The 115,343-nt window shown below is 67.4% G+C and carries 102 protein-coding genes, 4 tRNA genes and 2 pseudogenes (1 of these 108 running past the window's edge); 46 read left to right on the top strand and 62 right to left on the bottom strand.

Going from position 1 to position 115,343, the window contains the following annotated elements:
• Both LPH33_RS00535 and LPH33_RS00530 read left to right on the top strand, forming a co-directional pair.
• On the top strand, nt 1–122 hold the 3' end of the coding sequence (locus LPH33_RS00535) for an adenylate/guanylate cyclase domain-containing protein (RefSeq protein WP_229566719.1). Its footprint begins 1,363 nt before the window's first position; 122 of the gene's 1,485 nt are visible here — the last part of the coding sequence; the start codon falls outside the window, past its left edge; its stop codon occupies nt 120–122.
• A gap of 221 nt (nt 123–343) precedes the next feature.
• On the top strand, nt 344–1,489 hold the full coding sequence (locus LPH33_RS00530; protein ID WP_229566717.1) for an MBL fold metallo-hydrolase: 1,146 nt from the start codon (nt 344–346) through the stop codon (nt 1,487–1,489).
• A 9-nt stretch (nt 1,490–1,498) separates the two neighbouring features.
• Here the strand turns inward: LPH33_RS00530 and LPH33_RS00525 are convergent, their stop codons facing one another.
• Together LPH33_RS00525 and LPH33_RS00520 are read right to left on the bottom strand one after the other, a co-directional pair.
• Nucleotides 1,499–2,125 (bottom strand): SRPBCC family protein, encoded by a 627-nt coding sequence (locus LPH33_RS00525; RefSeq protein WP_060652350.1) that lies wholly within the window; start codon nt 2,123–2,125, stop codon nt 1,499–1,501.
• Nucleotides 2,122–2,505 (bottom strand): ArsR/SmtB family transcription factor, encoded by a 384-nt coding sequence (locus LPH33_RS00520; protein WP_229566715.1) that lies wholly within the window; start codon nt 2,503–2,505, stop codon nt 2,122–2,124. Before LPH33_RS00520 ends, LPH33_RS00525 begins: the two co-directional genes overlap by 4 nt.
• Before the next feature lie 67 nt (nt 2,506–2,572).
• Here LPH33_RS00520 and LPH33_RS00515 point away from each other — a divergent pair, with 67 nt between their 5' ends.
• Genes LPH33_RS00515 through rraA form a run of 3 tightly spaced genes read left to right on the top strand, consistent with a single transcriptional unit; the run spans nt 2,573 to nt 5,355 of the window.
• The gene (locus LPH33_RS00515) at nt 2,573–4,417 is read left to right on the top strand and encodes an AMP-dependent synthetase/ligase (protein WP_229566713.1); all 1,845 of its coding nucleotides are present in this window, start codon (nt 2,573–2,575) and stop codon (nt 4,415–4,417) included.
• A gap of 18 nt (nt 4,418–4,435) precedes the next feature.
• Nucleotides 4,436–4,819 carry a DUF5313 family protein gene (locus LPH33_RS00510; protein ID WP_006553356.1) on the top strand — a complete coding sequence of 128 codons (384 nt, stop codon included), beginning with the start codon at nt 4,436–4,438 and terminating at the stop codon, nt 4,817–4,819.
• 47 nt (nt 4,820–4,866) lie between these two features.
• Nucleotides 4,867–5,355, top strand: a complete 489-nt coding sequence (gene rraA / locus LPH33_RS00505; protein ID WP_016695034.1) for a ribonuclease E activity regulator RraA — start codon at nt 4,867–4,869, stop codon at nt 5,353–5,355.
• 25 nt (nt 5,356–5,380) lie between these two features.
• On the opposite strand, the gene LPH33_RS00500 is transcribed toward rraA, so the two are convergent.
• The gene (locus LPH33_RS00500; RefSeq protein WP_006553353.1) at nt 5,381–5,602 is read right to left on the bottom strand and encodes an RNA-binding S4 domain-containing protein; all 222 of its coding nucleotides are present in this window, start codon (nt 5,600–5,602) and stop codon (nt 5,381–5,383) included.
• Nucleotides 5,603–5,630: 28 nt separating this feature from the next.
• Between LPH33_RS00500 and LPH33_RS00495 the strand changes: the two genes are divergently transcribed.
• From LPH33_RS00495 to LPH33_RS00485, 3 genes are all read left to right on the top strand, one after another.
• The gene (locus LPH33_RS00495) at nt 5,631–6,986 is read left to right on the top strand and encodes a cryptochrome/photolyase family protein (RefSeq protein ID WP_229566711.1); all 1,356 of its coding nucleotides are present in this window, start codon (nt 5,631–5,633) and stop codon (nt 6,984–6,986) included.
• Nucleotides 6,987–7,268: 282 nt separating this feature from the next.
• The gene (locus tag LPH33_RS00490) at nt 7,269–8,633 is read left to right on the top strand and encodes a TIGR01777 family oxidoreductase (RefSeq protein WP_060652353.1); all 1,365 of its coding nucleotides are present in this window, start codon (nt 7,269–7,271) and stop codon (nt 8,631–8,633) included.
• On the top strand, nt 8,630–10,093 hold the full coding sequence (locus LPH33_RS00485; protein ID WP_229566710.1) for an SDR family oxidoreductase: 1,464 nt from the start codon (nt 8,630–8,632) through the stop codon (nt 10,091–10,093). The genes LPH33_RS00490 and LPH33_RS00485 overlap by 4 nt, the downstream gene beginning before the upstream one ends.
• 48 nt (nt 10,094–10,141) lie before the next feature.
• Here LPH33_RS00485 and LPH33_RS00480 read toward each other — a convergent pair whose 3' ends face one another.
• The 4 genes from LPH33_RS00480 to LPH33_RS00465 all read right to left on the bottom strand — a co-directional run bounded on the left by LPH33_RS00480 (nt 10,142) and on the right by LPH33_RS00465 (nt 13,076).
• On the bottom strand, nt 10,142–11,188 hold the full coding sequence (locus LPH33_RS00480; protein ID WP_071936289.1) for a DDE-type integrase/transposase/recombinase: 1,047 nt from the start codon (nt 11,186–11,188) through the stop codon (nt 10,142–10,144).
• Complete coding sequence (locus tag LPH33_RS00475; RefSeq protein ID WP_071936290.1) at nt 11,161–11,616, bottom strand: hypothetical protein; 456 nt, start codon at nt 11,614–11,616, stop codon at nt 11,161–11,163. The genes LPH33_RS00480 and LPH33_RS00475 overlap by 28 nt, the downstream gene beginning before the upstream one ends.
• Nucleotides 11,617–11,788: 172 nt before the next feature.
• A complete protein-coding gene (locus tag LPH33_RS00470; protein ID WP_229566708.1) occupies nt 11,789–12,379 on the bottom strand; it encodes a lipocalin family protein in 591 nt (196 codons plus the stop codon).
• 28 nt (nt 12,380–12,407) lie between these two features.
• Nucleotides 12,408–13,076, bottom strand: a complete 669-nt coding sequence (locus tag LPH33_RS00465; RefSeq protein WP_229566706.1) for a fasciclin domain-containing protein — start codon at nt 13,074–13,076, stop codon at nt 12,408–12,410.
• Nucleotides 13,077–13,246: 170 nt separating this feature from the next.
• Here LPH33_RS00465 and LPH33_RS00460 point away from each other — a divergent pair, with 170 nt between their 5' ends.
• From LPH33_RS00460 to LPH33_RS00445, 4 genes are all read left to right on the top strand, one after another.
• Nucleotides 13,247–13,882 (top strand): alpha/beta hydrolase family protein, encoded by a 636-nt coding sequence (locus LPH33_RS00460; RefSeq protein WP_229566704.1) that lies wholly within the window; start codon nt 13,247–13,249, stop codon nt 13,880–13,882.
• On the top strand, nt 13,872–14,495 hold the full coding sequence (locus LPH33_RS00455) for a DUF1365 family protein (protein ID WP_229566702.1): 624 nt from the start codon (nt 13,872–13,874) through the stop codon (nt 14,493–14,495). The genes LPH33_RS00460 and LPH33_RS00455 overlap by 11 nt, the downstream gene beginning before the upstream one ends.
• Before the next feature lie 77 nt (nt 14,496–14,572).
• Nucleotides 14,573–15,145: a sigma-70 family RNA polymerase sigma factor gene (locus LPH33_RS00450; protein WP_024102602.1), complete on the top strand. Its 573-nt coding sequence runs from the start codon at nt 14,573–14,575 to the stop codon at nt 15,143–15,145.
• On the top strand, nt 15,138–15,956 hold the full coding sequence (locus tag LPH33_RS00445) for an anti-sigma factor (RefSeq protein WP_229566700.1): 819 nt from the start codon (nt 15,138–15,140) through the stop codon (nt 15,954–15,956). Before LPH33_RS00450 ends, LPH33_RS00445 begins: the two co-directional genes overlap by 8 nt.
• 22 nt (nt 15,957–15,978) lie before the next feature.
• Here the strand turns inward: LPH33_RS00445 and LPH33_RS00440 are convergent, their stop codons facing one another.
• Entirely contained in the window at nt 15,979–16,755 is a 777-nt protein-coding gene (locus LPH33_RS00440; RefSeq protein ID WP_229566698.1) for a putative protein N(5)-glutamine methyltransferase, read from the bottom strand.
• 60 nt (nt 16,756–16,815) lie between these two features.
• A complete protein-coding gene (locus LPH33_RS00435) occupies nt 16,816–17,316 on the bottom strand; it encodes a MarR family winged helix-turn-helix transcriptional regulator (RefSeq protein WP_229566696.1) in 501 nt (166 codons plus the stop codon).
• A 46-nt stretch (nt 17,317–17,362) separates the two neighbouring features.
• On the opposite strand from LPH33_RS00435, the gene LPH33_RS00430 reads away from it, so the two are divergent.
• From LPH33_RS00430 to LPH33_RS00415, 4 genes and pseudogenes are all read left to right on the top strand, one after another.
• Nucleotides 17,363–19,477 carry an MMPL family transporter gene (locus LPH33_RS00430; RefSeq protein WP_229566694.1) on the top strand — a complete coding sequence of 705 codons (2,115 nt, stop codon included), beginning with the start codon at nt 17,363–17,365 and terminating at the stop codon, nt 19,475–19,477.
• Nucleotides 19,478–19,581: 104 nt separating this feature from the next.
• Nucleotides 19,582–22,914: a bifunctional lysylphosphatidylglycerol synthetase/lysine--tRNA ligase LysX gene (gene lysX, locus LPH33_RS00425; protein WP_229566692.1), complete on the top strand. Its 3,333-nt coding sequence runs from the start codon at nt 19,582–19,584 to the stop codon at nt 22,912–22,914.
• 91 nt (nt 22,915–23,005) lie between these two features.
• Nucleotides 23,006–24,374 (top strand): annotated as a pseudogene (locus LPH33_RS00420) (ISL3 family transposase).
• Between the two features lie 51 nt (nt 24,375–24,425).
• Nucleotides 24,426–25,025, top strand: a complete 600-nt coding sequence (locus tag LPH33_RS00415) for a histidine phosphatase family protein (protein ID WP_229566690.1) — start codon at nt 24,426–24,428, stop codon at nt 25,023–25,025.
• A gap of 56 nt (nt 25,026–25,081) precedes the next feature.
• Here the strand turns inward: LPH33_RS00415 and LPH33_RS00410 are convergent, their stop codons facing one another.
• Nucleotides 25,082–25,564, bottom strand: coding sequence for a nuclear transport factor 2 family protein (locus LPH33_RS00410; protein WP_229566688.1), 483 nt, complete (start codon nt 25,562–25,564; stop codon nt 25,082–25,084).
• A gap of 179 nt (nt 25,565–25,743) precedes the next feature.
• On the opposite strand from LPH33_RS00410, the gene LPH33_RS00405 reads away from it, so the two are divergent.
• Together LPH33_RS00405 and LPH33_RS00400 are read left to right on the top strand one after the other, a co-directional pair.
• Nucleotides 25,744–26,385: an MSMEG_1061 family FMN-dependent PPOX-type flavoprotein gene (locus tag LPH33_RS00405; protein ID WP_060652366.1), complete on the top strand. Its 642-nt coding sequence runs from the start codon at nt 25,744–25,746 to the stop codon at nt 26,383–26,385.
• Between the two features lie 36 nt (nt 26,386–26,421).
• Nucleotides 26,422–27,333 carry an SDR family NAD(P)-dependent oxidoreductase gene (locus LPH33_RS00400; RefSeq protein ID WP_019290417.1) on the top strand — a complete coding sequence of 304 codons (912 nt, stop codon included), beginning with the start codon at nt 26,422–26,424 and terminating at the stop codon, nt 27,331–27,333.
• Between the two features lie 3 nt (nt 27,334–27,336).
• On the opposite strand, the gene LPH33_RS00395 is transcribed toward LPH33_RS00400, so the two are convergent.
• Both LPH33_RS00395 and LPH33_RS00390 read right to left on the bottom strand, forming a co-directional pair.
• Nucleotides 27,337–28,179 (bottom strand): cutinase family protein, encoded by an 843-nt coding sequence (locus tag LPH33_RS00395; RefSeq protein ID WP_080678516.1) that lies wholly within the window; start codon nt 28,177–28,179, stop codon nt 27,337–27,339.
• Between the two features lie 200 nt (nt 28,180–28,379).
• Nucleotides 28,380–29,150, bottom strand: coding sequence for a hypothetical protein (locus tag LPH33_RS00390; protein WP_229566686.1), 771 nt, complete (start codon nt 29,148–29,150; stop codon nt 28,380–28,382).
• Between the two features lie 162 nt (nt 29,151–29,312).
• Here LPH33_RS00390 and LPH33_RS00385 point away from each other — a divergent pair, with 162 nt between their 5' ends.
• On the top strand, nt 29,313–29,735 hold the full coding sequence (locus LPH33_RS00385) for a DoxX family protein (protein ID WP_229568517.1): 423 nt from the start codon (nt 29,313–29,315) through the stop codon (nt 29,733–29,735).
• Nucleotides 29,736–29,877: 142 nt separating this feature from the next.
• Here the strand turns inward: LPH33_RS00385 and LPH33_RS00380 are convergent, their stop codons facing one another.
• The 3 genes from LPH33_RS00380 to LPH33_RS00370 form a co-directional block, all read right to left on the bottom strand.
• On the bottom strand, nt 29,878–31,329 hold the full coding sequence (locus tag LPH33_RS00380) for a glutamate synthase subunit beta (protein WP_229566684.1): 1,452 nt from the start codon (nt 31,327–31,329) through the stop codon (nt 29,878–29,880).
• Nucleotides 31,322–35,917, bottom strand: a complete 4,596-nt coding sequence (gene gltB, locus LPH33_RS00375) for a glutamate synthase large subunit (RefSeq protein WP_229566682.1) — start codon at nt 35,915–35,917, stop codon at nt 31,322–31,324. Before gltB ends, LPH33_RS00380 begins: the two co-directional genes overlap by 8 nt.
• 301 nt (nt 35,918–36,218) lie before the next feature.
• A complete protein-coding gene (locus LPH33_RS00370) occupies nt 36,219–36,779 on the bottom strand; it encodes a TetR/AcrR family transcriptional regulator (protein WP_229566680.1) in 561 nt (186 codons plus the stop codon).
• A 68-nt stretch (nt 36,780–36,847) separates the two neighbouring features.
• Here LPH33_RS00370 and LPH33_RS00365 point away from each other — a divergent pair, with 68 nt between their 5' ends.
• The gene (locus LPH33_RS00365) at nt 36,848–37,891 is read left to right on the top strand and encodes an FAD-dependent monooxygenase (protein WP_229566679.1); all 1,044 of its coding nucleotides are present in this window, start codon (nt 36,848–36,850) and stop codon (nt 37,889–37,891) included.
• Between the two features lie 129 nt (nt 37,892–38,020).
• On the opposite strand, the gene LPH33_RS00360 is transcribed toward LPH33_RS00365, so the two are convergent.
• From LPH33_RS00360 to LPH33_RS00335, 6 genes and pseudogenes are all read right to left on the bottom strand, one after another.
• Nucleotides 38,021–40,138 carry a catalase gene (locus tag LPH33_RS00360; RefSeq protein WP_106200881.1) on the bottom strand — a complete coding sequence of 706 codons (2,118 nt, stop codon included), beginning with the start codon at nt 40,136–40,138 and terminating at the stop codon, nt 38,021–38,023.
• A 96-nt stretch (nt 40,139–40,234) separates the two neighbouring features.
• Nucleotides 40,235–41,716, bottom strand: coding sequence for a carboxylesterase/lipase family protein (locus LPH33_RS00355; protein ID WP_229566677.1), 1,482 nt, complete (start codon nt 41,714–41,716; stop codon nt 40,235–40,237).
• Nucleotides 41,717–41,852: 136 nt separating this feature from the next.
• A complete protein-coding gene (locus LPH33_RS00350) occupies nt 41,853–42,509 on the bottom strand; it encodes a superoxide dismutase family protein (RefSeq protein ID WP_229566675.1) in 657 nt (218 codons plus the stop codon).
• An 84-nt stretch (nt 42,510–42,593) separates the two neighbouring features.
• Entirely contained in the window at nt 42,594–43,340 is a 747-nt protein-coding gene (locus LPH33_RS00345) for a Clp protease N-terminal domain-containing protein (RefSeq protein WP_229566673.1), read from the bottom strand.
• Between the two features lie 110 nt (nt 43,341–43,450).
• On the bottom strand, nt 43,451–44,872 hold the full coding sequence (locus tag LPH33_RS00340) for a wax ester/triacylglycerol synthase domain-containing protein (RefSeq protein ID WP_229566672.1): 1,422 nt from the start codon (nt 44,870–44,872) through the stop codon (nt 43,451–43,453).
• Nucleotides 44,873–45,015: 143 nt separating this feature from the next.
• Nucleotides 45,016–46,384, bottom strand: a pseudogene (locus LPH33_RS00335) (ISL3 family transposase).
• 177 nt (nt 46,385–46,561) lie between these two features.
• Here LPH33_RS00335 and LPH33_RS00330 point away from each other — a divergent pair.
• The 7 genes from LPH33_RS00330 to LPH33_RS00300 all read left to right on the top strand — a co-directional run bounded on the left by LPH33_RS00330 (nt 46,562) and on the right by LPH33_RS00300 (nt 54,599).
• Nucleotides 46,562–47,617: an ABC transporter substrate-binding protein gene (locus LPH33_RS00330; RefSeq protein ID WP_229566670.1), complete on the top strand. Its 1,056-nt coding sequence runs from the start codon at nt 46,562–46,564 to the stop codon at nt 47,615–47,617.
• A gap of 20 nt (nt 47,618–47,637) precedes the next feature.
• A complete protein-coding gene (locus tag LPH33_RS00325; protein WP_229566668.1) occupies nt 47,638–49,041 on the top strand; it encodes an LLM class flavin-dependent oxidoreductase in 1,404 nt (467 codons plus the stop codon).
• A gap of 25 nt (nt 49,042–49,066) precedes the next feature.
• Nucleotides 49,067–49,954 carry an ABC transporter permease gene (locus LPH33_RS00320; RefSeq protein ID WP_229566666.1) on the top strand — a complete coding sequence of 296 codons (888 nt, stop codon included), beginning with the start codon at nt 49,067–49,069 and terminating at the stop codon, nt 49,952–49,954.
• The gene (locus tag LPH33_RS00315; protein WP_229566665.1) at nt 49,930–50,649 is read left to right on the top strand and encodes an ABC transporter ATP-binding protein; all 720 of its coding nucleotides are present in this window, start codon (nt 49,930–49,932) and stop codon (nt 50,647–50,649) included. The genes LPH33_RS00320 and LPH33_RS00315 overlap by 25 nt, the downstream gene beginning before the upstream one ends.
• Before the next feature lie 81 nt (nt 50,650–50,730).
• Entirely contained in the window at nt 50,731–51,447 is a 717-nt protein-coding gene (locus tag LPH33_RS00310) for an SOS response-associated peptidase (protein ID WP_229566663.1), read from the top strand.
• 67 nt (nt 51,448–51,514) lie between these two features.
• The gene (locus tag LPH33_RS00305; protein WP_229566661.1) at nt 51,515–52,774 is read left to right on the top strand and encodes a glycosyltransferase 87 family protein; all 1,260 of its coding nucleotides are present in this window, start codon (nt 51,515–51,517) and stop codon (nt 52,772–52,774) included.
• A 163-nt stretch (nt 52,775–52,937) separates the two neighbouring features.
• Complete coding sequence (locus LPH33_RS00300; protein ID WP_229566660.1) at nt 52,938–54,599, top strand: catalase; 1,662 nt, start codon at nt 52,938–52,940, stop codon at nt 54,597–54,599.
• A gap of 74 nt (nt 54,600–54,673) precedes the next feature.
• Here the strand turns inward: LPH33_RS00300 and LPH33_RS00295 are convergent, their stop codons facing one another.
• The 8 genes from LPH33_RS00295 to LPH33_RS00260 form a co-directional block, all read right to left on the bottom strand.
• Entirely contained in the window at nt 54,674–55,672 is a 999-nt protein-coding gene (locus LPH33_RS00295; RefSeq protein ID WP_060652382.1) for an MDR family oxidoreductase, read from the bottom strand.
• A gap of 46 nt (nt 55,673–55,718) precedes the next feature.
• The gene (locus LPH33_RS00290; RefSeq protein WP_229566658.1) at nt 55,719–58,001 is read right to left on the bottom strand and encodes a heavy metal translocating P-type ATPase; all 2,283 of its coding nucleotides are present in this window, start codon (nt 57,999–58,001) and stop codon (nt 55,719–55,721) included.
• 25 nt (nt 58,002–58,026) lie between these two features.
• The gene (locus tag LPH33_RS00285; RefSeq protein WP_229566656.1) at nt 58,027–58,989 is read right to left on the bottom strand and encodes a hypothetical protein; all 963 of its coding nucleotides are present in this window, start codon (nt 58,987–58,989) and stop codon (nt 58,027–58,029) included.
• Nucleotides 58,986–59,192 (bottom strand): heavy-metal-associated domain-containing protein, encoded by a 207-nt coding sequence (locus tag LPH33_RS00280; protein ID WP_016691112.1) that lies wholly within the window; start codon nt 59,190–59,192, stop codon nt 58,986–58,988. The genes LPH33_RS00285 and LPH33_RS00280 overlap by 4 nt, the downstream gene beginning before the upstream one ends.
• Nucleotides 59,193–59,232: 40 nt before the next feature.
• Nucleotides 59,233–59,580, bottom strand: coding sequence for a metal-sensitive transcriptional regulator (locus LPH33_RS00275; RefSeq protein ID WP_060652384.1), 348 nt, complete (start codon nt 59,578–59,580; stop codon nt 59,233–59,235).
• Between the two features lie 270 nt (nt 59,581–59,850).
• Nucleotides 59,851–60,057, bottom strand: coding sequence for a hypothetical protein (locus LPH33_RS00270; RefSeq protein WP_060652385.1), 207 nt, complete (start codon nt 60,055–60,057; stop codon nt 59,851–59,853).
• Nucleotides 60,058–60,109: 52 nt separating this feature from the next.
• On the bottom strand, nt 60,110–60,751 hold the full coding sequence (locus LPH33_RS00265) for a dihydrofolate reductase family protein (RefSeq protein ID WP_160877041.1): 642 nt from the start codon (nt 60,749–60,751) through the stop codon (nt 60,110–60,112).
• Nucleotides 60,752–60,832: 81 nt separating this feature from the next.
• Complete coding sequence (locus LPH33_RS00260) at nt 60,833–61,003, bottom strand: hypothetical protein (protein WP_160329007.1); 171 nt, start codon at nt 61,001–61,003, stop codon at nt 60,833–60,835.
• A gap of 535 nt (nt 61,004–61,538) precedes the next feature.
• Between LPH33_RS00260 and LPH33_RS00255 the strand changes: the two genes are divergently transcribed.
• Complete coding sequence (locus LPH33_RS00255) at nt 61,539–62,147, top strand: pentapeptide repeat-containing protein (protein WP_229566655.1); 609 nt, start codon at nt 61,539–61,541, stop codon at nt 62,145–62,147.
• 97 nt (nt 62,148–62,244) lie between these two features.
• Here the strand turns inward: LPH33_RS00255 and LPH33_RS00250 are convergent, their stop codons facing one another.
• Nucleotides 62,245–62,910 carry a methyltransferase domain-containing protein gene (locus LPH33_RS00250; protein ID WP_229566653.1) on the bottom strand — a complete coding sequence of 222 codons (666 nt, stop codon included), beginning with the start codon at nt 62,908–62,910 and terminating at the stop codon, nt 62,245–62,247.
• A 121-nt stretch (nt 62,911–63,031) separates the two neighbouring features.
• Nucleotides 63,032–63,114, bottom strand: a tRNA-Leu gene (locus tag LPH33_RS00245).
• Between the two features lie 202 nt (nt 63,115–63,316).
• Here LPH33_RS00245 and LPH33_RS00240 point away from each other — a divergent pair.
• The 7 genes from LPH33_RS00240 to pknB all read left to right on the top strand — a co-directional run bounded on the left by LPH33_RS00240 (nt 63,317) and on the right by pknB (nt 73,166).
• Nucleotides 63,317–64,612 (top strand): DUF3662 and FHA domain-containing protein, encoded by a 1,296-nt coding sequence (locus LPH33_RS00240; RefSeq protein ID WP_229566651.1) that lies wholly within the window; start codon nt 63,317–63,319, stop codon nt 64,610–64,612.
• Nucleotides 64,613–64,766: 154 nt separating this feature from the next.
• Nucleotides 64,767–65,228: an FHA domain-containing protein FhaB/FipA gene (locus LPH33_RS00235; protein ID WP_006550946.1), complete on the top strand. Its 462-nt coding sequence runs from the start codon at nt 64,767–64,769 to the stop codon at nt 65,226–65,228.
• Nucleotides 65,225–66,781, top strand: coding sequence for a PP2C family protein-serine/threonine phosphatase (locus tag LPH33_RS00230; RefSeq protein WP_229566649.1), 1,557 nt, complete (start codon nt 65,225–65,227; stop codon nt 66,779–66,781). The genes LPH33_RS00235 and LPH33_RS00230 overlap by 4 nt, the downstream gene beginning before the upstream one ends.
• Entirely contained in the window at nt 66,781–68,229 is a 1,449-nt protein-coding gene (locus LPH33_RS00225; protein ID WP_159417094.1) for an FtsW/RodA/SpoVE family cell cycle protein, read from the top strand. Before LPH33_RS00230 ends, LPH33_RS00225 begins: the two co-directional genes overlap by 1 nt.
• Nucleotides 68,226–69,710: a peptidoglycan D,D-transpeptidase FtsI family protein gene (locus LPH33_RS00220; RefSeq protein WP_060652391.1), complete on the top strand. Its 1,485-nt coding sequence runs from the start codon at nt 68,226–68,228 to the stop codon at nt 69,708–69,710. The genes LPH33_RS00225 and LPH33_RS00220 overlap by 4 nt, the downstream gene beginning before the upstream one ends.
• 1 nt (nt 69,711) lies before the next feature.
• Nucleotides 69,712–71,265 carry a serine/threonine-protein kinase gene (locus LPH33_RS00215; protein ID WP_229566647.1) on the top strand — a complete coding sequence of 518 codons (1,554 nt, stop codon included), beginning with the start codon at nt 69,712–69,714 and terminating at the stop codon, nt 71,263–71,265.
• A complete protein-coding gene (pknB, locus tag LPH33_RS00210; RefSeq protein ID WP_060652393.1) occupies nt 71,262–73,166 on the top strand; it encodes a Stk1 family PASTA domain-containing Ser/Thr kinase in 1,905 nt (634 codons plus the stop codon). The genes LPH33_RS00215 and pknB overlap by 4 nt, the downstream gene beginning before the upstream one ends.
• Before the next feature lie 66 nt (nt 73,167–73,232).
• Here pknB and LPH33_RS00205 read toward each other — a convergent pair whose 3' ends face one another.
• Together LPH33_RS00205 and LPH33_RS00200 are read right to left on the bottom strand one after the other, a co-directional pair.
• Nucleotides 73,233–73,895 (bottom strand): aminodeoxychorismate/anthranilate synthase component II, encoded by a 663-nt coding sequence (locus LPH33_RS00205; protein ID WP_006550940.1) that lies wholly within the window; start codon nt 73,893–73,895, stop codon nt 73,233–73,235.
• Between the two features lie 166 nt (nt 73,896–74,061).
• Nucleotides 74,062–74,787: a DUF881 domain-containing protein gene (locus LPH33_RS00200; RefSeq protein ID WP_159417098.1), complete on the bottom strand. Its 726-nt coding sequence runs from the start codon at nt 74,785–74,787 to the stop codon at nt 74,062–74,064.
• Nucleotides 74,788–74,966: 179 nt separating this feature from the next.
• Here LPH33_RS00200 and crgA point away from each other — a divergent pair, with 179 nt between their 5' ends.
• Nucleotides 74,967–75,230, top strand: a complete 264-nt coding sequence (crgA, locus tag LPH33_RS00195) for a cell division protein CrgA (RefSeq protein ID WP_006550938.1) — start codon at nt 74,967–74,969, stop codon at nt 75,228–75,230.
• A 108-nt stretch (nt 75,231–75,338) separates the two neighbouring features.
• On the top strand, nt 75,339–75,797 hold the full coding sequence (locus LPH33_RS00190; protein ID WP_229566646.1) for a PH domain-containing protein: 459 nt from the start codon (nt 75,339–75,341) through the stop codon (nt 75,795–75,797).
• Here the strand turns inward: LPH33_RS00190 and LPH33_RS00185 are convergent.
• Together LPH33_RS00185 and LPH33_RS00180 are read right to left on the bottom strand one after the other, a co-directional pair.
• The gene (locus LPH33_RS00185; protein ID WP_059381972.1) at nt 75,782–76,708 is read right to left on the bottom strand and encodes a rhomboid family intramembrane serine protease; all 927 of its coding nucleotides are present in this window, start codon (nt 76,706–76,708) and stop codon (nt 75,782–75,784) included. The genes LPH33_RS00190 and LPH33_RS00185 overlap by 16 nt on opposite strands.
• A gap of 10 nt (nt 76,709–76,718) precedes the next feature.
• Nucleotides 76,719–77,246, bottom strand: a complete 528-nt coding sequence (locus LPH33_RS00180; protein ID WP_024102562.1) for a peptidylprolyl isomerase — start codon at nt 77,244–77,246, stop codon at nt 76,719–76,721.
• A gap of 101 nt (nt 77,247–77,347) precedes the next feature.
• Between LPH33_RS00180 and LPH33_RS00175 the strand changes: the two genes are divergently transcribed.
• Nucleotides 77,348–77,812: a hypothetical protein gene (locus LPH33_RS00175; RefSeq protein ID WP_229566644.1), complete on the top strand. Its 465-nt coding sequence runs from the start codon at nt 77,348–77,350 to the stop codon at nt 77,810–77,812.
• Nucleotides 77,813–78,214: 402 nt separating this feature from the next.
• A complete protein-coding gene (locus LPH33_RS00170; protein WP_060652396.1) occupies nt 78,215–80,170 on the top strand; it encodes an acyl-CoA dehydrogenase family protein in 1,956 nt (651 codons plus the stop codon).
• Nucleotides 80,171–80,243: 73 nt separating this feature from the next.
• Here the strand turns inward: LPH33_RS00170 and LPH33_RS00165 are convergent, their stop codons facing one another.
• Nucleotides 80,244–81,533, bottom strand: a complete 1,290-nt coding sequence (locus LPH33_RS00165; RefSeq protein ID WP_060652397.1) for a lipase family protein — start codon at nt 81,531–81,533, stop codon at nt 80,244–80,246.
• A 218-nt stretch (nt 81,534–81,751) separates the two neighbouring features.
• Between LPH33_RS00165 and LPH33_RS00160 the strand changes: the two genes are divergently transcribed.
• Entirely contained in the window at nt 81,752–82,858 is a 1,107-nt protein-coding gene (locus LPH33_RS00160; protein WP_229566642.1) for a hypothetical protein, read from the top strand.
• Here LPH33_RS00160 and LPH33_RS00155 read toward each other — a convergent pair whose 3' ends face one another.
• From LPH33_RS00155 to LPH33_RS00140, 4 genes are all read right to left on the bottom strand, one after another.
• Entirely contained in the window at nt 82,859–83,848 is a 990-nt protein-coding gene (locus LPH33_RS00155) for a R2-like ligand-binding oxidase (protein WP_229566641.1), read from the bottom strand.
• 45 nt (nt 83,849–83,893) lie between these two features.
• Entirely contained in the window at nt 83,894–85,069 is a 1,176-nt protein-coding gene (locus tag LPH33_RS00150; RefSeq protein ID WP_229566640.1) for a Dyp-type peroxidase, read from the bottom strand.
• On the bottom strand, nt 85,062–85,568 hold the full coding sequence (locus tag LPH33_RS00145) for a copper chaperone PCu(A)C (protein WP_229566639.1): 507 nt from the start codon (nt 85,566–85,568) through the stop codon (nt 85,062–85,064). The genes LPH33_RS00150 and LPH33_RS00145 overlap by 8 nt, the downstream gene beginning before the upstream one ends.
• Nucleotides 85,569–85,642: 74 nt before the next feature.
• Nucleotides 85,643–86,146: a hypothetical protein gene (locus tag LPH33_RS00140; RefSeq protein ID WP_060652402.1), complete on the bottom strand. Its 504-nt coding sequence runs from the start codon at nt 86,144–86,146 to the stop codon at nt 85,643–85,645.
• Between the two features lie 144 nt (nt 86,147–86,290).
• On the opposite strand from LPH33_RS00140, the gene LPH33_RS00135 reads away from it, so the two are divergent.
• From LPH33_RS00135 to LPH33_RS00125, 3 genes are read left to right on the top strand one after another with little or no spacing between them, the layout of a single operon-like run.
• Entirely contained in the window at nt 86,291–87,421 is a 1,131-nt protein-coding gene (locus LPH33_RS00135) for an ABC transporter permease (RefSeq protein WP_229566638.1), read from the top strand.
• Nucleotides 87,418–88,098: an ABC transporter ATP-binding protein gene (locus tag LPH33_RS00130; protein WP_229566637.1), complete on the top strand. Its 681-nt coding sequence runs from the start codon at nt 87,418–87,420 to the stop codon at nt 88,096–88,098. The genes LPH33_RS00135 and LPH33_RS00130 overlap by 4 nt, the downstream gene beginning before the upstream one ends.
• Nucleotides 88,099–88,129: 31 nt before the next feature.
• The gene (locus LPH33_RS00125; RefSeq protein WP_229566636.1) at nt 88,130–88,702 is read left to right on the top strand and encodes a TetR/AcrR family transcriptional regulator; all 573 of its coding nucleotides are present in this window, start codon (nt 88,130–88,132) and stop codon (nt 88,700–88,702) included.
• Nucleotides 88,703–88,744: 42 nt separating this feature from the next.
• Here LPH33_RS00125 and LPH33_RS00120 read toward each other — a convergent pair whose 3' ends face one another.
• The 6 genes from LPH33_RS00120 to LPH33_RS00100 all read right to left on the bottom strand — a co-directional run bounded on the left by LPH33_RS00120 (nt 88,745) and on the right by LPH33_RS00100 (nt 92,723).
• Nucleotides 88,745–89,176: an SAM-dependent methyltransferase gene (locus LPH33_RS00120; protein WP_060652406.1), complete on the bottom strand. Its 432-nt coding sequence runs from the start codon at nt 89,174–89,176 to the stop codon at nt 88,745–88,747.
• A 99-nt stretch (nt 89,177–89,275) separates the two neighbouring features.
• Nucleotides 89,276–89,349 (bottom strand) — tRNA-Ala (locus LPH33_RS00115).
• Between the two features lie 87 nt (nt 89,350–89,436).
• Entirely contained in the window at nt 89,437–89,565 is a 129-nt protein-coding gene (locus LPH33_RS26790; RefSeq protein WP_267499183.1) for a hypothetical protein, read from the bottom strand.
• A 373-nt stretch (nt 89,566–89,938) separates the two neighbouring features.
• The gene (locus LPH33_RS00110) at nt 89,939–90,208 is read right to left on the bottom strand and encodes a DUF1778 domain-containing protein (protein ID WP_229566635.1); all 270 of its coding nucleotides are present in this window, start codon (nt 90,206–90,208) and stop codon (nt 89,939–89,941) included.
• A gap of 245 nt (nt 90,209–90,453) precedes the next feature.
• A complete protein-coding gene (locus tag LPH33_RS00105) occupies nt 90,454–92,250 on the bottom strand; it encodes an AAA family ATPase (RefSeq protein ID WP_229566634.1) in 1,797 nt (598 codons plus the stop codon).
• 308 nt (nt 92,251–92,558) lie between these two features.
• Nucleotides 92,559–92,723 carry a DNA-binding protein gene (locus tag LPH33_RS00100; RefSeq protein ID WP_324256224.1) on the bottom strand — a complete coding sequence of 55 codons (165 nt, stop codon included), beginning with the start codon at nt 92,721–92,723 and terminating at the stop codon, nt 92,559–92,561.
• A 172-nt stretch (nt 92,724–92,895) separates the two neighbouring features.
• On the opposite strand from LPH33_RS00100, the gene LPH33_RS00095 reads away from it, so the two are divergent.
• The 3 genes from LPH33_RS00095 (at nt 92,896) to LPH33_RS00085 (ending at nt 95,258) form a co-directional block, all read left to right on the top strand.
• A complete protein-coding gene (locus LPH33_RS00095) occupies nt 92,896–93,393 on the top strand; it encodes a helix-turn-helix domain-containing protein (protein WP_229566632.1) in 498 nt (165 codons plus the stop codon).
• Nucleotides 93,380–94,459, top strand: coding sequence for a site-specific integrase (locus tag LPH33_RS00090; RefSeq protein ID WP_229566631.1), 1,080 nt, complete (start codon nt 93,380–93,382; stop codon nt 94,457–94,459). Before LPH33_RS00095 ends, LPH33_RS00090 begins: the two co-directional genes overlap by 14 nt.
• Before the next feature lie 208 nt (nt 94,460–94,667).
• Nucleotides 94,668–95,258, top strand: a complete 591-nt coding sequence (locus LPH33_RS00085; protein WP_229566629.1) for a hypothetical protein — start codon at nt 94,668–94,670, stop codon at nt 95,256–95,258.
• A gap of 180 nt (nt 95,259–95,438) precedes the next feature.
• Here the strand turns inward: LPH33_RS00085 and LPH33_RS00080 are convergent.
• From LPH33_RS00080 to dnaA, 16 genes are all read right to left on the bottom strand, one after another.
• Nucleotides 95,439–95,511, bottom strand: a tRNA-Ala gene (locus LPH33_RS00080).
• 137 nt (nt 95,512–95,648) lie between these two features.
• Nucleotides 95,649–95,722, bottom strand: a tRNA-Ile gene (locus LPH33_RS00075).
• Between the two features lie 75 nt (nt 95,723–95,797).
• The gene (locus LPH33_RS00070) at nt 95,798–97,057 is read right to left on the bottom strand and encodes a DUF3566 domain-containing protein (protein ID WP_229566627.1); all 1,260 of its coding nucleotides are present in this window, start codon (nt 97,055–97,057) and stop codon (nt 95,798–95,800) included.
• Nucleotides 97,058–99,562, bottom strand: coding sequence for a DNA gyrase subunit A (gene gyrA / locus LPH33_RS00065; RefSeq protein ID WP_229566625.1), 2,505 nt, complete (start codon nt 99,560–99,562; stop codon nt 97,058–97,060). It abuts the gene before it with no gap.
• Nucleotides 99,563–99,710: 148 nt separating this feature from the next.
• Nucleotides 99,711–100,517 (bottom strand): MHYT domain-containing protein, encoded by an 807-nt coding sequence (locus LPH33_RS00060; RefSeq protein WP_229566624.1) that lies wholly within the window; start codon nt 100,515–100,517, stop codon nt 99,711–99,713.
• A gap of 160 nt (nt 100,518–100,677) precedes the next feature.
• Entirely contained in the window at nt 100,678–101,517 is an 840-nt protein-coding gene (locus LPH33_RS00055) for an MHYT domain-containing protein (protein ID WP_420714468.1), read from the bottom strand.
• A gap of 145 nt (nt 101,518–101,662) precedes the next feature.
• Nucleotides 101,663–102,475 carry an MHYT domain-containing protein gene (locus LPH33_RS00050; protein ID WP_229566622.1) on the bottom strand — a complete coding sequence of 271 codons (813 nt, stop codon included), beginning with the start codon at nt 102,473–102,475 and terminating at the stop codon, nt 101,663–101,665.
• Nucleotides 102,475–103,029: a GTP-binding protein gene (locus tag LPH33_RS00045; RefSeq protein WP_016691076.1), complete on the bottom strand. Its 555-nt coding sequence runs from the start codon at nt 103,027–103,029 to the stop codon at nt 102,475–102,477. The genes LPH33_RS00050 and LPH33_RS00045 overlap by 1 nt, the downstream gene beginning before the upstream one ends.
• 13 nt (nt 103,030–103,042) lie before the next feature.
• Nucleotides 103,043–103,417, bottom strand: coding sequence for a DUF742 domain-containing protein (locus LPH33_RS00040; protein ID WP_006550918.1), 375 nt, complete (start codon nt 103,415–103,417; stop codon nt 103,043–103,045).
• Between the two features lie 13 nt (nt 103,418–103,430).
• Complete coding sequence (locus LPH33_RS00035) at nt 103,431–103,847, bottom strand: roadblock/LC7 domain-containing protein (RefSeq protein ID WP_006550917.1); 417 nt, start codon at nt 103,845–103,847, stop codon at nt 103,431–103,433.
• The gene (locus LPH33_RS00030; protein ID WP_229566621.1) at nt 103,844–107,473 is read right to left on the bottom strand and encodes an ATP-binding protein; all 3,630 of its coding nucleotides are present in this window, start codon (nt 107,471–107,473) and stop codon (nt 103,844–103,846) included. Before LPH33_RS00030 ends, LPH33_RS00035 begins: the two co-directional genes overlap by 4 nt.
• A 362-nt stretch (nt 107,474–107,835) precedes the next feature.
• Entirely contained in the window at nt 107,836–109,872 is a 2,037-nt protein-coding gene (gene gyrB / locus LPH33_RS00025; RefSeq protein ID WP_229566620.1) for a DNA topoisomerase (ATP-hydrolyzing) subunit B, read from the bottom strand.
• Nucleotides 109,873–110,087: 215 nt separating this feature from the next.
• Nucleotides 110,088–110,660: a DUF721 family protein gene (locus LPH33_RS00020; RefSeq protein ID WP_060652413.1), complete on the bottom strand. Its 573-nt coding sequence runs from the start codon at nt 110,658–110,660 to the stop codon at nt 110,088–110,090.
• Complete coding sequence (gene recF / locus LPH33_RS00015) at nt 110,657–111,889, bottom strand: DNA replication/repair protein RecF (RefSeq protein ID WP_229566619.1); 1,233 nt, start codon at nt 111,887–111,889, stop codon at nt 110,657–110,659. The genes LPH33_RS00020 and recF overlap by 4 nt, the downstream gene beginning before the upstream one ends.
• 22 nt (nt 111,890–111,911) lie before the next feature.
• Nucleotides 111,912–113,096 carry a DNA polymerase III subunit beta gene (gene dnaN / locus LPH33_RS00010; protein WP_026060921.1) on the bottom strand — a complete coding sequence of 395 codons (1,185 nt, stop codon included), beginning with the start codon at nt 113,094–113,096 and terminating at the stop codon, nt 111,912–111,914.
• 501 nt (nt 113,097–113,597) lie between these two features.
• Nucleotides 113,598–115,271 carry a chromosomal replication initiator protein DnaA gene (gene dnaA / locus LPH33_RS00005; RefSeq protein WP_420714507.1) on the bottom strand — a complete coding sequence of 558 codons (1,674 nt, stop codon included), beginning with the start codon at nt 115,269–115,271 and terminating at the stop codon, nt 113,598–113,600.
• Nucleotides 115,272–115,343: the final 72 nt, after the last annotated feature.

Genomic DNA, 115,343 nt, shown 5'->3' with positions numbered 1-115,343 from the left:
AACGGGTCTCGCTCAATCCCTTCGACCGCGCCGTTCTCCGGGCGGCGCGACGCACGCCGCAGGTGCTGCGTTCGGCTGCCGCACACGCGAACGCCCGGCAGCGGCGTCGCACGGACGGCTGAACACGAACGGCCGGGCACGAACATCCGGCGGCTCGTTCGGCCCGACCGCGCTCACCGGATCGCGACCGCGCTCACCGGATCGACACCCCTGCACCCCACCCATATGGTCTGCGTCACATTCGATCGCGGAACGGTTCGCGGCAACGCGGCCGGAGGGGAGCGTGCACATGTGTGATGTTCTGGGACGGCTGCACACGGCCGGGGTATCCCGGCGGAAGTTGTTGGCCAGTTTCGCCGTCGGCGCGACGGCCGTGGCGGCCACCGCATGCAGTCCCGGTGCCGACACCGCTGCTGCGGCCCCGACGTCCGATCGCCGGTTCGCGCCGGAGCCGTATCGAGGGCAACGGACACGCCTGGTCCTGCTCGGCACCTCGGGTGGTCCTCCCTACTGGCCCGGGAGCGAGCGCGAAGGCATCTCCTCCGCCGTCGTGGTCGGCGACCGGTACTACCTCGTCGACGCCGGTCACGGTGTCATGCGGCGCCTACGCGGGGCGGAACTCGGACCCAACTTCGCCACCGACCTCGACGGTCCCCTCGACGCGCTGGGCGGCATCTTCCTGACGCATCTCCATTCCGATCATGTCGTCGACCTCAACAACATCCTCACCGAGGGGATTTACAACGGACTGCAGCACGTGGAGAAGATCCCCGTCTACGGCCCGGGTAATCGTGGAGTACTTCCACCCCTGTTCGGGGAGGGCCCCGCACCGGAACCCGTGGCACCGGGCAATCCCACACCGGGCACCCGGGAGATGACCGACCTGCTCGTGCAGGCGTTCGCCACCGACTTCAACGACCGCCTGTTCGACAACCGCAAGCCCGCCCCCGACGCCTTGTGGGAGGCCTTCGACGTTCCGGTCCCGGCGCAGTATCTCGCCGATCCGAACGGCAATCCCTGCCCGGACATGGAACCGTTCACTTTCTTCGAGGACGACCGCGTCCGGGTGTCTGCGACCTTGGTCGACCACGCTCCCGTCTTTCCCGCTCTCGCCTACCGTTTCGACAGCGACGACGGGTCGATCGTCTTCTCCGGGGACACCGGCCCCACCCCCAATCTCGTGAAACTCGCACGGGGAGCGGATGTTCTGGTGCACGAGGTGATCGACCCCGCCTGGCCGGAATCGTTGTTCCCCGAACCCCGCACGGATGCTCAGGAAGGGCTCTACCAGCACCTCGTCCAATCACACACCCTCATCGAGGATCTCGGCCCGATCGCCCAGGAAGCCGGCGTGGGAACACTGGTGCTCTCGCACATGGTCCCGGGCAATCGACCCGATTCCACCTGGGAAGGATGCGGCACCGGATTCGCAGGGCGCCTCGTCATCGGCCACGACCTCGACGTGGTCGGCGTCGGAGCTCCTGCCTGATCCAGCCCTCTATCCGCCCGTGTAGAACGCGCTCGTCCGCTCGGCGGCGGCGCGTGCCTGTTCGGGGTCCTCGCCCGCGGCGATGTCGGCCTCGCACCAGGCCGCGCTGCTGTCGCGGACGAACTGCAGACCTTCCTCGGACATCGACCAGGTCTCGAATTCCTTCGGATCCACCGCCTCCCCCGATTCGATGTGCAGGCCGAGTCCGAGAAGTGCCTGATCCCAACCGATACCGACCGCGCCGGGTCCGTACTGCTCCCAGTGCTCGTCGGGGTGGGCGATGTGCGTCAGTTCCAGGCGCGCCCGGTCTCCCGGTTCGGGCAGGACCGACACCTCGATCCAGCTCACGCGACCAGCGAATTCCCAGGTGGCCGTGAACGTCCGGGGCGGTTCGCAGGTGAGGACCTTACCGCCGGCATTGCCCTCGAGCTGGTACCGGCCACCGGCCTCGAGGTCGCCCTCGACGGGCAGGAACCAGCGGGGGATGCGCTGCGGGTCGGTGCACGCCTCCCACAGGTCCTCAGCGCTCGTGCGGTAGCTGCGCGAGATCGTGACGACCTTGGCCTCGCGGCCCTCGACGGTGCGACGACCGACCGTGCGGCGACTCGTCTCGTTGCTCGTGATCACGTTCTTCATGAGGATTTCCTTCTCTCGTCGGAAGCAGGGAGCGCGGGCGGGACGGCGTCGCGGCTCCGCCGCTCACGCTTGCCGCGCGCGATCTCGGTCTCCAGCGCGTCCAGTGGCGCGAAGACCGGGGGATGCAGACCCGCGAGCCAATCCTCGAGTTCCACGAGGAGCGCGGGATCGAGTTCGTAGTAGCGGCGGGTGCCGTCCTTGTGGACGACGGCGAACCGCTGGTCGCGCAGGATCTTGAGATGTTGCGAGACCGCCGGCTGGGAGATCGAGAACTCCCAGCCGATCTCCGCGACGATTTCGCCGGCCGCCTGCGGACCGTCCGCGAGCAGTTCGAGAATGCGGCGGCGAACCGGATCTGCAAGGACCTCGAACCCGTGCATGGACCCACTATATAAGTTTCTACTTATATTCGCCAGAAGGACGGTTCCACTACCTAGACTTCGACATATGACGACAACGACGCGCGTCTCCGAGGAAAAGGTCGACCGAGCGGTCATCGATGAACGGGCCCCCTCGGTCGCCCGCCTGTTGCTCGATCGAGTGGCCGCCACACCCGACGCCGAAGCCTTCCGCTTCCCGGACGGGAAGGACGGCTGGACGTCGGTCACCTGGGAACAGACCGGGGATCGGGTACGACTGCTCGCGGCCGGCCTGATCTCCCTGGGTATCGAGGCCGAGGACCGCGTGGCCCTCGCGTCGTCCACCCGCTACGAATGGGTGCTCGGCGACCTCGCCGTCATGTGCGCGGGCGCCGCGACCACCACTGTCTACCCCACCACCCACGCCGACGACGTCGCGTTCATCGTCGCCGACTCCGGCAGCCGGATCGTCATCGCCGAGGACGCCGGGCAGGTCGAGAAGCTCGTGGGCCACCGAGGCGATCTACCCGACGTGACGAAGGTCGTGGTCCTCGACGGCACCGGTGACGGCGACTGGGTCATCACCTTCGACGAGCTCGCCGAACTGGGCCGCGGCCTGCTCGCCGAGGACTCCGGAGCAGTGCTGAACCGGATCCACAGCATCAGGGCCGAGCACCTGGCCACCCTCATCTACACCTCGGGTACCACCGGCAAGCCGAAGGGCGTGCGCCTGCCGCACTCGGCGTGGACCTACGAGGCCGCCGCCATCGACGCGCTGCACATGCTCACCTCCGACGACCTGCAGTATCTGTGGCTGCCGCTGTCGCACGTCTTCGGCAAGGTGCTGCTCACCCTCCCCCTGCAGATCGGCTTCCCCACCGCGGTGGACGGACGCGTCGACAAGATCGTCGAGAACCTCGCGGTCGTCCGCCCGACCTTCATGGGTGCGGCCCCGCGCATCTTCGAGAAGGCCCACGCGCGCGTCGAAGGAATGATGGAGGAGGAAGGCGGCGCCAAGAAGAAGATCTTCGACTGGGCCGTGGGCGTGGGCCGGAAGGTGTCGAAGGCGAAGCAGGCCGGCAGGTCGCCCGGACTGCTCGACAAGCTGCAGCACGGCCTCGCCGACAAGCTGGTCTTCTCCACCGTCCGCGAACGCTTCGGCGGTCACCTGCGGTTCTTCATCTCCGGTTCGGCGGCGCTCAACCCCGAGGTCGGCGAGTGGTTCGACGCCGTCGGCATCCCCGTCCTCGAGGGTTACGGCCTCACCGAGACCTCGGCCGCGACGTTCGTCAACCGTCCCTACGCCAACCGCATCGGCACGGTGGGCTGGCCCGTCCCGGGCACGGAGGTCCGCATCGCGGAGGACGGCGAGGTGCTCGTCCGCGGCCCCGGTGTGATGACCGGCTATCACAACCGGCCCGACGCGACCGCCGAGTCGCTCTCCGACGACGGATGGTTCCGCACCGGCGACATCGGCAGCCTCGACGACGAGGGGTACCTGCGCATCACCGACCGCAAGAAGGACATGTTCAAGACGTCGCAGGGCAAGTACGTCGCCCCGTCGTCGCTGGCAGCGACCTTCAAGGGCATGTGCCCGTACGCGTCGGAGATCGTCGTCTACGGCGAGGGCAAGCCCTACTGCGTGGCACTGGTGGCGCTCGATCCGGAATCCGTCGGCGAGTGGGCGAACAAGAACGGTGTGAGCGGATCGTTCGAGGACATCGCACGGCACGACAAGACCCACGATCTGATCTCCGGATACATCGACGAGCTGAACCTGCAGCTCAACCGGTGGGAGCAGATCAAGAAGTTCACGATCATCGAGCGTGAACTGTCGGTCGAATCGGGCGATCTGACGCCGAGCATGAAGCTGCGCAGGAAGGTCGTCGTCGACAACTTCGCCGACAGGCTGGCAGGTCTCTACGAAGGGTGACGGCCTATCCTGGGTCTCATGATGAGTAGTGCACGACCGAATTTCCTGCAGCGGATCGGCTACATGTTCGGTCGCGCGCTACCGCCCGAGATGCGGGAGTGGGTACGCGACGACGTCCTCGGCCCCGGCGGAACACGCCGCTACCTGCTGCGATGGAACCTGCCGATCATCCCGCTGCTCCTGCTGTTCCTGCTGATCCCCGGGCCGGTGTGGATCCCGATCGCGATGATGCTGTTGCTGCTGCTGCCGTGGGTCTACTTCTCGGTGGCGTTGATGCCCATCTGGCAGCGGCACCGCCTCCAGCAGCACGGTCTCGATCCGGAACTGCTCAGCGCGAAGGCACGCGCCCGCGCCGCGCGCGAACGAGAGGACTACGAGCGCCGTTTCGGTCGCGCGTCCTGACCGGACCTCCCACAGTGCGGGGCAGCGTGTCCGCTTATCCTCGCACCATGAGTGACGCCCCTGCCTTCACAGCCACTGCAGACCTCGCTGACGAGATCGGCCCGGACATCCGCAGCTGCGACACGCAGTTCATCCAGTTCGGCGGCCGCACCGAGTTCGTCGGCCCCATCACCACCATCCGCTGCTTCCAGGACAACCTGCTCGTCAAGCAGACCCTCTCCGAGCCGGGCAACGGCGGCGTGCTCGTCGTCGACGGCGGTGGCAGCATCCACACCGCGCTCGTCGGCGACATCATCGCCGGTCGCGGTGTAGACAACGGCTGGGCCGGGGTCATCGTCAACGGCGCGGTCCGCGACTCCGCGATCCTGCGCACGCTCGACATCGGCATCAAGGCCCTCGGCACCAACCCGCGCAAGAGCACCCAGACCGGCTCCGGTGAGAAGAACGTGCCCGTCGAGATCGGCGGCGTGACGTTCAACCCGGGCGAGATCGTCTACAGCGACTCCGACGGCGTCGTCGTCCGCGCCGAGAACTGATCGGCCGAGCGCGCGGGTCGACCCGCTATTCGTGCGCGACCCGCGCGCTCGCCCCGGCGATCTCCACCACATCGCCCACCTTCAGCTGACGGCCGCGACGCACCTCCACCTCACCGTTGACCGACACCAGGCCGTCGGCGATCACTTCCTTGGCCTCCGCACCCGACTCGATGAGGCTTGCGAGCTTGAGGAACTGACCGAGTCGGATCGACTCGTCACGGATCGGTACATCGAATGCGTCGGACATGGCACCCATTGTCCCCGACACTGGATCCATGGCCCGCCCCAGCATCATCTGGTTCCGTCGTGATCTCCGACTGAACGATCTGCCCACCCTGCTCTCGGCCACCGAGGCCGCCGACGACGTCCTCGCCCTGTTCGTCCTCGACGACGCACTGCTCCGCCCGTCCGGGGCCCGCCGGCGCGACTTCCTCATGGGATGCCTGCGAGCCCTCGACCGGGATCTCGGCGGGCGCCTGCTCGTCGTCGAGGGAGACCCGGTGACACTGGTGCCGCAGGTCGCCGCCGAGTTCGATGCGACCGCGGTCCACATCAGCTCCGACCACGGCCCCTACGGCACGCGACGCGACCGGGCGGTCGCCGAGGCGCTCGGCGACGTCCCGTTGGTGACCACCGGCTCTCCTTACGCCGTCACGCCGGGCCGCGTGACGAAACCCGACGGCTCTGCATACAAGGTGTTCTCGGCCTTCCGCCGTGCCTGGAACGACCACGGATGGCACTCCCCCGCGGCGACCGGCCCGGACACCGCCGACTGGGTGGACCCGAGCGGCTGTTCCGCACGCGTGCCGATTCCCGAGGTCGGTGACGAACCCGCACCGCCCGCCGGTGAGGCGGCCGCACTGGAACGGTGGCGCGGATTCCTCGACGACGGTCTCGAGCGGTACGCCACCGATCGCGACCGGCCGGCCTTCGACGGCACGAGCGGCCTGTCGCCCTATCTGAAGTTCGGCTGCATCCATCCGCGGACCCTGCTGCACGACATGAGGAACCGGGCGGACAACGGGGCCGTCACCTTCCGCAGCGAACTGGCGTGGCGCGACTTCTACGCCGACGTCCTGTTCCAGCGGCCCGAGACCGCCCGGACCAACTACAACAGCGACTTCGATGCCATCACCTACGATTCCGGGCCCGACGCCGACGCCCTGTTCGCCGCGTGGTGCGAGGGCCGGACGGGATTCCCGATCGTCGACGCCGGGATGCGGCAGCTCCTCGCCGAGGGTGTCATGCACAACCGGGTGCGGATGATCGTCGCGTCGTTCCTGACGAAGGACCTGCACCTGCCGTGGTGGCGCGGGGCACGGCATTTCATGAAGCATCTGGTGGACGGCGACCTGGCGTCCAATCAACACAATTGGCAGTGGACGGCGGGCAGCGGCACCGACGCCGCTCCCTACTTCCGGGTGTTCAATCCGACCCGGCAGGGCGAGAAGTTCGATCCGACGGGTGAATACGTGCGCAGGTGGGTACCCGAACTGCGGAGCATCGACGGCGCTCGTGTGCACAGCCTGCCCGACGGCCCTCCGGACGGATATCCGGAACCGGTCGTCGATCACGCACACGAACGTCGCGTTGCCCTGGACAGATACGAGCGGATTCGCTCGGCCCGATGAAATGGACGGCGAAACGACCCATCCGGTCGTGGCGGTGCTCCGAACAACTTCCGGACGGACAACGCGTTCGCCGTACACCCAACGAAAGGACACCGCAATGCGCGCTCTCGTCGAAGCAGCTTTCATGGCCATCCACACCCCGCTCGTCGACGCATACACCTTCCTGATCAGCGTCCTTCCTGCTTGAGTGGTGACGGCGCCGGAGTCCGCTCCGGCGCCGTCACCACTGGGCGCTCCGGCGCCGTGACCACCGGGAGAACATCTGCACACGGGAGACAGGGCATGGGCATCGAATTCTCGAGCGTCGTCGACGCACCGCGTGACGAAGTGTACGACTGGCACTCCCGTCCCGGCGCCATCCTCCGCCTGATCCCACCCTGGCAACCGATGACCGTCGTCGCCGAGGCCGACTCCCTCGAATCCGGCACGGCCGTCCTCGGTCTCCCGGGCGGACTTCGCTGGATCTCCCGGCACAGACCCGACGATTACGATCCACCAGCACGTTTCGTCGACGAACTCTCGCACGACGGCCTGTGGTCGCGCCCCGCCACCGTCATAGGCTCGTGGCGCCACGAACACCGCTTCGACGTCGTCGACGAATTCCGTACCCGCGTCACCGATCGCGTCGACACGCCCGTACCGGGCCGTTTCCTCACCCAGACCTTCCGCTACCGGCACCGTCAGCTCGCCGACGATCTCGCGAGCCATCGCTGGTCGCACGCGCAGGGCATCCGGCCCGCGACGGTCGCGGTGACCGGATCGAGCGGACTCGTGGGCACCGCCCTGACTGCATTCCTGTCCACGGGTGGCTACCAGGTCGTCCGCCTGGTACGCCGGGAACCGCGACAGCCCGACGAACGTCGCTGGGACCCGCAGGATCCGGCACCCGACCTGTTCGAAGGCGTCGACGCCGTCGTCCACCTCGCGGGTGCGTCGATCGCGGGACGGTTCACCGACTCCCACAAGGCCGCGATTCGCGACAGCCGCATCGAACCGACACGCCGACTCGCCGAACTCGCCGCGACGACACCCAACGGTCCCGCGACCTTCGTCTCCGCGTCCGCGATCGGTCTCTACGGCTACGACCGGGGAGACACACCGCTCGACGAGAAGGCATCACGTGGAACGGGTTTTCTCGCCGATGTCGTCGCCGATTGGGAGGCCGCGGCACATCCCGCGGAGAAGAAGGGCCTGCGGGTCGTGCACGTGCGCACCGGCATCGTCCAGACACCCCGCGGCGGAACGCTGCAGTTGATGCGGCCGTTGTTCGCGAGCGGTCTCGGTGGCCGGATCGGCGACGGGCGACAGTGGTTCTCCTGGATCGACATCGACGACCTCCTCGAGGTCTACCACCGCGCCCTCACCGACCCCGGCCTGGCCGGACCGGTGAACGCCGTTGCACCGCAACCGGTGCGCAACGAGGAGTACACCCGGGTCCTGGCGTCGGTGCTGCACCGTCCCGCATTGCTGCCCGTCCCCGGTTTCGGCCCCCGTTTGTTGCTCGGCGACGAGGGTGCGCGGGAGGTCGCCCAGGCCGATCAGTTCGTCGTCCCGAAGGCACTGATCGACGTCGGGCACCGGTTCCGGCGTCCCGATCTCGAAGCGTCGCTGCGCCACCAACTCGGCCACATCCTGGAGGAGCCGTGAGCGGAAAGCGTGTCCTGGTCACCGGAGCGACCGGCTACATCGGTGGCCGGCTCGCTCCGCGCCTGCTCGAGGCGGGTTACCGGGTACGGGTGCTCGCGCGCAGCCCCGACAAACTGCGCGACGTGCCGTGGGCCGGCGACGTCGAGATCGTCCGCGGCGACCTCGACGACGCCGAATCGCTGCGCGAGGCGTGCCGCGACATCGAGGTCGTGTACTACCTGGTGCATTCGATGGGTGGCCGCGACGAATTCGTCGACGCGGAGAAGCGGGCCGCGCAGAACGTCGCCGACGCGGCACGCGACAACGGCGTCTCCCGCATCGTGTACCTCGGTGGGCTGCACCCGGAGTCGGGTGATCTCTCACCACACCTGTATTCACGCGCCCAGGTCGGACGCATCCTGACGGATTCCGGTGTTCCGACGCTCGTGCTGCAGGCCGGCGTCGTGATCGGTTCGGGTTCGGCATCGTTCGAGATGATCCGGCACCTGAGCAACCGGCTCCCCGTCATGACGACCCCGCGCTGGGTGAACAATCGGATCCAGCCCATCGCGGTGCGCGACGTCCTGCACTACCTGCTCGCCGCTGCCGATGCACCCCTCCCCCGCAGCGGCACCTACGACATCGGGGGGCCCGACGTGTTGCGGTACGGCGAGATGATGCAGCAGTACTCGGAGGTCGCCGGTCTGACGAAACGCCGGATCCTCGTCCTGCCCGTCCTCACCCCGAAGCTCGCAGGTCTGTGGATCGGTCTGGTCACGCCGATTCCTCCGCCTCTCGGTCGCGCGCTCCTCGAATCGCTGTCGACCGACGCGGTGATGCGCAACCACGACATCGACTCGGTCATCCCCCCACCGGAATCCGGCCTCACCGGCTACCGCGACGCCGTCCGGCTCGCCCTCGGCCGTATCGAACGGGGAGAGGTCGAGACGACGTGGACGAACGCGTCCCCCGTCGGCGCGCCCGCCGATCCGCTTCCGTCCGACCCGGACTGGGCCGGCGAGGTCGTCTTCACCGACGAGCGGTCACTCGAGTCGGATTCGTCCCAGGAGAAGGTTTTCGCCGTCGTCGAGAGCATCGGTGGCGAGAACGGTTGGTATTCCTTCCCGTTGGCGTGGACCATCCGCGGCTGGCTCGACCGCTTCGTCGGCGGTGTCGGACTCCACCGGGGTCGCCGCGACCCGAAGACCCTGCACACCGGTGACGCCCTGGACTTCTGGCGCGTCGAACGGATCGAGCGCCCGACGCTGCTGCGCCTGCGCGCGGAGATGCGGGCACCCGGCGGGGCGTGGCTCGAATGGCGAGTCGAGCCTCTGGAGTCGGGCCGGTCGCGCGTGCACCAGCGGGCGATCTTCTTCCCGCGCGGAGTCGCCGGCCGTCTCTACTGGTACGCGCTGGTTCCCTTCCACGGCATCATCTTCCGCGGGATGCTCGAGAACATCGCGGGTACCGCCGGCCGCTAGAGCGATCCGCTACACCTTTCGCTATCCGCTGCGGCAATTCGGTAGTTGTCAACCTGTCTGAGACAGGTGGTGGATGTTGATCCCTGTAGACCCGGGCAGTTCCGGCGCACGAGGCGCACGCCGGAACCGCTCGGGAAACTCCGCTGCATACTCATCGAGCATCTGCTGACGCAACCGCCGAACCGCAACAGCAGAACCGTCGAACACCGACGCCGGAGTATGCCGACCGAGCCCACTGTGCCGATGCTCGGTGGCATACCGATGCAGAAAACCCGCGGTCCACTCCCTGGCATGATCGATCGAATCGAACACCGGCGGGCAGGTCAGGTCGTACTTGACGGTCTTGAACAACGACTCCGAAAACGGATTGTCGTCACTGACCCGAGGACGGGAAAACGACGCGATCACCCCCCGCTCCTCGAGCAGATCGAGCAACACCGTCGACCGCATCGACGCCCCGTTGTCCGCATGCAACACTGACGGGCACCCGTGCTCGGCGATCGCCTCGGTGAACAACTTCACCGCACGCTCGCCGCTCTCATGGAACTCGATGCACCACGCGACCGGATACCGCGAGAACACATCGATCACCAGATACAACAGGTACCGGTCCTTCTTCCCGGGCCCCTTCAACTCGGTGATGTCCCACGACCACAGATCCCCGACCGCCCCGGCCCCGACCACCGGCCGGGCCCGGACAGGGCCGCCGCCCCCGCCGCCGCGGCGGCCACGCCGGTCCCCGACCAAGCTCGCCGCGCCGGCGACCCGATAGAACGTCCGCTCACTGCACGCCAGAACCCCTGCATCGAATGCACGCCAATAAACCTGAGCCACAGACAAATCCGCGTACTCGCCGGAGCACAGCACATCGCAGATCGTGTCACGTTCGCTCTCGCTGAGCGCGGCCGGCTGCCGACGCTTCGCCTGCGGCAGCGGGTCCCCGGCCGGCCGGTAATGCGTGTAGCCGCGACTGTGCCGGTAGTAACTGGCCCGAGGCAGTCCGAGCAGGGTGCAGGCCCGGGTCACCGGCATCGCCGCGTCCTGGTGCAATGTGGTGACCGTGGCGGTCAGGACAGCCTGTACCCCTCGAGCCATTGTTCGTACTCGGCCACGCTCATCAGCGCCGGTGGGATCGCAGGTGTCTCCGGCGCCGAGCTCTTGGTCACGTGCTCCAAGAGCTCGAATGCTTTTCCCAGGATCTGCTGGGCAGCTTCGGCCTGCTCGACCTTCTGACGCAGTTGCTGGTTTTCCTTGCGCAGCTGTGCCAGCTCCGCGCGCTCACGACTGTCCATGCGTCTACCCGGTTTCTCTGCGGCTGCCCTCATCGATGCGGTCCATTCTCCGCGGTCCCGGGCGGCGATCCAACGGTGGACCGTTCCGTAGGCGAGGTTGTTTTCACGCAGCAGTTTGGCACGGCTGCCGCGTTCGATGGCCGCGTCCCATTGCCGGAGGAACTCCGAGCGGTAGGCCATCGAGAACGAACGCATGCCTGTCGGTGTTCGGCCGACTTCGACGTCGATCATGATGCTTCCGTTTCCCCGCGTCCGTCCCTGAATGTGTCTCACGACCATCCTGGCAACCAACGAATTGCTGTAGTGGATGGCGAATTCGCGAGCGGATAGTCCAGAGACAGCGAATCGGGGTGGTGTGCGGATCTTCCTCGGGATCCGCACACCACCCCGATCGCCCCGAGAGTTACACGGTGCAGAGCGGTTTGATCTCCTGCAGTCCCTCGGTGGTGGGCGAGGTGAGCATCAGGCACGAGTTGTACCCGCTCGCCTCGACGACGTTCCGGATCTCGCGCCACGCGTCGTCGCTCACGACGGGCGAACGCGACAGCACGAATCCGGAGATGCGCGTCGGGTCACCGACAAATGCCCATGAGTAATCGTCCGCAAGATACGTGACGATGTAGTTGCTCGGGCCGTCGAGCGAATCCTGGAACGGCACACCGGGGAACGACACGTGCAGCGAGGCAGTGTCGTTCACGCGGGCGTTTCCGACGATCCCGCGACGATCCCCGGTGATCGTGGTGCACGAGTTCTCCACGCGCACATTGCGTTCGTCGAGCAATGTGTAGAACGCGGTCGTGTCGCGCACGCAATCGATGTTGTAGGGAGCAGGATTGGCGGCGAGCTGATACCACTGCCCCACATACCGATTCACGTCCAGCTCGGGAACCGGCGTGAGAGGCGCTGCGGCGGCGGGCGTGGCGAACAGGAGCGCGCCTGCGGCGGCGATGAACGCCGCCGCAAGCCCCCGAACGCCGTGTCGGGACCAACGCATATCTTCTACCTTTCCGTCGACCGGGTGGTTACTGGGGCTGGAGAACGCCGTCGATCAGGTACACGGTGGCGTTCTCGGTCTCGATACCGCCGCAGATGACGTTGGCGTCGTTGACCATCAGCATGTCGCCCTCACCGGAGACCTCGACGGTGCCGCCCTGAACGGTGGTCTGCGTACCGACGACATCGGCCGGGGCCAGCTCACCCGGAACCACGTGGTAGGTGAGAATATCGGTGAGCAGAGCCGAATCCGTCTGCAGTGTCTGGACCGTCTCGGGTGGCAGGGCCGCGAAGGCATCGTCGACCGGCGCGAAGACGGTGAACTCGCCACCGTTGAGCGTCTCGACCAGGTTGACGTCGGGGTTGAGCTGCCCGGAGACTGCCTGCGTGAGAGTGGTCAGGATCGGAACATTTCCGGCAGCTTCGGCGACAGGCTGGTTCGCGAGTTCCTCGACGGAGGAGGGCCCGCTCGGATTCGCGGCGACGTAGTCGGCACACCCCGGACCGACCGGACCGGCAGCAGGGGCCGCAGTTCCGGTTGCAGCCGTGGTGGTTTCCTGCATGGTCTCCTGGGTGGTCTCCATGGTGGTGGTGTCGGTGGTGTCCGTGCCCGAATCATCCGAACACGCCGCGACACCCAGCAGGGACATCGCACCGATTCCGACGGCGGCCAGGCTCTTACGCGCAGTGATGTTCATGACTGTGGTTCCCTTCGTAGGCCGTGACCGGAAACGGCCACGTCGATCAGGTGTGTCACCGGTCATTCGATTCTCGGGGCGGCGCGGATGGGTCGTGATCGAAAGAATTTTTTCCGGATCGGTATCCGCCCGGAACCCATCCGCATCGCGGTCCGCTCCGAATGCAGGTCATGGACAACGTCGAGGCTCCCCGACCGGCTCACGTACTCGTGCTGCCCGGTGGGCGTCCGGTCGGCACCACACCGCCCCGCCCGTGGCATATGTCGCAGATGCGCATGCGTCTGTTCGCCGACGCACTGCGCCTACGGCTGAGCAAGTACGACATCGCGGTCGATCTCGTCGACTACCGGTATCGCGGATGGAACGGCGATCACATGAGCCCGGTCCGCGACGGTCTGCGGGCGATCGAGTCGGTGACGCGGCGCCGTGGGGATGTCCGGCTCGGGCTGGTCGGGCACGCGATGGGCGCGCGGGCGATCGCACATCTCGCGGCCCAGCACGGCGTGGAGTCCCTCGTCGCCCTGGCGCCGTGGTGGCCGACCGACGACGCCGACCTGATCCCTGCGGGCCGGCACCTGCTGGTCGCGCACGGCACGGAGGACACCCGGACCGACCCTCGGATGGCCCAGAGCCAGGCGATGGCGGCGGGAGACCGGGGTGTGTACGCGCGGTGGCGGCCCCTGCCCGGAGCCGGACATTTCCTCCTCACCGACCCTCGGTGGTGGGCCGACACCACGGCCGATTTCCTCACGTGCACACTGTCGGGGAAACCGACCACGTGCCCCGGAGACGACCATGCATCCTGACCTTCCCCGCGCAGTCGCGATGATCGGCGACGACGTCGAGTTCCAGGGTGGCCTGGAGGCGGTCACGCCGGCGATCTACCGGACCTTCGTCCGCCACGCGCAGGGCTCGGCCGAGCGCCCCTCGCTCGAGTACCGCGGCTTCAGCTGGGTCATGGACGTCGACGAGACGACGCCCTCGTCCTGGTGGCTGCGCACGCTGATGCGGTTCGAGCCGTGGGACCATTTCGTCGCGAGCGATTCCGACACCTTCCGCGGCCGGGTCGAGGACCAGCTCGTGGCCGACGGGGTGCGGGTTCCGGGCGGGCGGATCACGGCGCTGCTGAACATCCGGCGTCTCGGTCTCGGATCGGATCCGCTGAACCTGTTCTGGTGCCACGATCCGAGCGGGTCCCTGACCTGCGTGGTCGCGGAGATCCATTCGCGCCGGAACGGACGGCACTGCTACACGCTGCGCTCGGACGAGATCGACATCATCACCCGGGCCGGAGACATGTTCGCGGTCTCGGTCGCGCTGCGGCGGCCCGGCGTCCCGGTGTTCACCGCGACCGTCAGCGGCGAACGACTGCCGGTCGATCTCGCGACGGTTCTCCGTGCTCGGATATGGATGGGGTGACGCTCGTGGTCGACACGGTTGCCTTGAGTGGAGGGAACGTCCCGGCTAGGCTTTCCTCCGATGAGCGGACTGAGCCGATGACCGGCGTCGGAGGCCATACCGATACCCTCGGCGAACTGCTCGGGCGGGTGGCCCGGCAAGACCCCACGGCGTTCGCCGAACTGTACGACGCGACGCGTTCCCGAGTCTTCGGCATGGTACTGCGGGTCCTGCGGGATCCCGGCTACAGCGAGGAGACCACCCAGGAGGTCTACCTCCAGGTGTGGAGGTCGGCCGACAAGTACGACCCGCGTCAGGGTTCCGCTCTGTCGTGGATCATCACGCTCGCCCATCGGCGCGCCGTCGACCGGGTCCGCAGCGAACAGTCCGGAGCCGACCGCGAGTCGCAGTACGGTTCGACGAACGTCGACGCGGCCTTCGACTCGGTGAGCGAGGAGGTCGCGCAGCGCGACGATCGCCGCCGGGTGAACGAATGTCTGGGTTCGCTCACCGAACTGCAGCGACGCTCGGTCGAGCTCGCCTACTACAGAGGCTTTACGTATACCGAAGTGGCAGAAGAACTTTCGTCCCCGTTGCCGACGGTCAAGTCGCGCATCCGGGACGGTCTGAAACGACTGAAGAATTGTCTGGGGGTGACTGTGGATGGCTGACGAGGCGAACGATTTCTCGCGCGATCTGCTCGACATGGCACCCGTCTTCGCATTGGATGCCGTCACGCCCGACGAGCGTCGGGAGCTCGCCGAGCGACTCGCGGAAGCAGACCCGGAGGTGGCCGAACGGTTCGACGCCGAGGTCCGCGAGGTCCACGAGACCCTCGCAGCGATGTCGGCCGGTACCGCGACCGAGCCGCCACCCGAACTCCGGGTGCGACTGCTCGATCTGGTCCACGCCGAACTCACCGCGAAGGCGCCCGCCGAGAAGACGCACACGGAACGACCCGGTGAGCCGGAGGCGACCGAGGCACCTCGGGCGGAGGACGATCACCTTCCCCCGCCCGTCTCCCTCGACGAGCGCCGCCAGGCCCGACGGCGGAACTTCCTGCTCGCCGCGGCAGCGGCCGTGATCGTCGCGATCGGCGGCGTCGTGGTGGCCGGTCAGTGGCAGACCACGTCCGAGCCGGGCACGAGCGAGCGGGTCTTCGCCGCCGAGGACGTACGGACCTCGTCGGGCGAGCTCGACGGTGGCGGCACCGCGACCGTGGTGTTCTCCAAGGAGGAGGACGCGGGCGTGCTGGTGATGAACAACGTCGCCCCGCCGGCCGAGGGCAGCGTCTACCAGATGTGGCTGGTCGGTCCCGAGGGCATGGAACCTGCGGGCACTATGACGCCCGACGACGTCGCGCCGTCGACGACCGCGGTGCTCGAGGACATCTCGGGTGCCACCGCGCTCGCCTTCAGCGTCGAACCGACGGGCGGATCGACCCAGCCGACCGCGATCTTCGCTCAGCTACCGCTCGACTGACATGTTCGCGGCAGCGAGCACGTCATCGGCGGGTGCCGATGACGACCGTCGCGTCGGCCTCCTCGGAACCCCGCGTATCGGCGTCGAGTCCGGCCCGGGTCATGAGGTCGCGCACGACGGGTGCCTGCGACGCGGCCGACTCGACGAGCAGCGACCCACCGTCGGTGAGCCACCGGCCCGCGCCGGCGACGAGCCGGCGATGGACGTCCAGTCCGTCGGGTCCGCCGTCCAGTGCGTGTCGCGGCTCGCTGCAGCGCGCCTCCCGCGGCATCGACCCGATCGACCCCGACGGCACGTAGGGCGCGTTGGCGACGAGCACGTCGACGCGGCCGCGCAGCGTGCCCGGCAGGGCGTCGAACAGGTCACCGTCGAACACCCGGTGGGGCGGCAGGTTCAGGCGGGCACACGCGGTGGCGACGGGATCGATGTCGCCCGCGTAGACCTCGCAGGCTTCGATGGCGGTGGCGAGCGCGGCACCGACGGCACCGCACCCGCAACACATGTCGACGATCACGGCGCCGGGCTGCGCGAGTTCGATCGCGCAGTCCACCAGGTACTCGGTGCGGCGACGGGGGACGAACACCCCCTCTCGCACCGCGATGCGCCTGCCGTGGAAGAAGACCTGTCCCAGTACGTGTTCGAGCGGTTCGCCGCCGACCCGCCGCGCGATGAGTCGCTCCAGATCCGAGGGTGTGGGAGCGGCCTCGACGAGCAGCTGCGCCTCCTCCTCGGCGAACACGCACCCGGCTGCTCGCAGTGCGGAGACGACGTCGGCGTGGGTCCGGGGGGCGGAGACCATGCGGCACCCTACCGCGAGCGCTCCGGACGGATCTTCTCGTTTTCCGGAGATGGTGGCAGCTCACATCCCGTGGACGGGTGGACTCTCCCGATCGTGGGTACTCCCGGGGCTGTCACGAGGAGTGCTGTGCGAACGAACGATTTCGAGCAGGAGCCGGCGCAGGGTAGCCGGGTCCGACACCGCGACCGGAGAATCACCGCCGGGCGCGTCGTCGCGTTCGAGTTCGATCACGCGCCGGTAGGCGTCCACGCCCGACGGCGTGATCTCCACCCGCATCCTCCGCTCGTCCTCCGGGTCGACCGCGCGCGTGACGAAACCGCCGCGGACGAGATGGTCGACGGTCCGGCTCATGGTCTGGTCGGTCACCCGGCACGCGCGCGCCATCTCCCGTTGCGACAGTGGCGCGTGGGCCACCGCGTGCAGTGCGATCACCCCCGCGTGGGTGAGCCCTCGTCGTCGCAAGGACTGCTCCCAGGCCTGCTCGACGAGCCGGGCCGCGGTGGACAGAAGACGTCCGGTCGGCCACTCGTCGAGGTCGTCTCCACCCCCATCGTTCAGCACGCTGAATAATCTAGTTCCGACACATTCGCTCACGCCAGGAGGAATCTTGAGCACTGCTACCGAGCCCCCACGCAGAACCAGCCGATGGCGGTGGCTCCTGCCCGCCCTGTTGCTCATCGCGTGGCTCGTGGCCGCCGGTGGCGGCGGCCCGTTCGCAGGCAAGCTCAGCGAGGTCGCCTCCAACGACGCGAGCACCTTCCTCCCGGCATCGGCCGAATCCACCCGCGCGGACGAGCTGTACGCGCAGTTCAACGAGAGCGAGTTCATCCCCGCGATCGTCGTCGCCGAACGCGACGGCGGGATCACCGGCGAGGACCTCGCCTTCCTGGCCACCGAATCGGCCGGACCGCCGCCGATCCCGTCCGAGGACGGCGCAGCGGCGCAGATGATCGTGCCGCTCGACGCCTCCGGGGAGGTCCAGGAGGCCGTCGAGGAACTCCGGACGGCCCTCGAAGGCGCACCGGACGGCCTGACCGTCTACGTCACCGGCCCCGCCGGGCAGGCCGCCGACCTGTCGTCGGCGTTCGGCGGCATCGACGGACTACTCCTGCTCGTCGCGGGCGGTGTCGTCCTCGTCATCCTCGTGGTGGTCTACCGCAGCCCGATCCTGCCGTTCGTCGTCATCATCTCGGCACTGTTCGCACTCGCCCTCGCGAGCCTGCTGGTCTACGTCCTCGCCGACGCCGGAGCGATCGCGCTCAACGGCCAGAGCCAGGGCATCATGTTCATCCTGGTGTTCGGTGCCGCCACCGACTACGCACTGCTGCTGGTCTCCCGGTACCGCGAGGAACTGCGACTGCAGCAGGACAAGTACGCCGCGATGCGCAGCGCGCTCCGCGGCTCGATCGAGCCGATCGCGGCGTCCGCCGGCACCGTCATCCTCGGTGTGCTGTGCCTGCTGCTGTCGGACCTGAACTCCAACCGCGGTCTCGGCCCGGTGGCCGCCATCGGCATCGCGACGTCGTTCCTCGCGTCGCTCACCTTCCTGCCCGCAGCGCTCGTGCTGCTCGGCCGCGTCGCGTTCTGGCCCACCCGCCCGGTCTACGACGCCAACGCCGACGCCGACGACATGCAGAAGTCCCACAAGGTGTGGGGCCGGGTGGCCGACTTCGTCGGGTCGAAGCCGCGTCCCATCTGGATCGTGTGCAGCCTCGTGCTCGTCGCATTCGCCCTGCTGGCACCGCAGTTCAAGGCCAGCGGTGTCGCGTCCTCGGATCTGTTCCTCCTGCAGACCGATTCGAAGTCCGGCCAGGAGGTGCTCGGTGAGCACTTCGACGCCGGCACCGGTTCGCCCAGCATCGTCGTCGCCCGCGAAGGCGCGCTCGAGGGTGTCGTCGACGCCACCGAGGGCGTGGAGGGCGTGACGACCGTCCAGCCCGTCCCCGGCCCCGACGGCGCACCGCGCGTGATCGACGGGCTGGTCGCGGTGCAGGCGACGCTGTCGGATCCCGCCGACTCCCTCGCCGCCGAGGAGACCGTCGAGCGCATCCGCGAGGCGGTGGGCTCCGTGCCCGACGCCGAGGCACTCGTCGGCGGACCCACGGCCGTCGACCTCGACACGAAGGACACCGCGACCCGCGACCGCACCGTCATCATCCCGGTCGTGACGCTCGTGGTGCTGCTGGTGCTCATCGCGCTGCTGCGGGCAATCGTCGCGCCGATCCTGCTGATGCTCACCGTGATCGTCTCGTTCGCGGCAACCCTCGGCATCTCGTCGCTGGTGTTCAACCACCTGTTCGGGTTCCCGGGCGCCGACCCGGTGGTGCCGCTGTTCGGGTTCGTCTTCCTCGTGGCGCTGGGTATCGACTACAACATCTTCCTCATGACCCGCGTCCGTGAGGAGACGAAGAAGGTCGGTACCCGTGCGGGCACCCTGCGGGCGCTGACCGTCACCGGTGGTGTCATCACGTCGGCCGGTGTGGTCCTCGCGGCCACCTTCTCCGCGCTCGCCGTGATCCCGCTGTTGTTCCTGGCGCAGATCGCGTTCATCGTCGCCTTCGGTGTCCTCCTCGACGCACTGCTCGTGCGGTCGCTGGTGGTGCCGGCCCTGACGATCGACATCGGCAAGAAGGTCTGGTGGCCGAGCAAGCTGGCGCGGACCGAACCGTCCGAGCCCGATGCCACCGAGAACGTCGCGACCGCGGGAGCACCCCGTTCGTGACAGGCGCATGAGCGGATGAGAACGGCCGCGGGACCGGGAATGTGATCCGGTCCCGCGGCCGTTCGTCCCACGGCTGCCGCGTTTGCCCGTTACCGTTCTATTCCATGTCTGCGGATTCCGCCGCTCCTGTCGAGCGCCCGCGTCCGGTGGAGGACGCCCCACCGCCCTCCCGGCCGTCGCTGACCGACCGCGTCGGTGGACGTCTGTCCGCCGTACCGCACGTCCTCGGCCTGATCCTGGGCATCTACGCGGTCGTGGTCGCATTGTGGTCGATCTCCCCGACCCTGCGCTACTGGATCCACGCCCCGCGCGAATATCTCGACGAGTACTACTTCGACGCTCCCGACACCAGCCTGTCGTTCGCTCTCGTCCTCGGCCTGCTCGCCGGTGCCGTCGCCGGCCGCAAACGCATCGCGTGGTGGATCCTGACGATCTACCTCGGCGGATTCACCATCACCAATCTCGTGATGAGCATCGTCGAGCGCGACCCGAACCACCTCGTCGCGTTGGTCGTCCACCTGCTGATCGTCGCCCTCCTGCTGCTGTCCTATCCCGAGTTCTACACGCGCGTGCGGCGCGGAAACGTCTGGGCCGCACTCGGTGTGCTCGTGGGTGGCCTGGCCGTCGCTACGCTGATCGGCTGGGGTCTTGTGGAGCTGTTCCCCGGCACCCTGCCCGCTCCCGACCGGTTCCTGTGGGCGCTCAACCGTGTCACCGCGCTGACCTTCATCGACAACGACCAGTTCGGTGGTCGCCCGAACGGGCTGGTCAACACGGTCCTCGGTCTGCTCGGCGCTCTCGCCGTGCTCGCGGCCGTCGTGGTGCTGTTCCGCTCGCAACGAGCGAGCAACGCGCTCACCGGCAGTGACGAATCGGCCATCCGCGGCCTGCTCGCCCACAGCGACGATTCGCTCGGCTACTTCGCGACGCGCCGCGACAAGGCCGTGGTATTCGCACCCAGCGGCAAGGCCGCGGTGACCTATCGCGTCGAACTCGGGGTGTGCCTCGCGAGCGGTGATCCGGTCGGCAACCCCGAGGCGTGGCCGCACGCCATCGACGAATGGCTCGATCTCGCCCGCGCCTACGGCTGGGCACCCGCGGTGATGGGGGCGAGCGAGGACGGCGCGACGGCCTATCACCGGGCGGGCCTGAACGCGCTGCAGCTCGGCGACGAGGCCGTCCTGCTCACCCGCGACTTCAGTCTCGCCGGACGGGACATGCGACCGGTGCGGCAGGCCGTCAACCGTGCCCGCAAACACGGTGTGACCGCACGGATCATGCGTCACCGCGAACTGTCGCCCATCGAGCTGTCGGCGGCGATCCAGCGCGCCGAGGCCTGGCGCGACACCGAGAACGAGCGCGGTTTCTCGATGGCCCTCGGCCGGCTCGGCGATCCGCTCGACGGCAACTGCCTGCTCGTCGAAGCGGTCGCGGACGGCAAGGTCGTCGCGATGCTCTCGCTCGTGCCGTGGGGATCGGACGGGGTGTCGCTCGACCTCATGCGCCGCGACCCGCAGGCCCCCAACGGAGTCGTCGAACTCATGGTCTCCGAGCTCGCCTCACGCGGCGCCGAATTCGACGTCGAACGGATCTCGTTGAACTTCGCGGTCTTCCGATCGGTCTTCGAGGAGGGCGCGCGGATCGGTGCCGGCCCGATCCTGCGGTTGTGGCGGTCGATCCTGCTGTTCTTCTCACGGTGGTGGCAGCTCGAGGCGCTGTACCGGTCCAACGTCAAGTACCACCCCGAGTGGGTGCCCCGCTTCCTGTGTTTCCGCGACAACCGGCTCATCCCGCGCGTCGCGCTCGCGTCGGCGATCGCCGAGGGTTTCCTCACCCTCCCGACCTTCGGTCGCCGGAACACCCAGCAGCACACGGGAACACACTCGGCGTTCCCCGAGGACCAGGTGGTCGCGGCGGAACTGCACGACGACGGCAGCGCACCCGGCGTCGAACTCGCCGACGGCACGCCGGCCGTCTCGCACGGACGTCGCCGCCCCGAGCAGGTCCAGGTGCGGATGAACACCCTGCAGCGGATCGTCGAGCACGGTGTCGATCCCTATCCGGTCGCGCATCCCCCGACCCACACGGCCGCCGAGGCCCGGGCCGCGAAGTCCGGCATCCCGGTGACCGTGGCGGGACGTCTGCTGCGAATCCGCAACTTCGGCGGTGTACTGTTCGCGGTGCTGCGCGACTGGTCGGGCGACATCCAGATCCTCGTCGACCGGCAACGGGTTGCCGGACAACGCTTCCTGTTCGACCTCGGTGACCTCGTCGAGGTGTCGGGCGAGGTGGGACGCAGCCGCACCGGCGAGATCTCGGTGCTCGCCGACTCGTGGCGCATCGACGGCAAGTGCCTGCACCCGCTGCCCGACAAGTACCACGGCCTCGTCGACCCGGAAGCCCGCGTGCGGCAACGCTATCTGCATCTCGCGATCGACCGCGGGGCACGCGACCACCTCGCGGCGCGCAGCGCGGTGGTGCGGTCGCTGCGCGACGAACTGCAGGCCCGCGGCTATCTCGAGGTGGAGACCCCGATCCTGCAGTCGGTGCACGGCGGCGCGAACGCCGCACCGTTCATCACACACATCAACGCCTACGACGCCGATCTGTACCTGCGGATCGCTCCCGAGCTGTACCTGAAACGGTTGTGCGTCGCGGGCATGGCGAAGGTCTTCGAGATCGGCCGGGTGTTCCGCAACGAGGGTGCGGATTTCAAGCACAACCCGGAGTTCACGATCCTCGAGGCGTACGAGGCGCACAGCGACTACGAGAAGATGCGGGTCGTCGCACGCGAGTTGATCCAGGCAGCGGCCCGCGCGGCACACGGACGCGAGATCATCCTGCGGCCCGGACCCGACGGCACCCCGGTCGAGATCGACATCTCCGGCGAGTGGCCCGTCAAGACCTTCCACGACGCGATCTCCGAGGCGCTCGGGACGTTCGTCGACGCGCAGACCCCCGTCGACGTCCTGCGACGCCTGTGCGACGAACACGAGATCCCCTACAACCCGGCCTGGGACGCCGGCGCCACCGCGCAGGAGATGTACGAGCACCTCGTCGAATCGAAGACAGAGTTCCCCACTTTCTACACCGACTTCCCGACCTCGGTGTCGCCGCTGACCCGGCCGCACCCCCGCAAGCCGGGTGTCGCGGCGAAGTGGGACCTGGTGGCCTGGGGTGTCGAGTTGGGGACCGCCTACAGCGAACTCACCGATCCCCTCGACCAGCGTGCCCGCCTCACCGAGCAGTCGCTGCTCGCCGCGGGCGGTGACGAGGAGGCGATGGAACTCGACGAGGACTTCCTCGAAGCACTCGAATACGCGATGCCTCCCACCGGCGGCCTCGGCATGGGCGTCGACCGGATCGTGATGCTCGTCCTCGGAGGGAGCATCCGCGAGTCGCTGGCGTTCCCGTTCACGAAGCCGCGACGCTCCTGACGGGTGGTTTCACGGCTCTTCGCACTTGGTAGGGGCGGGTGTCGATCGACCCCGTTGCCGTGTCGGTGATTGAAAAAGGGCCCGCGCCCTTGTGAGCTGGGTGTTCTCAGGCATCCAGGACAGCAAGGAACGCGGGCATGCACCACGGTAGTTCATTGCTGCTCGATCTCGACGGCGTCATCGTCGAATCGGTGCAGCGCACGGTCGAGGGCAGCCGGATCGTGCAGATCGCGACGGCACCCGAATGGGTCGGGGTCTGTCCGGAGTGCGGGCAGAAGTCCACGCGTTCGAAGGGTTGGGTCACCACCAGACCGCGGGATGTGCAGGTCGGACCCGACCGTCCGCTGTTGGTGTGGCGGAAACGGAAATGGTTGTGCACCAATACCTCCTGTGCCCGTAAGGTGTTCACCGAGTCGACGCCGGGGGTGCCGTCCCGGGCGCGGGTCACGCCCCGAGCGAAGGCGCTGCTGGTCGAGGCGGTCCTCGACGGGGACCGGTCGGTGTCCGCGGTCGCGGGCGACTACGGGTGCGCCTGGCACACCGTCCACGGCCACCTCGTCGTGGTCGCCGACGCCGCCCTTGGCGACGAACCCGAACCGGTGGTCGTCCTCGGGATCGATGAGACCCGACGCGGGAAGGCGAAATGGGAAACTTGCCCCGAGACCGGGGAACGGAGATGGGTGGACCGGTGGGACACCGGACTGGTCGACCTGACCGGCGATCAAGGGTTGCTGGCGCAGGTCAACGGGCGCACCTCCGCCGTGGTGATCGACTGGTTCGACGCCCGCGACGAGGCATGGAAGGCGCAGATCACCCATGTCGCGATCGATATGTCGTCGGTGTATGCGAAGGCGGTGCGCGAGGCATTGCCGCACGCGCAGCTGGTGGTGGACCGGTTCCACCTGGTCAAGAAGGCCAACGAGATGGTCGATACCGTCCGGCGCAGGGTCACCCAGGCCGAGCGGGGTCGGCGCGGCCGCAAGAGCGATGTCGAATGGATCAATCGACGACGGCTGCTGCGGGCCGCGGAGCGCCTAACCGATGAGCAACGATCGACACTGTTCGAGAAGCTGACCTCCGCCGACCCGCACGGGGACATCGCCGCCGCATGGATAGCGAAGGAACTGCTGCGCGATGTGTTGCGCTGCACCGACCGTGGTGGTCTGCGATACGAGATCCGAGATGCGCTGCACCGGTTCTACACGTTCTGCGCGGCGTGCCGGGTCCCGGAGATCGGCAAGCTGGCGACGACCATCTCGGCGTGGCAGGAACCGATGATCCTGGCGATCACCTCCGGCCTGTCGAATGCGCGCAGTGAAGGCTACAACCGCATCGTCAAGCACGTCGGCCGCATCGCGTTCGGATTCCGTACCCCGGAGAACCAACGCCGCCGGGTACGGTGGGCCTGCACTCGACGGTCACGTCGGGTCGCACCCAGCCGGCACCAGTACCACTGCTAACTGCGAAGAGCCGGTTTCACGTGAAACCGCTCCACCTGGCATCGTGAGGTCGTGCAGCTACTCCTGATCCGCCACGCCGAGCCGAACAACGCCCGCGCCGAGACCGGGGTCGCCGACCCGCCGCTCACGGAGGCCGGTCGTCTCCAGGCGTCGCGGTTGCCGGACGCGCTGTCCCCGTACAACATCACCCGCCTGTTCTCGAGTCCGCAGTTGCGGGCCCTGCAGACGGCCGAGCCGGTCGCGGAACGACGCGGGCTCGACGTGGAGAAGATGGAGGACATCGCCGAGTACGACTACGGCCACGACCACTACTTCACGATCGACGCCGCGAAGGACGTCGCACCGGCTGCCTACAAGCGCATCCTGGCAGGTCACCTGCCCGCTTTCGTCGACGGGGACGCCTTCCGCACACGGGTGCTGCGAGGGATCGACCACGTGGTGGACACATGCGACCACGCCGAGACCGTGGCGCTGTTCGTCCACGGCGGGGTCGTGAACATCGTGCTGCAGCACCTGCTCGAGCTGCCCCGGCCGCTGATGTTCCCCATCGAGTACGCGTCGGTGACGCGCATCCTCGTCTCACGCAGCGGTGCGCGACGCGTCGCGTCGATCAACGAGACCGGGCACGTACGCGACACCCTGCGCGTCTGAGCGCCCCGGCAGCCGGCCGCGGGTGAGCCGCCAGCGCCCACCTTCGAGTCGTGGGTTCAGCGCCGTGCGCTCGCAAGGAGGTCGCGGGCGGCGGTACTGCCGTCGAGCAACCGCGACGTGCGGCGCACGATCTTCCAGCTGCCGTCGATCCGGGCGAGTTCGAAACGATTGGCGCTCACCCGCCACACCCGGAACGAATCCGAATCGGCGTTGCGGCGCAGCAGCAGGGAGTGGCAGGTCGCAACGGCGGTGTCACCGTCGACCCGGATGTGCACCGGATCGAGCAGATGACCGCAGCCCTCCTCGATGTAGTCCTGGTGCGGCCGGGTGCGCACCATCTTCATGATGGCGTCGCGCCCCTCCATCAGGCGGATGTCGATGTCGTAGACGGCGTCCTCGGCCCACAGTTCCCCCACCGCCTCGGCGTCACCGGCGTCGACGGCCGGGCCGTAGGCCGTGAGGACCTCGTGGATCGCGGCCTTGTCCTCGAGGAGCTGTACGCGTTCGAGGAGGGAGGCCAGCAGGGCGGAGTCGGTCATCTCGATCCTTCCGGACGGGGGCGTCGCCACCCGTTCTACCGGGATCGGGAGCCTGGCCTCCCTGGTCGTCCCGGTGACCGGAAGCATCCGGCTGTGCAACCCCTGACCAGGGCATGACACGGACACCGACGTGATCTTCCCGCGCAGGATTGATACGGTCACCGCCGGAGGTGCACCGGATGGATGCGGACAGGATCGACGAGCTCGTACAGGGCGGGATACGGACACAGGGTGAGCTCGAGGCCGTCCTGGGCATTCCGCACCCGGCGATCGTCGACAAGGCGCGACCACACCTGACGCCGCTCATCAGGCATTTCCTGTCGCTGGCGCGGTTCTTCACGATCGCCACCGCCGACGCCGTCGGCAACTGCGACTGCTCGCCGCGTGGCGACATCGAGTCGGCGGTGCTCGTCCTCGACGACCACACGATCGCGCTGCCCGACCGTCCCGGCAACCGTCGCGCCGACTCGTACCGGAACATCCTCGAGAACCCTCACGTCGGGCTGCTGTTCTTCGTCCCCGGCGACGAGGAGGTGCTGCGGATCAACGGCCGCGCCACCCTGTCGACCGACCCCGACCTGCTCGGGAAGCTGTCGCTGCAGAACAAGCCCGCGCAACTCGCTGTGATCGTGCAGATCGACGAGGTCTTCCTGCACTGCGCGCGGGCGTTGCTGCGCGCCAAGCTGTGGGATCCGTCGACCTATCCCGACCGCGCGGCGGTCCCCTCGATGCGCGACATGCACGCCGAACTCCACTCGATCGAGATCCCTGCCGACGCCGAGCCGGGCAAGCGCGAGCTCTACCGCGAGTTCCTGTACTGACCGGACCACACGCGGCGAGTGCGTCACGATGGTGGGGTGACCTCTCGGATCGCTCAGATACGCCGCTGGCGCGCCGGCGCTGCACTACGCAGCCGCCTGCGCGACCTGACCGGCGCCCTCGTCGTCGTCACCGGTGGTGGTAGCGGGATCGGCCGTGCCTCGGCGATCGCCTTCGCCGCCGAAGGCGCCATCGTCGTCGTGGCAGACAAGGATCTCGACAGCGCCCGCGAGACGGTGGCGCTCGTGAACGTCCCGGCTCCCGGTGCCGGAGGTTCCGAGGCCGTCTTCGGCGGCGCCGCCCACGCCTACGAACTCGACGTCTCCGACGAACAGCAGGTCCGGAAGTTCGCGCAGACCGTTCGCGAGCGGCACGGCGTCGCCGACGTGCTCGTCAACAACGCGGGCATCGGTGTCATCGGTGCCTTCGCCGACACTCCGCAGAGCGTCTTCGAGAACGTGATGGACGTGAACTTCTGGGGAGTGGTCTACGGCTGCCGCGCCTTCACGGAGCAGATGATCGAGGCCGGCACGGGCGGGCAGATCGTCAACGTCTCGTCGGCCGCGGCGTACATGCCACAACGCAACCTCGCCGCCTACACGACGAGCAAGGCCGGGGTGTTCATGCTGTCGGAGTGCCTGCGCGCCGAACTGCTCGAACACGGGATCGGCGTGACCGTCGTGTGTCCCGACCTGGTGGACACCAATCTCACCCGGGCGACGGAGTACGTCGCGCCGAACAAGGAACTACGAGCAGCGCGACGCACCCGCACCCTCGCGATGTACCGGCGCCTGCACATCGCGCCGGAGAAGGTGGCCAAGGCGATCGTCGGGGCGGTCCGTCACAACAAGCCTGTGGTGACGGTCGCCCCGGGGGCGAAGGTGCGCAAGTGGCTGATGCGCTTCGCGCCCCGGGTCATGCGTGTGGGCGCACGATTCGACATCGACTGATGGTCAGGCCTTCGAGGCGATCCAGTCGTGTAGCCACCGCGTAGCCGTCGTTCCGCGACCGTCGACCACGTAGTTCGAGTAGTCCTGATGGATCTGCGATTCGTAGAAGGTGCGGATCTTCTGCTCGCGCAGCTCGTTCGCCTCGGGCGTGAGCTGCAACTGCAGCATCGGGATGCCCCCGGCGGTCATGATGTCGTTGTAGAGCGCCGTCGCCTCGTCACGGTAGTTCTCGAGCTGCTCGAACGGGCTGCCCGCCGAGATCGCGAGGAAGCCGGCCAGTCGCGTGACGAAGTCCTCCGGTGGCGTCGAGCAGTAGAGGTCGCCCACCGCGCAGATGGTGCGCACGTTGGGCGTTACGAATCCGAAGCCTCCCGCGCGGGCACCTCCCGCACCGGTGCCGGCGACCGGCGGACCGACGAACGGGTCGAGTTCGGAGCGCCGCGGATCGGACAGCAGACCCACCGCGACGAGGCGGTGCGGACCGATCACTCCCAGCCCGGTGCCGATCTCGGCGGCGAGATCGCCTGCGGCATCGGCACCCTGGCTGTAGCCGACGAGGGCGAAGTTCGTGAGGGGGCACCGCTCGGCGGTGGCCGCGATGATGCCGCGCGCGTTGTCGACGGCGCGGTTGCGGGAGGCCGCGTACACGTCGCCCTCCCACGGGAAGGCCGTGGCGGGATACGCGACGTAGTCGACGCGGGCCCCGGCGGGAAGATTGGACGTGACCTGGGCGAGCATGCCGTTCCCGCGGCCGGGGTCGGGGGTATTCGAGGTCTCCCACGTTCCCGGCACCGCGACCACGTTCAGGGTCGGACATCCGGGCGGATTCGCTTGCGCCGCAGGCATTGCGACGAATACTGCTGCACATGCCGCCACTGCGGCCACCGTTGCCGCCCACACTCTTCTCATAGCCATGTCCCCGCCCCGCTACTGTCCTGGTGCCGCGCCCCTCCCCGGCAGTATCGAGTAGAAGGATGACATATTCGTGAACCGGATGTGATGTATCCGAGTCCGGAACGTTGTCGGGAAACGACGGGGCAGGCCGATCAGCCGCGAACGACGGTCACCTGTCCCCCGCCGATGTTCGTCACGAAGACGTTGCCCGTCCCGTAGTCGACCGCCGTTCCCGGAACCGGCCGCTCGACCACGCTCCCTTCGGCGGTCGAGGCGGGTTCCGCGACGACGATGTCGGGCCCGAAGAGGTTTGTAACATAGATGTTTCCGCTGAACGGATCGGTGACGACCGAACCCGGGGGAGGCGGTGGCGGGGCCGGGAGCTCCGCCGGCGCGACGGCACGGTCGATGACTGTGACACCGCCCGTACCGACGTTCGTGACGAAGACGCCGTCGGTTCCCGCGTCGAGGATCAGCTCCGGCATCCCGGGGAGCGGAGCCTGTGCGGGCGCCGCAACGGGCTCGGGCGTGACCTCCGTCCGGTGCACCGTGACCGCACCGGTACCGACGTTGGTGACGGCGACGTTGCCGAGCCCGCCGTCGACCCGCATCTCCACGAGCGCGGTGGACACCTCGGTGCGTCCCGGGACACGTCCCTCGGGGTGCGTGACGGTTACGGCGCCGGGACCCACGTTGGTGATGCACGCGTTGCCGACACCGCCCTGGAGTCCGAGCAGGCGGGGACCGTCGAATCCGAAAACCGGTGGGACGGGCTCGGCGCCGTCGATCGTCACGAGCCCACCACCGTTGCGGATGCACGCGGCCGCAGGATCCGCGGCCGCGGCGGGAGCCGCCGCGACGGCGGCCACGACGGCACCCGCACCCATCACGACCGTCGCCAGCGCCCGTCTCGTAGCCGTCATGCGCAAAACCATAACGGGTGCGACGCCCGGCGACACGGAAATGTCACAAGCGCAGCGCCTCCGGCGGTCGCTGTTGAACGGATTTCTGTGGATCCACCCCCGGAAAGCGGGGGCAGACCCACCGAAACCGGAGGAACGAGGACCAAGCACCCTGCCTTCCGCATCGTCGTCGGTTTCCTGTTCTTCTGCCACGGCACCACGAGCCTGTGGGCGTGGCCGGCGGAACCCTACGGCGGAGCCACCGCACAACTCGGCGCATGGCCCGGCTGGTGGGGTGCGATCATCCAGGTCGTGTGCGGCACCGCCCTGATCCTCGGTTTCGGTACCCGGCTTGCGGCCTTCCTCGGCTCCGGCTCGATGGCGTACGCCTACTTCTGGGGCCACCAGGACGACGGCGCACTGCCCATCCAGAACGACGGTGAATCCGCCGCGCTGTTCTGCTGGGCGATGTTCGTCCTGATCTTCCTCGGCTCCGGATCATGGGCCGTGGATCGCTTCCTCGCGCGGCGGCGTGAGGAGGCCACACCCGAACCGGCGCCGGCCACCGCATCCGACACCGATCCCGCGTCGCTCGTCGACGTCTGACCCCACCCACGAACGCCGCCCCCGAACGCCACTGGGCCGCACACCTTCCGGTGCGCGGCCCAGTGGTCGTACCTCGTTCAGCGCTGCGACGCTGGAGCGCTCAACTCTCCGGCGCCACTCGGACGCCGGCAGATTCCCGCGCTCAGCGCTGCGGCATCGTGGTGGTCGCGATCGGCGCCGGCAGTGCCGTCTCGCCCTCGAGGAAGCGGTCCACCGCAGCGGCGCACGCGCGACCCTCGGCGATCGCCCAGACGATGAGCGACTGTCCGCGACCCATGTCGCCGGCGACGAAGACACCGTCGACGTTGGTGGCCCACTCCGACGAACGGGCGACGTTGCCGCGCTGGTCGAAGTCGACACCGAGATCGGTGAGCAGACCGGGCTTCTCGGCACCGGTGAAGCCCATCGCGAGTAGCACCAGATCGGCCTCGAGTTCGAAGTCGCTGCCTTCGACCTTCTCGAAGCGACCGTCGACCATCTGCACCTCGTGTGCCTTGAGGGCGGTGACCTTGCCGTCCTTACCGACGAATTCCTCGGTGTTGACGGAGAAGACGCGCTCGCCGCCCTCCTCGTGCGCCGACGAGACGCGGTACATGAGGGGGTAGGTCGGCCACGGGGTGGACTCGGCGCGCTGCTCCGGCGGCCGCGGCATGATCTCGAACTGGTGGACGCTCTCCGCACCCTGACGGTGCGAGGTGCCCAGGCAGTCGGCGCCGGTGTCGCCACCGCCGATGATGACGACCTTCTTCCCCTCGGCCGTGATGGTCGGGGCCGGCAGGTCGCCGAGCTGCACGCGGTTGGCGATCGGCAGGAATTCCATCGCCTGGTGGATGCCGTCGAGCTCGCGTCCGGGGATCTGCAGGTCGCGGGCGACGGTCGCGCCGCCGGCGAGAACCACGGCGTCGAACTGCTCGCGCAGCTCGTCGGCGGTGATGTCGACACCCACGTTCACGCCCGGCTTGAAGACGGTGCCCTCGGCCTCCATCTGCGCGAGACGGCGGTCGATGAAGCGCTTCTCCATCTTGAACTCGGGGATGCCGTAGCGGAGCAGACCACCGATGCGGTCGGCCCGCTCGAACACCGTCACCGAGTGACCGGCACGCGTGAGCTGCTGTGCCGCAGCGAGACCGGCAGGCCCGGAGCCGACGACCGCGACCTTGCGGCCGGTGAGCTTCGACGGCGGAACCGGCTTGACGCGGCCGTCGTCGAAGGCCTTCTCGACCAGCTCGACCTCGACCTGCTTGATGGTCACCGGGTCCTGGTTGATGCCGAGCACGCACGACGCCTCACAGGGCGCCGGGCAGAGCCGGCCGGTGAACTCGGGGAAGTTGTTCGTGGCGTGGAGACGCTCGATCCCGTCCTCCCACTTGCCCTTGTAGGCGAGGTCGTTCCACTCGGGAATGAGATTTCCGAGCGGGCAACCGTTGTGGCAGAAGGGGATACCGCAGTCCATGCAACGGCTTGCCTGGGTCCGGAGGGTGTCGAGCGGGAACGGCTCGTAGACCTCCTTCCAGTCGAGGAGTCGCAGCGGGACGGGCCGGCGGACCGGCGTCTCGCGGGAACCGTGCTTGAGGAAACCGGTGGGATCAGCCACGAGCAGCCTCCATGATCGCCTCGTCCACGTTCGCACCACGGATGGTGGCGTCCTTGATAGCCATGAGTACCTTCTTGTAATCGCGAGGCATGACCTTCGCGAAGTGGCTGACCTGTTGTGACCAGTCGGCCAGGATGCGGGCTGCGACCTCGGAGCCCGTTTCGTCACGATGCCGTTCGACGGCGCCCTTGAGCCACGCGAAGTCCTCGCCCTCGAGATCCTCGAGGTCGACCAGCTCGGTGTTCAGGTTGTTCTCGAAGTCCTTGTCCGGGTTGTACACGAACGCGACGCCACCGGACATGCCCGCACCGAAGTTGCGGCCGGTCTTGCCGAGGATGACGACCTTGCCACCCGTCATGTACTCGCAGCCGTGGTCGCCGACGCCTTCGACGACGGCCGTGGCTCCGGAGTTGCGGACCGCGAAGCGCTCACCCGCGATGCCTCGGATGAGGACCTCACCCGAGGTGGCACCGAACAGGATGACGTTGCCGGCGATGATGTTGTCCTCGGGCACGAAGCCCTCGGCCGCATTGTGCGGCGGGCGCACGATGATGCGACCACCCGACAGGCCCTTGCCGACGAAGTCGTTCGCGTCGCCGTTGAGCCGCATCGTGATGCCGCGCGGGACGAACGCACCGAAGCTGTTGCCGGCCGAACCCGTGAAGGTGATGTCGATCGTGTTGTCCGGCAACCCGTCCGCACCGTACTTCTTGGTGAGCTCGTGGCCGAGCATCGTGCCGACGGTGCGGTTGACGTTGGTGATCGGGGTGTCGAACGAGACCGGCGTGCCCGACTCGAGAGCGGGCTGCGCCTTCGCGATCAGCTCGTTGTCGAGTGCCTTGTCGAGAGCGTGGTACTGCTCCTTGGTGCAGTGCATGTCCTGCTCCCCGTAGATCGGGGAGGTGACCTTCTCGAGCAGCGGCGACAGGTCGAGCTTCGACGCGCGGTAGTGCTCGACGGCCTTGCGGGTGTCGAGGACGTCCACCTGGCCGATGGCCTCGTCGAGGCTGCGGAAACCGAGCTCGGCGAGGTACTCGCGCACCTCTTCGGCGATGTACAGCATGAAGTTCTCGACGAACTCCGGCTTGCCGGTGAACCGCTTGCGCAGCACCGGGTTCTGCGTCGCGACACCCACGGGGCAGGTGTCGAGGTGGCACACGCGCATCATGATGCAGCCCGAGACCACGAGCGGCGCGGTCGCGAAACCGTACTCCTCGGCACCGAGGAGAGCGGCGACGACGACGTCGCGGCCGGTCTTCATCTGGCCGTCGACCTGCACGACGATGCGGTCGCGCAGACCGTTGAGCATCAGCGTCTGCTGGGTCTCGGCGAGACCGATCTCCCAGGGAGCACCCGCGTGCTTGAGGGAGGTCAGCGGCGACGCGCCGGTACCACCGTCGTGACCCGAGATGAGCACGACGTCGGCGTGTGCCTTCGACACACCCGCGGCGACCGTGCCGACACCGAGCTCGGAGACCAGCTTCACGTGGATGCGGGCCTTCGGGTTGGCGTTCTTCAGGTCGTGGATCAGCTGCGCGAGATCCTCGATCGAGTAGATGTCGTGGTGCGGCGGCGGCGAGATCAGGCCGACACCGGGCGTCGAACCACGGACCTCGGCGACCCACGGGTACACCTTGTGCGGCGGCAGCTGGCCGCCCTCACCGGGCTTCGCGCCCTGCGCCATCTTGATCTGGATGTCGGTGCAGTTGCTCAGGTAGTGCGCGGTCACACCGAAGCGACCCGAGGCGACCTGCTTGATCGCCGAGCGCCGCCAGTCGCCGTTCTCGTCCGGGGTGAAGCGGCTCGGGTGCTCGCCGCCCTCACCGGAGTTCGAGCGGCCACCGAGACGGTTCATCGCGATCGCGAGGGTCTCGTGCGCCTCGGCCGAGATGGAGCCGTAACTCATCGCACCGGTCGAGAAGCGCTTGACGATCTCGCTCACCGGCTCGACCTCGTCGATCGGCACCGGCGGGCGCACGCCCTTCTTGAACTCGAACAGACCGCGCAGCGACGCGAGTCGCTCCGACTGATCGTCGACGAGCTTCGTGTACTCCTTGAAGATCGAGTACTGGCCGGTGCGGGTCGCGTGCTGGAGCTTGAACACCGTGTCCGGGTTGAACAGGTGGTACTCGCCCTCACGACGCCACTGGTACTCGCCGCCCACCTCGAGCTCGCGGTGCGCGCGCTCGGACTGGCGGTCGAGGAAGGCCGTGCGGTGACGGGCCGCGACGTCCGCGGCGATCTCGTCGAGACCGACGCCGCCGAGCTGCGACTGCAGACCGGTGAAGTACTCGTCGACGAGTTCCTGCGACAGGCCGATGACCTGGAACAGCTGCGCACCGGTGTAGGAGGCGAGCGTGGAGATGCCCATCTTGGACATCACCTTGAGCACGCCCTTCGAGGCCGCCTTGATGTAGTTGGCGATGGCCTTGTCGAGGGTCATGCCCTCGGGCAGGTCGCCGTTCTGCAGCAGCTCGTCGATGCTCTCGAATGCCATGTACGGGTTGACCACGGCCGCACCGAAACCGCACAGCGCGGCGATGTGGTGGACCTCGCGGGCGTCGCCGGCCTCGACGAGCAGACCGACCTTGGTGCGGGTCTTCTCGCGGACGAGGTGGTGGTGCACCGCGGAGGTGAGCAGCAGCGACGGGATCGGCGCCAGCTTCTCGTCGGACTCGCGGTCGGACAGCACGATCAGGCGTGCGCCCTTCTCGATGGCCTGCGAGACCTGCTCGCGGATCGAGGCGAGCGCGCGACGCAGACCCTCACCGCCCTCCGCGACCGGGTACAGGCCGCGGATGATGACGCTGTTGAAGCCGGGGAACTGCTTCTCGTCGTTGACGTGGATGAGCTTCTGCAGGTCGTCGTTGTCGATGACCGGCGCACCGATGAGGATCTGCCGGCACGACGCCTCGGTCGGGTTCAGCAGGTCGCCCTCGGGGCCGAGCATGCCGCCCATGCTGGTGACGATCTCCTCGCGGATCGCGTCGAGCGGCGGGTTGGTGACCTGGGCGAACAGCTGCGAGAAGAAGTCGAACAGCTGACGCGGACGCGACGACAGCACGGCGATCGGCGTGTCGGTGCCCATCGAGCCGAGCGCCTCGGCGCCGGAGGCCGCCATCGGCTTGACGAGGAGGTCGACCTCTTCGCGGGTGTAGCCGAAGACCTGCTGCCGCAGCACGACACGCTCGTGCGACATGTAGGTGTACTTGCTCTCGGGCAGATCCTCGAGACGGGTGACGCCGTTGGCGACCCACTCCTCGTAGGGATGCTCGGCGGCGAGCTCGCGCTTGATCTCCTCGTCCTCGACGATGCGGCCCTTGGCCGTGTCGACGAGGAACATGCGGCCCGGCTGCAGGCGACGCTTGCTGACGATCTTCTCGGTGGGGATGTCGAGCACACCCACCTCGGAGGCCATGACGACGAGGCCGTCGTCGGTGACCCAGGCACGCGAGGGGCGCAGGCCGTTGCGGTCGAGCACGGCGCCGATGACGGTGCCGTCGGTGAAGCACACCGAAGCCGGTCCGTCCCACGGCTCCATGAGGGCCGCGTGGTACTCGTAGAACGCGCGACGTGCCGGATCCATCGAGTCGTGGCGCTCCCACGCCTCGGGGATCATCATGAGCACGGCGTGCGGCAGGCTGCGACCACCGAGGTGCAGCAGTTCGAGCACCTCGTCGAAACGCGCGGTGTCGGACGCACCCGGCGTGCAGACCGGGAAGATCTTCTCGAGCTTGTCGCGACCGCCGAAGACCTCGGTGTCGATGAGTGCCTCACGTGCACGCATCCAGTTGGCATTGCCCGTGACGGTGTTGATCTCGCCGTTGTGCGCCACGCGGCGGAAGGGATGCGCGAGCGGCCACGACGGGAACGTGTTGGTGGAGAACCGCGAATGCACGAGACCGAGGGCCGAGACGACGCGCTCGTCCTGCAGGTCGCGGTAGAAGCCCTTCATCTGGGGCGTGGTGAGCATGCCCTTGTAGACGAAGGTCGACGCCGACAGGCTCGGGAAGTAGACGGTCTCGCTACCGGGACCGTCCTCGCCCGCGCCGTGGTGGCCGAGCTCGTGCTCGGTGCGCTTGCGCACGACGTACGCGCGGCGCTCGAGCTCGAGGCCGGTGAGCGCGCGGGCGCCGGAGGCGATGAAGATCTGCCGGAAGGTGGGCATGGCGTCCTTGGCCATGGAGCCCAGCTCGGACTCGTCGATCGGCACCTCGCGCCAGCCGAGGACCTCGAGGCCCTCTTCGGCGACGATGCGGTCGACCTCGGCGGCCGCGGCGTCGGCCGCAGCGGTGTCCTTGGGCAGGAACGCGATACCGGTCGCGTATGCGCCTTCGGCGGGAAGATCGAAGTCGACGACCTCACGGAAGTAGGCGTCGGGGACCTGGATCAGGATGCCGGCACCGTCGCCGGTGTTCTGTTCCGCTCCCGCTGCACCGCGGTGTTCGAGATTCACCAGGGCGGTGATCGCCTTCTCCACGATGTCGCGACTGCGACGACCGTGCATGTCGACGACGAACGCGACGCCACAGGAGTCGTGCTCGTTCGCCGGGTGGTAGAGCCCTCGAGGCCCGGGGAGATGAGTCATACCTAGCCTTCGTTGATGCGATAGCACCGACGACCAGCAGCGCTGATGGCCATCTACTGCCGTAGACGGGTATCGGCCGGGTGCCCGATACCTTCGACATCGCCAGTATCCGCTCATCCGCGACGGTGCGGGTGCCTTTTTCGGCAGCACGAGCGTGGACCCGGCGACCGGTGGGACGTCGTGGTCCCACCGTCTTCGAAATGAACGATATGCCAGGTGGCGGGGGGTAATGCAAGCAAGCCTGCCCTATTCTCCCGCCCACCTGCGGAAACGCAGCTGTAACGCACCCGAATCGCGGGCGTCACCCTGCCGTGGAAAGGAGCATTCGCACCATCCGGGACACGCCGTCGCGCGGGTCCGGTCCGTCGTCGTGCGAGGTGCAGCGATGCAGGATCAGTCCGTCCAGGTAGTCGATGAGAACCCGCGCGGCGGTGGCGGAATCGTCGACGCCAAGGCCCGCGAGCACCGTCCCGATCCATCCGCGCAGTTCGCTGCGGCGAGTCTCGACCCCGGCACGCAGTTCGGGCGTCGCCATCGCCTCGACGAACATCGCGAAGCGTGCGCGGGTCCGCACGAGGTCGTCCCCCGTCACGAACATCACATATCCATGCATCAGGTCTTCGAGCTCACGCGCGTCTCCCGGCAACGCGGCGCCGATCGCGGCGAGCTGGACCCGGTCCTGCTCGAGGAGCCTGTCGAGCACCCCTTCGACGAGAGCCTGGCGGGTGCGGAAGTAGTTGGACGTGGATCCGGCCGGCACACCCGCGATGGCATCGACGCGGCGGTGGGTGAGGGCGCGCAGCCCTCCGGTCCCCACCAGATGGATCGCAGCGTCGAGAACCGCTGTGCGTTTGTCGGTCACGACCCGATTCTACGAGATTCACTACAGGAGTAGTGACACGGCACTACATCCGTAGTACCGTCGGGGCCATGACCACACGACACGGCAAAGCAGCGATCCTCGGCGGAGGGATCGGCGGGCTCACCGTCGCCAACGCGCTCGTCCGGCGCGACTGGCACGTCGACGTCTTCGAACGCGCACCCTCCCTCCCGGAGACGGGCACCGCGCTCGGCATGTGGACCGAGGCCCTCGACGCCCTGACCACCGCCGGCTGCGGCTCCGGCCTCGGCGGGCAGGTGGAGAAACTCGGCGTGCTGCAGGACGGTGCAGCCTTCCTGCGATGGGACGGGCGGGTGATCGGACGCATCCGCACCATGACGCGACCGGTCGTCCTGCTCTCCCGGCCGAAACTGCTCACGATCCTGGCCGAGGGGATCCCGTCCGATCTCGTCCGGTTCGGAGCGCCGGCACCCGAGTCGCCGGATCTCGCCGCCTACGACGTCGTGATCGCAGCGGACGGCATCAACAGCGCGACGCGCGACCGGCTGTTCGGTCCCGCCTACCGTCCCGTGTACACCGGCTACTCGGCGTGGCGCGGCTGGGTGCCGGGCACGGTGTCGACGACGAGCGAGTCGTGGGGACCGGGCGCACTGTTCGGCATCACCCCGCGTGACGGGGATCTGACCAACTGGTTCGCCGCCGTGCGCGCCCCGGCCGGCAGAACGGGGAGCATCGACGAACTGCGCGAGCGCTACCGCGACTGGCACCCGGCCGTGCGCGACGTGCTCGACCGGATCGACCCCGCCGACGTGCTGCACCACGATCTGTACGAATCGCCCCCGCTGCCGTCCTTCGTCCGCGGCAACGTCGCGCTGATCGGTGACGCCGCTCACGCGATGGCACCGAATCTCGGTCGCGGCGCGTGCGAAGCGATGATCGACGGTGCGACACTCGCGGTCCTGCTGTCCGAGCATCCGGTGGCGGAGGCACTGGAGCGGTACGACCGAGCCCGGCGGCGCCGCACCCAGCGGCTGGTGCGCGCGTCCCGATTTCTCGCCCGGGTGGCGACCGCACGCCGGTTCACGGCTCTGCGCGACCCGTTCGTGGGCGCGGCGGCGCGATTCACCCGATGATGCGATTCGTGCCCTGACCTGGGCGTAAATAACAACTGGCCGCAGCGATGAGAATCAGCTGCGGCCAGAGGTAACGAAAGAATAACTTGGGGCACCCGAACTTCGGAAGACGAGCTCAGGTGAGGTCTGTCACACGGCGTCTCGATCCCACACGCGGTGGGTACCCAGCAGCTCCAGCACCTGCGCGACGGCCGTTTCGGGTCCGTCCACGATCTCGACACCCGGTGCCTTCAGCTCCTCCAGTGCCGCCGCACCGGCTCCCCACGCGGCCAGTGCCTTGTGATGCCGGAACATCTCGTCGACGAGGATCCGGACCCGGGTGTCGGGGACGGTCGTCGCCATGATCACCGCGTCGAACTCGATCGAGCGGGCCGTGAGGAAGGTGCGCGAGATCGGCACGACTCCCCCGAGCATCCCGCCGTGCGGGGCGACGACCAGCGGGACGCAGTCGGCCGCGTCCACGGCCTGCACAGCCGCGAGCACCTGATCGACGTCGGTGGTGTCGTCGGCGACGATGCCGATCAACCGGCCCTGCACGGGCCACGTCTTGCCGACCTGCGCCAGCGCGGGGCTCTGCGGGAGATCGGAGACCTCGACGGTCGGCTTCGGAGCGGGCAGACCGAGACCGGCCGCCACCTTCTCGCACAACCCGGTGTCGATGTTCGCCAGGATCTGCAGCTGCCGCTCCTTGATGGACTGCTCGTAGCACTTGCCCAGCTCGAAGGTGTAGGCGTAGGCCACGTGGTCCTGCTCGATCTCCGACAGGCTCAGGTAGAACTGGCGGACCTGCGTGTAGTGGTCGTCGAACGACCGGGAGACCTCACGCTCCTTCTTCGCCGCCGGTACCTCCACCGGCAGGTCGACGAAGGCACCCTCGGTGACACCGGCCATGAACGGGCATCCCGCGTCGAGCGAGTTCGGCTTGTACGGAGCGACACCCGTGTGGACGGCGTGCTGGTGGAAGCCGTCGCGGAACATGTCGTTGACGGGTGCGTGCGGACGGTTGATCGGGATCTGCCCGAAGTTCGGTCCGCCGAGTCGCGTCAGCTGGGTGTCGAGGTAGGAGAACAGGCGGCCCTGCAGCAGCGGATCGTCGGTGACGTCGATGCCCGGGACGAGATGGCCGGGGTGGAAGGCGACCTGTTCGGTCTCGGCGAAGAAGTTGGTGGGGTTGGCGTTGAGGACCATCGTGCCGATGATCTGCACGGGCGCGAGTTCCTCGGGGACGATCTTGGTGGGATCGAGCAGATCGATCCCCTCGAAGGTCTGTTCCGGGGTGTCCGGGAAGACCTGCACACCGAGATCCCACTCGGGGTAGGCACCGGCCTCGATCGCGTCGGCGAGGTCGCGACGGTGGAAATCGGGGTCGAAACCGTTGATGAGCTGGGCTTCCTCCCACACCAGCGAGTGCACGCCGAGGCGCGGCTTCCAGTGGAACTTCACCAGCGCGGTGTCGCCCTCGGCGTTGACCACGCGGAAGGTGTGGACGCCGAAGCCCTCCATCATGCGGTAGGAGCGCGGGATGCCGCGGTCGGACATGTTCCACATCGTGTGGGCCGTGGCCTCGGTGTGGAGCGAGACGAAGTCCCAGAAGGTGTCGTGGGCGCTCTGCGCCTGCGGGATCTCACGATCCGGGTGCGGCTTGCCCGCATGGATGATGTCGGGGAACTTGATGGCGTCCTGGATGAAGAACACCGGGATGTTGTTGCCGACGAGGTCGAAAGTGCCTTCCTCGGTGTAGAACTTCGTCGCGAAACCGCGGGTGTCGCGCACCGTGTCGGCCGAGCCACGGGAACCGAGCACCGTCGAGAACCGCACGAACACCGGTGTCTCCACGTCCTTCTGGAGGAACTGGGCACGCGTGATCGAGCTCGCGGCGCCCGTCGCGCGGAAGACACCGTGGGCGCCGGCGCCGCGGGCGTGCACCACGCGCTCCGGGATGCGTTCGTGGTCGAAGTGGGTGATCTTCTCGCGGAAATGGTGATCCTGCAAAAGGATCGGTCCGCGTCGACCGGCCTTGAGGGAGTGGTCGGTATCCGTCAGCCGCGCACCCTGAGCCGTCGTCAGGTACTCCCCCTGCTGGGCACGTCCGCGCGGCAGATCCGCGGGAGTGCCGGTGGCCGTCCTGACCTCGGGCTCCGCCTGATCGGGCTTGGGCTCGGGCGGAGTCGTGGGCGTCGTGGGTTCCTCCACGGGCGGCACGGTGGACGAAGGAACACCGGGGATCTTCGGGGTGTCGGCGGGCATGGGAACTCCGATTCGTGGCTGTCGTCTGTCGAGTGGATATCCGGGGCTGGACACGTCTTTCCCACGACTACCCGGGACGACGTAGATCAAACTCGGTCAGCGAATTCCGTCCCACAGCGTCCGCAGATCGGCTTCGTGGTCGTCGACGGTCGCACACATGTCACCGAAGAGCATCTCGGTGCGTTCGTCCCCGTAGGGTGGCCATCCCGGCGAACCCGTGGTCGCGAAGTCCACCCACGCCCGGTGCATCCGCGTCGCCAGTTCCTGCGGAGGCACGGAACCCGCGAGCGCCGCGGCCTGAGGGAGATGGAGATTGTCGAATACGAAACCGATGTCGAGCGCGTGGGTCGCGCCGAGCCGGCCGTCGAACAGCGGCGACTTCCAATCGAACCGGTAGACATGGGTTTCGGCGTCGTGTGCGGCACGCGTCTCCGCGACGCGGAGCACCGGGATGCGGTACATCCAGTCGCGCACGATGTGCATGGCCGTATCGCCGGGGCGAGCATCGGGCCGAGCGCGACGGTAGGCGTCGAACGACTCCGGATCGGTGAGGCCGTAGGCGGCGGCGAGTCCGCGCGCAGCGGTCTCGTCGAGCAGTCCGTCGACTCCGAGAGGCACGAAGAACAACGTCATCTCGTCGTCGTTGTGGCCGATGAGCACATCGACGTCGGATCCTGCGCCCTTCCCCACGAGGTCGATCGGCCGGCCCGGGAGCACGGTCCCGTCCACGCACGGTTCGAAGGCCATCGAGTCGGTGGCGATCTCACCCCATGTCGCCGGGTCGCGCTCACTGCGGATCCGGGCCGTGAGACGTTCCTGCGCGTCGACGAGCACCTTCGGCTCGATCCCGGCGAACGCCGCGCGGGTCGGGGCGACGCCGAGCATGTCGCCCAGGGCGCCGGCGACCGTCCGCGCGGTGCCGGCCGACATCACCGAATGTCCGGCGCCGCTCTGGGCGATCGCGCGACGGAACAGCCCGCGCGCCGCGGGCATCGCCAGCAGCGAGACCACACTCATCGCCCCCGCGGATTCACCGGCGATCGTCACGCAATTCGGATCACCGCCGAAGGCCGCAATGTTGTCGCGGACCCATTCGAGGGCGGCGACCTGATCGAGGAGACCACGGTTCGCCGGAGCGTCGTCGAGGAGCGCGAATCCCTCTGCGCCGAGTCGGTAGTTGATGCTGACGAAGACGACGCCATCGCGTGCGAAGTTCGCACCGTCGTACAGCGCCACCGTGCTGCTTCCGTGCGCGAACGCGCCGCCGTGGATCCACACGATCACGGGCAGCGAGCCGGAGAGGTCGGGACTCCACACGTTGAGGCCGAGGACGTCCTCGCCCGGGATCGACGGTTCGTGCAGGAGCCGGTCGATCGGTGGGGCGTACGGCGCCTTCGGGGCGGTGGGACCGAACTCGGTCGCGGGGCGCACGCCGTCCCATCCGGGAACAGGTCCGGGCGCTGCGAATCTCAGCTCACCGAAAGGCGCGGCGGCGTACGGGATGCCCTTGAAGACGGCCGTGCCGCCGACGGTCGTACCGCGTACTCGTCCGCCGGTGGTGTCGACGACGGGTTCCATCCACGCTCCTCCTTCACCGGTTCCGGCGTCAGCATGGCACGGAAGTCGTTCGCCCGAGCCCGATTCACGGCACGAGAACGGTCCGGCGGGTGGCGCTCACCCACCGGACCGTCGGGTCGTCACTGCGTCGTCCGGGTCAGAAGTCCTCGTCGATGCAGGCGAGCCGGTCGCCGGCCTGCCCGGCCTCACCCGGTGCGGTCATGGTGTGCTGGGCGTGGAGCACCACCGAGTTGGCCTCATCGTCACGGAACTCCCAGTCGACGGTCGTGGACGCCTCGGCGTTGCCCTGCGCGTCGGTGGTGATGTCGAGCCAGATCTCGTTCTGCGGATTGGCGTAGGCGGGATCGGTGGACGGCGAGTCGGGGTTCGCCGCCGGGTCGACCTGGTTCTGGTAGTGCGGTCCCGAATCGGACGGGTTCGGCCCGCACGGCTGCGTGTGGACGTGCGCCCCGAAGTCCCGATCGGGTTGCAGACCCATCACCCTGAGGGTGACGGTGGTCCGGCCGTTCTCCTCTTCGGATTCGACGTCGAAGGTCGCGCCGACCGGCACGGCCGCTTCGTCGTAGGTGAAGGCGTTGTCGTCGTCGCCTCCCTCGTTCGGGAGACCGAAGGCGTCGCCGCTCATCCCGGGCAGCGGCGTGGGCATGGAGTCGGTGGTAGTGGTCGTGAGCGAAGTGGGTGGGGTCTCGACGGTGGTCTCGGTGTCGGTGGACGAGTCGTCGCTGCTGCACCCGGCGGCCACGAGCGTGGCGACGGAGAAGCCCGCGACGAGACATGCGTGACGTGTGTTCATGACTTCGACGTACCCCGAGGGGGCCGTCGGCGAACCTGGCCGCAAGGAACGTGCCCGCGCCACGGGCGCAGGTCCCGCCCTGTCCTACGACCCGGTCTTGCCGTCCTCGTCCTGCTGGGCCTCGACGATGGCGGCGAGATCCTCCGCGACCTTCTTCTCCACGGCGCTCTTGTTCACGCCGGCCGCCGAGAGCACGCCGTCGCCGTTCTCGAGTTCGAGGAGCGCGAGGAGGATGTGCTCGGTGCCGATGTAGTTGTGTCCGAGTCGCAGGGCTTCGCGGAAGGTCAGCTCGAGGGCCTTGCGGGCACCCGCGTCGTACGGGACGAGTTCGGGGACGTCGCTCGACGGTTCGGGGAGCGTCGCCACGGCGGCCGAGCGCAGCGCCGCGAAGTCGACGCCCTGAACGGCGAGTGCGCGGGCGGCGAGCGACTGGGTGTCGACGAGCAGACCGAGGATCAGATGGACGGGCGTGATCTCGGGGCTTCCCGTGGCACGTGCTTCGTTCATCGACGCCATCACGGTGTTCTGCGCGCGCGGAGTGAACCGCGAGAATCCCTGTTCTGGGTCGAGGTCGTTGTCGTTCTTCGATACGAACCGTTTCTGGGCTGCCTGCTTGGATACGCCCATGCTCTGGCCGATCTCCGACCACGACTTGCCGGAACGCCGGGCCTGGTCGACGAAGTGTCCGATCAGGTGATCGGCGACCTCGCCGAGGTGGCCGGCCGCGATGACGGCATCGGAGAGCTGTTCGAGCGGATCGTCGTGGACCTTCTTGATCGCGTCGATGAGGTCGTCGAGCCGGATGGGATGGGAAGGACGAATGGGTTCCATGCGTCAACTCTAAGTTGACGCATGGAACCCGTCAACCATGAGTTGACGATCATGAGCGTTCCCGCCGAGCAACACCGCCCGGCACCCCGGTGCGCGATCCCCTCGACCGATCAGGCGTGCGAGGTCGTCGTAGCGGACAGCGTGGTCTCGATGCGCGTGCCCTCGCCTCCCACTGCGAGCACGTCACCGAAGCCCTTCACCAGCGACTCGACGAGGACGGGCAGGTCGGGGACGGCGGCGGAGTCGGCGTTGATTCCGATGCAGCAGTGGTTCGTGTGCGACATCAGCGTGATGTTGACGGCCGAGCCGACGGTGGGAGCAAACGGGTAGTACCTCAGCACCTCCGCCCCGGCCATGTACAGCGGGATCGGCGAACCCGGGACGTTCGACGCGAGAAAGTCGATGTGCTCGAGGATCCCACCCAGCACACCGGCCGGGAGCACGTTCAGCACACCCGCGATGGCGGACGAGAGCGGCACGGCCGGTTCGTCCCGCCACGACCGGACGATCCGGTCCACCCGGTGCATCGACGCGACCGGATCGGCGACATCGAGGGGAAGAGCGAACCGCGCCAGGGTGATCCGGTTTCCTCCGATCGCGTCACTCTCGCGCCGGAGACTGATCGGCAGCGTCGTCCTCAGTTCGGCGACCTGTGCGCCGTGCCGGGAATGGTAGTGCCTCAGCCCCAGCAGGATTCCGGCCAGGAAGGCGTCGTTGAGCGAGGAGTCCGCTGCCCGTCCGGCCTGCCGCAGAGCGTCGAGCGGCAGATCGAGGGCCGCGACCTCCCGAACGGTGCTGCGGCCGACCATCACCGGGGACAGCGTCGTGAACACCGGTTGCACGAACCGGGCCGTCGAGCGGGCCGTGTCCACCACGCTGCGCAGCGCCGCGACCGGATTCGTCACCGACCTCAGACCGGAACGCACGAGCCACGGCACACCCCTCCCCACCATCTCGCCGGCCGTCGAGAGGTACCAACCCACGGAATCGGCGAGATTCGATGCCGGAGCCGAGGTCGGCGGATCCTCGGGCAGTAGCCCGCGGTCGGTACCGTCGCGCTCGAAGTCGACCATCTCGTTCGCGATCTGGATGCCACCGATACCGTCGGTGAGCGAGTGGTGCACCTTGAGAACGATCGCGGCGCGACCGTCGTCGAGGCCGTCGACGATCGTCGCCTCCCAGAGGGGACGGTCCTTGTCGAAGGCCGACATCGCCGCGGCGCGCACGAGCGGGAGCACGGCGTCCAGTCCCCCGGGATGCGGGAGCGCGATGCGCCGCAGATGCCAGGACAGCTCGAAGTCGGGGTCGTCCACCCATCGCGGTGGGGTCCGCCCGAACGGGGATTCGACGAGCTTGCGGCGGAAGCTCGGCACCGCACGTGTTCCGCGCTCCATCATCCGGACGAAGCGCTCCTGGTCGGGTGACCGGTCGAGCAGAGCCACCGCGACTATCGTGGACCGCAGGACCGGGTCCTTCTCCATCCGCCAGGACATCAGATCCGGCTGCGACATGTGCCGACCGTCCGCACTCATGCGCACCACCTCCCCCGCCTCCGGTTCTCCTCGCACGGTAACCGCCGCGATGCGCGGATACCGGCGATATCGGCCCGCGAACAGCACCGAGGGGCCGGATCGAGGACCTTTCGCTCACGCTGACGCAAACCGGCTCTTCGCAGTTAGCAGTGGTACTGGTGCCGGCTGGGTGCGACCCGACGTGACCGTCGAGTGCAGGCCCACCGTACCCGGCGGCGTTGGTTCTCCGGGGTACGGAATCCGAACGCGATGCGGCCGACGTGCTTGACGATGCGGTTGTAGCCTTCACTGCGCGCATTCGACAGGCCGGAGGTGATCGCCAGGATCATCGGTTCCTGCCACGCCGAGATGGTCGTCGCCAGCTTGCCGATCTCCGGGACCCGGCACGCCGCGCAGAACGTGTAGAACCGGTGCAGCGCATCTCGGATCTCGTATCGCAGACCACCACGGTCGGTGCAGCGCAACACATCGCGCAGCAGTTCCTTCGCTATCCATGCGGCGGCGATGTCCCCGTGCGGGTCGGCGGAGGTCAGCTTCTCGAACAGTGTCGATCGTTGCTCATCGGTTAGGCGCTCCGCGGCCCGCAGCAGCCGTCGTCGATTGATCCATTCGACATCGCTCTTGCGGCCGCGCCGACCCCGCTCGGCCTGGGTGACCCTGCGCCGGACGGTATCGACCATCTCGTTGGCCTTCTTGACCAGGTGGAACCGGTCCACCACCAGCTGCGCGTGCGGCAATGCCTCGCGCACCGCCTTCGCATACACCGACGACATATCGATCGCGACATGGGTGATCTGCGCCTTCCATGCCTCGTCGCGGGCGTCGAACCAGTCGATCACCACGGCGGAGGTGCGCCCGTTGACCTGCGCCAGCAACCCTTGATCGCCGGTCAGGTCGACCAGTCCGGTGTCCCACCGGTCCACCCATCTCCGTTCCCCGGTCTCGGGGCAAGTTTCCCATTTCGCCTTCCCGCGTCGGGTCTCATCGATCCCGAGGACGACCACCGGTTCGGGTTCGTCGCCAAGGGCGGCGTCGGCGACCACGACGAGGTGGCCGTGGACGGTGTGCCAGGCGCACCCGTAGTCGCCCGCGACCGCGGACACCGACCGGTCCCCGTCGAGGACCGCCTCGACCAGCAGCGCCTTCGCTCGGGGCGTGACCCGCGCCCGGGACGGCACCCCCGGCGTCGACTCGGTGAACACCTTACGGGCACAGGAGGTATTGGTGCACAACCATTTCCGTTTCCGCCACACCAACAGCGGACGGTCGGGTCCGACCTGCACATCCCGCGGTCTGGTGGTGACCCAACCCTTCGAACGCGTGGACTTCTGCCCGCACTCCGGACAGACCCCGACCCATTCGGGTGCCGTCGCGATCTGCACGATCCGGCTGCCCTCGACCGTGCGCTGCACCGATTCGACGATGACGCCGTCGAGATCGAGCAGCAATGAACTACCGTGGTGCATGCCCGCGTTCCTTGCTGTCCTGGATGCCTGAGAACACCCAGCTCACAAGGGCGCGGGCCCTTTTTCAATCACCGACACGGCAACGGGGTCGATCGACACCCGCCCCTACCAAGTGCGAAGAGCCCGCAAACCCTGGTCCCCCGCCGACGGATCGCACAGGATCGGTGACGACTTCGACACCGTCGAAGATCGCTCCCCCAGTGCCAGAACCGTGAGGAAGTCCATGCCCCGTCTACGTCGTGCCGGATCGACGGCCATCATCGCGCTCCTTCTGACCGCGGTCGCGGCATGTAGCTCCGGTTCCTCGGGCGACGGCCTCGCTTCCGACAGCGCGCTGCCCACGGAGATCCCGGCGGGCACCAAGCTCGTCATCGCCGACCAGGGTGAGCGGCAGCTGTCCCTCCTCACCGGCTCCGGACAACTCGACGCGCTGCCGTTCGAGTACGAGTTCGCCACCTTCCAGGGCGCACCCGCGATCCTCGAGGCCTTCCGCGCCGACGCGGTCGACGTCGCGTGGGCCGGCGAGATCATGACCGTCCAGTCGCTGGTCGCCGGTGACGACGTGCAGGTCGTCGCGGCCATGCAGACGAACAACAGCCTCAACATGGGCATCGCCCCGAACGCTTCGGACATCACGACGCTCGCGGACCTGAAGGGCAAGCGCATCGGCTACGCCGAGGGCACCTCGCAGCAGGCCTTCGTGCTCCGCGGCCTCGACAAGGCCGGCCTGTCGGTCGACGACGTCGAGCTCGTGTCGATGTCGCTGCCGGACTTCCCGGACGCACTGCGCTCCAACCAGATCGACGCCGCGCCGATGAGCGAGCCGGTCTTCTCCCGGTACATGCAGACTCCGGGTGCGACGTCGCTGCCGCGCCCTGAGATCGAGGACCTCAGCGAAGGCATCTCGTACCTCTACTCGAGCAAGAAGGCCCTGTCCGACCCGGCGACCGCCGCAGCGGTCCGCGCCTACGTCACCGCGTACATCACGTCCGTGGACTGGGCCAACAACAACCGCGACGCGTACATCGACACCTACTTCGTGAAGAGCCAGGGCCTGACGGCCGAGGACGGCGAGCGCATCCTCGACACCTCCGGGATCACCACCTTCCCGCACCTCGACGAGGAGCTCATCGCGACCCAGCAGCACACCATCGACGTGATCGATGCCGCCGGTGAACTGCCCAAGCCCGTCGACGCCGCCGACGCCTTCGATCTGCGCTTCGACGAGGTCGTCACCGAAGCGGTCGCCGAGACCGGCGCCTCCCACACCCGCAGCTGACCTTCCGAGGGGAATCCGACATGACGAACCGCCAGCTCAACCTCAACGCCTTCATCTACCCGACCGGCCACCACGAGGCCTCGTGGCGCCATTCCGGCAGCGTGCCCGAGCGTCTCTACGACGTCACCTACTTCCAGGAACTCGCCCGCCTCGCGGAGAGCGCGAAGCTCGACGCGGTGTTCTTCGCCGACGGTCCGGCTCTGCGCACCGAGGTGAAGTACCGTCCGGACTACGGCCTCGAACCGATCACCACGCTGGTCGCGATGGCCACGGTCACCACGCATCTCGGGCTGATCGCCACGGCGTCGACCACCTACTACGAGCCCTACAACCTCGCCCGGTTGTTCTCCTCGCTCGACCACATCTCCGGTGGCCGCGCCGCCTGGAACATCGTCACCACCGCGACCGACGCAGCGGCAGCGAACTTCGGGTACACCGAACACCCCGACGTGCACGAACGGTACGCCCGGGCACGCGAATTCGTCGACGCCGCGATCAAGCTGTGGGATTCGTGGGAGGACGACGCACTCGTCCTCGACAAGGCCGCCGGCGTCTACGCCGATCCGGACAAGATCCACCGCATCGACGTCGAGGGTGACTACGTCAAGGTGCGCGGCCCGTTCGGTTCGGCCCGCTCCCCGCAGGGACGCCCGGTGCTCGTGCAGGCCGGATCCTCGAACGACGGGCGCGATTTCGCGTCGACCTACGCCGAGGCGATCTTCACCGCGCACCAGCGCATCGAGGACGCCCAGGCCTTCTACACCGACATCAAGACCCGCGCAGCGGCATTCGGGCGCAACCCCGATCACGTGAAGATCCTTCCCGGCCTGAGCCCGTTCATCGGGGCGACCGAGGCCGAAGCGAAGGAATTGCATCGCGAGTTCAACGAACTCACCATCGTCGAATACGGTCTCGGGCAGCTCCAGAAGATGGGCCGCATCGACGTGTCCCGGCTCGAGCTGGACGAGAAGGTTCCGGTCGAATTGTTCGCCGGCGCAGGCGACATCACCGACAACAACAACAGCCGCCGCCTGGTCTTCGCGAAGATCGTCGAGCGCGAACAGCCGACCCTGCGTCAGCTGCTGCACAAGCTCGCAGGCGCACGCGGCCACAACGTCGTCGCGGGCACGCCGGTGCAGATCGCCGACATCATCGAGGAGTGGTTCACCAACGGCGCCGCCGACGGCTTCAACATCATGCCGCCGCAGTACCCGCAGGGCCTCGAGGCGTTCGCTTCCCAGGTGGTGCCGATCCTGCAGGAGCGCAGCCTGTTCCGGACCGAGTACACCGGCACCACCCTGCGCGACCATTACGGCTTGCCGCGTCCGGAGAGCCAGTACGCACACGAACTCGCCCTGTCCGGTGCCACCGGCGATTTCGTACCGGCCGGCACCACCGGCGACTTCGCACTGTCCGGCGTCTGATCGAACCGACGAAAGGACCGGAGCCATGAGCGTCTCCGTCGAACCCCGGCGTTTCGGCAGTGGCCTGGCCGGTGACGCCGACACCGACCAGAAGCCCGACCCCGGCGCGACGGCCGACCTGTCGCCGCGCACGACCCGCAGCCGCCTCGCTCCCGGCAAGCCGATCAAGTTCGGCCTGGCGATCGGCCCGGCGCTGCTGCTGGTGGCATGGATCGTCACCTCGGCCACCGGGGTACTCGATCCGAAGACCCTCTCGGCGCCGTGGACAGTCGTCACCACCGCATGGGAACTGATCGGCGACGGGCGACTGCAGTCGAACCTGTGGACCTCCGTCCAGCGCGCCCTGATCGGCGGGGTCATCGGCGTCGTCCTCGGACTGGTGCTCGCACTGGCCGCCGGCCTGTCGCGCATCGGTGAAGCGCTGATCGACGGACCGGTGCAGATCAAGCGCTCCATCCCCACCCTGGCGTTGATGCCGCTGGCGATCCTGTGGTTCGGCATCGGCGAGGAGATGAAGATCCTGCTCATCGCCCTGTCGGTCTTCGTCCCCGTCTACATCAACACCTACTCGGCGCTGCGCGGCATCGACGCCCGCTACGTCGAACTGGCCGAGACGCTGGATCTGTCCCGCGCCCAGTTCGTCCGGCGCATCGCCCTGCCGGGGGCGCTGCCCGGTTTCTTCACCGGCCTGCGCCTGGCGGTGACCATCTCGTGGCTGGCCCTGGTGGTCGTCGAGCAGGTCAACGCTTCGAGCGGCATCGGCTACCTGATGTACCAGGCCCGCAACTACGGCATGACCGAGATCATCATCGTCGGACTGGTGGTCTACGCGATCCTCGGATTCGGCAGCGACCTGCTGGTCCGTGCGGCAGAGAGGAAGGCGCTGGCATGGCGCAGGACAATCGGCAGCTGACCGTACGCACCCGGGGCCTGAGCCGCGGCTTCGACGGACGCGCGGTGCTGAACAACATCGACCTCGAGATCGCCCCCGGCGAGTTCGTGGCACTGCTCGGCCGCAGCGGCTCGGGCAAGAGCACCCTGTTGCGCGCCCTGGCCGAACTTGACCACGGCGTGCCCGGTTCGGGCACCCTCGAGGTGCCGCAGAAGCGGGCGGTGGTCTTCCAGGACTCGCGACTGCTGCCCTGGGCTCGGGTGCTCGACAACGTGATCCTCGGTCTCGACAGCGACGCCGCCGAGCGCGGCCGCACCGCCCTGGCGGAGGTCGGGCTCGCCGGACGCGAGAAGGCCTGGCCCACCGAGCTGTCCGGTGGTGAACAGCAGCGGGTGTCGCTGGCGCGGTCGCTCGTGCGTGAACCCGAACTGCTGCTCGCCGACGAGCCGTTCGGTGCCCTCGACGCACTGACGAAGATCAGGATGCACGGACTGCTGCAGGAACTGTGCGCCAAGCACCGGCCCGCGGTCCTGCTCGTCACCCACGATGTCGACGAGGCCGTCGCTCTCGCCGACCGCGTGCTCGTGCTCGACCACGGCTCGTTCGCCGTCGAACTGACCATCGACCTGCCGCACCCGCGGGCCGATCACGTCGTCGAGATCGCGGAGTACCGCCGCACCCTGCTCGAGGCGCTGGGAGTCGAGGTCTCCGTCTGAGCGATCCGCACTGTCTCCGTTGGAGCGACCGATGAGAGAGAATCGAATCGTCGCTCCGGAGTCGCCGACGGGAGATGCATCGTGTGTGGACGCTATGCCAGCACCAGTACCCGCGGGGATCTGCTCGCGGCCTACGACGCCGTCGAAGCCGTGGGTGAGGAACTGCCCCCGTCGTACAACATCGCGCCCACCCAGCGCGTGAACGTCGTGCTCGAGCGAGCGCCGCGTGAGGAACCGGACGCCGAGCCGATCCGCATCGTGTCCTCGCAGATCAAGTGGGGGCTCGTGCCGTTCTGGGCGAAGGACCCGAAGATCGGGTCGCGGATGATCAACGCCCGCTCCGAGACCATCACCCAGAAGCCCGCCTTCAAGGCGGCGGCAGCGAAGCGGCGGTGCGTGCTGCCGGCCGACGGGTACTACGAGTGGATGAAGGGTGAGGACGGGAAGAAGATCCCGTTCTTCCTGCACGCGGACGGACCGATCTCGATGGCCGGGCTCTACGAGCTGTGGCCGGACCCGGAGCTGCCGGAGGACCATCCCGACCGCTGGTTGTGGACGTGCACCGTGCTCACCCGTCCCGCGACCGACGCCGCCGGGCACATCCACGAGCGGTCGCCGGTGATCCTGCCCGACACCTTCGTCGGTCCGTGGCTCGATCCCGAGCTGAACGACCGCGACGACGTCGATGCCCTGCTGAATTCGATTCCCGAACCGACCCTCGAACCGTACGAGGTGAGCACGGCGGTCAACTCACCTCGGAACAACAACCCCGACCTGCTGCGACCTGTCGATTCGTGACATTCCGGCCGTATGGCGTTCCCCACGTCGGACCGGAACGATTATCGGAATTGACTAAAGTTGCCGGGTGCGACAATCACGGCAGACTCCGATCGGTTCGACGACGCCTCCGTTCCTCACCGGACAGCGCGGTACCGCCGTCGCGGTGATCGCGTCGCTCGTCTCCGTGGGTGTGCTCGTCGCGATCCTCGTCGGGAGCGAACTCATCGACTTCCTGGTCTACCGGATGGGCGCGCGGGTCCTGCTCGACGGCGCCGACATCTACGGGCAGATGCCTCCGGTGACCGACGACTTCGCGTTGCCGTTCACCTACCCGCCGCTGTCGGCGATGCTCTTCGCTCCCCTGGCGCTGATCCCCGTGACGTTCGGCAAGATCGTCTTCACCCTCGTCTCGGTCGCGGCGCTCGTCATCACCCTGCGGGTCGTGCTGGATCGGCTCCGCCCGGACTTCGAGACGCGGACGGCGTGGATCGTCACGGCGGTCGCGGTCGCCGGAGCACTGTTGCTCGAACCTGTGCGCGAGACGATCTCGTTCGGGCAGATCAACCTCGTCCTGATGGCGCTCGTCGCCCTCGATGTCCTGGTGAAGACCCCGAAGTGGCCGCGCGGACTGCTGATCGGACTGGCCGCCGCCGTCAAGCTCACGCCGATCGCGTTCCTGCTGCTGTTCCTGCTGCGGCGCGACCGGCGGACCAGCGCCACCATCATCGCGTCGACCTTCGGTTTCACCGCCCTCGCGTTCGCCGTGATGCCCGCGACCTCCACGAAGTACTGGCTGGACACCCTGCCCGACACCGGCCGGATCGGCGCGGCGTACTTCGCCACCAACCAATCCTTCAAGGCCGTGGTCTCCCGCTTCGGGCCGCCCGAACTCATGGGTTCCGTGCTGTGGCTGCTCGCCGTCGCGGTGATGCTGCTGGTCGCGGTGGTGGCCATCCGGCGCGCCCTCGAGCAGGGCGATCTCGTGCTCGCCCTGTTCGCGAACGCGACGGCTGTGCTGCTGGCGTCGCCGGTGTCGTGGTCGCACCACTGGGTGTGGGTCGCGCCGGCACTGTCGGCCCTCGCGCTCGCGGCGTGGCGCGCAACCGATGCGCAGAGGCTCACGGCGGTCGCCGCCGGTGTCGCGCTCGTATTCCTGATCGGCCCGCACCACCTGTTCCCCACGGGTGGCGATCTCGAACTCGGCTGGGCCGCATGGCAGCACCTGCTCGGCACGCTCTACGTCACGGCCGGATTCGGATTCCTGCTCTGGCTCGCCTTCGGTCGGCGGACCGATCCGGACTCCGCCTCGCCGGAACAACTGCCGAACGCGGAGACCGCGAGCTGATCGTGTAGACGGTGCGCCGGTTGTCGGGCATCCGGGTCGTTGTTCGCGAAAGGCCGACGGGAACCCGGAAAGAGCGTAATAGTGAGAGGGATGTCGCCGCCGCACAGGACGGTCAAACTCGATTACGAGAAAGCCCATCAACTGCATCCGAGGGGAGAACACCGTGACCGATGTTTCGTCGCAGGGCCCGGCCCGGAGAGACGACCGACGTGTGTTGACCAACCGCCAGGGCCATCCCGTATACGACAACCAGAATCAGAGGACGGTGGGCCCACGCGGACCCGCGACGCTGGAGAACTATCAGTTCCTCGAAAAGATCAGCCATTTCGATCGAGAACGCATTCCGGAAAGAGTGGTGCACGCGCGCGGTTTCGTCGCCTACGGATATTTCGAAGCCACCGGGAAATGGGGCGATGAACCCATCACGAACTACACGCGCGCGAAACTCTTCGCCGAGCCGGGGAAGCGGACCGACGTCGCCATCCGGCTCTCCACGGTCATCGGTGGACGCGATTCGTCGGAAACCGCCCGCGATCCGCGAGGTTTCGCGGTCAAGTTCTACACGGAGGACGGTAACTGGGATCTCGTCGGAAACAACCTCGCGGTCTTCTTCATTCGCGACGCGATCAAGTTCCCCGACGTCATCCATTCGCTGAAGCCCGACCCCGTCACTTTCCGGCAGGAACCCGCACGCATCTTCGACTTCATGTCGCAGACACCCGAAGCGATGCACATGCTGGTGAATCTGTTCAGTCCCCGGGGCATTCCGGCCAATTACCGGACTCAGCAGGGCTTCGGGGTCAACACCTACAAGTGGGTCAACGCCGAGGGTGTGACACACCTCGTGAAATACCATTGGATTCCGAAGATCGGTGTCAAGAGCCTGACAGAGGACGACGCGGCGGCCATTCAGGCGCACGATCTCGGGCATGCCAGCAAGGACATGTACGAGGCCATCGAGCGCGGTGACCACCCCGAATGGGAACTGCGCGTACAGATGATGAGCGACGACGACCATCCGGAGTTGAACTTCGATCCCCTGGACGACACGAAGGTCTGGCCTGAGAACGAGTTCCCCGCCAAGCCGGTGGGCAGGATGGTGATCGACCGCAACGTCGAGAACCACTTCCTCGAGAACGAACAGATCTCCTTCGGCACCGGTGTCCTCGTCGACGGACTCGACTTCTCCGACGACAAGATGCTCGTGGGACGCACGTTCTCCTATTCCGACACGCAGCGTTACCGGGTGGGTCCCAACTACCTGCAACTTCCGGTCAACTCGGCGAAGAACGCCCACGTGGCCACCAACCAGCAGGGCGGACCGATGGCATACGGCGTCGACGATGTCGGCGACAACCCGCACGTGAACTACGAACCGTCCATCACCGGCGGTCTGCGCGAGGCCGAGTTCCCGACCCACGACGATCAGGGGCCGGAGATCCGGGGTCGTCTCACGCGCAAACGTATTCCGCGTACCAACGACTACGAGCAGGCCGGTCAGCGCTATCAGCTCATGGAGCAGTGGGAGAAGGACGACCTGGTGAAGAACCTCGTCGGCGGTATAGGGCAGGCCGTCCGCGAGGTGCAGGAGCGGATGGTGTGGCATTTCTTCATGTGCGACGACGAGCTCGGACAACGCGTCGGCGACGGACTCGGTATCAGTGCCGACGACGTACGGGATCTACCTCCGTTGCAGAGCCAGACCCTCGACGAGGACGAACTGCAACGCGCGGCGAATCTCGGCAAGAACGGTCCCCGTGATGTGACCGGATTGCAGATGACGCATTGCGTGCCCAACGAGCGCGAGGTCCACGCGTCCTCGTAGCGTCCGTCCGTCTCGGCCCGGTGGGCAGTCACTTGTCGAAGTGGCTGCCCACCGGTCGTTCTCCGGAACCGTTCTCAGGCGGTGACGTCGACGACCACCCGGCCGCGCACCTTGCCCGCCAGGATCTCCTCGGCGAGTCGCGGGACGTCCGAGAGCGGTTCGACCCGCGACAGCGAATCCAGGGTGCTCGCAGGCAGATCGCGGGCGAGACGGTTCCACGCCGACCGGCGCAGCGAAGCCGGCGCCATCACCGAGTCGACGCCCAGCAACGCGACGCCGCGCAGGATGTGCGGCATCACCGTGGCATCCGGCATCGACGGCGACTCCGTGAGACCGCACGCGGCAACCGCGCCGCCGTAGCGGATCTGCGACAGCACGTTCACGAGCGTCGAACCGCCCACCGCGTCCACCGCGGCATCCCAGCGTTCCTTGCCCAGGGGCCGGCCCTTGCCCTGCAGCTCGACGCGGTCGACGAACGACGACGCACCGAGTTCGCTCAGGAAGTCGTGGGTCTCGGGACGGCCGGTCGCGGCGACCACCGTGTGTCCCGCGGCAGCGGCGAGCGCGACGGCGATCGACCCGACGCCACCGGCCGCACCGGTGACGAGCAGTTCCGCGTCGGATGCGATCCCGTACCGTTCGAGCGCGTCGAGGCACAGGGCGGACGTGTAGCCGGCGGTGCCGATGGCCATGGCATCGCGTGTGGAGAAGGCGTCGGGGATGCGCACGAGCCACTCGGGCTTCACACGCTGGCGCCGGGTGTACCCGCCCGACTGGGTCTCGGACAGACCCCAGCCGTTGACGACGACGCGGTCGCCCGGCTTCCAGTCGGGGTTGCTGCTCTCGAGGACGGTGCCGGCGAGGTCGGCTCCGGCGATCAGCGGGGTGCGTCGCGCCATCTTCTGCGGCCCCGCGATCACGAGACCGTCCTTGTAGTTCAGCGAGGAGTACTCGACCTCGACGAGGACGTCGTGGTCGGGAAGGTCGGTGTCGGTCAGTTCGCGGAACTGTGCCACCTGGCCGTCGTCGGTGTCGTCGACGACCAGGGCACGGAAGGAGGACGGCTGTGTCATGGATCCGATCCTGACAGGCCGTCCTCCTCGCTGCAGCCGAAAGCGGTCAGGCCGCGTGTGCGCGGAACCGTCGCAGTCGCAGGCTGTTGGAGACCACGAACACCGACGAGAAGGCCATCGCCGCACCGGCGAGCATCGGGTTGAGCAGGCCCGCGGCCGCCAGTGGCAGTGCCGCGACGTTGTACGCGAACGCCCAGAACAGGTTGCCCTTGATCGTCGTCAGCGTGCGGCGCGACAACCGGATGGCGTCGACCGCGACCATCAGGTCGCCGCGGACCAACGTCAGGTCGCTCGCCTCGATCGCGACGTCGGTGCCCGTGCCCATCGCCAGGCCCAGGTCGGCCCGGGCGAGCGCCGCGGCGTCGTTGACACCGTCGCCGACCATCGCGACCACCGCACCCTCGCGCTGGAGTCGCTCGACCACGTCGACCTTGTCGGTGGGCAGCACGTCGGCGATCACGTCGGTCTCGTCGATGCCGACCTCGGCCGCCACGGTGTGCGCGACGGCGGCGTTGTCGCCGGTGAGCAGGATCGGACGCAGACCGAGTTCCCGCAGTTCGGCGACGGCCTTCGCGGAGGTCGGCTTGACCGCGTCCGCCACGACGACGATGCCGCGGGCCTTACCGTCCCAGCCGACGGCGATGGCCGTGCCACCGGACTTCTGGGCCTGCTCGAACGCCTGCTGCAGGGTCTCGGAGAGATGCTGTGACCAGTCGGCCAGCAGCTTCGGGCGTCCCACCAGCACGGCGCGGCTCGTGTCGCCGTCGACGAGCACTCCCTGAACGCCGAGACCCTCGACGTTCGTGAAGTCCTCGACCTCGGGCAGACCGCCGAACCTGTCCGCCGCCGCATCGCTGACGGCACGTGCGATCGGGTGTTCCGACGCAGACTCGAGTGCCCCGGCGTACCGCAGCACGTCGTCGGCGTTCTCACCGTCGTCGGCGACGACCTCGCGCAGGGTCATCCGGCCCGTGGTGACCGTACCGGTCTTGTCGAGGACCACGGTGTCGACCGAACGGGTCGACTCGAGGACCTCGGGTCCCTTGATGAGGATGCCGAGCTGGGCGCCGCGACCGGTACCGACCATCAGCGCGGTCGGGGTGGCCAGGCCGAGGGCACACGGGCAGGCGATGATCAGCACCGCGACCGCCGCCGTGAACGCCGCCGCGGGTCCGTTGCCGGTGCCGAGCCAGAAACCGAGTGTGCCGGCGGCGATCAGCAGGACGATCGGCACGAAGATGCCGGAGATCCGGTCGGCCAGGCGCTGCACTTGGGCCTTGCCGTTCTGAGCGTCCTCCACCAGCTTCGCCATCTGCGCAAGCTGGGTGTCGGAGCCGACGCGGGTCGCGCGCACCACGAGTCGTCCACCCACGTCGACCGTGCCGCCGACGACACTGTCGCCCACACCGACCTCGACGGGAACGGATTCACCGGTCAGCATCGACGCGTCGACTGCCGACGTGCCCCGTTCGATCACACCGTCGGTAGCGATCTTCTCGCCCGGCCGCACGACGAACAGATCCCCGACCGCCATCTGCTCCACCGGAACCCGGGTCTCGGTGGTCCCGTCCGGTCCGAGGACCGCGACGTCCTTGGCGCCGAGTTCGAGCAGGGCACGCAGGGCGGCGCCGGCACGTCGCTTCGAGCGTTGCTCGAAGTAGCGTCCGGCGAGGATGAACGTCGTGACACCGGCCGCGGCCTCGAGATAGATGTTGCCGCTGCCGTCGCCCCGCGCGATGGTGAACTCGAACGGGTGGACCATCCCCGGTTCACCCGCCGTACCCCAGAACAGGGCGTAGACCGACCATCCCAGGGCAGCAAGGGTTCCGAGCGACACGAGGGTGTCCATGGTGGACGTGCCGTGGCGCAGGTTGATCCACGCCGCCCGGTGGAACGGCCAGGCACCCCACACCACGACCGGCGCGGCGAGGGTGAGCGAGAGCCACTGCCAGTTGGTGAACTGCAGGGCCGGGATCATCGCCATCGCGATCACCGGCACCGTCAGGATCGCCGAGACGACGAGCCTGTGACGAAGCGCCGCAACGGGATCGGCTTCGGGCACGTCATCGGTCCGGTCGGCCGCCTGCGCGGGTGGTGGCGGCAGTGCGGCGCCGTAGCCGGCCTGTTCGACGACCGTGACGAGATCCTCGGGTGTCACGTCGTCGGAGTAGGCGACCTTCGCCTTCTCCGTGGCGTAGTTGACGGTCGCGGTGACGCCGTCGAGCTTGTTGAGCTTGCGCTCGATGCGATTGGCGCAGGATGCGCAGGTCATGCCGGTGATGGCGAGTTCGATCGATTCGGCGGCGACCGGCTGACTCTGCGTGGTCATGTGCATCTCCTCGGGAAAAGGGCCGTCAGCGGCCGGAATGGCTGTGGTCACCGTGCGCGCCGGACCCCGACTGCACCTCGCCGGTGCCTCCGGCGGTGAGGGTGAACGCCGCGGTGCGAACCACTCCGTCGTGCTGGAAGTCGAGATAGAGGTGATAGGTGCCGGCACTCGGGACGGAGGTGTGGAAGACGACCTCGGGGCCGGGTCGTGTGGTGCCGTCGCCGGGTGTCCCGTCCGGGTGGACGTGGAGATAGGCGAGGTCGCCGCCGCGCAGTGCCACCAGGTGTCCGTAGGCACCGAGATAGGGCTGCAGGTCGGTGACCGGTTGTCCGTCCTTGCTCACGGTGAGGGTGAGCATCGCGTCGCCACCCGACGACAGGTCGCCGTCGAGGGTGACCTCGTAGCCGTCGACGGTCGCGGTACGGTTGTCGGCTTCCGGTGGGGCAGGAACGAATTCGCCTGCCACCGCGAGGTCGGTGCCCAACGTGAGCGCCTCTCCCCCGGTGGGCGTGAAGTCGGTGAAGACCCGCCACGTGCCGGGCGTGAGGTCGACGTCGACGGACCAGATGCCGGTGTTCTCGTCGAGCACGGGATGGACGTGCTGGAAACCGGTGAAGTCACGGCGCACGGCGATCAGGTGCAGCTCTTTGTCGTGGGTGACGTCGAAGTCGGTCACCGGCACGCCGTCGGGACCGTTGATCGCGAATGTCAGGTTCCTGCCCTCACCCGGCTCGAGATTCGTCTCGGCGAGTGAGAGGGCATAACCGCCCTGGGCCATCATCAGACCTCCCGGGATCTCTTCCACAGCAGTTATTTCCGCGGCGCTGCCGGTGGCGGTGTCCTTACCGTGACCGGCGTCGTGGGCGCTCACGGCCGGATCCTCGGTCTGCTCCTCGACCGGGCCGACGGTCGCGCCGACGAGCAGTGCGATACCGAAGACCGCGGCTACGGCGGCGACGAAGCCGGTGAGCTTGGCCGGGGTGTTCATGCGAGGCTGTAACCGGCCTCCTCGACGGCGGCCGCGACGGCGGCATCGTCGAGGGACTCGGCGCTCGTGACGGTGACGGCACCGGTGGCCAGATCGACCTCGACGTTCTCGACGCCCGGGATCTCCTGGACCTCCTCGGTGACCGACGCGACGCAGTGCTGGCAGGTCATGCCGGTAACGGTGTAGGTGCTGGTCTGGCTCATGGGAACTCCTCGGATACGGGTCGTGAACGGGTCGGGACGATCAGGAGCGGACGAGTCGCGCAATGGCGTCGCTGGCTTCCTTCAACTTGAGGTCGGCTTCGTCGCCGCCGGCGCGCACGGCACCGGCCACGCAGTGCGCCATGTGCTCGTCGAGCAGACCGAGCGCGACGGCCTCGAGAGCCTTCTTCATCGCCGCGATCTGCGTGAGGATGTCGATGCAGTACTTCTCTTCCTCGACCATCCGCTGCAGGCCGCGGGCCTGCCCCTCGATGCGGCGCAATCGCTTGAGGTAGTCGGCCTTGGTGTTGTTGGCGATGTAGCTGTGCTGATGTGCGTCGTCGTGTGCGCGGGCATCGGTGTGCACGGTCTCGCTCGGGGTATTCGGCATCGGAGTCGTCCTTGTCGCTTCGGTCGTCCTGGCGGATACCATACCCCCCTAGGGTATGTACGGCAACCAATAGAATATGCAACCTGTCTACGCAGGTAGAGGCGCATGACGCCGCGATGGGCACAAGAGTCGGCCCCGCATTCCTCGAGAATGCGGGGCCGATCCGAAGAGGTTCCGCAGGCCGGTGGACGACACGCCCGAGCGCCTCACGAGGCGGTCGAGCGCCTCACGAGGCGGTCGAGCGCCTCGTCGTCGATTCCTCGCGGGACGTCACGGGACGTGCATCATCTTCCCGGCGAGGGTGAACAGCCGACGGGAGAGCCGGATGACAGGGATGCCCAGCGGAATCAGCAGGATCGTCACGCACAACACCGCACCCAGAAGCATTACCACCGCGGCGACGATCCCCAGGACGGTGCCGAGCAGGGCGGTGAGAAGTCCGAGCACGACATCCAGTAGGCCATTCAGAGCACGCATGACGACCTCCTACCCCTACCCCCATCCCCCATTATGCGCCGGTCGCAGGCGTTCACTTCCTCCAGAACAGGTGATGCACCACCCCGCTCGCGCTGGGCACGACCTCGAGGTGGAAACGGTCCCGTAGTTCGTCCGGGGAGTCCCAGAGCTTCAGACCGGTGCCGTACCGCACCGGCGCCACCACGACGTGCATGGTGTCGACCAGATCGGCCTCGAGGAACTCACGGATGGTGGAGACGCCACCTCCGAGTCGGACGTCCTTGCCCTCCGCGGCGGCGCGAGCCTGTTCGAGCACCGCGGCCGGTTCACCGTTCACGAAATGGAAGGTGGTGTCGGAGAGTGCGAAGGACGGACGTTCGTGGTGGGTCAGAACGAACACGGGGGTATGGAACGGCGGCTCGTCACCCCACCAGCCCTGCCATTCGTGGTCCTGCCACGGACCCCGCTGAGGACCGAACTTGTTGCGTCCCATGATCTCCGCACCGACATTGCAGGAGAAGTCCCGGATGAAATAGTCGTCGAGCCCGCGGCTCCCGCCGGGTTCGGTGCGCAGGTGCCAACTGGCCGTGGCGCCGGCCCACTCGAACATCGGACCCGGATCCAGGCCGAAGGGACTCTCGAAGCTCTGGTCCTCCCTCGCGCCGATGCCGTCGCTCGACACCGAAAAGTTCTGTACTCGCAGCAACTGGCCCACTTTCTTCTCCTCACATCCCGATCGACCGGTACGAAGAGGAAGACCCCGTGAACTACGCGAAGTCATCGGACGCAGCCCGGATCACGGAGACGGATCCGGTGCCGTTCCCACCCGGGCGAGGAGCACGAGAGCGACTGCACCGACGGTGGTGACGCCCAGGGCCACCGGGGCCAGACGGTCGACGCCGGAACCGACCACCACGCCCCCGAGGGCGGCACCGGCGGCCACTCCGAGATTGAAGGTCGCGACCACGTCGCCGGAGGGTTTCTCGCCGGTTCACGTGCGTCGGTATCGGTCGTCTGAACGCGGGGTCCTCCCGAGGTTCGACGACAACAGTCCGGCCCGCTGACACCACGCGTGCCGACCGGTATCGTCGTGGCCAGTGATCAGCACCGTGTATCCGTGAGACAGATGTCCCGCGCCATCCGCGAACCGCGCCTGCAGGCGGCGGTGATTCCGTGTGCCCCGAAAGGGAACCCGCGCCAGGGTTCCCCGATCCCGTCATGCATCGGAATCGACTCTCGGAGTTCACATGCTCACCCCATCACTTCACTCGTCCCCATCACCGACCGTTCACCGATCCGATCTTCGGGGCGACTGCAGCCGTTGCTTCGCACTGTGTTGCACGGCTTTCGGATTCACGAGGTCTTCGGACTTCGCCGAGGACAAGCCTGCCGGATCGCCGTGCCGGCATCTCGATGCGTCCTTCTCGTGCACCATCCATGAGACGCTGTCGTCCCGCGGCTTCCGCGGTTGCACGGTCTTCGACTGTTTCGGTGCGGGACAGGTGGTCTCCCAGCAGCTGTTCGCCGGCGTGAGTTGGCGGGACCGACCCGAGACCCGCGACCGGATGTTCTCGGCATTCGCCGTTGTGAAAGAACTGCACGAGATGATGTGGCACCTGCTCGAAGCCCAGCAACGTACCTACGATCCGGATATCGCCGACGACGCGCGGGAGCTCGTCGAATCCCTTGCCTCCCAGACCCGCCGGAGCGTGGACGAACTCGAGTCCCTCGAGACCGACGAGATGCGTGCATCCGTTCGACCGGTCCTCATGGAGGTCAGCGCGGAGGTCCGGGGGTCGTACTTCGCGGACCACGGATGGACGAATCCGGATCTGGTCCCGGGCGCCGATCTCGCCGGCACCGATCTGCGTGGCCACCGGTTGTGCGGCGCCGACCTCCGGAATGCACTGCTCATCGGCGCCGACCTCCGAGGATGCGACCTCGCGGGAGCGGACCTGCTCGGCGCGGATCTCCGCGGCGCGCGGGTGGAGGACGCCGATCTGTCCCTCGCGCTGTATGTCACCGGACCGCAACTCGCCGCCGCGCACGGCAATCGACGGACGCGAGTACCCACGGGCGTGCCGGTACCGCGGAGTTGGTCGAGCGAGTAGCCGGATCGGGAAGGGCGCGGCCACCCTGCGCCCTTCCTTTCGCTCAGGGAAACCCGATGCGGCGGCACACCAGCATGTGGTGGGCGCCCTTCTGGAATCAGTAGTCGACCTCCACGACCTCACCGTCGATGCCGTGTTCCCGGAGGTCGTCGAGCAGTTCGTCCAGATACGGACAACGGACCGAGGATCCGGACTCCACGAGCGGGAAAATGCGCAGTTCCTCACGGGCGACACGCATCAGTTCCCGGATCGCGTCGAGGTGGAAGGTGCGGTCGAGTCGGTCGGCGTAGCTGAACAGCAGGTGCGAACTGAGCACGAGATCGAAGGCAGCATCGGGGAACGGCAGGGACGGCAACCGCCCGGCGACATATCGGTGCGGATGCCGACGGATGTCCTCGGCGAAATCCCGGACCGCCTGCCGCCGCACCCGTGCGTGTTCGTCGGGGTCGGCGAAGAACGTCCAGTCGTAGTTCTCGGCGTGGTCCCGGATGTACCGATTCCCGCGCTCGGTCTCAGCAGCGGCAACGACGGCGAGGTGCTCCGCGTCGGAGTCGGAGTAGGCCGTGTCGCAGGCCGTCACGTCACCACCGATGCGGTTCACGGCGCCGGTGAACCCCGCCGCGCCGGCCGGGCAGTCCAGGATCCTTCGTGACAGATCGTCGTCGGAGAGGTCGAACATCGACCGGTACTCGTCCAGGGAGCGCGAGCTGATGAGGATCTCGCCGATATCTGCCGGGAAAGCGGTGTCGCTGTCATGGGACACGGTGGTGGTTCCTCTCGGATCGAGGCCGGCAACGACAGCGGGCTCGGGCAAACGAAAACGAGGTCACGATCTCCGAAGAGTTCGTGACCTCGTCCGTCGCAGTTCGTGGAACTGCACACTGTGGGCGAAGGGGGACTTGAACCCCCACGTCCCGAAGGACACTGGCACCTGAAGCCAGCGCGTCTGCCATTCCGCCACTCGCCCGAGCAACGCCGAAAACAGTAACACACACCGAAGCCAAACGACTATTCGCCTGGTCAGAGGGCTGCGAGCGCCACCGGCTCGCTCGCCGAGCACATCCGTCGGAGACGTGCCGAATACCGCAGGGTCGAATCCGGGGAAAAGTGGATACCATGCAGTGACGAGATCTGCATTGCGACACGCTGAGTACGGAAAGGGGGTCGCCATGGGTATCGCCCAGCGCTTCGAGCGCAAACTCCAGGCCGCGATCGGCGACGCTTTCGCCCGCGTGTTCGGCGGCGGCGTCGTGCCCCAGGAAGTCGAGGCGGCGCTGCAGCAGGAGGCAACGGACGGCGTCCAACAGCTCGATCGGGGCCACATGCTCGCCCCCAATCACTACGTCATCACGATCAGCGAAACCGATCACGACGCCCTCGCAGCGGATCGGGACTTGACTGTGAAGGCATTCTCCCGTCACCTTGAGGACTTCATCCGAGAACAGGGATGGCAGACATACGGTGAGATCCAAGTCGTCTTCGAGTCGTCGTCGGCACTGCACACCGGGCAGTTCCGGACTCGCGGCTCGGTAGATCCCGATGCGGGGCGCTCAGCGACGCGTGCTCCGTCACCGCGGAACCCACAGAACCGCCCACCCGTGACCTCTGAACCAGGAGCTGGCCCAATGACGCAGAACCCCGGCTACGACCCCAGCCGTGACCCCGCCGAGGCGGAACCGCAGTACGCACGCAACGGTCACGCGCACGTCGGCCAGGAGCAGCGCTACAACCAGGGCTACGGCAACGCCGGCTACGACCAGGCTCAGGGCGGTTACGACCAGCAGGCGTACGGCCAGGCCTACAGCGAGCAGGACTACCAACAGGGCGGCTACGACCAGGGCGGCTACGACCAGCAGGCCTACGGTGCTCAGGGCGCCCAGCCGCAGGCGTACAGCCAGGACTACGGCCACGACTACCCGCAGCAGGGCTACGACCAGCAGGCGTACGGCCAGCAGGGTTACGCCCAGCCCGGTTACGACCAGGGCTACCAGGACCAGGGTTACCAGCAGGGCGGCTACGACCAGCAGGCCTACGGTCAGCAGAGCTACGCACAGCCGGGCTACGACCAGCAGTACGGCGCGCAGCAGGGCGGCTACGACCAGAATTACGCCGCCGCAGCCCCCGGCTACGACCAGGGTTACCAGCAGGCCGGCTACCAGTCTCCGACTGCCGGTCGGGTGCTGACCGCGACGCTCCAGCTCGAGGACGGCAGCGGTCGCTACTACCAGCTCCGCGAGGGCAGCAACATCATCGGCCGCGGCCAGGACGCACAGTTCCGCCTGCCCGACACCGGCGTCTCGCGTCGCCACATCGACATCCGCTGGGACGGTCAGGTCGCGATGCTCTCCGATCTCGGGTCGACGAACGGCACGACAGTCAACGGTGCCTCGGTGCAGGACTGGCAGCTCGCCGATGGTGACGTGATTCGCGCCGGGCACTCCGAGATCCTCGTGCGCATCCTCTGATCAGCCGGTATCGAAGGACCGACCGGACCCGTTCATACCGTCCGACGCGTGTGACAGCGCGTCGGACGCTGCATGGAGTCGTCCGGTGTCCGTATTGTGAGTGACCGCACGACCAGGAACACGACCGGTCGACTACCCCGAAGGAGGATGCACCGTGCAGGGGCTGATTCTGCAGCTGACCCGAGCGGGATTCCTCCTCCTGCTGTGGTTGTTCGTATGGGCGGTGTTGCGCACGCTCCGGTCCGACATCTACGCCGGTGCCGCGCGACCGCTCCCGCGTTACTCCCCCAAGCAGTCGGTGCTGCCGACGCTGAGCCGTAACAAGACCGCCAAGTACCTGGTGGTCACGCAGGGCGCGCTGGCAGGCACGAGGATCACGCTCGGCACCCAACCGGTTCTCATCGGCCGTGCCGACGACTCCACACTCGTGCTGACCGACGACTACGCGTCCACGCGCCACGCACGCCTGTCGCCGCGAGGTTCCGACTGGTACGTCGAAGACCTCGGGTCGACGAACGGCACGTATCTCGACCGCGCGAAGGTCACCACCGCTGTCCGTGTCCCGCTCGGAACCCCGGTCCGTGTGGGCAAGACCGTGATCGAGCTCCGCCCGTGACCCTCGTACTCCGATATGCCGCCCGCAGCGACCGCGGCCTCGTGCGCTCCAACAACGAGGACTCCGTCTACGCCGGTGCCCGCCTGCTCGCCCTCGCCGACGGCATGGGCGGCCACGCAGCCGGTGAGGTCGCCTCGCAACTGATGATTGCGGCGCTTGCCCACCTCGACGACGACGAGCCGGGCGGCGACCTCCTCGGCAAGCTCGCCGCGGCCGTCCGCGAAGGCAACGCCTCGATCGCCGACCAGGTGGAGGAAGAGCCCGAACTCGACGGTATGGGCACCACGCTCACGGCCATCCTGTTCGCCGGCAGCAAGCTCGGCCTCGCGCACATCGGCGACTCCCGCGCCTATCTCCTGCGCGACGGTCAGCTCACCCAGATCACCCGCGACGACACCTTCGTGCAGTCGCTCGTGGACGAGGGCCGTATCACCCCGGAACAGGCTCACACGCACCCGCAGCGGTCGCTGATCATGCGCGCGCTGACGGGTAGCGAGGTCGAACCGACCCTGACCGTGCGCGAGGCCCGCGCCGGCGACCGTTACCTCGTGTGCTCCGACGGCCTGTCCGACGTCGTCAGCGACGAGACGATCGCCGACACCATGCGGCAGGGCACGCACGACGAGTGCGCCGACCGGCTCATCGAGCTGGCGCTGCGCAGTGGCGGCCCCGACAACGTCACCGTCGTCGTCGCCGATGTGATCGATCTCGACTACGGCCAGTCGCATCCGATCGTCGCCGGTGCGGCATCGGCGGACGACGACGAGGACACTCCCCCACCGAACACCGCAGCCGGTCGTGCCGCCGCGATGCGCCCCCCGCGCGCCACTCCGAAGCGGGTCATCAACAAGGCTCCGGAGCCCGAGCCGAAGAAGAAGCGCAGCCGTCTGTGGTGGCCCGTCGCCGCCATCGTGGTGATCGCGGTGCTGGTCGGCGGTCTGTTCGTCGGCCGTCAGCTGATCCGCAACAACTACTACGTCGGCGCCGACGACGGTCGCGTGACGGTGCTGCGCGGCATCCCCGGCGACGTCTTCGGCTACTCGCTGCAGGAGGCCGCGCGCGTCGGGTGCATCACCGACGAGGGCGACCTCACGCTCGTCGACCCCGCCAGCGCGTCGTGCCGGGTGATGCTCGTCGACGATCTGTGGCCCGCCGCCCGCGAACAGGTTCGTGCCGGTCTTCCGTCGGGGTCGCTCGACGACACCCGCGAGCAGATGCAGCGGCTCGCCGAACTGGACCTGCTGCCGGTGTGCACCCCGGAGGAACCCGAGCCCACTCCCGCACCGGCCCCCGGGCCGGGTGAGCCGCAGCCGGCTCCCGGACCGAACGGCACCCCGCCCACCGAGACAGCGGTGCAGCCCCCGGCGCCCGGTGAGCCGCAGCCGGGCGAACCGGCACCGGCCTCCCAGCCCGGTGAACCGCTCCCCGGCGAACCCCGGCCCGGCGAACCTCAGCCGGGTGAGCCGACTCCCGGCGCGCCTGCTCCGAACATGGAGCCGGCTCCCGAGCCCACGCCCCAGATCCCCGGACAGAACTGCAGGGTGGGCGCCTGATGTCGGTGTCCCATGGTGTGGGGGCCTTCCCGAGCCCTCCGGGAGGTTTCGCCCCGGCTCCCGTCCAGTCGACCCGGCGCAACACCGAACTGGCCCTGATCATCGCGGCCATCGGTGTCACGACCGTGTCGCTCATGCTCGTCGAGGTCTCGATGGAGCAGGCTCTGACCCTCGACCTGCTCAAGTACGGGGCGACCTTCGCGGCACTGTTCCTCGCCGCGCACCTCGCGGTCCGGCGCTTCGCGAAGTACGCCGATCCCCTGCTGTTGCCGATCGTCGCGCTGCTCAACGGTCTCGGACTCGTGCTCATCCACCGGCTCGACCTGTCCGACCAGGAGAACGCCCGCTACATGGGCCTGCCACCGCCGTCGCCCGATGCGACGCAGCAGGTGCTGTGGACGGCGCTGGGCATCGCGCTGTTCATCGTCGTGCTCGTGTTCCTGCACGACTACCGCCTGCTCGCGCGGTTCAGCTACACGCTCGGTCTCATCGGCCTCATCGCGCTCGCGATCCCGGCCCTGCTGCCGAGCCGCTTCTCCGAGGTCAACGGTGCCAAGATCTGGATCCGGCTGCCCGGCTTCAGCATCCAGCCCGGTGAGTTCGCGAAGATCCTGCTGATCATCTTCTTCGCATCGGTCCTCGTGGCGAAACGCGATCTGTTCACCACCGCAGGCAAGCACTTCCTGGGGATGGACTTCCCCCGCGCCCGCGATCTCGGCCCGATCCTGGCGGCCTGGATCATCTCGATCGGCGTGATGGTCTTCGAGAAGGACCTCGGCACGTCGCTGCTGCTGTTCACCACCGTGCTGGTGATGCTCTACATCGCGACCGAACGTGTCGGCTGGCTGATCATCGGATTCTCGCTGCTGGCCGTCGGCTTCTACGCGGCGTACCAGATGTTCGGTCACGTGCGAGTGCGCGTGGAGACCTGGCTCGATCCGCTCGCCGACTACAACAACACCGGCTACCAGATCTCCCAGTCGCTGTTCGGTCTCGCGACCGGCGGGGTCGCCGGCACCGGCCTGGGCAGCGGGCGGCCGGGGCAGGTGCCGTTCGCGAAGACCGACTTCATCGTCGCCGCGATCGGTGAGGAACTCGGCCTGATCGGTCTGGCCGCCATCCTGCTGTTGTTCCTGATTCTCGTCGTCCGCGGCATGCGCACGGCCCTGGCGGTGCGCGACAGCTTCGGCAAACTGCTCGCCGCCGGCCTGTCGTTCACCCTCGCCGTCCAGCTGTTCGTGGTGGTCGGCGGTGTCACGAAGTTGATCCCCCTGACCGGCTTGACCACACCGTTCGTGTCCTACGGTGGTTCGTCGCTGCTCGCAAACTATCTGCTCCTGGCTCTGTTGATGAAGATCTCGCACGCTGCCCGCCAACCCGCGATCCCCCGTAAGAAGGCGCCCACGCCGATCGCCGAGGCCAAGACGGAAATGATGGGGCGCGAATGAACGGTCCGCTCCGCAAGGTCGCGATGGCCGTGATGTTCATGGTCGTCGCGCTGCTCGCAAACGCCACCTACGTGCAGGTCATCAAGGCCGACGATCTCCGCACCGATCCGCGCAATTCGCGTGTGCTGATCGACGAGTACTCCCGTCAGCGCGGACAGATCGTCGCGGCCGGCCAGGCTCTCGCGGTGTCGGTGCCCACCGACAGCCGCTACAAGTACCTGCGCGAATACCCGGCGCCGCCGACCCAGCCGATGAGCCCGCTGGCCTACGCGCCGGTGACCGGTTTCTACTCGATGCAGTACGGCAGCACCGGACTCGAGCGGTCCGAGGATTCGCTGCTCAACGGTTCCGACAACCTGCTGTTCGGACGTCGCCTGTTCGATCTGGTGTCGGGTCGCAACCCGCGCGGCGGCAACGTCGTGACCACGATCGATCCGGTCGTGCAGCAGGTGGCCTACGACGAGCTGACCTCGAAGGGTTACACGGGCTCGGTGGTCGCGATCGAACCGAGCACCGGCAGGATCCTCGGGATGGTGAGCACGCCGAGCTACGACCCCAACCGGTTGTCGGGACACGACGGCGCCGCGACCTCGCAGGCCTGGGACGAGCTCAACGCCGATCCCGAGAAGCCGATGCTCAACCGCGCGATCTCCCAGACTTACCCTCCGGGCTCGACCTTCAAGGTCGTCGTGACGGCGGCGGCGCTCGAGAACGGCGTCACCCCCGACACGCAGTTCACCGCGGCACCGCAGATCACCCTGCCCGACACCGCGACGACCCTCGAGAACTACGGCGGAGCCGCGTGCGGTGACGCACCGACAGTGACGCTGCGGGAGGCGTTCGCGCGGTCGTGCAACACGGCCTTCGTCGAGATGGGCATCGACGACGGACGCGAGGCCCTGGTCTCGCAGGCGGAGAAGCTCGGCATCGGCGAGACCCTCGACGTGCCGTTGCCCGTCGCGGCGAGCACCGTCGGGCCCATCCCGGACGGCGCGGCTCTCGGCCAGTCGAGCATCGGTCAGCGTGATGTGGCCCTCACTCCGTTGCAGAACGCGTCGATCGCCGCGACCATCGCAAACGGCGGGGTGCGCATGAAGCCGTATCTCGTCGACCGGCGGCAGGGACCCGACCTGACGGTGCTCGAGGAGACCAAGCCCGAATCGCTGGGTCAGGCGATCTCGCCGGAGGTCTCGGCGACCCTCACCGACCTGATGATCGGTGCCGAGAACAACGCCGGTGGTGGCGGTGCCATCCAGGGCGTGCAGATCGCATCGAAGACGGGCACTGCGGAACACGGCAACGATCCGCGGAACACCCCGCCGCACACCTGGTACATCGCATTCGCACCTGCACAACAACCCCGCATCGCCGTCGCGGTGATCGTGGAGGACGGCGGCGACCGAGCTCTCGCCGCGACCGGCGGCTCGGTGGCCGCCCCGATCGGACGGGCCGTCATCTCGGCCGGATTACAGGGAGGCTGACATGGCTCTGAGCAGCGGCGCCATGATCGCCGACCGTTACCGTCTCCAGCGACTCATCGCGACCGGCGGAATGGGTCAGGTGTGGGAAGGACTCGACACCCGGCTCGACCGGCGGGTCGCGGTGAAGGTCCTCAAAGCCGAGTTGTCCGGCGACGAGGACTTCCTCGCCCGGTTCCGATTCGAGGCCCGCACCACCGCCCAGCTCAACCATCCCGGCATCGCCGGGGTGTTCGACTACGGCGAGACCACGGATGCCGAGGGTCAGTCCATCGCTTATCTCGTGATGGAACTCGTGCACGGCGAACCGCTCAACGCCGTCCTGTCGCGGCTCGGACGTCTGTCGCTGCCGCACGCGCTCGACATGCTCGAGCAGACCGGACGTGCCCTGCAGGCGGCCCACAACGCCGGCGTGGTGCACCGCGACGTCAAGCCGGGCAACATCCTCATCACCCCGACGGGCCAGGTGAAGATCACCGACTTCGGTATCGCGAAGGCGGTCGACGCCTCCCCGGTCACCCGCACCGGCATGGTGATGGGCACCGCGCAGTACATCGCTCCCGAGCAGGCACTGGGTCAGGAGGCAACGTCCGCGAGCGACGTGTACTCGCTGGCCGTCGTCGGCTACGAGGTGCTGTCGGGACGCCGTCCCTTCCTCGGCGACAGCGTCGTGACCGTCGCGATGAAGCACGTCCAGGAGACCCCGGCACCGCTGCCGACGGATCTTCCGCCCGAGGTGCGCGAACTCATCGAGATCGCGATGTCGAAGGACCCCGCCTACCGCTATTCGAACGGTGGCGAATTCGCCAACGCCGTCGCTGCGGTGCGGTCCGGACGGCCCGTGCCCCCGCCCGGCAACGTACCGCCGGTGACCAGCGCCAACCGCGTGCTTCCGCCCGGCGTGCCCGGGACGACGGCCCACACTTCCTCGACCCGTGCCCTGCACCCGACGCAGTACGACCAGACGGCCTATTCGTCGGTTCCCCGCTCGGCCCAGCCGCCGACCGCCGGCCGTCCGCCGGTGGCAGGTCCGCCGACTGCGGGAGTGCCTGCCGACGACGGACGACGGTCGCCGAGTCCCACAGCGCTGGCCTGGGCCGCAGGGGCGGCAGTCGTGCTCGCCCTGGTCACTCTGGGAATCGTGCTGTTGGGCGGCGACGACGAGGAGACCCCGCGCGCTCCGTCGCCGACGACGCAACTCACCACGACCCGCGCGACCACCACGACGACCCGTCCGCCGCTGACCACCACGACGACGTTCGTGCCGCTGCCGCCGCCCGTCGAGACGGAGACCTTCACACCTCCTCCGACCACGACGACGACGCAACCGCCGACGACCACGGTGGAGCCGACGACCGAGCCGACCACGACGCAACCGCCCACCACCACGACCGCCCCGACCACGACGACGACCACCACCACAGCGGAGGACACGGGTGGCGGCACGGGCGGCGCGGAGGGTGACGGCGACGACGAGACCGACCCCGAGGCCGCCGGTGGAGGGGACGACAATTCATCCGAAACCAGCAACGGTACGAACAACCAAGGAACGTCATGACCACACCCCGCAAGCTCTCCTCCCGCTACGAGCTGGGTGAGATCCTCGGCTTCGGCGGTATGTCCGAGGTGCACCTCGCGCGGGATCTGCGGCTCGGCCGGGATGTGGCCATCAAGGTGTTGCGTGCCGACCTCGCACGCGACCCCACGTTCTACCTGCGCTTCCGGCGCGAAGCGCAGAATGCCGCTGCGCTGAACCATCCGGCGATCGTCGCCGTCTACGACACCGGTGAGGCCGAGACCGAGGCCGGGCCGCTCCCGTACATCGTCATGGAGTACGTCGAGGGCGATACGCTGCGCGACATCGTCCGTGCCGACGGGCCGATGACCCCCAAGCGGGCGATGGAGATCATCGCCGACGTGTGCGCGGCCCTGGACTTCAGCCACCGCAACATGATCGTGCACCGCGACGTGAAGCCGGCCAACGTCATGATCAACAAGGCCGGCGCGGTGAAGGTCATGGACTTCGGCATCGCCCGGGCCATCTCCGACGCCGCGAGCCCGATGACGCAGACCGCCGCGGTGATCGGCACCGCGCAGTACCTCTCCCCGGAGCAGGCGCGCGGTGAACAGGTCGACGCCCGGTCCGACGTGTACTCGGTGGGCTGCGTCCTGTTCGAGATCCTCACCGGCGAGCCCCCCTTCAAGGGCGACTCGCCCGTTGCGGTGGCCTACCAGCACGTGCGGGAGGATCCGCCGCTGCCGTCGTCGGTGAATTCGTCGGTGCCGCCCGAGCTCGACTCGGTGATCCTCAAGGCGATGGCGAAGAACCCCGCGAACCGCTACCAGTCGGCCGCGGAGATGCGCAGCGACCTGATCCGCGTGCTGAGCGGGCAGCGCCCGAGCGCACCGATGGTGATGACCGACGAGGACCGCACGACGCTGATCGACTCCGTCGACAACAACACGGGCCGGCACAGCCGTGTCGCGGCCGCCGGCGCCGCCGGGGCACCTGCCGAGGATTCCGGCGGCGGCTCGGTTCTCAAGAAGGTGCTGCTCGGCATCGCCGCAGTCGCTGTGGTCGGCATCGTCGGCGTCTTCCTGTGGTCGCTCGGCCCCGGTTCGACGGCCGCCCAGGTCGCGGTGCCCGACGTCCGCAACATCTCCGCCGAGCTCGCCGAGAGCCGGCTGCAGAACGCCGGCTTCCGGGTCTCGATCCAGCAGAAGAGCGATCCGGTCGTCGCGAACGGCAACGTCATCAACACCCGTCCCGTGCCCGGGAGCCAGGCCGAGGAGGGTTCGACCGTCACCCTCGAGGTCTCGACAGGACCGGAACAGGTGCAGATCCCGCGGCTCGAAGGCATGACGCAGGAACGCGCAGCTCAGGAGCTGTCCGCCGTCGGTCTCCGGCTCGACCCGAACGTCGGACGCGCTCCGTCGGATGCCGACGACGAGGACCTCGTCGTCGACCAGAGCCCCGGTGCGGGAGCCAGTGTCGACCGCGACAGCCCCATCACCATCACTTTGGGATCCGGCCCCGAACTGGTGCGCGTCCCCAACGTGGTAGGCCAGACCGTCGAGGTGGCGAGCGACAACATCGAGGGCGCCGGTTTCGAGGTCGTCGTCGAGAACATCGACTCCAGCGAGACCGAGGGCACCGTCGTGTCGACGAGCCCGGCCGGTGGCGCCTCCACCGAACAGGGTTCGACGGTGACGGTGCGGGTGTCCAACGGCGACCGCATCGAGATGCCCGTCATCACCAACCGGTCGGTGTCGGATGCACTCGCCGCTCTGCGCGGCGCCGGCTGGACGGGCAACGCCTCCCAGCTCCAGCAGACGCGTGAGGCGACACTCGATGTCGATCTCGTCGGCACCGTGATCACGCAGGCCCAGCCGCCGGGTTCGGAGATCTCGAAGAACCAGCCCATCACCGTGGGCGTCGGTGTGCTCGGCATCCGCTGAGCGAGCTATCGACGAAAGGCGCCGGTCCTCGAAGGACCGGCGCCTTTCTCGTCGGAAATGGGGGTGTCAGGCGGCTCCGCCGTCGAGCGCGCGTGCCATCTGCGCCTCGAGGCGCGCGACGAGCGTCTCGTCCGGAGCCTCGCCGCAGGCCGCGAGCCAGTTCGCGAGCATCCGGTGACCGCCCTGGGTGAGCACCGACTCGGGATGGAACTGCACACCGTGGATCGGCAGCTCGGCGTGACGCAGGGCCATGACGATGCCGGTCTCCGTGTGGCCGGTGGGCTCGAGCTCGGCGGGCATGGTCTCGGGCAGCACGGTCAGCGAGTGGTAGCGGGTCGCGGTGAACGGATCGGGCAGGCCCGCGAGCACACCGGCACCGTTGTGGCGAACCAGGCTGGTCTTGCCGTGCAGCAGCTCGGGGGCGCGATCGACGGTCGCGCCGAACGCGACACCGATGGACTGGTGGCCGAGGCAGACACCGAGCAGCGGAGTGCTGCTGTCGGCACATGCCTTGACCAGGTCGATGCTTGCCCCGGCGCGTTCGGGTGTACCCGGGCCGGGGCTGAGGAGGATGCCGTCGTACTCCTTCGCGACCCGCGCGAGAGCACCCGGTGCAGTGAGCCGCTCGTCGTCGTTGCGCCACACGTCGGCCGTCGTCCCGAGCTGCCCCAGATACTGGACCAGGTTGAAGACGAAGCTGTCGTAGTTGTCGACGACGAGAATGCGCATGAGACGAGGGTACTCAGTGGTCGGTAGAGGGCGACCCGCCCGGTGGTCGGTAGAGGGCGACCCGCCCGGTGGTCGGTAGAGGGCGACCCGCCCGGTGGTCTCTACAGGGCGACCCGCCCGGTGGTCTCTACAGGGCGACCCGCCCGGTGTCCGATTCGGGCACCGCTCAGCGCGCGGACGAACTACCGGTGTAGGCGGGGACCGACAGATCTTCCGACGCCTGCTGCGTGTATCCGAGTTGATAGCGGGCCGCGTACTGCTTGTAGATGCGGATACCGGGCTCGGCGTCGAGCGCGGCCTGCAAGCGCGCGGGGTCGCCGAGCGCGGTGACGACGTAGGGCGGCGAGTAGGTGCGCCCGTGCAGTAGCAGCGTGTTGCCGATGCAGCGCGGCGCCGACGTCGCGACGATCCGCTGGTCCTGCATGGCCACGGCCTCGGCACCACCGGCCCACACCGCGTTGAGCACGCTCTGCACGTCCTGCTGGTGCACGACGAGATCGTCGGGTGAGGCACCGGACGGATAGCGCCCGTTGGCGTCGCGGGGTGCGTCGGTGAGAGTGACGGTCACGCCCGGACCGCGGCGGGCCACGAGTCCGGCCGGGTCCTCGATCGCGGACAGGTCGTCGAGCACTGCGGCGACGTCCTCGTCGTTCACCGCGGCACGGTCCTGGAGTTCGTCGATGCGCGCGGTGAGATCGTCTCGGGTGGCGGCCAGTTCGTCGGCCTTCTCCTGCGCGGCACGGACGAGATCGGACAGTCGCGGGGAGTCGCCGGCGCGCAGTTCGTCGCCCTCGGACACTCCGCGGGTGGTGCCCACGAGCAGACCGGCCACGAGGCAGACGACGAGGGTCGCGACACCCCACACGGGCGCGCGCAGTCGTCGTTCCGACACGTCGTACCTCCGATCCTGGCCTTACGTTAGCGTGATCTCAACCCCACACGGGCGCGCGCAGTCGTCGTTCCGACACGTCGTACCTCCGATCCTGGCCTTACGTTAGCGTGATCTCAACAGGTAGTTGACCGACCACTCCATCCGTGAGCGACGGGTGGAGTCGTGAGAACGAGGACACCATGCCCAAGTCGAAGGTTCGCAAGAAGGACGTCTCCGCGACCCGGACGGTGAGCCGCACACCGGTGAAGGTCAAGGGCACGCCGTCGAGCACGTTGTATGTGACGGTGATGCTCGCCCTGATGGTCATCGGGTTGCTGTGGCTGATCGTCTACTACCTCGCGGCCGAGCAGATCACGTGGATGAACGATCTCGGTGCCTGGAACTTCCTGATCGGTTTCGGGTTCATGGTGGTCGGTCTGATCATGACGATGAACTGGCGCTGACCCCCAACCTCGCTCGGGTTACACCGATGTTATTCATCCCCACCTGGGGATAACACTGTGCACAACCCGGTGGGAGGTCTCCGGGGAACGTATCGGAAGAGGACGCAGATGCCCGACGAGACAGCGCTGCGGTGGGCGACGCCGTCCGCCGCGATAGCGGCGTTGGCGGCCGCCGGTATCGCCTTGGCCGTGACGGCCGCGGTTGCGGTTCCCGACGCGGCCGGTCGCGTGCTGGTGGGTTTCGCGGCGGTGCTCGTCCTCGTGATGGTCGCGCTCGCGCTGCGGCAGCGTCCGCGTCTCGAAGTGCTCCCTGGAGGAACGGGGATCGCGACGATGCGGTTGACGGGTCGTCGCGAGTTCCCGCGCGCGGCCCTGCACCGCGTGCGGATCGTCGAGTACCCGCGCTTCGGGCGGCGCGTGCCGATGCTCGAGATCGACACGATCGACTCCGCGACCGGCACGGAGAACCTGATGATCTTCGGCAGGTGGGATCTGGGCACCGACCCGCGGAACGTGCACGCCGCGTTGGCGGTGCGCGATCTCGCGCCCGATCAGACGCCCAGTTGATCGCGTAGCCGCACGACGGCGAGCACGATCGCGACCAGCGTCACCACGACGACCGCGACCAGCGCGATCCACCCGGTGCGCACGATGCGGTCTCGGTCGGTGCCGGCACCGAGATACTGCGGGGCGTAGAGCAGGGCCGCGGTCGCGGCGGCACCGGCGACGAGACCGCCCAGGTGACCCCACAGGGAGATGCCAGGGATGGTGATGCTGATGATCACGTTGAGGCCGACGATGGTCAGCACGGGTGCCGGGCTACGACGCAGGCGCAGCAGGATGACGGCCTGCGCGCCGAGCAGACCGAAGACCGCTCCCGATGCACCGGCGGTGACCGCACCGGTCTCCATGAACATGACCGCCGCGGACCCGCCGAGGATCGACACGAGGTAGACCGAGAGGTACCGGGCGCGTCCGAGCACGAGTTCGGTGTCGCGGCCGATCACCCACAGCGCGAACATGTTGACGGCCAGGTGGAGCAGGCCGAAGTGCAGGAAGCCGCTGCCGAGGATCCGGATGTACTCGCCGTGCGCGGCGATGATGGGCGGCCACAGCGCCCAGTCGAGGAACAGCGCCGAGCCCTGCTCGTTGGTCATCACGCTGCCCGACTGCGCGGCGGTGATGCCGAAGACGAGCACGTTCAGCGCGATGAGCACGTACGTCACGATCGGCGAGGGCCGATCGGAGCGGACGGGTGCGCCGGCGATGGTGCGGGCCTGCGGTGTCGACCGTTCGGCCGCGGCGACGCAGTCGACGCAGTGCTGACCGACCGAGGCGGGACGCAGGCACTCGGGGCACGCGGGCCGGCCGCAGCGGGAGCAGGCGAGAAGGGTCGGGCGGTCGGGATGGCGAACGCACCGCGGCTGGGGCTGCGGGCCACCACCCTCGGCCGCGGAGCCCCAGCCGGGGTTCGTCATGGGAACTCTCTCAGGAGATGGTGATGCTGTTGATCACGACGTCGTCGACCGGACGATCGGCGCGGTCGGTGGCGGTGGTCGCGATCGCGTCGACGACCTTCTTCGACTCGGCGTCGACGACCTCACCGAAGATGGTGTGGCGACGGTTGAGGTGCGGGGTCGGGCCGACGGTGATGAAGAACTGCGAGCCGTTGGTGCCCGGGCCGGCGTTCGCCATCGCGAGCAGGTAGCCGCGGTCGAACTGCAGCTCGGGGTGGAACTCGTCGGCGAACTGGTAGCCCGGGCCGCCGCGGCCGGTGCCGGTGGGGTCGCCACCCTGGATCATGAAGCCGTCGATGACGCGGTGGAAGACCGCGCCGTCGTAGAACGGACCGCTGGTCTCGCCCTTGGCGTTCTGGGTCTTGTACTCCTTGGTGCCCTGAGCCAGGCCGACGAAGTTCTCGACCGTCTTCGGCGCGTGGTTGCCGAAAAGCGCAATCGCGATGTCGCCGCGGTTCGTGTGGAGCGTGGCCGTTGCTGTCTGATGCGGTGAAGTCACCCCACCATGGTGCCATTGCCGCCTTCCCGGGCAGGACAGGCGGCGCGGGACACGCTCTGCGGTCACGACCGCAGGTCCGGGCGGTATGGAAGAGTGGACGCATGAGCAAGCTGATTCATGTCGAGACCGACGACGTGTGGCTTCCGGCATTCGTGCGACGCCACGACGAATCCGGCAATCTCGCGGGTGCTCTCCGCGTGGCCGGCGAGGGCGCGGTAGCGCTCGCGCAGGGCTCGAGTGCGGCCGGACTCTTCGCAGCACGCAAGGGTCTGGACGTCGCGGGCGAACTGCTCTCGGTGGCCCGGCGGGCCGCGGCCGAGCGGTGTGCCGCGAAGTCGTCCTCGCGACCGGAGCGCACGGGCAGGCGGGTCGGTCTCGTCGTCGCCGGCGCGGTTGCCGTCGTGGCCGCCGGCGGGGTCGTGTTCTACCGGCGACGCCGTCCGGCTCACCCTCCGATCGCTCCGGAACCGCCGCGCGTGCGGCCGGCGGAATCCGCCGCGACGACGACCGGAGAGGCCGCGTCGACGCCGGTCTCCCCCGAGTCCACCGACACCTCGGAGGCCTGATCGCCGGTCGCGGTGCCGAATTCTCGTTCCGCGGATCGGATCTCGTGGTCGACGATGAGGCACGCCGCGAAGTAGAGCGCGCCGAGGAAGGTGAGCAGGACGGGGACGAAGGCCAGGAATTCCATGGCCACCTCCGTTCCGATCCGCGGTGCGGATCGGCGAGTGACGGGCGGGGCACGTCGTCGGTGACGATTCGAGCGTAGGCGCGTCCGGAAGTACCGGCACGTCGTCGGTGACGATTCGAGCGTAGGCGCGTCCGGAAGTACCGGCACGTCCCCAACGACCTCGGCGGTAGTGATCTCGTTCACATCCCGGCCGCTTCATGATCGACATGTCCGAAGCTGTGATAAGCGACACATCCGGGTGCATACTCACCAGTAGGCACGCGACCCGGAGGCAGTCATGGCAGACAGCGCCGATGTCCGAACCCCACAGGTCACCGAGCGGCAGGCTCGTGAAGTAGCGGAGCAGGCGCGCGAATCCGAGTGGAACAAGCCGTCCTTCGCGAAGGAACTGTTCCTCGGACGGCTCACCCTCGACCTCGTCCACCCCTTCCCGCGACCGACACCCGACGAGGACTCCCGCACCGAGGAGTTCCTCGCACGCCTACGCGCAGCGTGCAGTTCGATGGACGGCGGCCGCATCGAACGCGACGCGCGGATACCCGACGAATACGTCCGTGAGCTGGCCGGACTCGGTTGCTTCGGCATGAAGATCCCGCAGGAGTACGGCGGTCTCGGGCTGTCGCAGGTCGCCTACAACCGGGCCCTGACGGTCGTCGCCTGCGTGCATCCCAGCATCGGCGCGCTGTTGTCGGCCCATCAGTCGATCGGTGTGCCGGAACCGCTGAAGCTCGCCGGCACCCCCGAGCAGAAGCAGCGTTTCCTGCCGCGATGCGCGCGCGGCGCCATCTCGGCCTTCCTGCTCACCGAACCCGACGTAGGGTCCGACCCCGCGCGACTCGCGTCCACCGCCACCCCGGTCGAGGACGGCAGCGCCTACGAACTCGAGGGCGTCAAGCTGTGGACGACCAACGGGGTGGTGGCCGAACTGCTCGTCGTCATGGCCCGCATACCGAAGAGCGAGGGCCATCGCGGCGGGATCTCCGCCTTCGTCGTGGAAGCGGATTCGCCCGGCATCACCGTCGAACGCCGCAACTCCTTCATGGGTCTGCGCGGCATCGAGAACGGCGTGACCCGGCTGCACAAGGTGCGGGTTCCGAAGGAGAACCTGATCGGGCGTGAGGGCGACGGGCTGAAGATCGCGTTGACGACGCTCAACGCCGGTCGCCTCGCCATCCCCGCGATGTGCTCGGGTGCCGGCAAGTGGGCGCTGAAGATCGCCCGCGAATGGTCGTCGGAGCGGGTGCAGTGGGGCAAGCCGGTCGGTGAGCACGAGGCCGTCGCCGCGAAGATCTCGTTCATCGCCGCGACCACCTACGCACTCGAATCCGTCGTCGAGCTGTCGGGTCAGATGAACGACGAGCAGCGCAACGACATCCGCATCGAGGCGGCACTGGCGAAGTTGTGGGCGAGCGAGATGGGATGCCTCATCGCCGACGAGCTGGTGCAGATCCGCGGCGGGCGCGGCTACGAGACCGCCGAGTCGCTCGCCGCGCGCGGCGAACGGGCCGTTCCCGCAGAGCAACTCGTCCGCGACCTGCGGATCAACCGGATCTTCGAGGGGTCGAGCGAGATCATGCGTCTGCTCGTCGCCCGCGAGGCGGTCGACGCCCACCTGCGCGCGGCCGGCGAACTCGCCGACCCCGATTCGACGGGCAAGGAGAAGGCGCAGGCCGCGGTACGGGCGAGCGGGTTCTACGCCCGATGGCTCCCGAAGCTCGTCGCCGGCAAGGGACAGCTACCGCGGACCTACAACGAATTCGGTTCCTTGGCAACGCATCTGAGGTACATCGAACGCAGCTCGCGCAAGCTCGCCCGCTCGACCTTCTACGGGATGGCCCGCTGGCAGGCCGGACTCGAGAAGCGGGAGAACTTCCTCGGCCGGATCGTCGACATCGGAGGCGAACTGTTCGCCGCGACCGCCGTGTGCGTGCGTGCCGAACGACAACGCGTGGACGGGCATCCGGGAGCCGACGCGGCCTTCGAGCTGGCCGACGCCTTCTGCAAGCAGTCGCGACTTCGCGTGGAGAAGTTGTTCGACGCCCTGTGGACGAACACCGACGCCGAGGACCGTCGCACCGCGTCCGGTGTTCTCGAGGGCAGATACGAGTGGCTCGAGCGCGGCGTGCTCGATCCGAGCGAGGGCACCGGTCCGTGGATCTCCCACTGGGAACCGGGCCCGTCGACCGAGACGAACGTCGCGCGCCGGATCATCGACACCCGCCACTCGGTGTAGACCCTGCACACGGATCCGGCCCGCACCCCGGAAGGGGGGTGCGGGCCGGATCGATTGCGGATTCGAAGGAGCGTCAGAAGGCTCCGCAGTTCGACGGTGCGGGCTCACCGCGCAGTCGCGCTTCGATGTACGCGACGGATTCGGGCAGTCCGCCGATCATCGGCACCGCGTGGTTGATGACGAAGCCGGGCAGGATCGGCGGCGTCGTGTTGGGCAGGAACTGCACCGTCGCGCCCTTGTCGCACCAGTCCAGCGCCAGCTGACGGCCCTGACCGTAGGGGACCGTGTCGTCCTGCGTGCCGTGCTGGAGCAGGACGGGCACGGCCGGCGTGCGGTTGCCGATGCGCTGCTCCGCAAGGATCTTCTGGACCTGCGGCAGGCGGTCGAGCACGACGTCGAGGGGCTCACCCGTGCGGGTGTAATCGCTGGTGCGCTGGAACGCGAAGTTCGCGACCGTCTCCGGGACGCACTGGTTCGCCACGGCGGCCAGCATCTCGCGGCCGCGGTCGCTGACCTCGGCATCGATCTCGTCGCGGATCTCCGGGTAGGCGTCGCCCAGGCCGTTGATCGTGTACCCGATGGCACCGGTGAGCAGCGTGCCGTCGATCTGCTTCAGCGTGGCCACCAGGTCGGCGGGCGGAGCACCCACGTAGGCGCCGACGAGGTTCAGTTCGGGGGCGTACTCGGGTGCGAGCTCGGCCGCAGCGCCCGACGCGCCGCCGCCCTGCGAGTAACCGAAGAGGCCGACCGGGCTGTTCTCGGTCACCGACGCGTTCTCGAGCTTCAGCGCCGCACGCACCGAGTCGAGCACCGCGTGCGCCTCGGCGGCGCGGTTCACGTAGGTGTGGTGCCCCGGCGTACCGAGACCGTCGTAGTCGGTGACGACCACGGCGATGCCGCGCAGCAACAGCGCGTTGATCGACAGCACCTCGTACTCGGTGAAGAAGTCGAGGGGAGGGTTGTAGTTCACGAGCGCCCCGAGATTGCGGGACGGCGCGCACTGGTCACCCTGACCGTGGGTGCCGATGGCCAGCGCGACGAGCGGCCGGTCGCCGGGACCGTTCCACGGCGTCGACGGCTCGATGTACGTTCCGCTCACCGCGTTGGGCGCGCCCTTGGCGTCGTTGCTGCGGTACAGCAGTTTGGTGCCCTGACCGGGGAAGACGCCGTCGGCGACCGGTGCGCGCAGCGCCAGATCGGACGGTGCCGTGCGCAGGACGTCGCCGGGAGCACCCGTCGGCAGCGGATCCGGCGGGAGATAGAAATCCGTCTCAGCTCCCGCTGTCGTCGCGGTTCCGAGAAGCCCACTCGCGAGGACCGTCGTGGTCACCGCCGCGGCCATCCACTTCCGAGCACGCCCCATTATGTTGTTCCTCCACCTGGATCCACCGAAGCAGTGTGTCCCTCGTCACGGCGGTACGGACTGTAACACGTACTTACCGGAAAGTAAGGTCGGCACTTCCTTCCCTGTCTGCCACAATCGTTCTTCGCGCCCGAAGCGGTGCATTTGTCCGGCGTACCCGGAGCGAGTCGGGTCCTCGGCAGCAAGACGGACGAGCAGGCTCTCGAAGAAGGGAAGACATGGCAATCGGTGTCGGCCTCCGGATCGGGCGAGTCGTGTCCACCGCGGTCATCGCGTCCAACGAACCCGGCACTCCCGACCCTGTCGTTCTCGCCCGCGACACCGTCCTGCACGTCGACCACGACGGCAACACGTCGCTCGGCAGCGTGGCGCACGGGGACGAAGCGCGCACGATCGCCGGCTTCCTCACACGGGTCGGCGACGCCTCGGGCATCACCGCGAGCGACGGTCGCATGTATCGCGCCGAGGACGCGATGGCCACCGCAATCCACTGCCTGCTGCGGGAGTGCCACCCGCTGCCGACCTTCGGCGGCATGGACCGCGACAGCGACCCCGGTTACGCGGCCACCTACCCGTCGCACTGGGATCCGGACACCATCGCGACCTTGCGCGCGGCCCTGGACTACGCGGATCTGCGGCACGTCGATCTCGTGTCCGACGCGCAGGCGGCCGCCGCCTGGTACGCCTCCGAGATATCCGAGACCCCAGGCCAACTCGTGGGGGTCTTCCATCTCGACGACGGCGGCTCGACCGTCACCCTCGTGCGCTCGGGTGTACCCGCCGGCAAGGCGTACCGCACTCCTGCCCAGGGTGCGCCGTCTCCGGCGGCCCAACTCGCCACGGCCCTCGGATCGTTCGGCTGGATGCCCGACAATCTCGAAGCCGTCGTCGTCATGGGCGACGGTCTCGTCGCACGCGACCGCACCCACATCCAGGAGATCGCGAACAGTCTCGCCACGAAGCTCACGGTGCGCAGCCTCGTCGGGCCGGGCCCGGAACAGACCGCGGCGCTCGGCGCGGCGATCCTCGCGGCCGGGTTCACCCCGGCACGCGAGATCAACAAGACCCGGATCGGGCTGCCGCCCTCCTACGACGAAACCGACGTTCTCACCGGCGGCCTCGCGCGACTGCGCGAACTCGAGGAACGGCGTGCCGAGGCCGAGAACTTCGTGGATGCACGCAGCGCCGCGGAGGAGTCCGCACCCGTTCCCGTTCTCACCGCCGACACCGAGGAGGACAGCAGCGGCGGCAACACGAGAACGGTGGTCATCGGGGTCGTCGCCGTTCTCGTGTTGATCGCGCTCGTTGCCGGTGTGCTGCTCTGACTACTGCCCTGCTCGCTCCGCCGGGGCGCGATCGGGAGCGGGCACCGCGGCGAGCGCGGCAGCGTCCTCGTCGCCGAAACGATCCTCGAGCACCGCAGGAGCGAAATCGAGATCGATTTCCTCGAGCGGACGTCCGCGCGCGGATTCGATTGCGCCGAGCCGTCTCTGGGCACGGTCCGCCGCGTAGGAGATGAACTCGTCGTTGTCGAGCCCGTAGGGCTGTTCGTCGAACTGCTCGTTCTGCCACTGGATCATGCCGGTCGCGAGGGGAAGCAGTTCCTCCATCCGCTGCAGCACGACGTTCCAGTTCGAATCGTCCGCTGCCACATGCCGCCTGCAGGTGAACGTGCCCCAGGCCATGTGCCGGCGCTCGTCGGATCCGATCCGCCGGATGATCTCCTGCATGCCCGGCAGGATCCCGAACTTCGTGCACACCTTCTGCCACGCGTAGTACCCCGTCAGCGCGAGGCTGCCCTCGATGACGTGGTTGTAGGTGACACTCGCGCGGACCTGGTTGGCCGGCGACGGATCGCGGTCGAGGACGCGGAGGCTGTGCGGCAGTTCCTCGTAGAACAGCTTCCGATAATAGGGATTCTCGGCGACGAAGGGATGCAGGTCGGAGGTCAGTCCCACGGTGTCCATCCAGCGACGGAACACCTGGACGTGCTTGGCCTCCTCGTAGCAGAACTGCGTCAGGTACATCTCGTCGCCCAGCCGCCCTTCTGCCTCCATCGCGCGGAGGAACGGAAGTATGTCCTGCGTGACGGCCTCCTCACCGGCGACGAACAACGCGACCAGATAGGTCGAACTGCGGCGCTGCTCGGAGTTGAGCGAGGCCCAGTCGTCGGCGTCGTGGGAGAAGTCGATGTCCATCGGGTCCCAATGTGCTGCGTTGCCCTTCGCGAACAGACGCAGCGGGAAGGCGTCCCAGTTCAGACCGCCTTCCCGCAGCGACGCGAAGCCTTGACGTATCTGTGTAATCTCGGTCACACAATCGAGGCTAGACCTCGATTCCACATCCGTCGCGGACTTGTCTCAGACGCCCAGCAGGACGTCGCCGGGATAGCCGTCGGGCCCGAAACCCGGTGGGAGGAGGAAGACGGCCGACCCGATCGGGGTGATCCACGGATTCAGCGCGTCGTGTTCGGCGAGGCGCTGCTGCACCGGGACGAACTGACGCTCCACGTCCACCTGGTAGGCGGCGAACAACAGTCCGGCACCGTCCTGGTCGTCGTAGTTGTAACCCCGTCGCAGGAACTGCTCGTCGCCCGTGCGGGGACGCGCCCGCGCGACGTGCGATTCCGGCGGGATCACCGGGATGCCGAACCGGTCGGTGGCCTCGAAGTCGGCGTCGTCGTGCTCCTCCGAGCCCGTCAGCGGAGCACCGTTCGACAGGCGCCGGCCGACGGCGAGTTCCCGAGCGGGACGGTCCAGCTCGTCCCAGGTGTCGAGTTCCATGCGGATCCGGCGCAACACGAGCGAGGTGCCACCGGCCATCCACGGCGGGTCACCCGGATTCCACACCTGCCGGTCGAAGTCCGGGCTGTGCGGCGCGGGATTGACGGTGCCGTCGACCTGCCCCATGAGGTTGCGCATCGTCGTCCCGTCGGGTCGCGTGCCGGCCGCACGCCGGAACCCTCGCTGGATCCAGCGGACCGTCGCCACCGATCGCACACTCTTGGTGAGTGTGCGGACCGCGTGCGAGACGGTCACCGGGTCGTCGGCGCAGACCTGCAACAGCAGGTCGCCGCCGGACCATCGTTCCTCGAGCCGGTCGATCGGGAAGGCCGGCAGCGGCTTCAGCCACGCGGGCCGCCGGTCGGTCAGGCCCGCGGCGTCGAAGACCGCGGGACCGTAGCCGACGGTGACCGTCAGCCGGGCCGGGTCGACGGCGAGTTCGGGTTCGGTGTCGCCCAGCGCCGGTGTCCCGGTGGTGAGCCGCCGGGCGTCCTCGGCCCACACCCGCATGATCCCGACGAGCCCGTCACGATCGACACCGTCGGCGAGGTCCAGTGCCACGAAGGACGCGAACGACTGCGCGGAGGTGTCGATACCGGCCTGGTGGGTGCCGTGGATCTCCACGGTCCGCGCGCCGATCGGCTCGGGGATGCGGGACGCGACCGCCGTCCCACCGCCGACCGCGCCGAGTCCCGCTGCACCCAGCGCGGCGACACCACCACCGAGCAGGGCGCGCCGAGTGAATCTAGCCATCGTGCGCCTCGCCGTCGGCCGGCGCGTATTCCTCCTGGGCACCGGCGAAGTCGCGGACCTGGGCAGTGAACTCTTCGGTGGAACCGTCCGCGAATTCGAGAGTGAAGCTCACGGTGCTGCCGGGAATCAGGGGTTCGACGAGGTCCATGAGCATGAGGTGATCACCACCGGGAGCGAGGGCGTGGGTGGTCCCGGCAGGGACGACGAGTCCGTCGCCCATCTCCTGCATGACCCTCGAGGTACCCTCCGCGGACACCATCTCGTGCAGTTCGGTGGATGCGGACGAAGGGCTGGACGCGCCCACGATGTGCAGGTCGTCGCTTCCGGTGTTCTCTATCTCGGCGAAGGCTCCGGTCATCCCGGTGTCGGAGGCCTTCACCCAGGCATCGGCGACGACGACGGCGTCCGCCGAGGTCGTGGCGGTATCGGAGCCGCAGGCGGTCGCGAACAGTGCGGTGGCGACGGCGACGCTCGTGGTGCAGAGCAGGGTCTTCTTCATGATTCTCCGTGGATCGGTGGCGGCATGCGGGCACGCCGAACGAACGGTCGTCGGGAGACGACCGGGTGAGGGACCTATCGGAGAACTACGGGTGGCCCGCGACTTCCCATCCCGCCGACGAGCCGGACTCCCGGACCCACGCGGGGCCGGTGGATGACGCGGGCGGATTCCGCGACGGCTACGGGTAGCGCGCGGAACAACTCGGGGAGCATCCGGCACAGGGCCGCGAGCGCCACCTCGCAGCCCTTCTCGGCGCCGCGCAGGAGCAGGACTGCCACGGCGACCGCAGTGGCGTGGGCTACGAGCATCCCGGGTGTCGGGGTGTGCAGGTGACCGTCGTGCAGTCCGAGCACGAGGTGCCCTGCCACCTGACCGATGACGAGAAGCAGCGGCACCGGCAGGCGGGTCTCCGCGGCGAGCATCCCGGAGGCGACGGCGAGACCGGCGAGGAACACCAGCACGTCCTGGTGCGGCACGGCACCACCCGCGACAGCGTGCGCCGCGACGCTCAGGGTGGCCGAGATCCCGCACACGAAGACCGCGCGTATGCGCCTCACGGTCTCCACGTCGACAGCCATGGGACCAGAATACTTCTCTCACCTGGGATTACTACTCGATGTAGTAACCGTCACGAAAGATGCCGACAAGGTGTCGGTAAGATATCGACGTGCCGTCGAGAAGATCGGGGGTACCTGTCCGGTCCAGCCCACGAAGGACTCCGCATGTTTCTTGCCCTGCGCGAACTGTGGTTCGCGCGTACCCGCTTCCTGCTGATGGGCGCCGTCGTCGCGCTCATCTCGATCCTCATGGTCATCCTGTCCGGCCTGTCGTCCGGTCTCGTCGTGGACGGTGTCTCCGCCCTGCAGCGCACACCGGTCCAGGCGTTCGCTTTCGCCGAGGGGACCAAGACCGACTCCGCGTTCTCCCGATCCGTGGTCACGGAGGACCAGGCCGACGCCTGGCGTGCCCGCCCGGACGTCGCCCGGGCCGAACTGTTCGGCAACACCATCGTCAACGCGAAGACCGAGAGTGGGGTCCCCGTCGACCTCACCCTCTTCGGCATCCGGCCGGGCTCGTTCCTCGAACCCATGGTCGCCGAGGGGACACCGATCGGCGGTGACACCGACGTCGTCCTCAGCGACAGCGCCCGCGACACCGGCGTCGAACTCGGCGACACCATCGTCGTCGACCGTCTCGGCACCCGGCTGAACGTCGTGGGGTTCACCTCCGACAAGCGCACCTTCGGACACGTCGACGTCGCCTACCTGCCCCTGAACACCTGGCAGGAGATCCACGCGGGCGTCCGCCTCGGTGAGCAGGTTCCCCCGAGCGCCTACGCCGAAGCCAGCGTGGTCGCGATCGAGGGCGTCGACGGAGCACTGCCCGATCTCGCCGCCGGCGACGCCGAGGCCGGTACGGCCGCGAAGACCCTCGAGGAATCGTTCGACGCCTCACCCGGCTACAGCGCCGAGATGATGACGATGTCGATGATCATCACCTTCCTCTACGCGATCTCCGCCCTCGTCGTCGGAGCGTTCTTCACGATCTGGACGGTGCAGCGCAGTCGGGAGATCGCCGTGCTCCGCGCGATGGGCGCCTCCACCGGCTTCCTCCTGCGGGACTCGCTCCTGCAGGCCGTGATCGTGCTCGTCGGCTCCGTGGCCGTGGGTGTGCTCATCGGCCTCGGTCTCGGATCGGGCCTCGAAGGCAGCGGTATGCCGTTCGTCCTCGAGTCCGGGCCGATCGTGCAGGGCGCCGTCCTGCTCGTCGTCCTCGGTCTCGTCGGCGCCGCCCTCGCCGTGGCCCGCATCGTCCGCGTCGACCCGCTCGCAGCACTGGGAGAGAACCGATGACCGTCACCACCACCACGGGCCTGAACCTGGCCGACGTCTGCCTGTCCTTCGGCGACGGTGACAGCACGGTCCACGCCCTCGACCACGTCGACCTCGACGTCACCCGAGGTGAACTCGTCGCGATCGTCGGCCCGTCCGGCGCCGGCAAGTCGAGCCTGCTGGCGGTCGCGGGTGGGCTGAGCCGACCCACCTCCGGCATCGTGAAGGTCGACGGAATCGAACTGACAGAGCTCGGCCGGAAGGCCACAACGAAGCTGCGGCGCGAACGCATCGGTTTCGTGTTCCAGTCCGGCAACCTTCTCCCCGCCCTCACGGCGCGCGATCAGCTGCTTCTCGTGGAGAAGATCACCGGACGGCCCGGGCGGAACACCACCGAACTGCTCGCGTCGGTGGGCATGGAGCACCGCGCGGATCGCAGACCCGGGCAGCTGTCGGGCGGTGAGCGTCAGCGGGTCGGCATCGCGCGGGCTCTGATGGCCGAACCGTCGCTGCTGCTCGTCGACGAACCCACCGCGGCGCTCGATCGCACACGCAGCCACGAGGTCGTCGAACTGCTGGCACGGGAAACCCACACCAGTGGAGTGGCTACGATCATGGTCACCCACGACCACGAAGTCCTGCGGCACTGCGATCGCGTGCTGGAGATGGTCGACGGAAGACTTCGACCCCACGACTGAGCGGTCGACAGCTGAACGAGGAGGGCCGGCGGTGCCGAAGATTTCCGCAGCGACGGTCGCGGAGCATCGCGCCGCGCAGCGCCGCGCCCTCCTCGATGCAGCACTCGAACTCCTCGCCGAGACGCCGGAACAGGCGCCTTCCCTCGGCGATGTCGCCCGTCGCGCCGGTCTGGCACGGTCGAGCGTCTACAACTACTTCGATTCTCGCGACGACCTGCTGCGCGCAGTCGTCGTCGACCTGTTCCCTCGCTGGAACAAGCGCGTGGTCGAGGCGATGGACAAGGTCTCCGATCCGACCGAGCGGGTGTTGACGTACATCGACGTCAACCTGCAGCTGGTCGCGGAGGGGGAACACGCGATCGTCGGTGCTCTCGCCACCTTCACACCCCAGGCGTTCAGCGACGAGAGCATGCACGCGATGCACCAGGATCTGGTCCTCCCCCTCGTCGAGGCGCTACGCGCCCGAGGAGTCGCGGATCCCGAACTCGACGCCGAACTCGTCACCGCCCTCGTGCACAAGGGCACGGAACTGATCGAATCCGGCCGCAAGCTCGACGAGGTGCGTTCCTCGATCCGCAGGGTTCTCACCACCGCGCTCTCCTGATGTTTCACGTGAAACGGACCGTCGATTCGGGACCGTTCACGATCACCTCGGGATGACAAGCTTTCGGAGCGGGTCACCACCGTCGACGAACAGGCGCGCATCCGGCCGTGTCGCCGCCGCGATCCGCTCCAGAGCGACTCTGCCGGCTTCGGGGTGCCGACCGTCGAGTGCACCGACCCTGATCGCGAAGACGAGGTCGAACGGCTCCTCTCCCTTCCCTACGACGAAGTCCTCGATGGCGGCGCGACGCGCACTCAGCCGCCCCGACGCGATGAGGTCACCGGACGAGGAGATCAGTTGGTCGATCGCCGCCCGGGACCGGTCGATGGCGAGGATGTGTCCGGTGGTCAGCCGTTCGGCGACGGCCCGAGCTGCGGCGCCGGGACCGCACCCGATCTCCAACACACGCAGGTGCGGCTCCAGCGGCAGCGCGGCGACGATCTCGGCGAGTCGCGGAGAGAGGCGGGGCGTCACCCTTCGAGTGTGGAATGTGGGCAGACGGGCCGGGGCAGCAACAGAGAAAGGGCGCTTCCGAAAGATCGGAAGCGCCCTTTACCTGTATTCACGTGATTGTGGAGCCTAGGAGATTCGAACTCCTGACATCTGCCTTGCAAAGGCAGCGCGGACCACCGATGACTCACCCCTAACTTCGGTCCACCTGCAAAGATGCTCTCTATGTATCACTGAGAACAGGCAAGTCACGCTCTCACTTGTGGGCAAAAGATGGGCATGGCTCAAGAGGCGCCAAATGCCTTGAGGGCAGTCGACATCTTCATCACCAGTCGATTCTCGGTCTTACGTATCGGCTGAAAGTCATACTTGCGGTAGAAACTAAACGCGTCTGCGTCGATCGCATCGGCCACGATTAGCCTCCCCCCGGAAGCTTGTGAAGCCCCCATAATCTTGCTGACTGCATCTACAAGTAGTTGCTCACCCAATCCCTGACCTGAAGTGTGCGGTCTAGGGCGAACTTTGCCAGCAAGAACCCAGGAACGGACCTGAGCCCTGTCGAGTACTTCTGATGCAGCCCATCCAGGTCAGAGTCGACTGAGGTTGGCGCAATTGCGTAATACGCCCTTACTGTCGGATCATCACGCTTCACCCACACATAGGTGCGACTTGTCCACTTTCGCTCAGCATCCAACGCAGACTTCCGCAGCCAAGAGTTCAAGTCATCGTTACCACAATCGAACTCTCCGAGATCATGATCAGCAGTGATCCCGGTGGATAACCACGTCATCCCCGAACGAAGGCACGCGGTTTAGCCGCAGCCTTAGCCAGAGCCGGCGCATCGTCAGCGATGTCTAGTGACCTAATCATGTCGTCGAACTGCTCAGCTGGCATCAGGGTGCGACTGGATAGGGCTAGGATCCTGTCAGCTCGCTCGTATGCGGCGTTACGGATGAACTCCGAAGGCTTTTCATGGACCGCTTCTGCAGCGGCGCGAATCTGCTGGTGTCGTTCTTCTTCGACACGAACCTCGACACGGTCTGTTTTTGTGCTCATTTGCCCTGCCTTGTGACTCTCAACTGACCAGGGGCGATGTTCAGTAACGCTGGGGTGTTGAGGGGTGGTTGGTTGTGACGACCAATGTACGGCGATTGTACGGTTCGCGCTAGTGGTTTGAGGGACTCCTCACGTCAGCCTCAAGAAGCTGGCCTTGAGCATGAAGACCGTCATGTCCAGCTGCCCCTAGACGTACGGTCCCTAGTCACCTCAGTTTGGTCCCCGTCATCTCGCAAGGACACGAGCTACAAAGCTTCCGAAGATTCCGAAGATTCCCGTATGCGCATACGGGAATCTTCGGAACCTTCGATAGAAGGGTGACCCTCTTCGTCAGCGGGAAACCGCCCCACAGTCCACACCCAGCCTTTGCTGAACCCATCCTTGCACGTGCGTACACCGGCTCTCTTCCGCGCCTTCTTTACCGCGTTGTCCGTCAACCCCGCCGCTCTAGTCACCTTCAGAACCTCCGACGCGGGCGCCGAACCACCACATGCCATGAGGTAGTCGCGGATGACCATGGTGATCTCGTCGCGCTCCTCGGTCTCCTCGTCAACGCCGCTCAGTAGCTCTCGCGCATCGCGGGTGGTCTCCCCCAGCCACTTCAGGACACCGACTTCGGTCGGGCCGTCCTCCGTCTCAACCTCAGTTGACACGATCGTCGCTTCCATCGACCGAGTGCGCGGCGCGAGGTTGGCCTTTGTGTTGGTGACGATCAGGTTCCCGCCCTCGTCGTCCTTAGCGACTGAGAGCACCGACCGCGCGACCTGCGACCACGCGATCGAGCCGAGGATTAGCTTGCCGGTGTCGGTACCGTCTCGCTTGCCGAAGTGGCAGAGGCCAAACACCACACAGCCCTGTCTCGCAGCAAGCTGTGCAAGGGGCTCGAGATACGAACGTACAGCCCGGTCATCCTTGCCCGATAGCTCCGACGACATGCTCGACGTCGCCGCATCCAGGACCACGAACGCCACCTGGTTCTGGACGATCACTTTCTCCAACGATCCTAGATCCAGCGGGAGAATTACTGTCCCCGAATCTGTTTGAGCGGTCTCGACATCGACGAACAACACCCGGTTCATGTCTGCGCCGGCTGCTTTCAACCGCGGCGCGACGGTGAACTCTCGCGAATCCTCCGAATGGATGTACAGCACGTTCCTCGGTGTGCCGTGCAGCTCGCCTTCCAGCGCTCCCATGGTGATCTGGGCGCAGATCTGTACCGCCAGCGTGGACTTGCCCAGCCCTTCCCGGCCGGCGAGCAGCGTAAGCGATCCAGCAGGGATCCAGTCCTCGATTACCCATCTGACCCGCTGCATCTTCACATCAGCGCCACGGGTGATCTTCAGTCGTCGAGCTGCTCGGCCGCCGAAGTCGACAGGCTCGAATTCGTCGAGTCCGAATCCGGCCGCGATGTGGTCGGCGGCGTCCTTACCGGCCCGTGCAACCACGACTGCAACACCACCCGCAATTGGTTCGACGAGGTCGTGGACCTGCATCGCATGCCGCCGTCCAGGTTCATCGTCGTCCGCGACGATCACCACGGTGTGACCGGCCAACGGCGACCAATCGAACAGGTGCGCCTTCCCAGCCCCCATCGCCGAGCACACCGCAACACCACCGACCGATTCGATGGCGTGTACATCCTTCTCGCCCTCGACAATGTAGATTGTTGCGCCAGTAGCTATTTCGTCGAGTCTTTCGATCCGATACAGATCTCGGCCGCCGGTGTTGCCTGACTGGCGAAATTTCTTGCGGCCGCGGTCGTCATAGGTGCGATACACCGTGCGACCGTCGCGATAGGTATACCGAGTACCTGCGGTGTCATCGAACAGGTCTCGCATCGTCAGCCCGACCGCATCGAGCACGGCCTGCTTGTCGTCGGCGTGACTGTTCATCAACACCTGACCGGCAATCTGCCTGAACGTCACCGATCGATCCGCTTCGGAATGACCGGGCGCTTGTGCTGATGCCGTGGCACCCGGTCCGTCCTTCCAGATCAATCCCTGCTCACACCACCGTTCACGGAGTCGATCAAGAGCAGTCATCCCCCACCATCCTTTGCACATCACTGATCGAGCGAAATCACATTTCGGAAGACCGAGGCCGGGAGTCGAGGGACTCCCGGCCTCGATACAGCACCAGTCGAACCGCCTACTGCACGCCGAATTCAGACGTCGCTCAAAGGACTACGGATCGACAGGTCGAGCAGAGGCATACGCACGGAAGGTGCTTCCATCCCCACAGGGCTGTGGATAGACTCACTCACCGCACACCTCCTTTCGGTTGCATTACGACGCCGTCAGTGGGAATCAGGAGTGGCGGCTCCCCCACGGCGGCGTCGTTGTTTCTGCACTTACGCAACACCAGGCTGGTCGTCGGTACGAGTCATCAACCGGGATTCGATGTACTCGTCGACATCGGTCCAGCGGTAGAGCACCCGCTTTCCGTCGACCTTCACGAACTTGGGGCCAGTGCCCTTGTAGCGCTGGGTCGCGAGTGACCCAACTGTGGTGCGCATGTATTCGGCAACCTCATGCGGGGTGCCGAAGGGCGAGCTTCCGCGGACAGTCATATGAATCCTTTCGATCGTGTAGCGATCATTTCGATCGCTACACAATGAGAGTGCATGTCGATACATCAAGTGTCAAGAAGATCTTCCAACAATCGAAATGATCGTTTATCCTTCGTCCATGACCGCGCCGCAGAAGAAGAATCCCCTCGGGCCGACAGGTCGAACAGTGGCCGCCAACGTGCGACGTCTACGCACCAGACACGGTCTGGCCTACACCGAGCTGGCGGCAAAACTCGAAGAACTCGATCGGCCCATCCCGACCCTCGGCCTCCGCAAGATCGAGAATGAGGAGCGACGTGTGGACGCCGATGACCTCGTGGCGCTGGCCCTTGCGTTGGGCGTCCACCCCAACGCGTTGTTGCTGCCTCCGACGAAGGATCCCTCGCATTTGGTGACGGTGACCGGGGCAGGAACCAGATCGGCTATGGACATCTGGATGTGGGCCGAGGGGTCCGCGCCGATCATCTATGCCGATGTCCCCGACCATGTTCCTGAAAGCCAGCGCGCCGAGTACGCAGAAGCAGCCTTCAAGACGAACGCATCGCCGGAAATGCAGGACTGGACGAAGGATCCGAACGTAAGGATCGGCGACCGGGCCAGCGATGGCGACCATTGAACCGTACGAGACGAAAGCGGGACGTCGCTACCGTGTCCGCTATCGCACGCCGGATCGTCGCCAGACGGACAAGCGAGGATTCAAGACCAAGCGGGACGCCGAAGCGTTCGCCGCAACCGTTGAGGTACAGAAGCTGACCGGTTCCTACGTTCCTCCCTCGGCTGGGAGAGTGACATTCGGAGAGATCGCAGAGCAGTGGATGGCTGCGAAGGTGAATCTGTCCGCTTCGACCGCTGCGAGATACCGGTCAGCGTTGGACGTGCATATCCTGCCGACCTTCGGGCGCGTCCCCATCGCGCGAGTCACGCGCAAGCACCTGCGCGAGTGGATTTCGACCATGGCAGCGACCAGCTCGGCAGCGACGGTCCGCAAGAACGTCAGCGTTGTTTCTCAGATCCTCGACCAGGCGGTCAAGGACTCAAGAATCGTCACCAGCCCAGCAACCGGACTCGACCTTCCTCGCATCCATCACGAGGAACGGCGCTACCTCACCGCCGAGCAGGTCTCGCAGTTGGCGAAGGCTGCCGGGGAGAACGCACTGTTCGTCTATGTCCTCGCCTACTGTGGTCTGCGCTTCGGTGAGGCGGCAGCACTCACCGTCTCGGATGTGAACTTCGAACGCCGCAGGATGCGTATCCACCGATCTGTGACAGTCGTCGACTCGAGAATCGTCGTCTCCGGAACAAAGTCCAATCAGGCCCGCGATGTACCCGTACCGGGCTTCCTCCTTGCGATGCTGCACGACCGGCTGAAGGGCAGGCCAGAGGATGCTCTGGTCTTCCCTGCCAGCCGCGGGGGGTACCTCCGGGCGAACAATGTCCGTCGACGGTGGTGGGACAAAGCTGTGAAGGCTTCCGGCGTTCCGGAAGGACTCACTCCGCACGAACTCCGGCACACTGCGGCCTCGCTGGCAATCACAGCCGGCGCGAACATCAAGACGCTTCAACGCATGCTCGGGCACGCGAGTGCTGCGCCGACTCTCGACCGGTATGGGCACCTGTTTGACGATGACCTCGGCATGGTGGCGGAAAGCCTCGACAAGCTGGCCCGATTACACGTTGCATAACGTCCAAGACGAGCTGTGACGTTCTTCACTGCCATGGCGATCATATAAGTACGCACTCGAGATCGAGTGCCGTCGACAGTGAGAAGACGACGGAGACCATCTACAGCGAGGCCAGGATCCACACAAGGACATATCAGCTGGCTACCGCTCGGCTCGTTCGCCTTCGATAGCAGGCTGCACATGCAGCCATTCGAGAAACGTCAGTTCAATGCACAAACACATCACCGCCCTCATCGTCCTCCCCATAGCCGTCCTCGGACTCGTGGCTTGTGGCGACGACCAGTCACCGGATGTCGAACCATTTCCGCCGCCTAGCGGAAGCCCACCCACCACAACCACGCAGCTGCCGCCACGCGCGACAGAAGTGGTCGTCGGCCAGCCCAACACACTCACCTTGAGCAACGGCGTGGAGCTCGTGTTCACCGTGGACTCGTTCCTCCCCCTTAGCGGGGCCGAATGCACTGGCGCGGCATATGACGGTCCGCTCGACAAGCAATTTCTGCGAGTTGATCTGACAGTTCGCACCGGCGAAACCGTTCCAGAGGACTACACATCGATCTTCGACCCGTTCCTTTGGAAGGTACGAGGGGATGACGGTGTGGTAATCGACGAAGCGGGGATGGACGAAGATGCCTCGTACTGCCTCAGCGTCGAAGAAGACGGGGCAGATCTTGATAGTTGGGAAACGAACTCGATCTACAGGGCGAGCTTCGTGGTTCCCCAGCAGGGCACGTCCGGCACGGTGATCTTGGAACCAGCCGACTACGTCAGTACAGATCGATTCGAGTTGAAGTACTGACTCGGTTCGCGGCGGCCAAAAGATCTGTATGGAGGCGGTATCCCTAGGCGACAAAGACCGTGCGGTCCACCGCGCGTTCCCCGACCATCTCTGGTGCGGATGTGGGCAAAAAGTGGGCAGAACGAGAAGAGGGCGTCTTCCGAAATCCCGGAAAACGCCCTCTACCTCGATATTTTCTTGTGGAGCCTAGGAGATTCGAACTCCTGACATCTGCCTTGCAAAGGCAGCGCTCTACCAACTGAGCTAAGGCCCCGTCCGCCGCGTCAGCGACTGGGAACCGCGTGCCATTCGTCTTCGCTCCGAAGCATGCGAGCGATTCCGAGAACGATCAGAATCCCGGTTCCCACGAGTGCGAGAACCCTCATTCCGATCACCCTTTCGGCACGGGAGTGGGCCTAGGAGGACTTGAACCTCCGACCTCTTCGTTATCAGCGAAGCGCTCTAACCGCCTGAGCTATAGGCCCTCGAACCGAGATGGAACACTACCCCACCGGGGCCGCCGGAAACAAATCGCCTCGGCGGGGCAGCGTTCCTGCAGGTCAATCCGGGTCGGCGAGGGTGGCCTGGACGCCGCCCACGAGATCGGTGCAGAGGTTGTAGATGAACGCACCGAGGGTCGCGAGAGCCGTCAGCAACACCGTGTTGGCGATGCCGATGATCGTCGCGTAGCCGAACACCTGACCGGCCGAGACGAGCGCACCGCTACCGGCGTCGGAAACGATGTCGGTGAACGCACTGTTGAGGCGTTCCCACACCCCCATCCCGGCCAGCACGCCGTAGAGCAGGCCGACCGCGATCATCCACACGAAGAACAACGACACCGAGATCACCGACGAGATCTTCAGCATGGACCAGGGGTCGATACGGCGGATCTGCACGGTGGCCCGCAGCGGTCCGGCGGCGGGGATCGCCGTGGGAACCGCGGTGGTGGTGGGAGCGCTCACCTGCGGGGTCTCCCCCGTGCTCGGCGAACCGGTCGACGGATGCTTCACCGCGGACAGATCCGGCAGGTCCTTGGCGAGATCCTTGCGTTCGATGTGCCGCGTCGGACCGTCGATGACCGCGGACTTCGCCTTCGCCGCAGCAGCCCGGTCGCCCGCCCCGCGCGCGGCGTCTCCGCCACCGGCCGGGCGAGCTCCTCCTGCGGCCTTGGGAGCCGCTGTGCCGGTCACGACGGGACGCGTCGACGGCGCCGGACCTCCGGCCGCAGAGCCCTTGGCCGAGGCCGCAGCGGGGCGCTGAGGCGTTCCACTCTGCTTGGACAGACCCGGACCCACACCCGGAACGTTCGTCTGCGGAGCGTTCTGCGGAGAGCCCGACTGCGCCGACGCCGCTCCCCGCTGCCAGGGAGGGGTCGGGCCGCCGGAGCGGGGCATCTGTGCGGTGCGCTGCTGACCTGTGGCCGGCTGATCGGCCGCAGCCGACCCGTTCTTACCGTCCGCGGAGGCACCACCGGACTTCTGGGAGCCGTCCTGAGCGGGCGTGTCCTGCGCCTTCGCTGTCGTCTCGGCGGCCTTCCGGCCTGCTGCCGGCTGCTGGTCGGCCGAACCCTGCACGGGTGCCGGGTCCGCTGCTCCCGCTGCGGGAGCGGACGAGCCCTGCGCCGGTGCCCCAGGAGCCTTCGAAGGCTGTGCCGGGGACGCCTGCGACGGCCGGTTCTCCGGCGCCGGTTTCTGCTCCGAGGCCGGGCCCTGCTGTGTGCCCTTGTTCTCGGACTTCACCTCGTTCTCTGTACGGTCCTCCGGCTTCCGACCGGGTTGCCCGCGATCGGCCCCGTTCGGTCCCTGGGGAGTGCTCACTTACGACTCCTTAGCTCCGGCTGCGTCGGCTTCGTCCGGCTCGTCGGCGTTGCGCGCGATCGCGAGCAATGTATCGCCCTCGGCCAGGTTCATGAGCCGCACGCCCTTGGTCTGACGGCCTGCCTTGCGCACCTGCTTCGCCGCAGTGCGGATGACACCGCCGCTCGAGGTGATGGCGTACAACTCGTCGTCGTCCTCGACGATGCGCGCCCCGACCAGGTTGCCACGCTTACGGTCGTACTGGATGGTCAGAACACCCTTACCGCCGCGACCCTGGACCGGGTAGTCCTCCATCGGGGTGCGCTTGGCGTAACCACCAGAGGTCGCGACCAGCAGGTAGGTGCCCTCCTTGACGACGTTGAGCGAGAGCAGCTTGTCCTCGCCGTTGAATCGCATGCCCTGCACACCGGAGGTCGCGCGGCCCATCGGACGCAGGGCCTCGTCGGTGGCCGAGAATCGGATCGACTGGCCCTGCTGCGAGACGAGCAGCAGATCGTCCTCGGCGGAGCACAGCACCGCGCCGACGAGCTCGTCGTCGCCGCGCAGGTTGATCGCGACGATGCCACCCGAACGGTTGGAGTCGAAGTCCGACAGGCGCGACTTCTTGACCAGGCCGTTGCGGGTCGCGAGCACCAGGTAGGGAGCGTCCTCGTAGGTCTTGAGGCGGATGACGCCCTGGATGCGCTCGTCGGGCTGGAAGGCCAGCAGGTTCGCGACGTGCTGACCGCGCGCCGTGCGGTTCGCCTCGGGCAGCTCGTACGCCTTCGCGCGGTAGACGCGGCCCTTGGTGGTGAAGAACAGCAGCCAGTCGTGCGTGGACGTCACGAAGAAGTGCTTGACGATGTCGTCCTGCTTGAGCTCGGCACCCTTGACGCCCTTGCCGCCGCGCTTCTGCGAGCGGTAGAGGTCGGTGCGCGTGCGCTTGGCGTAGCCGGTCTCGGTGATGGTGACGACGACGTCCTCGCGTGCGATGAGGTCCTCGTCGTTGACATCGCCGTCGGCCGCGACGAGCCGCGTGCGACGCTCGTCGCCGTACTTGTCGACGATCTCCTTCAGCTCGTCGCGGACGATGGCGCGCTGCCGCTCCGGACGGGCCAGGATGTCCTTGTAGTCCTCGATCTCGCGCTCGATCTCGGCGAGGTCGTCGACGATCTTCTGACGCTCGAGGGCAGCCAGGCGACGCAGCTGCATCGCCAGGATGGCGTCGGCCTGGATCTCGTCGACCGTGAGCAGCTCGATCAGGCCGGCGCGCGCGATGTCGACGGTCTGCGACGCGCGGATGAGCGCGATGACCTCGTCGAGCGCGTCGAGGGCCTTGACCAGGCCGCGCAGGATGTGGGCGCGTTCCTCGGCCTTGCGCAGCAGGTACCGCGTACGCCGGACGATGACCTCGATCTGGTGGTTGACGTACAACCGGATCATCTGGTCGAGGCGCAGCGTGCGCGGCACCCCGTCGACGATCGACAGCATGTTGCAGCCGAAGCTCGTCTGCAGCTGCGTGTGCTTGTAGAGGTTGTTGAGAACCACCTTGGCCACCGCGTCGCGGCGGACGGTGACGACGATGCGCATGCCCACGCGGTCGGACGACTCGTCGTGGATGTCGGAGATGCCCGCGATCTTGCCGTCGCGGACCTGCTCGGCGATCGACGTGATGAGGTTGTCCGGGTTGACCATGTAGGGCAGCTCGGTGATGACGATGCTGGTGCGGCCCTTGGAGTCCTCTTCGATCTCCACGACGCCGCGCATCTTCACCGATCCGCGACCGGTCGTGTAGGCATCGTGGATGCCCTGCGTGCCCGTGATCAGGCCGGCGGTCGGGAAGTCCGGTCCCTTGATCCGTTCCATGACCGCGGCGAGGGTGGTCTCCTCGTCGGCCTCGAAGTTCTCGAGCGCCCAGTAGATGGCTTCCGCCACCTCGCCGAGATTGTGCGGCGGGATGTTGGTGGCCATACCGACCGCGATACCGCCCGAACCGTTGATCAACAGGTTGGGGATACGGCTGGGGAGAACCGTCGGTTCCTGCGTGCGGCCGTCGTAGTTCGGCTGGAAATCGACCGTCTCGTGGTCGATCTCCCGCAGCATCTCCATCGCGAGCGGCGTGAGCCGGCACTCGGTGTACCGCATGGCGGCGGCGCCGTCGTTGCCGCGGGAACCGAAGTTGCCCTGGCCGTCGACGAGCGGATAGCGCATCGACCACGGCTGTGCCAGACGCACGAGCGTGTCGTAGATCGACGCGTCGCCGTGCGGGTGGTAGTTGCCCATGGTCTCGGCGACCGCGCGCGCCGACTTCACGTACCCGCGATCGGGGCGGAAGCCGTTGTCGAACATCGCGTAGAGCACGCGACGATGTACCGGTTTGAGACCGTCACGCACGTCGGGCAGAGCTCGGCCCACGATCACGCTCATCGCGTAATCGATGTAGCTGCTCTGCATCTCCTGCTGGATGTCGACGGGCTCGATGCGGTCGTGCCCCGGCCCCTCCGGAGGCAACGTGGTGTCGGTCATGAGCTCCTTCTTCTACTCGGCTCGCACGCCCGGCTCCGGCCTTCGGCCCGACGGACGTCTCGCAACCACACGAGTCTATAGGTGCAGGTCAGCCGATGCCGAGAAGGACAGGCACTTCACATGCCGAGATCCGTCCGGAACCGAGCTCTCACATGTGGGATCCGGTGACCGGGTCGCGGTCCACCTGCCGTTCGACCTCCGACGCCCACTGTTCGAGCCGAGCGTCGCGCACGGCGTCCTCCGGGTCGGAGGCGAGCAGCAGCGCGGTGATCGGCACGGCCAGGACGATGATGCCGAGCACGAACGCCGGGAACAGCAGCGACATCACGGTCATGCCTTCGGGCGCGGGCATGCTCGGATCGAGGGTGACCCGCACGCCGGCCATGCCGGTGTAGTGCAGCGCCACGACCGCGCATCCCATGACGAAGGCCGCAACGACGCGGATCTCGAGACGCCGCGCGCGGCGGGCCAGCGCGAGCGCGGCGGTGGAGGCGACGACGCCGATGATCACCGACGCGATGACGTACCCCGTCTCGTGTTCGATCGTGCCGCGGATGCGGATGGCGAACATTCCGCTGTAGTGCATCATGCTCACGGCCGCGCCCATCAGCAGACCGCCGATGAGCAACCGCACCGATTCGGGAATGCGGTGCTTGCTGACGTCGTGCACGTCGGCGATCCGCAGACCCACGAGGGTCGCGACGACGGCGAGCACGACGGAGAAGACCGTCGGCGCCAGTTCGTATCGGATGGTCGTACCCGGCACGGAGAAGCCCATCATGCCGATGAAGTGCATGAGCCAGATGCCCACGCCGCCGATGGACAACGACGCCATGAGGAGCCACCAGTTACCACTGCGCCGCGGCTCTTCGAGCGACCGCCGGACACAGGACAATCCGACGAAGGAACCCATCACAGCGGTGGCGTAGGAGAGGAAGAATACCCACATCCCCATGGAGAAATGGTGTACGTCGTGCGACACGTGAGGTCCTCACAGCGGCGCGCTGTCACCTCCGCGCTCGGAGGGCACGCGCCACGACCTACCCGATGCGGGCTGCACCCCGACTTTCCAGCAGCGTAAGCGACCTTATCGCACTGTGGGCGTTCACATCACATCACCGTTTCACATGTCGTCCGTAGGGACGGGAGGCCGTCTCGGGGCCGTCCCCACCGAGCCAGGTCGCCACCTCCCGCTCCTGCTCGAGGTCCTGTGTGCTCGCCGATGCCATCAGAGCTACGACCGGCACCGCGAGCAGCGCGACACCGATGATGAATCCGGGGAACAGCAGGGTCATGATGGTCATCCCCTCCGGATTCGGAGCGGACGGATCGACGGTCACCGCGATCCCGGCCATGCCCGTGTAGTGCAGTGCCACCACGGCGCATCCCATGACGGCGGCGGCCGGGATCCGCACGGCCGGCCGTTTCGCGACCCGCGACAGCCACAACGCGACGATCGACGCGACGACACCGATCGCCACGGACGCTGCGACGTACGACCGTCCCTGCTCGAGTTCGCCCTGGATCCGTACCGCGGCCATACCGCTGTAATGCATGCCGGCGACGGCGAAGCCCATGATCACACCACCGACGAGGAGCCGGACATCCGACGGCAGCCCGCGGATCCACTGCAGGTCGGTGTCGAGGATCCGCAATCCGAACAGTGTGGCCGTCACGGCGAGCGCGACCGACAGCAGCGTCAGTCCGAGGTCGTAACGGATCGCGGAACCGGGTACATCGAAGCCCATCATCCCGATGAAGTGCATCAACCAGATTCCGACGCCCCCGATGGACAGGGCTGCCATGAGTGTCCATCGGGTCCGGGCGACCGACGTCCATGCGTTCGCAGCCTTGCGCGCGCAGGACAGACCGGCATAGCACCCGACCGCGGACGTGATGTAGGCAAGGGCGAAAAGCCAACCGCCCATGGAGAAATGGTGAACCTCGTGCGACATGTTGCCCCCAGGAAGCGGCACGCACGGCGCATCGGTCCGTGTCGTGCCGAGTAGACCGACAGCGACCCCCGACGCTGCGCAGAAGACTACTCCACTTCCGGGATTTCAACCAGATGTGTTGACTTACAACATTTTCGGACGATATTCAGAAGATCCGACCGTCGACGGGTTCTGCCGGGCCGTCCGCCGCCCACCGCTCGGATTCCTCTTCCAGTTCCGCCGCAAGACGATCCGGGGCCTGGAGCACCAGGACGATCGGAACGGCCAGCAGTAACAGGCCGACGACGAAGAGCGGGAAGAGAATCGAGAAGACCTCGATCCCACCGGAGACCACCACGGCAGGGTCGATCTCCACACGGACCGACGCGGCAGCGAGGAAGTGCACCGCGATCACGGCGGCGCCGGCCAACGCGCTGCTCAGCAGGCGCTTGGGCCACGTGTCTGCGGTCTTCACCTGGGCCAGGAAGCCCACGGCCGTCGCGGTCGCCAGCCCCACCGCTGCGGCGCCCCAGAGGGGATCGAAGGTCAGCGATCCCTGGATCCGCACCGCTGCGAGGACCGAGAACGGCACGCCCGCGAGGCCGGCGCCCAGCACGAGAGCACCCGTGACCGTCCGGGCGAGAGTGGTGGGAGCGTTGTTCGGAATCGCGACGAGCAGCGCCACGTACACCGACACCAGCGCGACGAGCATCGAGAACACGATGGTGACGGTGTCGAACCGCACCACGCTGTCCTCGACGTTGAAGCCCGCCATCGGCAGGAACATGGCGAGCCAGACACCCACGCCACCGCTCACCAGAGCAGCGAGAATCATCCAGTACGAATGCAACCGGTCGCTGGAGGTGGTGCGGACCCGTCGAGCACCGGTGACACCGACGAACACCCCGACCGCCGAGGTCAGATAGGCAAGGACCGTGACCCACGAGCCCATCGTGAAGAGTTCGAGGCCCTCCCCCATTACTGGGTCACCGGCTGGTGCAGCTTCCGCAGAGCGTATTCGGTGACGGTGACCAGAGCCTGCTTTGCCGACTCACGTGCTCGCGCATCGATCGACACGATCGGCACATCCGCCGAGATCGCCATCGCCTGACGGATGTCCTCGAGCGGGTACCGGGGAGCATCGTCGAATTCGTTGATGGCGACGATGAACGGGAGATTGCGCGCCTCGAAGAAGTCGACGGCGGCGAAGCTCTCGTCCAGGCGGCGCGTATCGATCAGCACGATGGCACCGATGGCGCCGCGGATCAGGTCGTCCCACATGAACCAGAAGCGGTGCTGTCCGGGCGTGCCGAACAGGTAGAGGACGAGGTCGTCGGCCAGACTGATACGACCGAAGTCCATGGCGACCGTGGTGGTCGCCTTCTGCGGTGTCGCAGAGAGGTTGTCGACGCCGTCGCTGGCGTTCGTCACGAGCGCCTCGGTACGAAGCGGCACGATTTCCGACACCGCCCCGACCAGAGTCGTCTTACCGACACCGAAGCCTCCGGCGATCACGATCTTGGTCGAGGTCACGCGCTTCGTGGCGTTAGAGTTCGCGAAGTCCACTGAGGACCCTTTCAATCAGCTCACGACGCTCCGCGTCGCTCGAATCGTCTTTCAGCGTGGCCAGGATCTGTACGTGTCCGGCTTCGACGAGATCGGCGACGAGCACGCGTGCCACACCGATCGGCACCCCCACGCGCGCGGCGATCTCTGCGACGGAGGGTGATTCCTTGCACAGCTCCAGGATCGTGGCGTTGATGTTGTCCAGATCCCGGGACCGATCGTCGGTTCCCGGAATGGCCTGGATGAGCGCCTCCAACGCCAGTTCGACCGCAGGACTCGTACGTCCCGAAGTCAGGGAGTAGGGCCGGACCAGACTGGGCTGGTCCGGCACCGACTCCGGCTTCCGCGATTCCATGGCCACCTCGACGTCAGGACCCTAGACCGACCCGCGGGGTGGCTTCGACCGAAGCACCCACTCGATCGACCAGGAGCGCCATCTCGTAACCGACCTGTCCGATGTCGCACTCGGAGGCGGTCAGAGCCGCCAGGTGCGAGCCGTCGCCGACGCTCATCAGCAGCAGGTAGCCGTGCTGCATCTCCACGACGGACTGCAGCACACCCCCGCCGTCGAACAGCTGCGACACACCGTTGGACAGGCTGGCCAGGCCAGAGGTCACCGCAGCGAGCTGCTCGGCACGATCCACCGGGAGGTGGGCGCTGGCGGCCATGAGCAGACCGTCGGCGGACACGAGCACGGCATGCGAGACACCCGGGACTTCGCGCGCGAAGTTGGAAACCAACCAGTCCAATGGACGAGCTGCGTCGGATCCATGATCAATATTCATCGAACTCCCTGTTCGTCGTTCTCGCGATTGCTGGAATTCGCCGAGGCGCGTCCGTTGCGGACACCCTGCTGATGGCGGCTCAAGTTGGCCCGGATGGCTTCCGGGTCTCGGCGTCGAATGGTCCTCGGCAGCTCACCCGTTGCCGGTGCCCGGACGGCACCCGGCACCAGACGCTCGCCGGGAGCGCGCCGCGGAAGACCCGCGGTGGTGTGTTCCTCCACGGGGGCCTCGGTAGCACGCTGTGCGGCTTCCCAACCCGCGTCCGCCGCGGAGCGCCACTCCCGCTTCCTGCGGTCCTCCGGAAGGCTCGTCGGGTCGACGAGCCAGTCCGACATCATCGTGGTGAAGATCGGGGTGTTCGCCGGCTGCGGACGGGCCGACGCAAGGTCGGACCGCGGCTGGAAGAACGATGCCGTCTTCGCCGAGTTGGTCCGGTAGCGATGGCGGGCCGCCTGCTGCGCGTCGCTGTGCGGCGAGACGGAGCCACCGTCGGCGAGGCTCGGACCGGAGACCGCTGCAGCCGAATCGGGTTCGGAACCGTTGGTCGACGCAGCCGGCCGCTGAGGAAGCCCCGGCGTGCTGCCCGGCTGACGACGCGGCAGACCGGGCGTGCTGCCCGGACGGCGCTGCGGAAGACCCGACGAGGGTTCCTGCTGTGGACGGTCCGCGTCCTGCGCAGGGGCGCGCTGTGCGTCCGGCGCGGGGGCGGGCTGGGGCAGGTCGGGACGGTTCGGTGCGTCCGGCCGGCCCGCGGAGTCGCCACCTGCGAGCGGTCCCGCCGACGGCTGCTGCGGCCGGTTCTGCGGAACGGACGGGGACGATCCGGAAGCCCGTCCCGGCAGGCCGGGAGTCGCGCCCGGCCGACGCTGAGGAAGACCGGGGGACGCGGGTCGCTGCTGCGGGGCGGGTGCACGATGCGCCGAGCCCTGCTGGGGCTCACGGACCGGCAAGGACTGCGACTGCGACTGCTGGGATTCCGTCGGTGACAGACCCGGTGTGGCACCGGGACGACGCTGCGGAAGACCCGAAAGCCCTTCCCGGCGAGACCGATCGGCGTCGGGTCGCGGCCCGGCACCGTTGCGGCCGTCGCCGTTGCGGCCGTCGAACGGGTGACCGTTGGTCTCGTCCGGCCCGCGACGAGGACCGCGCGGAGGCAGCGACGACGCGAAGGCTGCTGCGGCGTCCGGCTCGATCCGGCGCGGCTGCGGCGACCGGGGTGGAGTCGGGAGACCCGGCGTCTCGCCCGGCTGACGCGTGGGCAGACCCGGAGTTCCACCCGGGCGACGCTGCGGAAGACCCGACGGGCCGAATTCGCGGGATACCGGCGGTGCCTGATTGTCGCGCGGCGACGGTGCCTGATTGTCGCGCGGCGACGGTGCCTGATTGTCGCGCGGCGGCTGTCCCTGCGGCTCGCGGGGCGGCGGCGCCTGGAAAGACGCCGCGGACGGGGAGAACTCGTTCCGTCCCGCCTCGCGCTGCGGCTCGTCGCGATGCTCGTCCTCGTAGGACGGCTCCGCATCCCGTGCGGCGGAAGCGGTCTCGTCGACATCGTCGGCGTAGCCGTTGTTCGCGTAGCCGTTGTCGTAGGCATCGTCGGACTCGTCCGCACGGACATCGTCGGCGGAGTCGACCTGCTGCGAGGACGCGTACTCGTGCCGGTCGTCGGCCGCGGGCAGACCCTGCTGGACGACGGGCGCCGAGAGCGCCTGCGGTGCCGAGTACTCCTCCGCCTCGATCTCGATGCGGGACTGAGGACCGGTGTGCGACAAAGCCAACGGGGAGACCAGCAGGACGTCCGGGATGTGGACGCTCGCGGTGATACCCGGGTTGCGTGCGGTGTCGAAGGTCGGGCGCAGGCGCACGGTGAGACCGTGCCGCTCGGCCAGTCGCGAGACCACGAACAGACCCATGTGGCGTGCGGTGTCGGGACCGACCTCGCCGCCCTTGGCGAGACGCTGGTTGATGGACTCGAGTTCGTCGGCCGGGATACCGATACCGCGGTCGGCGATCTCGACGAGCAGGCCGCCGTCGACGGCACGCGCGAAGCTGAAGGTGACGTTGCTGTCGGGCGGCGACGCGCGCAGCGAGTTGTCGACCAGCTCGGCGAGCAGATGCACGATGTCGGTCGCGACCGCGCCGCTGAGGGCACCGTCGGGAGTCGAACCGATCTGCACGCGCTGGTAGTCCTCGACCTCCGACATCGCAGCGCGCAGGATGTCGCCGAGCTGCACGGGCGCGGAGTGACCGCGGCGCATGCGGGTACCGGAGAGAATCAGCAGGTTGTCGCCGTTCCGGCGCATACGCGCGGCGAGGTGGTCGAGGCGGAACAGGCTCTCGAGTCGGGCCGGATCCTTCTCCTCGTACTCGAGTCGTTCGATGAGGCCGAGCTGCTGCTCGACGAGCGACTTGGAGCGACGTGCGAGTGTCTCGAACATGTCGCTGATCTGCAGGCGGAGGTGCGCCTGCTCGCCGGCGAGGCGCAGTGCCTGCCCGTGCATGTCGTCGACGGCGCGGGCGAGCTGACCGATCTCCTCGGTGGTGTGCACCGGGACCCGGGTGAACTCGATGTCCTCGATGTTGTCGCCGACCTTGATGCGGTCGATGGCCTCGGGCAGCTCCTGCCGCGCGACCTTCAGCGTGCCGTAACGCAGGCGGCGGATCGGGCCGACCAGTGAGCGGGACACGAGCAGTGCGAGCACGAGGGCCGCGAGCAGGGCTGCGAGCACGATCGCGGTGTCGCGGAGAGCGGCCGAGCGGGTTTCCGCGGCGCGGTCCTGGATCGTGGTGCTGACCTGCGACGACGCTTCGTCGATGATGGTGCCGTAGATGTCGACACTGTTGAGCAGCGACGCGCGGATGTTGAGGATCGGGAGCGGACCGGAACCGGCCGCGTCGACCATGTCGGCACGTTCCTGGACGCCGGCCCGCAGTTCGGCGATCTGCTGATCGGCCATCGGGTAGGAGCGGGCGAGCAGGTCGAGCATCGCGAGCTCGGCGCCGGAGGCGGACACCAGCGCGGTGCCCGGCTTGGTCGGGTCGGCGAGGAGCTGGAGCACACCGAGCACCTGACCGAACAGATAGCGCTGCGAGTACCAGGCGTTGATCAGCTGGTCGCCGTAGATGAGGATCTCGCGGTCGTCGACCTCGTCGAGGATCGCTTCGACGATGCGGTTCAGGCTGTCACGAACCTCGTTGGTGACGGCGCTGATCTCTTCGACCGGAACGGGCCCGGCCTGCAGTTTCGTGTAGAGCGACTGCGCGGAGGCAGCAGTACGGCTCAGGTCGGCGGTGACCGCCGGATCGAGTTCGGGATTCTCCGTGACGGAGGCGATGGTTCCGAAGGAGTCGCCGAGCGCCGCCATCTCCTCGGGAGTCACCGTCCCGGCGGCGGCACTCGCGGTGGCGGTGGCGAACGCCGTCGAGAACTCGACGATGTCCGGCACGGCCGCGACCTGGTCGGCCGCGGACGAGAAGTGGACGGCGTTGCTGAGCTCGTTCTCGACACGAAGACCACCGAGGACCATTGCCACGGTCACGGGGACAGCGAGAACTGCGGTGACCTTCCTGCGAAGACCCCACCCCTCGATGTTCCACCACCGCTGCTGGGGCGGCGACTTGTCACTCATGGATTACAGCTCTCCTTCCACCCCGTCCGCGCCGGGCGACGAGCACCAGTCGGCACTGCACTCCTTATGAGCGCCTTTTCGATCGAGTGCAGTCGAACGAGACGTTTCGGGTGAGGGCACCATATCGGGACATACAGCGGATACGGAAGAGTGAGTCCTTCCCGCACCCCCGCGCTGCCCCGGCCCCCTCTTCGGCAGCCACACGTACAGATGGCCGACTGGAGTGTACTCACGAGTAACGAAGAAGGCTAACCGCCCTTCCATATTCCCGGTGCACGACATGCGAACCCCCGCTGTGATTTACGGCACAGCGGGGGTTCGGATGCAGATTCGGTCTCCGCATCGAGCGGAGCCGATGGCGATCAGACGTCGAGGAAGCGGACGTCCTTCGCGTTACGGGTGATGAAGCTGCGTCGTGCCGCGACGTCCTCACCCATCAGGACGCTGAACAGCTCGTCGGCGGCAGCGGCGTCGTCGAGGGTCACCTGACGCAGGATGCGGACGCTCGGATCCATGGTGGTCTCCCACAGCTCCTTGGCGTTCATCTCACCGAGGCCCTTGTAGCGCTGGATGCCGTCGTCCTTGTTGATCCTCTTGCCGGCCTTCAGACCCGCCTCGAGCAGGGCGTCGCGCTCGCGGTCGGAGTATGCGAACTCCGGCTCGCTGCGCTGCCACTTGAGCTTGTACAGCGGCGGCTGCGCCAGGAAGACGTGGCCTTCCTCGACCAGCGGCCGCATGAAGCGGAAGAGCAGCGTGAGCAGCAGCGTCGCGATGTGCTGACCGTCGACGTCGGCGTCGGCCATCAGGACGATCTTGTGGTACCGCAGCTTCGAGATGTCGAATTCCTCGTGGATGCCGGTACCGAACGCCGTGATGATCGACTGGACCTCGGCGTTCTTGAGGACCTTGTCGATGCGGGCCTTCTCGACGTTGATGATCTTGCCGCGCAGCGGAAGGATCGCCTGGTACATCGAGTCGCGACCCGACTTGGCGGAGCCACCCGCGGAGTCGCCCTCCACGATGTAGATCTCGCACTTGCTCGGGTCCTTCGACCGGCAGTCAGCGAGCTTGCCGGGTAGACCACCGATGTCGGTCGCGCTCTTGCGGCGGACGAGCTCGCGCGCCTTACGAGCGGCGACACGCGCGTGCGCCGACGACACGGCCTTGGTGACGATCGTCTTCGCGTCGGCCGGGTTGGCCTCGAACCAGTGCGAGATGTGCTCGTTGCACGCCTTCTGCACGAAGGACTTCACCTCGGTGTTGCCGAGCTTGGTCTTCGTCTGGCCCTCGAACTGCGGCTCACCGACCTTGACGGAGATGATCGCCGCGAGACCCTCACGGATGTCGTCGCCCGTGAGATTCGGGTCCTTGTCCTTGAGGAGCTTCTTGTCCTTCGCGTAGCGGTTGACGACCGTGGTCAGCGCCGCACGGAAGCCTTCCTCGTGCGTACCGCCCTCGTGGGTGTTGATGGTGTTGGCGAAGGTGTGGACGGACTCGGAGTAACCCGAGTTCCACTGCATCGCGACCTCGAGTTCGTGGCCGGTGCCCTTGGCGGTGAACCCGACGACGGAGTTGTGGATCGGCGACTTCGTACGGTTGATGTGGCGCACGTAGTCCTCGAGACCACCCGGGTAGTGGTAGGTACGGACCTTGACCTTGTGCGCCTCGGGCTCGGTGGCCTCGACGGCCTGGTCCTCGGCGGTCTTCGGCGCCTCGGCGGTCTCCGGGACGTCCTCGTCGGTGACCTCTTCGGGAGCGACCCGCTCGTCGGTGAGGGTGATGGTCAGTCCCTTGTTGAGGAACGCCATCTCCTGCAGGCGACGCGCGACGGTCTCGAAGTTGAAAGTCGTGGTCTCGAAGATCTCCGGGTCCGGCCAGAAGCGGACGGTGGTACCGGTCCGCTTGGTGGCCTCTCCGCGGACGAGCTCGCCCGGCTTCGAGGCGGTGTACGTCTGCTCCCAGTGGTAGCCGTCGTTGTCGATCTCGACCTCGAGGGTCGTGGACAGGGCGTTCACCACGGAGATACCGACACCGTGCAGACCGCCCGAGACGGCGTAGGCATCGGAGTCGAACTTGCCGCCGGCGTGCAGCTGGGTGAGGACGACCTCGACCGTGGGGGCGCCGGAGGCGTGCATACCGACCGGGATACCGCGACCGTCGTCGACGACCTGGACACCACCGTCGGCGAGGAGGGTGACCTCGACCTTCGACGCGTAACCGGCCATGGCCTCGTCGACCGAGTTGTCGACGACCTCCCAGATCAGGTGGTGCAGGCCACGCTCTCCGGTGGAACCGATGTACATACCGGGGCGCTTGCGCACCGCCTCGAGACCCTCGAGGACGGTGATGGACGACGCACCGTACTCATTCTTGTTGTTGTTCGACTTCTGGGCAGCCACGGGTGGGTAGCTCTCCTTCTCCGATCGGCCCCGCGCACGCGCGCGACGCATTCCTGTCCATCCTACGTGCCCGTGAGCCTTGTGCCGGAGTGGACACGAAAGCGGGCGTTCCGCACCGCTGACGTCCCCGTAGCGGCCCCTTTGCGCCCCGAACAGCGTGATTTCCTACACGCTTCGATTTTCGCCCCTCGTACGGCCGGGGAGCGAGTCCGGGATCACCCGTAGGTGTCGCGCGGTCCGCGGCCTCGGATGTGGCGTTCGCCCTTCCGCCAGCTCGGAGCCGTCGGGCCGGTGATCCGCAGTTCCTTGACCACCCCGTGCCCCACGGCCGCGGCGATCTTGGCAAGGATCTGCGATTGCATCATCCGCAGCTGGGTCGCCCAGGCCGTCGACTCGGCCGAGACGTGCAGGATCCCGTCGCGCAGCGTGGTCGGCTGGGCATGGCTCGCGATGTCGTCGCCGACGACCCGCGCCCAGCTCCCCATGACGGTGCCCTCGGACACGTGCGCCGACCAGCCCCGTTGCTTGGACAGCGACTGCGCGAGCGAACCGAGGGTCTGGGGATCGCGGTCGTCCGGCCCCGGCCCCGACCAGCCGCGACGTCGGCGTTTCGGGCGCAGCGGCCCGCGCGACGCGCGTCCCTGGCCGACGGCCTTGCCGCTCGCCTTCGCGGCAGCTCGAGCCTCCTCGAGCGCGCGACGGGCCAGATCGATGCCCTTCAGCTCCGGCTCGTCCGCGCCGCGCTCCGGTCCGGCACCGCGTTCGGGACCTGCTTGTTCGTCGTTCATCCGACCTCCCCGGTGATCGGGTCCGTCTCCCGTTGCACCGATCCCAGCACAGAGATACGACCTTCTTCGGTGTCCTCGGCATGCACGGGGAACCGGGCGCCGTTCAGCTCGGCCGGCACGTCCTCCGGCACGGCCGCCGTGATCAGCACCTGTTCGGCCGTCGTGGCGACCTCCGCGAGGGCGGATCGGCGTCGTCGGTCGAGTTCGGCGAAGACGTCGTCGAGCATGAGGACCGGATCGGTACCGTCGGTGCGCAGCAGGGCGAACGCCCCGAGCCGCAGCGCGAGCGCGAACGACCACGATTCGCCGTGGCTCGCATAGCCTTTCGCAGGCTCGGCACCGAGCATCAGGTCGAGATCGTCGCGGTGGGGTCCGACGAGGCAGACGCCGCGTTCGATCTCCTTCGACCGCACCTCCGCGAGGCGGTGGAGGAAGACGGTCTCGAGAAACTCCCGGTCGTCCGGCGCCGGCACGCGAGCCGGATCGGAGAATTCCGGCGGCAGCGCGTCGGCCAGACTGCTGCGATAACGGAGGCTCGCCGGACGCGACTCGGGCACGATCGACCGGTACGCCTCGGACACGTGCGGGGCCAGTTCGTGCAGCAACGCGATGCGTGCGGCGAGCAGTTCGGCTCCGTGGGCCGCGAGATGGCCGTCCCACACGTCGAGGGTCGCCAGAGCGCTCGCCCCGTCGCTCGAGCGGCTCCCCCGCCGCAGTGCTCCCCCGGCGGTCTTGAGCAGGGCGGACCGTTGGCGCAGCACCTTGTCGTAGTCGGCCCGCACCCCACTCATCCGCGGGAAACGCGTGCTGAGCAGCTCGTCGAGGAACCGTCGGCGGTCGCCCGGGTCGCCGCGCACGAGCGACAGATCCTCCGGTGCGAAGAGCACCGTGCGGAGGATGCCGAGGATCTCTCGAGGACGCCGGGCCGGCGACTGGTTGATCCGCGCCCGGTTCTGCTTGCCCTCGTTGATCTCGATGTCGATACCGAGCTCACGACCGTTGTTGACGACCAGCGCCCCGGCGAACGCCCGCGACGTGCCGGCGCGCAGCAGCGGGCCGTCGGAGGACACCCGGTGCGACGACAGTGTCGACAGATATCCGAGGGCCTCGAGCAGGTTGGTCTTCCCGTGTCCGTTGCGCCCGACGAAGACCGTCGCCCCCGGAGTGAGGTCGGCGGAAACCGTTCTCCACGAACGGAAGTCGCGCAGCGAAAAGGTGCGAACGTACACGGGGGTCCAGTCTCGGGGCCGGTCAGCCCGGCAGGCGCACCGGCATCAGCAGATAGGTGTAATCGCTGTCCGGAGCGGCGAACGTACCCGAGGAATCCGGCACGGGCTCCTCGTCGAGTGCCGGTCGCAGCACGGCCGGACGACTCGAGGTGGTGAACCCGAACGAGACCTTGTCGGTGTGCAGCGACGTCAGGCCGTCGAGCAGGTAGCCCGGGTTGAACGCGATGATCAGCGGCTCACCGAAGAACTCCGCGGGATGCGATTCCTCGGCGCGGCCGGCGTCGTCGCCACCGGCGGACAGCATCACGCTGCCCTCGGTGAACTCGAGTCGGACCTGGGCACCGCGCTCGGCGACCAGCGCGACACGCTTGATCGCGTCGACCAGCGGTGCGATCTCGACGGTCGCCATCGCGGTGTGCTCGTTGGGGAGCAACTGGCGGAACTTGGGGAATTCGGCGTCGAGCAGGCGCGTGGTGGTGCGGCGACCTTCGGCGACGATGCCGAGCAGGCCCTCGGCGCCCACCGACGACCCGCTGCCGAGAGCGAGCTGGACCGGGGAGTTGGACGACCCGCCAACAGTTTTCGCGGCCTCGGAGAGGGTCTTGGCAGGCACGAGCACGGCCGAGCTGGTGGACTCTGCGGTGGGCATCCACTCGAGCTTGCGCACTGCGAGACGGAAACGGTCGGTGGCCGCGAGCACCATGTCGGTGCCCTCGATCTCCACCCGGATGCCCGTGAGCATGGGGAGCGTGTCGTCCTTGCCGGCGGCGACGGCGACCTGGCTGATGGCCTCGGCGAACAGATCGCCGGAGAGCGCACCGGTCTGCTGCGGGAGCTCGGGCAGCTGCGGGTAGTCCTCCACAGGCATGGTGGGGAGCGAGAACTTCGCGCTACCGCACGTGATGAGCACGCGGGTGCCGTCGAGCACGACATCCACAGGCTTGTGGGGCAACGCGCGGGTGATGTCGGCGAGCAGCTTGCCGGACACCAGCACCTGACCGGGGGTGATGACCTCGGCCGAGACGTGGACCTGCGCGGATACCTCGTAGTCGAAGCCCGAGACCGTCAGCCCGCGTTCGTCGGCTCCGAGCAGGACACCGCCCAGGACGGGAACGGGGGGTCGCGACGGAAGGCTTCGGGCAACCCATGCAACGGAATCAGCGAAGTCCTCGCGAGGCACACGAAACTTCATACTTCCCAGCTCCATCGCCCGGTGGATCCCTTCGATCGTGGTCTCGACAAGTCTACGAAGTCTGTCACAGAACCCCGACACCGATGAGGCGGAGCCGGGGGATGCGGGTCCACGTTATGCCTTCCCTCGCTGCTTGGAAAGCCGGGAGGCTCGAGGCGTGAGCCTCACTCGAGGGCCTGTGGACCGACGCTCTCCACACACCTGTTTTGAAAGAAGATTTCTGAAGAGAACTCACAGAAGTAGTAATAGGGCCTGTGGAATCTGTGGACGAACGACCGTCTAGGCTGGTGGGGCGACGTTCTCGAGGGGGTCGAACTCGAGGATGAACTCGAGGAGTTCTCGAGGACGAATGTGGATTCCTCGAGACTGTTCATTCTTTGTCCACCGTTCGTCCACAAAGATCCCACGTTCTGCACACCCTTGTCCACAGGTGTGAGGACCGGAAATTTCTCGAGATACGGGACAGGGAGCGCCCTGTGGACGCTCCCTGTGGATGGAAACTCGAGGCTCGAGGAATCAGCGCTTGGACCGCTGCTTGATACGCGCGGTGAGCTCCTGCACCTGGTCGTAGACCTTGCGGCGCTCGGTCATCTCCTTGCGAATCTTCTTGTCCGCATACATGACTGTGGTGTGGTCGCGACCGAAGGTCTGCCCGATCTTCGGCAGCGACAGGTCGGTGAGCTCGCGGCACAGATACATCGCGATCTGGCGGGCCTGCGCCAGCGGCCGTGCCTTCCCGGGCCCGCACAGGTCGTCGATCGACGTTCCGAAGTACTCCGCGGTCACGGCCATGATCGTGGCGGCATTGATCTCGAGAGCCGAGGAATCCGGCATCAGATCACGCAACACGACCTCGGCGAGGGTGAGATCGAGCGGCTGCCTGTTGAGCGACGCGAAGGCCGTCACACGGATCAGGGCACCCTCGAGTTCGCGGATGTTGCGTTCGATCCGGCTCGCGATCAGCTCGAGCACGTCGTGCGGCACGTTCAGGCCGTCCATGCGTGCCTTCTTCGACAGGATCGCGATGCGCGTCTCGAGTTCGGGAGGCTGGACGTCTGTGATCAGCCCCCACTCGAACCGGGTCCGCAGTCGTTCCTCGAGCGTCGCGAGCTGCTTCGGCGGCCGGTCGGACGAGACGACGATCTGCTTGTTGGCGTTGTGGAGGGTGTTGAAAGTGTGGAAGAACTCCTCCTGGATACCTTCCTTGCCCTCGATGAACTGGATGTCGTCGACGAGGAGGATGTCGGTCTCGCGGTAGCGCCGCTTGAACGCGACCTTGCGGTCGTCGCGGAGGCTGTTGATGAAGTCGTTCGTGAACTCCTCGGTGGAGACGTACTTCACCCGCATGCCCGGGAAGAGTCGCTGTGCATAGTGGCCGGCGGCGTGCAGCAGGTGGGTCTTCCCCAGACCCGAGGCACCCCAGATGAACAGCGGGTTGTAGGCCCGTGCCGGTGCCTCCGCGATCGCCACCGCCGCGGCGTGCGCGAACCGGTTCGAGGCACCGATCACGAAGGTGTCGAAGGTGTACTTCGCGTTGAGGCTGCTGCTGCCGATGGGCGGCGTCTCGGGCGGCGGGGGCTGGGTGAAATAGGACGGCCACGACTCGCGGACGGCGGTCATCGCCTCCCGGTCGTCGTCGACCTCCTCGAGTTCGCCGTGGTCGGCCTCGAGCATGTCGTGTTCGCGCGAGGAGATCAGGCGTCGCCGATAGGCCGCACCCTCACCGGGAAGCATGCCGTCCCGGGTGAATCCCCCGTCCATCGGCCCGACGCCGTCCCTGGCCACAGCCCCGTCCCGCGGGCCGGCGGCATCCCGGGGCATCGGAGGGTCGCGACGCAGATCACGGCTGCGGGCCTCTGCCGTGCGCGGGTCACGGCTGCGGGCCTCTGCCGTGCGCGGATTCACAGGCTGTGCATCTTCCGGCAGACCCTCGAGGGGCAACGTGTCGCGGGGTTCGGCGTAGGGATCCTCGGCGGGGTCGTCCACGCGTTCCCGCGGTTCGACGCGCACACCGAGACCCTCGACCCGGTGACCAAGGTGCCGGTTGAGGGTACGGAGGATGGGTTCGCGCAGATCGCGTTCGATCGATTGCTGGGCGAGGGTGGACGGCACCGAGAGCAGGGCGAATCCCTGTGCGAGCGTGATCGGTTTGACCAGCGCGAGCCATGCCTTCTGGCTCTTCGTCAGCATTCCGTCGTCGATGGTCAGCTCGGATACGACGTCCGTCCACACATCGGCCAGCGCGTTCGGCTCGTCGCTCAC

It is taken from the genome of Rhodococcus sp. RDE2, from assembly GCF_020885655.1.
In the GTDB taxonomy this organism is placed as follows: domain Bacteria; phylum Actinomycetota; class Actinomycetes; order Mycobacteriales; family Mycobacteriaceae; genus Rhodococcus; species Rhodococcus pyridinivorans.
The sequence above is the reverse complement of the archived record's forward strand: the minus strand, read 5'-3'. Positions and strand labels throughout refer to the sequence as shown.

Excerpts from the sequence above, each read along its gene's own strand:
- LPH33_RS00405 (WP_060652366.1), top strand. The coding sequence starts at position 25,744 with ATGGATGCGGACAGGATCGACGAGCTCGTACAGGGCGGGATACGGACA.
- LPH33_RS00390 (WP_229566686.1), bottom strand. The coding sequence starts at position 29,150 with ATGACGGCTACGAGACGGGCGCTGGCGACGGTCGTGATGGGTGCGGGT.
- LPH33_RS00480 (WP_071936289.1), bottom strand. The coding sequence starts at position 11,188 with ATGGCTCGAGGGGTACAGGCTGTCCTGACCGCCACGGTCACCACATTG.
- LPH33_RS00280 (WP_016691112.1), bottom strand. The coding sequence starts at position 59,192 with ATGAGCCAGACCAGCACCTACACCGTTACCGGCATGACCTGCCAGCAC.
- LPH33_RS00495 (WP_229566711.1), top strand. The coding sequence starts at position 5,631 with ATGGCCCGCCCCAGCATCATCTGGTTCCGTCGTGATCTCCGACTGAAC.
- gltB (WP_229566682.1), bottom strand. The coding sequence starts at position 35,917 with ATGACTCATCTCCCCGGGCCTCGAGGGCTCTACCACCCGGCGAACGAG.
- LPH33_RS00190 (WP_229566646.1), top strand. The coding sequence starts at position 75,339 with ATGCCCGACGAGACAGCGCTGCGGTGGGCGACGCCGTCCGCCGCGATA.
- LPH33_RS00465 (WP_229566706.1), bottom strand. The coding sequence starts at position 13,076 with ATGAACATCACTGCGCGTAAGAGCCTGGCCGCCGTCGGAATCGGTGCG.
- LPH33_RS00035 (WP_006550917.1), bottom strand. The coding sequence starts at position 103,847 with ATGAATATTGATCATGGATCCGACGCAGCTCGTCCATTGGACTGGTTG.
- LPH33_RS00350 (WP_229566675.1), bottom strand. The coding sequence starts at position 42,509 with ATGAACACACGTCACGCATGTCTCGTCGCGGGCTTCTCCGTCGCCACG.
- rraA (WP_016695034.1), top strand. The coding sequence starts at position 4,867 with ATGAGTGACGCCCCTGCCTTCACAGCCACTGCAGACCTCGCTGACGAG.
- LPH33_RS00240 (WP_229566651.1), top strand. The coding sequence starts at position 63,317 with ATGGGTATCGCCCAGCGCTTCGAGCGCAAACTCCAGGCCGCGATCGGC.
- LPH33_RS00095 (WP_229566632.1), top strand. The coding sequence starts at position 92,896 with ATGACCGCGCCGCAGAAGAAGAATCCCCTCGGGCCGACAGGTCGAACA.
- LPH33_RS00160 (WP_229566642.1), top strand. The coding sequence starts at position 81,752 with ATGGCAATCGGTGTCGGCCTCCGGATCGGGCGAGTCGTGTCCACCGCG.
- dnaN (WP_026060921.1), bottom strand. The coding sequence starts at position 113,096 with ATGGAGCTGGGAAGTATGAAGTTTCGTGTGCCTCGCGAGGACTTCGCT.
- LPH33_RS00360 (WP_106200881.1), bottom strand. The coding sequence starts at position 40,138 with ATGCCCGCCGACACCCCGAAGATCCCCGGTGTTCCTTCGTCCACCGTG.
- LPH33_RS00330 (WP_229566670.1), top strand. The coding sequence starts at position 46,562 with ATGCCCCGTCTACGTCGTGCCGGATCGACGGCCATCATCGCGCTCCTT.
- LPH33_RS00060 (WP_229566624.1), bottom strand. The coding sequence starts at position 100,517 with ATGGGGATGTGGGTATTCTTCCTCTCCTACGCCACCGCTGTGATGGGT.
- LPH33_RS00515 (WP_229566713.1), top strand. The coding sequence starts at position 2,573 with ATGACGACAACGACGCGCGTCTCCGAGGAAAAGGTCGACCGAGCGGTC.
- LPH33_RS00450 (WP_024102602.1), top strand. The coding sequence starts at position 14,573 with ATGACCGGCGTCGGAGGCCATACCGATACCCTCGGCGAACTGCTCGGG.
- LPH33_RS00490 (WP_060652353.1), top strand. The coding sequence starts at position 7,269 with ATGGGCATCGAATTCTCGAGCGTCGTCGACGCACCGCGTGACGAAGTG.
- LPH33_RS00275 (WP_060652384.1), bottom strand. The coding sequence starts at position 59,580 with ATGCCGAATACCCCGAGCGAGACCGTGCACACCGATGCCCGCGCACAC.
- LPH33_RS00365 (WP_229566679.1), top strand. The coding sequence starts at position 36,848 with ATGACCACACGACACGGCAAAGCAGCGATCCTCGGCGGAGGGATCGGC.
- LPH33_RS00340 (WP_229566672.1), bottom strand. The coding sequence starts at position 44,872 with ATGAGTGCGGACGGTCGGCACATGTCGCAGCCGGATCTGATGTCCTGG.
- LPH33_RS00295 (WP_060652382.1), bottom strand. The coding sequence starts at position 55,672 with ATGACACAGCCGTCCTCCTTCCGTGCCCTGGTCGTCGACGACACCGAC.
- LPH33_RS00445 (WP_229566700.1), top strand. The coding sequence starts at position 15,138 with ATGGCTGACGAGGCGAACGATTTCTCGCGCGATCTGCTCGACATGGCA.
- LPH33_RS00175 (WP_229566644.1), top strand. The coding sequence starts at position 77,348 with ATGAGCAAGCTGATTCATGTCGAGACCGACGACGTGTGGCTTCCGGCA.
- LPH33_RS00285 (WP_229566656.1), bottom strand. The coding sequence starts at position 58,989 with ATGAACACCCCGGCCAAGCTCACCGGCTTCGTCGCCGCCGTAGCCGCG.
- LPH33_RS00170 (WP_060652396.1), top strand. The coding sequence starts at position 78,215 with ATGGCAGACAGCGCCGATGTCCGAACCCCACAGGTCACCGAGCGGCAG.
- LPH33_RS00290 (WP_229566658.1), bottom strand. The coding sequence starts at position 58,001 with ATGACCACGCAGAGTCAGCCGGTCGCCGCCGAATCGATCGAACTCGCC.
- LPH33_RS00520 (WP_229566715.1), bottom strand. The coding sequence starts at position 2,505 with ATGCACGGGTTCGAGGTCCTTGCAGATCCGGTTCGCCGCCGCATTCTC.
- lysX (WP_229566692.1), top strand. The coding sequence starts at position 19,582 with ATGTCTGCGGATTCCGCCGCTCCTGTCGAGCGCCCGCGTCCGGTGGAG.
- LPH33_RS00050 (WP_229566622.1), bottom strand. The coding sequence starts at position 102,475 with ATGGGGGAGGGCCTCGAACTCTTCACGATGGGCTCGTGGGTCACGGTC.
- LPH33_RS00525 (WP_060652350.1), bottom strand. The coding sequence starts at position 2,125 with ATGAAGAACGTGATCACGAGCAACGAGACGAGTCGCCGCACGGTCGGT.
- LPH33_RS00225 (WP_159417094.1), top strand. The coding sequence starts at position 66,781 with ATGTCGGTGTCCCATGGTGTGGGGGCCTTCCCGAGCCCTCCGGGAGGT.
- LPH33_RS00090 (WP_229566631.1), top strand. The coding sequence starts at position 93,380 with ATGGCGACCATTGAACCGTACGAGACGAAAGCGGGACGTCGCTACCGT.
- LPH33_RS00130 (WP_229566637.1), top strand. The coding sequence starts at position 87,418 with ATGACCGTCACCACCACCACGGGCCTGAACCTGGCCGACGTCTGCCTG.
- LPH33_RS00055 (WP_420714468.1), bottom strand. The coding sequence starts at position 101,517 with ATGTCGCACGAGGTTCACCATTTCTCCATGGGCGGTTGGCTTTTCGCC.
- LPH33_RS00320 (WP_229566666.1), top strand. The coding sequence starts at position 49,067 with ATGAGCGTCTCCGTCGAACCCCGGCGTTTCGGCAGTGGCCTGGCCGGT.
- LPH33_RS00355 (WP_229566677.1), bottom strand. The coding sequence starts at position 41,716 with ATGGAACCCGTCGTCGACACCACCGGCGGACGAGTACGCGGTACGACC.
- pknB (WP_060652393.1), top strand. The coding sequence starts at position 71,262 with ATGACCACACCCCGCAAGCTCTCCTCCCGCTACGAGCTGGGTGAGATC.
- LPH33_RS00185 (WP_059381972.1), bottom strand. The coding sequence starts at position 76,708 with ATGACGAACCCCGGCTGGGGCTCCGCGGCCGAGGGTGGTGGCCCGCAG.
- LPH33_RS00110 (WP_229566635.1), bottom strand. The coding sequence starts at position 90,208 with ATGAGCACAAAAACAGACCGTGTCGAGGTTCGTGTCGAAGAAGAACGA.
- LPH33_RS00315 (WP_229566665.1), top strand. The coding sequence starts at position 49,930 with ATGGCGCAGGACAATCGGCAGCTGACCGTACGCACCCGGGGCCTGAGC.
- LPH33_RS00470 (WP_229566708.1), bottom strand. The coding sequence starts at position 12,379 with ATGCGTTGGTCCCGACACGGCGTTCGGGGGCTTGCGGCGGCGTTCATC.
- LPH33_RS00440 (WP_229566698.1), bottom strand. The coding sequence starts at position 16,755 with ATGGTCTCCGCCCCCCGGACCCACGCCGACGTCGTCTCCGCACTGCGA.
- LPH33_RS00500 (WP_006553353.1), bottom strand. The coding sequence starts at position 5,602 with ATGTCCGACGCATTCGATGTACCGATCCGTGACGAGTCGATCCGACTC.
- LPH33_RS00020 (WP_060652413.1), bottom strand. The coding sequence starts at position 110,660 with ATGAACGACGAACAAGCAGGTCCCGAACGCGGTGCCGGACCGGAGCGC.
- dnaA (WP_420714507.1), bottom strand. The coding sequence starts at position 115,271 with ATGCTGACGAAGAGCCAGAAGGCATGGCTCGCGCTGGTCAAACCGATC.
- LPH33_RS00165 (WP_060652397.1), bottom strand. The coding sequence starts at position 81,533 with ATGGGGCGTGCTCGGAAGTGGATGGCCGCGGCGGTGACCACGACGGTC.
- LPH33_RS00140 (WP_060652402.1), bottom strand. The coding sequence starts at position 86,146 with ATGGCTGTCGACGTGGAGACCGTGAGGCGCATACGCGCGGTCTTCGTG.
- LPH33_RS00510 (WP_006553356.1), top strand. The coding sequence starts at position 4,436 with ATGATGAGTAGTGCACGACCGAATTTCCTGCAGCGGATCGGCTACATG.
- LPH33_RS00220 (WP_060652391.1), top strand. The coding sequence starts at position 68,226 with ATGAACGGTCCGCTCCGCAAGGTCGCGATGGCCGTGATGTTCATGGTC.
- LPH33_RS00460 (WP_229566704.1), top strand. The coding sequence starts at position 13,247 with ATGGACAACGTCGAGGCTCCCCGACCGGCTCACGTACTCGTGCTGCCC.
- LPH33_RS00410 (WP_229566688.1), bottom strand. The coding sequence starts at position 25,564 with ATGACCGACTCCGCCCTGCTGGCCTCCCTCCTCGAACGCGTACAGCTC.
- LPH33_RS00040 (WP_006550918.1), bottom strand. The coding sequence starts at position 103,417 with ATGGAATCGCGGAAGCCGGAGTCGGTGCCGGACCAGCCCAGTCTGGTC.
- LPH33_RS00105 (WP_229566634.1), bottom strand. The coding sequence starts at position 92,250 with ATGACTGCTCTTGATCGACTCCGTGAACGGTGGTGTGAGCAGGGATTG.
- crgA (WP_006550938.1), top strand. The coding sequence starts at position 74,967 with ATGCCCAAGTCGAAGGTTCGCAAGAAGGACGTCTCCGCGACCCGGACG.
- LPH33_RS00150 (WP_229566640.1), bottom strand. The coding sequence starts at position 85,069 with ATGGCTAGATTCACTCGGCGCGCCCTGCTCGGTGGTGGTGTCGCCGCG.
- LPH33_RS00085 (WP_229566629.1), top strand. The coding sequence starts at position 94,668 with ATGCACAAACACATCACCGCCCTCATCGTCCTCCCCATAGCCGTCCTC.
- LPH33_RS00145 (WP_229566639.1), bottom strand. The coding sequence starts at position 85,568 with ATGAAGAAGACCCTGCTCTGCACCACGAGCGTCGCCGTCGCCACCGCA.
- LPH33_RS00270 (WP_060652385.1), bottom strand. The coding sequence starts at position 60,057 with ATGCGTGCTCTGAATGGCCTACTGGATGTCGTGCTCGGACTTCTCACC.
- LPH33_RS00475 (WP_071936290.1), bottom strand. The coding sequence starts at position 11,616 with ATGATCGACGTCGAAGTCGGCCGAACACCGACAGGCATGCGTTCGTTC.
- LPH33_RS00205 (WP_006550940.1), bottom strand. The coding sequence starts at position 73,895 with ATGCGCATTCTCGTCGTCGACAACTACGACAGCTTCGTCTTCAACCTG.
- LPH33_RS00100 (WP_324256224.1), bottom strand. The coding sequence starts at position 92,723 with ATGCGCACCACAGTTGGGTCACTCGCGACCCAGCGCTACAAGGGCACT.
- LPH33_RS00215 (WP_229566647.1), top strand. The coding sequence starts at position 69,712 with ATGGCTCTGAGCAGCGGCGCCATGATCGCCGACCGTTACCGTCTCCAG.
- LPH33_RS00030 (WP_229566621.1), bottom strand. The coding sequence starts at position 107,473 with ATGAGTGACAAGTCGCCGCCCCAGCAGCGGTGGTGGAACATCGAGGGG.
- LPH33_RS00345 (WP_229566673.1), bottom strand. The coding sequence starts at position 43,340 with ATGGAACCCATTCGTCCTTCCCATCCCATCCGGCTCGACGACCTCATC.
- LPH33_RS00455 (WP_229566702.1), top strand. The coding sequence starts at position 13,872 with ATGCATCCTGACCTTCCCCGCGCAGTCGCGATGATCGGCGACGACGTC.
- LPH33_RS00135 (WP_229566638.1), top strand. The coding sequence starts at position 86,291 with ATGTTTCTTGCCCTGCGCGAACTGTGGTTCGCGCGTACCCGCTTCCTG.
- LPH33_RS00395 (WP_080678516.1), bottom strand. The coding sequence starts at position 28,179 with ATGCCTGCGGCGCAAGCGAATCCGCCCGGATGTCCGACCCTGAACGTG.
- gyrA (WP_229566625.1), bottom strand. The coding sequence starts at position 99,562 with ATGACCGACACCACGTTGCCTCCGGAGGGGCCGGGGCACGACCGCATC.
- LPH33_RS00325 (WP_229566668.1), top strand. The coding sequence starts at position 47,638 with ATGACGAACCGCCAGCTCAACCTCAACGCCTTCATCTACCCGACCGGC.